Source organism: Acinetobacter sp. ME22 (assembly GCF_022012315.1).
GTDB lineage: Bacteria > Pseudomonadota > Gammaproteobacteria > Pseudomonadales > Moraxellaceae > Acinetobacter > Acinetobacter brisouii_A.
Genome location: NZ_JAKLTL010000004.1, coordinates 1 through 115,343, shown reverse-complemented (window position 1 = coordinate 115,343; position 115,343 = coordinate 1). Strand labels below are relative to the sequence as shown.

Sequence of the window (115,343 nt, the reverse complement as noted above, 5' to 3'; positions counted from 1 at the left end):
TTAATTATCAAGCCTGTGCATGAAGGTTCTAGCGTAGGCATGAGTAAGGTCGAAAAAGCCGAAGACCTTGCGGCTGCGATTGAAAAAGCCACTCGACATGATGCTTCTGTAATGGCAGAAAAGTGGATTACGGGACGTGAATTTACCATTTCATTATTAAATGGTCAGCCATTGCCTGTGATTCGTTTGCAGCCACCCGCAGATGTGGCTTTCTATGACTATGAAGCAAAATATCAGCGCAATGATGTGCAATATGGTATTCCTTGTGGTTTAAGTGAGTCAGAAGAACAGCGTTTACAAACCTTATGTTTACGTGCTTTTCAAGCCGTTGGCGCAAGTGGCTGGGGGCGTATTGATGCCATGCAAGATGAGCAAGGTAATTTCTGGTTGCTTGAAGTCAATACTGTGCCTGGCATGACCAGTCACTCACTTGTCCCTAAAGCTGCAAAAGCGGTTGGGTATGACTTTGACAGCTTGTGTCTTGCAATTTTGGAACAAACGCTCACGGATGTGGCTCACTAATTTATGGCGCAACTACCAGCTTCAATGCGGCGTAAACCACGCACAGCAGCCGTCACCTCTATTCATGAAAAACCACCCACTCGTGCTGAGAAAATGGCCAATATGGGTGGGTGGATATTGTTACTTATTGCAACAACCGTTTTTATTGCTGGAATTTATGGGTTATATAAGATCATCACAGATGCACGTGTTGCAGATTTGCAAGTGGTGGGTAATGATTCAGCAATAGAAGCTCAACAAGTTGATGCTTATGTTAAACCGATCATGCGAGATAACTATTTCACGTCAGACTTGGAGAAAATCCGTGATCGGACATTAGAGATTTCGTGGGTAGATCGTGTTGTGGTGTCTCGAGCATGGCCAAATGCAATTCGTGTACGAGTATTCCCACGCCATCCAATTGCACGCTGGGGAACAGGGCGTTTACTCAGTGATAGTGGTGATGTGTATACAGAAGCTGCGCCACTGCCACATGGTGATTTACCATTGTTGCATGGTCCAATTAGCCAGTCACAATTGATGATGCGAAGATATAATGAAATTAATCAACTATTTCAACCTTTTAATGTTCATTTAAAAGAATTATATCTCACTGAGCGTATGACATGGTTTATGCAGTTTGATTCAGGATTACGAATTATTGTTGATCAAGATCAAACCATGAGTAAACTACAGCGTTTAAGTACGCTAGCAGGGACAGACCTAAAACCAATTTGGTCTCAAATTGCCACGGTTGACCTGCGTTACCGAAATGGTTTAGCCATTCAGTGGAAAGGTGCTGCGCCTGTTTCACATGGACAGTTTGTAGCAAGTAATACGATAACCAGCAGCCCTGCGAGTGAGCCAAATACAGCTCAAGCGCATTAAGACTGGTCGGCATAATGCCCAAAATTAATGATAAATTGATGGTAATAGGTAATGAGTGAAGCGGTTCCCTCAGTTGTAGCAATAGACATCGGGACGCATAAAGTTTCAGTCTTGATTGGTAAAGTCCATGCCCCTGACAATATTCAGGTTGTTGGCATGGCAACTGCACGCAATCGCGGCATGAATAAAGGGAAAATCGTTAGTCTCGATAAAGTGATTTCTGCAATTAAAAATGCAGTTTCTGAAGCTGAAAACATGGCTGAATGTCGTGTGCATTCCGCATGGATTTCAATTCCGAGTACAGATTTAAAAAGCTTTTATGCAGCAGGACGGACACCTATTACCAACCCAGATCAAACGATTACCACCAGTGAAGTCGTTCGTGCACTAGAGTTGGCAAAAGCCAGTCATATTACACCTGATCATTATTTAGCGAGTGCTGTGCCTTTAGGCTTCGAGTTAGATAATTCTCAGCAATGGGTGATTAATCCAATTAATATGTCAGCACATAGCATGACAGGGCATTATCAGTTGATGATGCTCCCAATCAGCACCATGCAAAACCTTGATCGTGCGATGAAAGGCGCCAATATTGGGGTTGAGCGTATGGTCATTTCCTCATTGGCAACTGCTGAAGCAAGTTTGTTGCAAGATGAAAAAGATTATGGGGTATGTTTACTCGACATTGGTGCAGGTACGACCAATCTAGCGGTATATTTAGATGGGCGTTTGGCGCTCACTAAAACTTATGCTGTTGGCGGTGAGCATGTTACTCGAGATATTGCAGCGGTTTTACAAACCACAACAGATGAAGCTGAACGCATCAAGATTTTGCATGGCTGTGTCGACATGAATGTGGTCAAACCTGATCATATGTTGCATGTGCAAGGCATTGAAGGGCCGCAAACGATTAGTCGTATTGAACTGAGCGAAATCATTATTGCGCGCTATGAGCAGATTCTAAATACTATCCGCCAAGATTTGGAAGAAACAGGCGCAATTCATGGTTTATATCATGGTGTTGTTCTGACTGGTGATGCTTGTCAAATTGAAGGCATGGTCAGTTTGTCGCGTAAAATCTTTGGAGTTTCAGCACATTTAGGCAATCCACCTTTACAGGTGAACGCAGATGATGCATATTTAGCCGCTTTACGCCGTTCGCAATATGTTACAGCCGCAGGCTTATTAATGTATAGTCAAAGCGAAACGCCTGATGCAATTGAAGTTGCAGAGGATCATGGAGATAAAACGATGATGAGTCGTTTAAGAAATGGATTAAATTCACTAAACAATAAACTAAAATCGATTTTCTAGGTTTGTTTCGATGATGGATATTGTTGGGAAGTTGTAAGCAAAAAGTTCTATACTTGACAAAGATGGCTTCAGCACAGCATCCTAAAAAAATTGTATTTTATATAGACGTTCAAGGCAGTATACGGGCTCAAGTGGCTGCCAATAAGCATTAGGAACACTCAAGGTCATGGCCTCATTTGAATTTTTAGACGACGAACAAACTGACGGTAACGGTCAAGCCCGTTTCACTGTATTTGGTGTAGGTGGTGGCGGGGGTAACGCTGTACAGCACATGGTGCAGTCTGATATTAAAGGTGTAAAATTTGTTTGTGCCAATACTGACAAACAAGCCTTGGATCGCATGAATGCCCCATTTAAAATCCAACTGGGTGAACAAAGTACTCGTGGCTTAGGTGCTGGTGCAAATCCTGAAGTCGGTCAGATCGCAGCGGAAGAAAGCCGCGAATTGATTCGTCAACATCTTGAAGGTGCGGATATGGTATTCGTAACCGCAGGAATGGGTGGTGGTACAGGTACAGGTGCAGCACCTGTCGTTGCTGAAATTGCCAAAGAAATGGGAATTTTAACGGTTGGCGTTGTGACGACACCATTTAATTTTGAAGGTCGTCGTCGTCAAAAGTCTGCTGAGAAAGGTATTGAAGCACTTGAGCAGTTTGTAGACTCACTGATTATCATTCCAAATGAGCGCTTGCTGAATGTCTATGGCGACATTTCTATGCAAGATGCTTATCGTAAAGCAGATGATGTTTTATTAAACGCGGTTCGTAGTATTTTTGATTTGGTGGTTCGCCCTGGTCATATTAACCTTGACTTTGCTGACTTGAAAACTGCAATGAGTACTCGTGGTTATGCCATGATGGGTGAGGGCAAAAGCTCTGGCCCAGACCGTGCGGAAGAAGCAGCACGTTTGGCAATCCGTAGTCCATTATTAGATAATGTGAATATCATGAATGCTAAAGGCGTGCTCATTAACATCACTGGCGGTAATGATGTGACCTTACGTGAAACACAAATTATCACTGATGTAGTCAATCAAATTGTTGATTTAGATGAAGGTGAAGTGTTCTTTGGTACAGTTTTTGATCCTGATGCGCGTGATGAAATTCGTGTAACGGTTATCGCAACAGGTTTGACACGTAATTCAAATAATCAGGAAGCTGCGCGTGCGAAAGCAGCAGCGGCTCAGGCACAAGCTGCTGCCATGCAACAGCCACAGCAAATCGTAGAAGATGACGATATTCCTGCGATTCAGCGTCAGTATCAGCCGAATAGTGTACCTGCGCGCCCAACTGCACCAGCAGGTGGTAATGCTCGTCCGAACCCGATGAGCATTCAAGATTACTTGAAAAAACAACAAGGTAAGTGATTATTGGATTAATCAATACACTTAAAAGAAAAAAAGGTAGGTGATCAACCTACCTTTTTTGTTTTTTATCAATAATTAAATATGCTAATCTTGAGCAGTTTGTAAAGGTAGAAGACAAGAACAGATGTTGAAACAGCGTACCCTCAAGCGTGTCGTCAAAGCCAGTGGCATTGGTTTACATAGCGGGCAAAAAGTCTTGATTAACTTTGTGCCGCATACGGTTGATTCGGGTATTGTGTTTCGTCGGATCGATCTAGATCCGCCCGTCGATTTGCCTGCAGATGCAATGCTGATTCAGGAAGCATTTATGTGTTCGAATTTGATTCGTGAAGACATCAAAGTTGGAACGATTGAGCATGTGATGAGTGCAATTGCAGCATTAGGAATTGATAACTTAATTGTAGAAGTGTCTGCCTCTGAAGTTCCAATTATGGATGGGAGTGCAGGGCCATTTATTTATCTATTGATGCAAGGTGGTCTTGTTGAACAGGATGCACCAAAGAAATTTATTAAAATTCTAAAACCAATTGAGGCAACACTTGCGGATAAGCGTGCAGCATTTACTCCGCATACTGGTTTTCAGCTTAACTTCACGATTGATTTTGATCATCCTGCTTTTGCGAAAGAATATCAATCTGCCACGATTGATTTTTCAACAGAAACTTTTGTGTATGAAGTGAGTGATGCGCGAACTTTTGGTTTTATGAAAGATTTAGATTTTTTGAAAGCCAATAATCTAGCACTAGGTGCAAGTTTAGAAAATGCGATTGGTGTAGATGAAACAGGTGTCGTTAATGAAGAAGGGCTGCGCTACGATGATGAATTTGTTCGTCATAAAATTTTAGATGCGGTTGGAGATTTATATCTACTTGGACATCAAATCATTGCAAAATTCGATGCTTACAAATCTGGGCATGCACTCAACAATCAATTGCTCCATCAAGTGAAGAGCGATCCAAGTAATTACGAAATTGTAACATTTAATGACATTGCAGACTGTCCAATTCCATATGTAAGCGTGAGCTAAGCCCTTAAAATCTCAGGCAGGTTTTTAAACTCTACAAAAAAGTAAAATGTAGAAAAAAGAGCAAAATATTGAAAAATAACCTGCCAAATTCACATTGTTACTCTATAACGCTTGCCAAATTGCGTATAGCTTGGCTAAGCTTAGGGTCGTTCACAAACTGTGCTGCGTTTTGTAACATCTGTTGTGTTTCTGCAGACATAGGTTGAATTTTATTTACAGATTTTTTCGGAATGTTTTTTGTACGAAGACGAACTTGAATTTTTTGTAAATCTTTAAATTCTTCTCGTTGAGAAAGTTGTGCAACATAGTGTTGTTGTAAATATCCCAGTTGACTAATCATGGCTTGATTTTCACCTGTGATTGTTAAAACACCTTGTTGATAACAGACCACTTGCCAGTATTCAGGTTGTGGTAGAAGCGGTTGAATGATTTTTGTCAGTATTTGCCAATATTGAACTTGTTTGGTGAGTTGCTGAATATTTGCAGCCTTGGCTTGGGGTTGATTGGACTGAAATAGATTTTTAGGTTGTGACATGGCAGAGTCCAAATAAGTCTGTGTTAAGTTATCTTAGAAGTTTGTTTTGAGTGAAACAAGAAGCACCAAGGCGGTTTTTTATTATGCTTAGGTTAAGCAGTTTTTAGAGGTTTTTTATGCGCCGTATTTTGTTAGCGTTATCCATATTGGTGACTACACCACTGGCATTTGCAGATCTTATTGATACACCAAATCCAACATCAACTGATCGTTTAGAGCAATTGAGCCGTGCTGTTGCACAAGGTTCATACTCAGCAGACAGCAATGATGTGGATGAAGCAGATGCAACGCCTTCTGTAAATATTAAGTTACGTGGTCAAAAATCAGTTGAATTTAACAACGCTTCAATTACTAAAAAATATGGTAGCGCCAATCTTTCAGTTCCAAATACAGGTTCAAATTCGAGCGTAATGTCTTGGTTGAAAGCTAATCCATTGCCTGATGTTGTTCGTGTAAGTTCACAATATGGCACCCGTGTTTTTGGTGGTAAGTCTGAATATCACCCAGGAGTTGATTTGGCTGCACCAAGTGGCACACCTATTTATGCTTCAGGTTCAGGTGTTGTAACACGTTCAGGCTGGGTAAATGGCTACGGTCAAATGGTTGAAATTAATCATGGTAATGGCTATATCACACGTTATGCACATGCGTCTCGCTTATTAGTAAGCGTGGGTGAGCATGTAAAAGCAGGTGAAGAAATTGCGAAAGTTGGCTGTACAGGTCGTTGTACAGGTGCGCATTTACACTATGAAATCGTACAAGATGGTCAGCGTAAAAACCCAAGCACCTATCTTGCGATGTTGCCATAAGCATTTAGAGTTCATCACTTAAACCAACAGATCAGAAATAAAAAACCTCTAAACCTCTTTCTTATCTGTTGTTCTTTCATAAAATCGCCACATGTTGGCGATTTTTTTGTCAATAAACATTTTTAGGATAACGATTATTTATTTTCTAAATATTGGTATCCATTTGTATTCAAAAGTAGCCATAACTTTTTCAACTAAAACATGGTACAACTAGCGGGTTGTCTAAAATGATTAAGGAAAGGTGAAACATGGCGTATTATGGTGATTCTGACGCACAAGAAACCCTAGAATGGGAAGATGCTTTTGATTCAGTGTTACAGCATATGGGAACAGAGCGAGCAGCATTCTTATTAGAAAAACTTTATCAACGCGCAATTGCTAAACATGTTCCTATTCAGCGCCTAAATACTCCATATCTCAATACCATTTCTGTAGAAGAACAGCCTGCTATGCCAGGTGACCAAGATATGGAACGTCGTATCCGTGCTTTGATTCGTTGGAATGCATTGGCGATGGTATTACGTGCCAATAAAACAGGCGATGATTTAGGTGGTCACTTAGCAAGTTTTGCATCTTCAGCAACTTTATACGATGTTGGCTTTAACCACTTCTTCCGTGCCAATAGCGACAGCTTCGGCGGCGACATGATCTATTATCAAGGTCACTGTGCTCCAGGGATTTATGCACGTTCATTCTTAGAAGGTCGTTTGACTGAAGAGCATTTGAACAACTTCCGTCGTGAAGTTGCAGGTGTTGGTTTACCATCTTATCCACATCCATATTTAATGCCTGATTACTGGCAGTTCCCAACGGTTTCAATGGGTCTTGGTCCAATCATGTCGATTTACCAAGCACACATTCAAAAATACTTGATGAACCGTGGTTTGATTAAAGAAGAAGACCGTAAAGTCTGGGCTTACCTCGGTGATGGTGAAATGGACGAGCCAGAGAGCTTGGGTGCAATTTCACTGGCAGGTCGTGAAAAGTTAGATAACCTAATTTGGGTTGTAAACTGTAACTTACAACGTCTTGATGGCCCTGTACGTGGTAACGGTAAAATTATCCAAGAACTTGAATCACTGTTCCGTGGCGCAGGCTGGCGTGTGATTAAAGTGGTTTGGGGGCGTCATTGGGATCCACTACTCGACAAAGACGAATCAGGTGCTTTAAAAGCCGTGATGGAAGAAGCGGTTGATGGTGATTATCAACGCTACCAAGTCAAAGGCGGTGCTTATACTCGTGCGCACTTCTTTGGTAAATATCCAGAAGCGGAAGCTTTAGTTAAAAACTTAAGTGATGAAGATATTGATAATCTAAATCGTGGTGGTCATGACCCATACAAAGTTTTTGCTGCTTACTCAGAAGCAACCAAAGCGAAAGGTCAACCGACTGTGATCTTGGCAAAAACAGTCAAGGGTTATGGTCTGTCTGAAGAAATTGAAGCGGTTAATAAAACACACCAAATCAAGAAAATGCAGATTGAATCGTTGAAATATGTACGTAACCGTTTCAACTTGCCATTTACCGATGAACAACTCGAAGAGCTTCCATTCTATCGTCCGAGTGAAAACTCACCAGAGATGAAGTACATGAAAGCACGTCGTGAGTCTTTAGGTGGTTACCTGCCTGCACGTCGTAAAGAGAGTGAACAATTAGCAATTCCTGCATTGTCTGTATTTGACTCAGTATTGAGCGGTTCAGGTGGTAAAGAACAATCAACAACGATGGTGATGGTTCGTTTAATTGCGGCATTGTTGAAAGAAAAAGCGATTAAAGACCGCGTTGTTCCAATTGTTCCAGATGAAGCACGTACCTTTGGTCTAGAAGGGATGTTCCGTCAGCTTGGTATTTATGCTGCTCACGGTCAAAAATATACCCCAGAAGACCAAGAACAATTGATGCATTACCGTGAAGCAAAAGACGGTCACATGCTTCAAGAAGGGATTAACGAAGCTGGTGCAATGAGTGCATGGGCAGCGTTGGCGACCAGTTATTCAACCAATAACTTGCCAATGATTCCAATGTACATGTACTACTCAATGTTTGGTTTCCAACGTATTGGTGACATTGCGTGGGCAGCAGGCGATGCACAAGCACAAGGCTTCTTGTTAGGTGCAACGGCAGGCCGTACCACACTGAACGGTGAAGGCTTACAGCACCAAGATGGTCACTCTCATATCTTGGCAAATACCATTCCAAACTGTGTGTCTTATGACCCATGTTTCGGTTATGAATTGGCTGTGATCGTACATGATGGTTTACAACGTATGTATGTCAACCAAGAACGTGTGTTCTATTACTTAACTGTAATGAATGAGAACTACGAGCATCCTGAAATGCCAGACGGCGCTGAGGAAGGCATCAAACGTGGTATGTACTTGTTCGAACAAGATGAAAAAGCAACAGTTCAGTTGATGGGTTCTGGTGTCATCCTTCGTGAAGTGATTAAAGCTGCGAAAATCTTACGTGATGAATATCAAATCCATTCAAACGTATGGAGTGTAACAAGCTTCAACGAATTGGCACGCGATGGTATGGCATGTGAAGAATATAACCGCCTACATCCAGTTGCTGAAGATGTGAAAGAATCTTGGGTATCTCAACAATTACGCGGTACTGAAGGTATTGTGGTTTCTGCAACAGATCACATGCGTGCCTATAGCGAACAAATCCGTGCTTATCTTCCAGATGGTCGTCCATTTGTTGCGTTGGGTACAGACGGTTTTGGTCGTTCAGATACGCGTGCCAACCTACGTAGCTACTTCGGTGTAGATGCTGCACATATCGTGGTTGCAACTTTGAAAAAGTTGGCTGACGAAGGCGAAGTTGACGCACGTTTAGTCAAAGATGCGATTTCTAACTTTGAGTTGGATACAGACCGTCCAGTCGCATGGGCACCACAAGCACACCCTGAACTGCATGCTGTTGCAGACTATAAAGAGGAGAACTAATCATGCAAATTACGACTCCTGATATTGGTGTAGATAAAGCAACAGTTGCTGAAATCTTGGTAAAGGTTGGTGACAGTATTGCTGAAAATGACAGTCTGGTTTTGCTTGAATCTGATAAAGCATCTGTTGAAGTGCCTAGCACTTCAGCAGGTGTGGTCAAAAGCATTTTGATCAAAGAAGGCGATAGCGTTGCTGAAGGTACGGTGCTTATTGAACTTGAAGCTGCGGGTGCAGCACCTGCTGCAAAAGCAGAAGAAGTTGCAAAGCCTGCGCCAGTTGCTGAAACCGCACAGCCAGTTGCTGCACAAGCAGCACCTCAACCTGCAGTTGCAACCAGCAGCCAAGTGGTTGATGTTCAAGTACCTGACATTGGTGTAGAAAAAGCCCTTGTTGCTGAAATCTTGGTAAAAGTCGGCGACAGCATTGCAGAAAACGACAGTCTTGTTTTGCTTGAATCCGATAAAGCTTCGGTTGAAGTGCCAAGTACAGTGTCTGGTACGATTGAAAGCATTGAAGTTAAACAAGGTGACAGCGTTAAAGAAGGTGTGATTTTAATTAAAGTTAAAACAACCTCTGCTGCTGCACCAACACCTGTCGCTCAAGTTGCTGAAACGCAAGCTCCTGTTGCACCAGTCGCTCAAGCGGCTGCACCTGCACCAGTAGCACAACCTGCGGGTGATGTTGAAATTCAAGTGCCTGATCTGGGTGTTGATAAAGCGGTTGTGGCTGAAATCTTGGTTCAGGTCGGTGACAAAGTTGACGTTGACCAAAGTTTGGTGGTGGTTGAGTCAGACAAAGCAACAGTTGAAGTTCCAAGTACTGTTGCGGGTGTGGTGAAAGCCATTCACCTACAGTCTGGACAAAACGTGTCACAAGGCATCTTGCTTGCAACGATTGCAGTTGAAGGTCAAGCAGCAGCACCAGTTGCAGCAGCGCCTGCACCTGCTGCAGCGAAAACAGCGCCTGCACCTGCTGCAGCGAAAACAGCGCCTGCATCAGTCGTAGCAGCACCAGCAGCCAAAGTTGAAGCACCAGCAGTAGAAGCACATGGTGCAGATAAACTGACTAAAGAACAGCAAGCTGCAAATGCGAAAGTGTATGCAGGCCCAGCAGTTCGTAAGTTGGCGCGTGAATTGGGCGTGGTTTTATCTCAAGTAAAAACAACGGGTGATCATGGCCGTGTCATGAAAGACGATGTTTATGCTTATGTAAAACAGCGTTTAACAGCACCAGTTGAAGCACCTAAAGCGGCGGCTGCGCCAGTTGCATCAGGCTTGCCGTCATTACCAGACTTCAGTGCCTTTGGTGGTGTTGAAGAGAAAGTCTTGACTCGCTTGCAGCAAGTTTCAATTCCACAATTGTCATTGAATAACTTTATTCCACAAGTGACTCAGTTTGACCTTGCAGATATTACTGAGCTTGAAGCGTGGCGTAATGATCTTAAAGGCAACTTTAAGAAAGAAGGCATTAGCCTGACCATTATGGCATTCATCATCAAGGCTGTTGCCCATTTGCTTAAAGAAGAGCGTGAGTTTGCAGGTCACTTGTCAGATGATGGTAAATCAGTCTTGCTCCGTAACGAAATCCATATGGGGATTGCGGTTGCAACCCCAGATGGCTTGACGGTTCCTGTGTTGCGTAATCCAGACCAAAAAACCATTAAGCAAATTGCGGTTGAATTGGGTGTCTTGGGTCAAAAAGCGCGTGATAAGAAACTGTCACCGAAAGACTTGCAAGGTGCAAACTTCACGATTTCAAGCTTGGGTGCAATTGGCGGTACGGCATTTACACCGCTGGTGAACTGGCCTCAAGTGGCGATCTTGGGTATTTCTCCAGCAACCATGCAGCCTGTATGGAATGGTAAAGACTTTGCGCCGCGCTTAATGTTGCCATTGTCATTGTCTTATGACCACCGTGTCATTAATGGTGCGGATGCTGCACGCTTTAGCAACAAGTTGACTAAACTTCTTGCCGATATTCGTAGTTTGTTACTCTAATTTTTTGAGTAAAAACGAACATTTAAAACCTCGCTTCGGCGGGGTTTTTTTTATAGGAATTATTTTAGAAAATGCAGAATAAAACCTTTAAAAGTTTAAAAAAATACATAAAATAGCTGAAAATAAAAGCATTTTTGGTTGGTTAAATGAAAGCTCAGCAATCATATCTATGGGGATATCTGAGCATGATGCTACCCTTTGCATTATTAATTTTATTGTTGATGTTTGCTTGGGTGAGTTTCTTGGATTTCCCGTGGTCTTGGGTAAATTATGGGGTATTAGGCATTGAAGCGATTGCCGCTATTTTTGTATTGATTGCTGAATATGAGGGGATGCGTACGCAAGGCGCAGCGGGATGGACGAGTTTTGCTTTCGTGATGCTGAGTGCATATTTTGGATTTATTTTGCTGTTGGCGCGTTTAATGGTGTGGGGCTACTTTAAATTTATTGTTTAATTCGAAATGAAGTGTTTGGATCTATTTAGAGAGTTACTGAACAATGAGAGCAAAGGCATTTATGGCTTACTTATTGGTGTGATGAAGAATAGGTCAATGAGTTGTGAAAGGCTAAGAGAAGTGACTTGAACAAGCATTCGGCTTGTTCAAGTTAGACTGTATTTTTAAACAGCGACTGAATCGTGATGTATCTGGCTTACTTTCTGCGTTTGGCGATTATCCCAAAGCTGTTGCGGAATCATCACAAAGCCATCGAACAATGCACGTGCAGTGCGAATAAAGCCACAGCCTGTAATTTGCTGTTGTTCATTTCGTTCCAGTAACACAGTAAAACGTCCTGTTGGATGTTCGACGTTGAGGCGCTGTTTCAGGTCATTTGAGGTTTGTGCAACATCAAAGGCGACTGTGCCTTCAATCAGACAAGCAGTTGCGACACTGGTCGCACCAAATACGCCAATTGCAGCATGGCATTTATGTGGAATAAAGGTACGAGTATGAATAGCACCACCGCGAATGGCAGGTGAAACGATCGACATTTTCGGAACAGTCTTGTTGCTGACATCTCCCAGATTCATTTTCTGTCCAGCGACTAAGCGAATAGCTTCGATTTGCTGTTTCAGCTTAATGTTGCTGTCGAGTTGTTGCGGACTTTCAGTGCCGATAATCCCAAGATCAGCAGCATTAATAAGTACCACAGGCATGCCATTATCAATGCAGGTTACTGAAACGCCATAAATGGTGTCTTTAACGTTGCCTGTGGGTAACAGGCTGCCACAAGTTGAACCTTCAATATTCTGGAAGTTTAAAATCACTTCGGCAGAAGGTTGTGGGACACCATCAATATAAGTGTCACCGACATAATTCACTTCGGCATTTGGGGTTTGAATGGTGACTTTTGCAAGCTGTTCGGTATTTTGCATAAAAATCCGAACAGTGGTGCTGTCGGCTTGAGCAGCAATTAAGCCACGCTCGACAGCAAACGGTGCCACGCCTGACAGAATGTTGCCACAGTTTTGTCCATAATCTACCACAGCTTTTTCGACATTGACCTGTGCAAATAGGTAGTCAACATCGGCATCAGTACGTGAGGATTGGGATACAATCGCAACCTTACTGGTCAGTGAGTCTCCACCACCAATGCCATTAATTTGACGTGCATCGGGAGATCCCATCACAGCAAGCAAGACCTGATCACGTAGAGCAGGGTCCTGCGGTAAATCAGACGCTAAAAAATATGCTGCTTTTGAGGTTCCTCCTCGCATCAGCATGCACCGTATTTTTGTTTGCATGGTTTTAACCTTCCAAGTCTTCCAAGCGATCTACATAAACCAGCCCTTTTTCTTCCAGTCTTGGGCGCATGTTGTAAATGTCTAAGCCAAGTTCACCATTGGCCATACGAACACGTTTAGATTCTTCCAAATCCATACGTTTCTGGCTCAGGTCTTGTACTTTTGCAACTTCTTCACGAGCAACCACAACCACACCATCATCATCGGCAACAATCGCATCGCCTGGATTGATGAATTGGTCTGCACATACGATTGGCACATTCACTGAACCTAAAGTTTCTTTCACTGTACCTTGTGAATACACGGCACGTGACCAAACATGAAAACCCATTTCACGTAGCACATGGCTGTCACGAATCCCGATATCACCAACCAAACCAATCACACCACGTGATTTCATTGAAGTTGCAAGCAAGTCACCAAAGAAACCATCAGTACATGGAGAAGTCGGTGCAACCACAATAATGTCACCGGGTTGACATTGTTCAACAGCAACGTGGAACATCCAGTTATCGCCTGGGGCAACTGATAAGGTCACCGCAGAACCCGCAATGGTCACGCCTTGTTGAATTGGGCGAATGCGCGGTGCAAGCAACCCTTTACGACCTTGTGCTTCATGAACAGTAGCCACACCGTACTCGGCTAATTTTTTAACGGTTTCAATGTCTGCACGGTCGATGTTTCGAACAACGACACCTTTACGTCCGAGTAGACTCATGCCAAATCCTCCGTTACACGCGGGAAGATGCTTTGATACGCTTCTGCGTAAACAATGTTTTTAGCACTGGTAATGCCGATATTACGTTTTGCTTGAACACCACGTTGTAACGCAACGCGCGTGTAGTATTCCCACAAATGTTCCTGACCTTGCATGCACTGAATCGCCGCATATTTTTTGTCCCAAACACTGGTAATGTCGAGGAACACATCGGGTTTCCAGTTACATTGTTCAGGTTGGTGCGGTTCAAAGCAGTAGAATGGTGGCGCACCAATGATTTTCTGACCAGGATTGTGACCTTCTGCCTGTGCAATGATGCGTGCTTCTTGCGCCAAATGCGTTGCACGAGGGTGGTCGTAGTTGTACGGGTCTTGTAGTGAATGGCTCATCACAAAACTTGGTTGTAACTCACGGTAAATATCCGCCAGTTTAAAAATGATGTCGTTGTTGGTTGGTAATGGATAATCGCCCAAATTTAAAAATTCAATACTTGCACCCAGCGCTTCAGCGGCTGCACGCGCTTCTTGCTCACGGACTTCTTTTACTCTTTCTTCGGTCATCCCTGCCTGACGCCACAATTTTGCAGACTCGCCACGCTCACCATATGACAAACAAACCACATGCATGTTATAGCCTTGTTCTTTATGTAGTGCGATTGCACCACCTGCACGCCACACGAAATCCGCCGAGTGGGCACTGATTACAAGACCTGATTTTTTTGCAGTATTGTCATTCATAGATAATCTCCTTTGTACAAGCATATTCACATGTGCTAAAAGGAAAAGGTAATGACTTTAACTCGTAGAGATATGAGTTTTATTTATGCTGAAAACCCATAGGAAATGACGATGTGCTCCAATCCGCAAACTGTTAATTTGATGCAGTTAAAGTTCTTTTTGGTGGTAGCAACATTTCAGAATATTTCCAAAGCTGCGGAGAATTTATTTCGCACGCAGTCTGCAGTGACACGGGCAATCAGTGACTTAGAACATCAGCTGAATAGTCAACTGTTTGAACGACATCATAATGGGGTGATTCTGACCGAAATCGGGCAGCATATTTATACCCAAGCACAAGCCGCAATTCGCGAGTTGCAGCAGATTCCGATTTTAGTCAAACAACAACACGCAGAATCTACAGAAAACTTACCCGAACCTTTCTTTTTATATAACACGCGCCGTTTAGAGATTTTTGCCACGTTGTATTTAACCAAAGGCATGAAAAATACCGCATCGCTATTGCACATTACTCAGCCTGCGGTGAGTTCAGCGATTAAGTTGCTTGAAGAATCACTCAAGACCGAGCTGTTTATCCGTACTCCAAATGGCATTAAAGCCACGCCCATTTGTGATCAGATTCAGGAAAATATCAAACGCTGTCTCAATATCATTGCCGATATTCCCAATCAGGCCGCCAATTTTTTTGGGCAGTTACAGGGCACAGTGAAAATCGGGGCATTGCCACTGATTCGAACCTACATCTTACCCAAAGCGATTGCCATGTTAGCTGGACAATATCCCAATATTCATTTTCTGACCTTTGAAAATGCCTATGAGTCCTTGGTGGCGCAGCTACGCGCGGGGGATATTGATTTTATAGTCGGTGCATTACGTCCGCAGGAACAGTCATCTGATCTGGAAAATCAGATTTTGTTTGAAGAAAACATGTTTATGGTGGTGCGTGCCAAGCATCCATTGTTGCGTAAGGCGACTTTAAAACCACGTGATCTGTTACAGGCACAGTGGATTTTGCCACGATCTAACGCACCAGCTCGGCAGCTATTTGAAGAGAATTTTGCATCACTTGAGTTGCCTGCACCACAACCGACCATAGAAACAGGGGATCTGGCGTTGACACGTGGCTTGCTGTTACAGTCCAACATGATCGCAGTGGTGTCAGCACAGCAAATGAAATATGAGTTAGATCAAGGCTTAATCAAAAAATTACCTTTTGAATTACAACAGACTACCCGACAAATTGGACTGATTTTTCGTAAAAATAGTGTGCAGTCTGCGGCTAGTCAGGCGTTGATTGAGTGTATTCAAAATAGTGTTATTTAATATTAATATATTGAATAATAATGAATAATTTTTATTTTAGGCTAAAGTCGAATATAAATAAAAATCATACCTGTCGTGGTGAAACGCATTATCTTTTCTAGGCAAACAGTTATAAAAATAGCCACATGAATAGAGGTTGATCTTGGTGCAATAGGTGGTTCACATCGGCGCATCCAAGACTGATAAAAGATGATGAAGGATTTAGCACAAGGAAGAGGTAGGCTGTCGTACAGATGATGAGCTTGAAAATCGCATCTTAACAATCGCTTATTTTTAGATTAATCAATCTTCTCCATCACTAGAAAATGGTATTGCATAGTGCCATGGAGTTGTTTTGCCTAAATATTCACCTTCAACAAGGTGAGCAATGGAAAAAGCATATGGATATATTCAATGAATTAAAAACCAAACCCATGAATAGCTATCGCTGGCTGCTTGTGGCACTGTGTATTTTACTGAATGTTGTCGATGGTTATGATGTGCAAGTCATGTCATTTACTACGGCATCGGTATCAAAGGAATGGGCGCTTTCAGGTTCAGAATTAGGCATTTTAATCAGTCTGGGCTTGATTGGGATGGCAGTAGGTTCATTGTTTATTGCCCCAATCGCGGACTCAGTTGGTCGCCGCACCATCATTCTCTCTTGTTTATTATTGTCTGGCATCACCATGTTGGTGAGTAGTCATGCAGATTCAGCATTCCAGTTGGGAACATTACGCTTTATTACAGGAATTGGGATTGGTGGCTTGTTAACCAATGGCGCGGTAATGGCCAATGAGTTCTCAACCACAAAATGGAAAAACCTTTCCGTTGCCTTGTTATCGACTGGTTATGCGATGGGTGCTGTGTTTGGTGGCATGATCGCATTCCGTCTGATTGGAACTGTGGGCTGGCGTACCGTGTTCTTATGTGGTGGTCTATTCACTTTGGCTGTACTGGTACTGGTTTACTTTGTTTTGCCTGAATCTGTTGAATATCAATTGATTAAACGTAAACCAAATACTTTGGAACGCATCAACAAGACTTTAGCAAAATTTAAAATCAGTACGATTGAGGCTTTCCCAGCTTATCAGCAGGTTTCAACAGGTAAAGTGACCATTGCGAGTCTATTCAAAGGTCAACTCAAAGTTCGTACATTGTTTGTCTGGGTTGCTTTTTTCTCGGTGATGGCAGGTCAGTACTTTATTTTGACTTGGACACCAAAATTACTCTCTATGGCAGGTATGACACCTGAACAAGGAGTAAGCTTAGGAATTATCTTGAACTTTGGTGGAATTTTCGGTGCGATCTTGATGGCATTCTTGACCGTGCGCTTCAAAATCCATTTTGTGCTATCCGCCTTCTTTGCAGCAACAGCAGCATGTATCACAGTATTTGTATTGAACTCTGGGGACTACACCAGTGCCATGTGGATCGCAGTACTTGTGGGCGTCTTTAACAATGGCTGTGTTGCGGGGATGTATGCATTAGCGAACAGCACCTATGACACAGAAGTTCGTGCAACAGGTGTAGGTTCTGCAATTACCATGGGTCGTTTGGGTGGAATTCTCTCACCTTTGGGGGCGGGCTATTTGTTGGATGCAGGCGTAAAACCATTACACCTATACAACTTCGATGCCGTGTTATTTGGGGTCGGATGTGTGATGATCGTCTTGATGTACATCGCTGTTCGCAAACAAAATTTGGGTAAAACTGTCGCTCAGACGCAACAACATACCACACCATAAATTAACAAAAAATCCAAATCAAAAAGGCAAGCCAATGGAACTTGGATGTTCCATGGCACGTCTTGCCATTGCCATGCAAAAGGATAGGCACATATGAACGTAAAAACCAGACGCACTTTAACCCTCTCAATTTTATCTGTAATGAGTTCTTTGGCTTTTGCCAACGAACCTTGGTCAACCGATCGCCAATGGTTACTTGGCGACTGGAATGGGGAACGCCAAGCTTTACAGGACAAAGGGTATAAATTTGATATGTCGTTTGTTAACCAGTCAGCAAGTAATGTTGATGGCGGTTATAACGATGATCAGCGTATTTATAATGCAAGCCAATTAAAATTAGGGGCGAGTTTTGATCTCGATAAGATCGCAGGTTGGAAGGATACCCAAGCCAGTTTGGTGATTACTGAACGTGATGGGGCATCATTAGCAACTAAACGTACAGCAGATCCTCGTGCTGCACAGTTAAGTACAACCCAAGAGATTTATGGGCGTGGACAGTCTTGGCGTATTAATCAAATGTGGATTAAAAAAGGCTTTGACGACAATAAATTCCAAGTGAAGTTTGGTCGTATGGGCTTTAGTGAAGACTTTAACTCAAGTCAGTGTGAATTCCAGAACTGGGGACTTTGTGGTTCATTGCTCGGTAAAGTGGTTGGAGATGTTTGGTACAATGCACCTGTCAGTGTTTGGGCAATCAATGCCAAGTACCAATTCACACCTGAGTGGTCGATTGCCACAGGCGTTTATGAAGTTAATCCACAGGACACCAAAGAAAATGGTGGTTTTAACTTAGAAATGAGAGAAACCAGTGGTGCGACCATTCCTGTTGAGCTGGCATGGAAACCAAAATTGAATGGCTTGCCTGGCGAATATAAAGTTGGAGCATTCTATTCAACAGCCGATGCGACAGATATTGCAACTGATGCCAATGGTAACTTTGCTAGTTCTGCTGCCAAGCGTAAGGTACATGACAATAAACACAGTTTCTGGATCAACATGCAACAAAAGTTGACAGAGAATCCATCTGATCCGAAACGTGGTTTATATGCAACGGCAAACTTTACCTTTAATGATAAAGCCACCAGCAAAGTTGAATATAGCCAGCAGTTTGCACTCTGGTATAAAGGCTTGTTTGACATGCGTCCTCAAGACTCGATTGCCTTGGGTGTGGCACGTTTCCAAGTCAATAAACGTGTGACAGCACTTGAAGAATCGATCAATGCCAGCAATGGGTTGACCAGCGCAGATTATTTAAATGCGAGTTATAAGCCCGTTCAGCATGATGAAGTCGATGTCGAATTGAACTATACCTATAACTGGTCGCCAAGCATCATGATTCGTCCAAATATTCAATATATCCATCAGCCAGGTGGTGTGAAAGAAGTGGATGATGCATGGGTGGCAGGTTTAAGCGTACGTGTAAACTTCTAAGCAATGACTGATTGCAGATGCTAAATTCAGTATTCAGTCAGTGATTAAAAAAAGGCTATTTGATAGCCTTTTTTTATTAGAAGTAAAGAAATGTTTTGAAAAAACGATTTAGATTTATATAATGTCCACACACTTCATTGGGGAGTAGCCGCTATTTACGTTTGTAAATAGATGATGATCAACATACTTGTTCTCAAACGAACATGGTCATCATAGCAAAACCAATTAAGCTTTCTTTAAAGCTTTCTTTTGTTGGCAAGACCTTTGATTTATCACTCTGCAATCAGATTTGTTCTGATCATGGCTAGCAGGAGGGGTAAGTCATAGGCAAATTTTGCTAGCCAGAGAAACATCATGTCAACTTTCTTTTCTGATATTGCTTCATTATTGCTTGCTATAACAGGTGATAATAAAGAATCTCTCGCTTTTATCTCTTCACTTGGTGGTGTATTTATTGCAGAAATTGGCGATAAAACCCAACTTTTGGCCCTTTTGCTTGCTGCCCGCTTTCGTAAACCCATTCCAATTCTAATTGCAATTCTTGCCGCAACGACCTTAAATCATGGTCTGTCTGCTGTATTGGGTCAGTGGCTTGCAGATATTGTTCCCAAAAATATTATGGTTTGGATATTAGCGCTTGGATTTATTGGTATGGCGGTTTGGATGCTCATTCCTGATTCAATTGATGAAGAAGATGATGGAATCGCTAAATGGCAGCATCTAGGGGTTTTTGGTGCAACATTTATCTTATTTTTCTTGGCAGAAATTGGTGATAAAACCCAAATTGCAACTGTTGCCTTAGCCGCTCAGTTCAATAGCGTATTTATTGTCATGCTAGGTACTACTGTAGGCATGATGCTTGCTGATGGGCCAGCTGTATTTGTTGGTAATAAAATGGCAGATAAATTACCAATTTCATTGATTCATAAAATTGGTGCATTCATCTTCTTGGCTGTGGGTATTTTCACTTTGGCACAGCACTATTGGTCATCGATCTTCTAAGAGCGTGAAAGACGGCTCAATTTTTCTGAGGCTTTTTGACTGTTCAGCAAATTTTGTTAAAAATTTTTAATCATCTGTGATTGTATGTAAACTAAAATCCATATAACGTATAGGTGATAATAATTTACTCATATCTTGGGGTCTAGGGAAGATGTTTGAACGTACAACATCGCAGGTGCTGTTTGATAATGGCACACATAAATGTATCAGCTTCACCAGTCTAGTTAAGGGCGAAGGCGTACAGGCCAACCAGTTTTTAATTATTGACAATGAACGCGCAGCAGTCCTAGATCCAGGTGGAGACTTAACTTATGTCCCACTGACTATGGAACTCAATAAATATACCAAATTAAAGAATCTTGACTATGTCATGGCATCGCACCAAGACCCTGACATTATTACTTCTATGCCACGCTGGTTGGTCTATACCGATGCCAAGATTGTCGCTTCAAAACTGTGGGCGCGTTTCTTGCCACACTTAAACTCATCATTTATGAGTGACCGTATGAAAGGGAGTTGGGAAGAACGCCTGATTGAACTTCCTGACCAAGGAATGCGTATTCCATTAGGTAATAGTGTGATGGTGGCAATTCCTGCGCACTTTTTACACTCTGTAGGTAATTTCCAATTTTATGATCCAATTGCGAAGATTTTGTTCTCAGGTGATATGGGTGCATCGATGGTTGATGATGCCAATATTCCAATTCAAAGCTTCAATGATCATTTGCCAAAAATGCGCGGTTTCCATCAGCGCTATATGGGCAGTAACAGTATTTTACGCCTATGGGTGAAAATGGTTCGCCAATTAGATTTGGACATGATTGTACCGCAACATGGTACGCCATTTGTGGGTAAAGAGCAGATTGACCAATTCTTGGATTGGGCTGAAAATCTGCAATGTGGTATGGACTTGATGAACGAACGTATTTTTAGCGTACCAGTTTAAGTCTTGACCCAAATGCAAAAAATCCAAGCCATTTGGATTTTTTGCATTTTTCAGCTCACTGAACATGCATTTTTAGGAGAAATTTGTTTATAATAGCTCACGGAATTTACCAGTGAGTTTGTTATGCTGACCATCGTTCAAGAAGCGCTAACCTTCGATGATGTCTTATTAGTCCCTGCCTATTCTACTGTCCTCCCAAAAGATGTTTCTCTTAAGTCACGCCTGACTCGTGGCATTCAGCTTAATATCCCGCTTGTTTCTGCTGCTATGGATACGGTGACTGAGTCACGTATGGCAATTGCCATGGCGCAAAATGGTGGTATTGGTATTATTCATAAAAACATGGATATCGCAGCCCAAGCCGCTGAAGTACGCCGTGTGAAAAAATTCGAAGCAGGTATGGTGAAAGATCCGATTACGGTGACACCAGCGACAACTGTACGCGAATTGATTGAAATTACTAAAGCAAATAACATCAGTGGTGTGCCTGTAGTTCAAGATGGCAAAGTGGTCGGAATTGTAACCGGTCGTGATACACGCTTTGAAACCAACCTTGAACAGCCTGTTAGCAATATTATGACGCCGCAAGAGCGCTTGGTAACAGTGAAAGAAGGTGCATCGAAAGAAGAAATTCAAACCTTATTACAAAAACACCGTATTGAAAAAGTCTTGGTTGTCGACGATAGCCATGCTTTAAAAGGTTTAATCACCGTAACTGATTTCCGTAAAGCGGAGTCATTCCCAAATTCATGTAAAGATGACCTTGGTCGTTTACGTGTGGGTGCTGCTGTGGGTACAGGTGTTGAAACTCCTGCACGCGTTGAAGCTTTGGTTGAAGCGGGTGCAGACGTGATTGTTGTTGATACAGCACATGGTCACTCAGCAGGCGTGATTGAGCGTGTCCGTTGGGTAAAACAAAACTACCCACAAGTTCAAGTGATCGGCGGGAACATTGCGACTGGCGATGCAGCTTTGGCATTGCTTGATGCGGGTGCAGATGCTGTTAAAGTCGGTATTGGCCCTGGTTCAATCTGTACAACACGTATTGTTGCGGGTATCGGTGTTCCACAAATCTCTGCAATCGACAATGTTGCAAGTGCATTGAAAGGTCAGATTCCTTTAATCGCTGACGGTGGTATCCGTTTCTCTGGTGACATGGCAAAAGCCATCGCTGCGGGCGCAAGCACCATCATGGTGGGTTCATTGATGGCGGGTACTGAAGAAGCACCTGGCGAAGTTGAATTCTTCCAAGGTCGTTACTACAAAGCTTACCGTGGTATGGGTTCTTTGGGTGCAATGGCGGGTTCTTCAGGTTCTGCTGACCGTTATTTCCAAGATGCTAAAGCGGGCGCTGAGAAATTGGTTCCAGAAGGTATCGAAGGTCGTGTACCTTACAAAGGGCCAATGAGTGCGATTGTTCACCAAATGATGGGCGGTTTACGTTCATCTATGGGTTATACAGGTTCTGCAACCATTAAAGATTTGCATGAAAATGCCAAGTTCGTAAAAATTACGGCAGCAGGTATGCAAGAATCTCACGTACATGATGTAACGATTACTAAAGAAGCGCCAAACTACCGTATTGGTTAATGGTTTTTTAGTAAAAAAGTTGTATAAGAAGCCGTCAGTTCATGACGGCTTTTTTGTTATGGTGTAAAGTATTACAAATTATGTATGACGAATTAGGGTTTGTTTTACAAACCTAAGAACACCAGTGAGAACAGCATGAGTTATTTTGGCACAGACGGAATTCGTGGAAAATTTGGTCAACTTCCAATTACGCCAGAATTTGCCTTGAAGCTGGGTTTTGCAGCAGGAAAAGTTCTAAAAAAACAAGATCCAAAGCATAAACCTGTTGTGGTTATGGGGAAAGACACGCGTTTATCGGGTTATATTTTAGAGTCCGCTTTACAAGCAGGTTTGAATGCAGCAGGTGTTTATGTACATTTGCTTGGGCCTTTACCAACCCCAGCGATTGCACATTTGACTCGTGCCTTACATGCTGATGCGGGCATCGTGATTTCTGCTTCACATAATCCATATTTCGATAACGGTATTAAATTTTTCTCGGGTGAAGGTAAAAAACTGCCTGACGAACTCCAAAATGCGATTAACCAAGAACTAGAAAAAGACATCGTGATTGAAGATACGGCACAATTGGGTAAAAGTGTGCGTGTTAAAGATGCCAATGGCCGTTATATCGAATTTTGTAAATCGACCTTCCCGTACCATTTCAACTTGCGCAATTTACGCATTGTGGTGGACTGTGCCAATGGTGCTGCTTACAACGTTGGCCCTGCGGTCTTTTTGGAACTCGGTGCTAAAGTCACGGCGATTTACAATGAGCCAAATGGTTTAAATATTAATGAACACTGTGGTTCAACACATCCTGAAAATTTACAAAAAGCGGTCGTTGAGCAGGGTGCGGATATCGGGATTGCCTTCGATGGTGATGCCGATCGTGTCATCTTGGTCGATAAATTCGGCCATCTGATTGATGGCGATCACATTCTTTATATTCTAGCGACCCAAGCGAATAATAAACCGCAAGGCATTGCTGGAACAGTAATGAGCAATATGGCGCTTGAGTTGGCATTAGAAAAAGCCAATGTGCCATTTGTACGTGCCAAAGTGGGTGACCGCTATGTGTTACAAGCGCTTGAAGATAACCAATGGATCATTGGTGGTGAGCCGTCTGGGCATATCTTAACTCTCGATAAAAGCACTACGGGCGATGCCATTATTTCTGCATTGCAAGTCTTAACGGTGATGGTTGAGCAAAACAAAGCGCTGCATGAGTTGGTCGAAGGTTTTACTTTATTCCCACAAGTGCTGGTCAATGTTCGTTTAGAACACATGATTGATCCATTTGCAATTCCTGCTTTGGTGGCTGAATTTGAACAAGCTGAGCAGCAATTAAAGGGTCGTGGTCGTATTCTGATTCGTAAATCAGGAACTGAGCCTGTGATTCGTGTCATGGTTGAAGGTGATCAATTACAAGAAGTGACCGATCTGGCGAATCACTTGGCAGATGCTATTCGTCAACATGCTTAAAAGGAAGCAATGATGAAAGATGTAATTAAAGATTTAAGTGAACTTCGTTTAAGTTATGAACAGGGTGAGTTGCTTGAAACTCAAGTACAAGCACAGCCACATCAGCAGTTTTTAGACTGGTTTAATTTTGCTTTGGCTGCAAATTTGCATGAACCCTATGCGATGTCGGTTGCAACAGCAGATGCACAAGGACGCCCGCATGTGCGTACCTTGTTACTGCGTGGCGCGACTGAAGCAGGCTATGATTTTTATACCAATTATGACAGTCAAAAAGGCTTGGACTTGGCAGCTAATCCTTATGCCGAATTTTTGTTTTACTGGCCGAGCTTAGAACGTCAAGTCCGTATTCATGGTCGAGTGAGCAAAATCTCTGAAGCAGAATCGACTGATTACTACCATAAACGCCCGCGTGACAGTCAAATTGCAGCACATATCAGCACCCCACAAAGTGGCGTGATTGCTGGGCGTGCGGAGTTACAACAGCGTTTTGAAACTCTACATGATGCTGTGGCTGAAGAAACCGAGCTGAAAAAGCCTGAGTTCTGGGGTGGTTACCGTTTACAGCCAGAAAGCTATGAATTCTGGCAGGGTCGCCCAAATCGTCTACATGACCGTTTGCGTTATGAATTGCAAGATGGACAGTGGGTTTTACAGCGTTTAATGCCATAAGATGAAAAAAATACAAATTAAACAAAGACCTTTGCTAACACGCCCTGAAGATTTTCAGGGCATGTTGCCTTTTATTGCCCAAATTTTGGCACGTCGGGGTGTCGCTTCATTACAAGAGTTAGATTTAAAGCTCAAGCATTTGCTAAAACCAGAGCTGAAAGGCTTACAGACTGCAATTGAGTTAATGGATCGTGCGATTGATCAGCAGCAGCAGATTGTGATTGTGGGGGATTATGATGCTGACGGTGCAACCAGTACCGCACTGATGCTGTTGGCACTCCGCGATATGGGTGCGAAAGTCGATTATGTCGTGCCTGACCGTTTTAAGTATGGCTATGGCCTGACCCCGAAAATTGCCGATTTGGTACAGGAAAAATATCAGCCGAAATTGATGATTACCGTCGATAATGGCATTTCCAGTCATGCAGGAGTTGAGCAGGCACAACAGCATGGAATGCAGGTGATTATTACCGATCATCACTTAACCACTAAACCCACACCCAATGCCGAAGCAGTGGTCAATCCCAATCAACTCGGCTGTGATTTTCCAAGTAAGTCCTTGGCAGGTGTTGGAGTGGCATTTTATGTGCTGGCCAATCTTGCCAGTTTACGCCGCCAGCACGGTAAAACGAGCAGCCAACTGACGCAATATCTGGATTTGGTGGCTTTGGGTACCTATGCCGATGTGGCGAGTCTTGACTATAACAACCGAATTTTGGTGGATGCAGGCGTTCAGCGCATGCGTCAGCAGCAGTGTCGTATCGGCATTCTCGCGCTATTAGATATTGCAGGTCGTGATCCTGCACAGCTACAGGCACAGGATCTCGGTTTTGTCTTGGGGCCACGGATTAATGCCGCAGGGCGAATGGAAACCATGGATATTGGCATTGAATGTCTATTGGCACAAGATACACAACAAGCCTATCACCTTGCGCAGCAGCTTCATCAGCTCAACCAAGAGCGCCGTCAGGTTGAATCGCAGATTAAACAAGATGCCTTGCAAACTTTAGAGCAGATTCGCCTCGATCAGACAGACTTGCCTGCGGCACTGGTGATGTTTGAGCCACATTGGCACCAAGGGGTGATCGGGATTGTTGCAGGTCGCCTGAAAGAGCAGTTTCACCGCCCGAGTATTATTTTTGCAGCCGATGAGGATGGAATTCATCTCAAAGGTTCTGCTCGTTCGATTGATGGTATTCATATTCGCGATGCGATTGAACGGGTCGCAGAACGTCACCCACATTTGGTTCGTTACTTTGGTGGACATGCCGCAGCCGCAGGTTTGACCATTGAAAAGCAGTATTTTACTGAGTTTCAGCAGGTCTTTACTGCACTGATTGCCGAAATGGATGCGCAGTTATTTGAAGAGGTGTTGTGGACAGATGGGGAATTACCTGTCGATGCTTTTCATTTGCAAACTTTAGCGACTTTGGAGCAACTTGGGCCGTGGGGACAGAAATTCCCTTTGCCAACTTTTGAAGGTACTTTTGCAATCTTGGATTATCGCTGGCTGAAAGAGCGTCATCTCAAGCTGCGTTTAGGTTTGGAAAATGGAAAAAGTCTCGATGCGATTGCTTTTAATGCGATTGATCGATTTGAATTTGATCCCTTGCACATGCAAGTCCGTTTAGTCTATCGCCTTGAAAAAAATGAGTTTAATGGCTCAACCAATTTACAACTGCATATCATACATTTCGAACAATAAAAAACCGCTCGTTTGAGCGGTTTTTTTATGAGGGTTATTTGTTAGAAGCGATACGATGCACCCACACTATAGGTGTTGTAGTCATCGCCAAAGCCTAAACGACCATCGACACTGACATTATTGTTAAAGTATTTCTTCGCAGTCAGACCCCATTGATCTTCATCAATCGATTTGTCTTTGCTGTAGTCCACACCGAAACTTAACGTTTTATCGATGTAGTAATCACCTGCGACATAGTATTGTTTGTTTTCATCATCCCCAAACACACCACGTGCTTCAAGGTTGATGTCATGCTGACCGACTTGAGTGACGTATTTGGCACGTAAGGTCGGATCTACGCCATCGCCACCATGTTTGGTGTCATAGCCTTGTGCACCAACGGCAACCAATAAACCTGGTGCTGGCAAGTAACCGACTTCGGCATTGTATAGGGTGGTTTTACGGTCAATACCCGTATTATCTACTTTGTATTCATTACGTCCAACATTACCACCTAAGTAGAAGTCAGAGTTTGGAACGTAATATTCAGCACCTGCGCTATAGGTGGTATTTTTGGTGCCGCTATTGTCACCATAGTTAACACTACCATGCACATTGCTGGCTTTATCTAGAAAAGCAGCCTCAGCGAGTGGTGCATTACGTGTTTCTACAGGATTAAAATAGTAGGTTCCATTCACACCAACTTGACTGACACCATCAGCATGATCTGGGTCTAAGTAGTTATAAGAGCCTCCAACTTCAGCTTGGTAGGCATTTGCCATACTGGTCACACTGAGTCCTGCAAGAAGTGCTGTAGTTGCAATGAGTGTTTTTTTCATGTCACTTCCCCTTAGAAAGCTTGATTTTCATTTTTTGTTACAAGTTTAAGTCTAGTAGAAAATACCAAGTGGTCAATTCTGATAAAGTAATCAGACTGTACGAAAGTAAGTGTGTGTAAATAAGTTAATTTAAAATACTGATAATAAATAAAAATATAATATGTAGTGTTTTATTAATAGTGTTATGGCTTTGTGATTTTTGTTTAAATATTCAGCATATATTTTTGTTACAAATGATGTTTGATGCTTTTCTGTGAATCGAGAAAGCTTTTGGCAACCGTGTCATATTTTGAAAATCAGCAGCATATCACCTCATCACACTCTATGTTAAAATAGCGCAAATTTTATGGCTCTAGAGAGAAGTTTCACGTGGAAATCAATCCGTATCTAAACCAATTAAAAGATTTAACTGATCGTAGTCAAACACTACGGGGGTATCTTTGACTACGATCTGAAAAAAGAACGTTTAGAAGAAGTCCTACGTGAGCTTGAAGATCCAGCGATTTGGAATGATCAAAGCCGTGCGCAAGCTATGGCCAAAGAAAAAGGTGAGTTGGAAAACGTCTTGAATGTGCTAGACGGTTTAGCGACTCAACTTGAAGATGCTCAAGCGATGCTTGATTTGGCTGTAGAAGCCGATGATGAAAGTTTGTTGGTCGATGTGCAGGCTGAATTGACGGCTGCTGAAGAAGACTTGGCAACACTTGAATTCCGTCGTATGTTCAGCAATCCAATGGATCCGAACCCATGTTATGTGGAGATTCAGGCGGGTTCTGGGGGTACAGAAGCACAAGACTGGGCGTCAATGTTGTTACGTATGTATATGCGTTGGATCGAACGTCACGGCTTTAAAGCTGAATTGATGGAAGAATCGGATGGCGATGTTGCAGGGATTAAATCTGCCACCATTCGTGTCGAAGGTGAATATGCTTACGGTTGGTTGCGTACTGAATCAGGCGTGCACCGTTTAGTGCGTAAGTCACCATTTGACTCAGGTAACCGCCGCCATACCTCTTTCTCTGCAGTGTTCGTTTCTCCTGAAGTCGATGACAATATTGAAATCGACATCAACCCATCCGACGTGCGTACCGATACTTACCGTGCTTCGGGTGCGGGTGGTCAGCACATTAACAAAACCGATTCTGCGGTACGTTTAACCCATACGCCAACAGGCATTGTGGTGGCGTGTCAGAACCAGCGTTCACAACATGCCAACCGTGACCATGCATGGAAACAGTTACGTGCAAAATTGTATGAACTGGAAATGAGCAAGCGTAACGAAGCTGCTCAAGCGCTTGAAGATTCAAAATCGGATATCGGTTGGGGGAGCCAAATTCGTTCATACGTTTTGGATGACTCACGCATTAAAGACTTGCGTACAGGCGTTGAAAACTCAAATACAGGTGCAGTGCTAGATGGTGATCTGGACAAATTTATTGAAGCGAGCTTAAAGCAAGGTCTGTAATTCCTGCTTAAAAGCATCTCTGAAAAGCCAATGTGAAGTCATTTGCATTGGCTTTTTTGTTGCAGATGAACCCTGTTCTTTTAAAATTTTTTACGCATAATAGGCACACATTTTTTCTGATTTTAAGATTTGGATGACCCAAGCGATTTCAACTTTGAAAACTCCATTTTGGTACAACTGGCTGTTGGCAGGTATCAAACCCTTGTACCGCTGGCGTTTAAACAAACGCTCAGGGCATCTTGCCGATTTTCAAAATGAAATCACTGAACGCTTTGGCCCTTTTCAAACCCCTAAAAATACTCAGGTGATCTGGTTTCATGCGGTGTCAGTTGGTGAGACCAATGCGGCTCAGCCTCTGATTGAACATTATTTACAGCAAGGTCAGGCTGTCCTAGTCACCAATACCACGCGCACAGGGCAGGCACGGGCAAAGTCGTTATTTGAACAGCGTTATCCAAAGCTTTTTCAAGCGGTCTTTTTACCTGTCGATCAGCAATATTTGGTCAATGCTTTTATTGATCGCTATCAACCTAAAATTTTACTGTTGATGGAAACCGAGCTGTGGCCAAATCTGTTGCAATGTGTGGCAGAGTATAATATTCCTCAGCTTTTACTGAATGCCCGATTGTCTGAAAAGTCAGCCAAAGGCTATGCCAAATTTAAGCGTTTAACCTCTCCGATGCTGAGTCAGTTAAGCTGGATTGCTGCGCAAGATCAGGCGACTTTGCAGCGATTTGCCAGTTTGGGTCAATCAACCACATCAATGAGTGTGGTGGGGAATGTTAAATTTGATATTGCTGCGCCTGATTGGGTTGCGGTACAAGCTGAGCAGTTGCATCTAGATTGGCAACTGACGCAGCGTAAAGTGATGGTGCTTGCCAGTACCCATGCGCCTGAAGAACACCAACTGCTCACGGAACTCAAAGTAACCTTGCAAGCTGATCCAAGCCTATTGTGTATCGTGGTGCCGCGCCACCCTGAACGCTTTGATGAAGTGTTCCAAGTGGCTGAGCAACTGAGTTTGAATGTGAAGCGCCGTAGTTTGCAACAAGTTGTAGATGCCAATACCCAAGTGTATTTGGCTGATAGTATGGGTGAGCTGTGGTTGTGGTATGCCTTGAGCCAAGTCGCCTATGTTGGCGGTTCTTTGAATGAACCAGGTGGCGGGCACAATATTCTGGAACCTGTGGCGCTAGGTGTTGCAACGGTCTTGGGGAAAAACTATTTTAATTTCCAGCAGATTGTCGATGAATTCGCGAACAATGCAGCGGTTGACGTGGTACAGGATGCTCAGCAAGCTTGCCAGAGATTCAATGAGTTACTGGGCAATGTGGAACAGCGTCAACAGATGGTACAACGAGCCACCACTATTTTGCAGAAGAACCAAGGTTCACTCCTGCGTCATATCCAATTGATTGATCGGTTTTTACAACACTCATGAATCTCGTTTTATTGTCAGCACAACCCGAACAAGCACTTTGGGAAATTCGAGAACCGCGCCAATTACAGCATTTACAGCAGCATCTCGACCTGAAAGTCGGTGATCAGCTCAAGGTTGGCATTCGTCAAGGCAAGCGTTATTTGACTGATGTTCAAGCCATTACGGCAGAACGAGTCTTGGTTAAACCGATTCAGGAATTGGCGATTCCTGAAAAATTACCTGTGACTTTGATTGTGGCTTTACCTCGCCCCAAAGTTTTGCGTCGTCTGGTGATGGACAGTGTGACTTTGGGTGTGGAAAAGTTGGTACTTATCCACAGTTATCGGGTTGATAAAAGCTACTGGCAAAGCCCATTTTTACAACAGCTTGATGATTATGTGACTTTAGGCTTGGAACAGGCAGGCGATACCATTGCTCCTAAAATAGAGCTGTATCGTCGTTTTAAACCCTTTGTGGAAGATGTATTGTCAGAGTGGACAATGCCTGAAAGCCCAAGTTTTGTGGCACATCCTTATGCACAGCAAGGTTTACCTACTGTGAAAACCGCACATTGCCAAGTATTGATTGGCCCTGAAGGTGGTTTTATTCCTTATGAAGTTGAATTGCTTGAAAAATACGGTTGCCAAAGCTTTAGCTTGGGCAACCGTATTTTAAGAACTGAAACAGCGATTTCTTATATTTTGGGGCGTTTAGGCATCTGAAGATTTGTTGAGAGATAATTCAGGTGTCACATTGGAAACTTTAACTTCACGAACAGGATAAGGAATTGAAATTCCATGTTCTTCAAATGAAACCATAACATGTTCCTGAATTTCACTGGCAGAAGCTGCAATTGTTGTTTCTGTTGTATCGACCCACCAGCGGACGGTCAGGTTGACAGAAAAATCAGCTAAAGCTGTGACATTCACCGAAAAAGCAGGTTGACTGAGTACATTGCGATTTTCATCTAAAATTTTCCGAATAATGTCTTTGGCTTTTTTGACATCATCTTCATAGCCAATTCCCACCACAAATTCACAACGGCGGCGCTGATAAGCGGTGTTGACGGTAATCGCACTGGTATAGACCGTAGCATTGGGAATGACAATACGGCGACCATCATAAGAGCGTAAAAAAGTAGCCCGAATCTGAATATCTTCGACCGTTCCCTCTAAGCCATTACAGACGATGTCATCACCGATACGGAAAGGTTCGCTGAGTAGAATTAAAAGACCTGAAAGCAGATTTTGGAAAATATCTTTAAATGCAAAACCAATTGCGACAGAGCCAATTCCCAAAGCACTCATCAGTTGACTTGGAGTGAAACCCGGGATTGCAATCACAAGACCAATCAAGAAACCAAAGAAAAGAATGGCTGACGTCCCAACTCGATTGAGAACCAAGACCAAATTTTGTCGAGTATAAGAGCGGTTTTCTAAGGTTTTACTTAAAAATAATTTAAACAGTTTGGTGAGTAGCCAGAAAAGAATAAAAACCGCAATCGCAATGCAGATATAAGGAACGCGCTCCCAAAAACTGTCCATAATCTTGTCGATCGTGGTGTAAGCATCATGGTACTTGCTGCTATGTTCAAGCACGGCCTGTGTGGTTTTTTTACTGGCATCTTGAAGAAGATGACTGGTATCTTGCGCCATATTTTGTATGGTTGAAGCGCTATTCTCTGCCACGTGTATTTATCCCAAACTGCGAAACACTATATTTTGCCTGAAAAAACAAAAAGTTCAGTTAAGAAACGTAGATATATTTAGAAATATTGCATGCTGTGTTTAATCAAGCGTTGTGGATGCTCCAGTTGCCCATGGTCAATTAAATATGAAATACGCAGGCTGGTGCTCATCAATCCCAATAGGAAAAATACAATCATGCCCCAAGCACATAATTTTTCCCATAACGCAGTATGTGGCACAACACCATAGGCATTGAGCTTGGGTGTACCACCTGCCAAGACCACATAGCAGCCGAAGATCAGATTCAGTACAGGAATCAGTAAGAGTAAACTTAACCAGCCACTTTGATTTAAATCATGCAGGCGTTGGATCAGAAAAATACTCATGAGATAAGCATAACTCAGCAACAAAAAGACGCCGCCAAACATTAATAAAAATGGATGTTCCCAAATCAGATGCATCCGAAACATCATGCTGTGCCAATTAAATAGATTCAAGAAATGAACTGCGATTGAGAAAAGGCTGACCATCAACAAGTGACACAAACCTGAACGCGCGATATAGCTTAAACGTCCTAGGCGACCTGCACCTGACAACAGTGAGCGACGTGGTTGAGGCGTTACTTTACCAAAAAAAGATGGAGATGATTGCGTTGGCATAGAACCCCTCATAAAATTCGAATATGTACAATAAATATACGATTTAAGCCTGCAGTATGCTGAAATATTGTACTTAAATAATGGCTGTAGTGGAAAAATAACAAGCAAAAACAATACGCATTTCATGATGAATTGCGTCCATTTGATCAAGGAAGTCAGTCTATGCAAGAGCTTTACCCTGTTCCTGAGGAGTTTAAAACGACAGCGCGCACTTTGGAACATGAATATTTTCAGCGCTACCAACAATCCATTGAACATCCAGAGAAATTTTGGGCGGAGCAAGCCCGTGCTATTGACTGGATTCAACCTTTTACTCAGGTCAAAAATACCCGTTATGACCCTGAAAATTTTAAAATTGAATGGTTTGCAGATGGTCAACTGAATGTTTGTGCCAATTGTCTAGATCGGCATTTAAAAGAACATCCGCATAAACCCGCCATCATTTGGGAAGGAGATCATCCCTCTCGGCATAAAATTATTTCCTACAAAGAGCTGTATGCAGAAGTGTGCCGCTTTGCCAATGCGCTCAAAAAATATGGCATTCAAAAAGGTGATCGAGTCATTTTATATATGCCCATGATCAGTGAAGCCACGATTGCGATGTTAGCCTGTGCTCGGATTGGAGCCGTGCATTGTGCGGTGTTTGGCGGATTTTCTCCCGATGCCTTGGCAAGCCGAATTGAAGACAGCCAAGCCAAAATGGTGATTACCGCTGATGCAGGGATGCGTGGTGGCAAGTTGCTGCCATTGAAGAAAAATGTTGATTTGGCATTGGAGCAGCGTGGAACACATACAGTTGAATATGTTGTGGTGGTACATCGCACAGGCAATCCTATCCATTTTTATCCTGAACGGGATTTGTGGTATCACATGCTGCAAATGGAAGTAGATGAGCGTTGTCCACCTGAGCCTATGAACGCGGAAGATCCACTGTTTATTTTATATACCTCAGGTTCAACAGGAAAACCCAAAGGTGTCTTGCATACGACGGGGGGATATTTGGTTTATGCCGTGACGACTTTTAGGGAGGTTTTTGATTTAAAACAGGATGATGTGTATTGGTGTACAGCAGATATTGGATGGATTACAGGGCATTCCTATGTGGTATATGCTCCACTTGCCACAGGCACAACCACAGTGATGTTTGAAGGAATTCCACAATATCCAACATGGGCAAGAGTGGGTCATATTATTGATAAACATAAAGTGACGATTCTATATACAGCACCCACAGCGATTCGCGCCATGATGCGAGAAGGTGATGCTTATGTCCGTGAGAGTAATCGCTCAACATTACGATTATTGGGCACAGTTGGTGAACCGATTAATCCTGAAGCATGGCATTGGTTTTATGATGTGGTGGGTGAGAAACGTTGCCCAATCATCGATACATGGTGGCAAACAGAAACAGGTGGCATGATGATCACTGCGATTGCAGGTGCAACGGCACTGAAACCAGGATCAGCAACGCGTCCATTTTATGGCGTGCAACCTGTACTACTTGATGCAGAAGGACATGAAATCGATGGTATAGGTGAAGGAAATCTAGCCATTAAGAGCGCATGGCCAGGGCAGATGCGCAGCATTTGGGGAAATCCACAGCGTTTTATCGACGTTTATTTTGCAACATATCGAGGTTATTACTTTACAGGGGATGGCGCTCGCCGTGATGCCGATGGTTATTACTGGATTACAGGTCGAGTCGATGATGTCCTCAATATCTCAGGGCACCGTTTGGGCACAGCCGAAATTGAAAGTGCATTGGTTGCACATGAAGCGGTTGCCGAGGCGGCTGTGGTGGGCATGCCTCATGCAATTAAAGGTCAGGGAATCTGTGCTTTTGTGATTTTGCAAGCAGATCGGGCTGCATCGGAACAGTTACGCTATGAGCTGATTGCATGGGTGAGAAAAGTGCTTGGGCCAATTGCGACTCCTGATTTGATTTATCTGGTCAATGCTTTACCCAAAACCCGTTCGGGTAAGATTATGCGACGTATTTTGCGTAAAATTGTGGCAGGAGAACTGGATAGTTTGGGCGATACATCCACACTGGCTGAGCCACAAGTTGTTGAGCAATTGCTGATGCTATTGACTGAAAATTCAATTAAATAGCAAATTTTTTATGCAAAATAATGAATATAGCTTAAATAAATGCCACTGAAAGGTGGCATTCTAGAGTTAAGATATTTATAGAATATTCGGTTTTTTTATGGCTTTATCATTCAGGTTACATGGAACATCTTTTTGATTTATCTATAAAAATGCAGTATGTTAGAACCAGTTTAGAGCAGAAGTAGCATGCAATTTTAGAATCTGAATTGTGGATGCTATGTTTTCAACTGCGAGTAAAAATGCAGAAAAATATCGAATAAGGCAACAAAGTTGGCAAAAATTCGGTAATATTTGTATACATAGATAAAGTCGTAGCACAGATAGGAATGCTAGGCTACGCCAAATACAGCCAAATCGCTTATGAATATATTAATCGTTGATGATCATCCTCTGTTTCGTCACGCGCTGATTCAAGCAGTGCGTTATAGCTTTCCGCAAGCGCAAATTCATGAAACAGCAGCAGTAAACGAATTTTACGAACGCCTTGAAAATGGAACTGAGCCAGATTTGGTCTTGTTGGACTTAAATTTGCCAGGCGCTTCGGGTTTTTCAGCTTTAGTCCATGTCCGTGCCCAATATCCTTCGATTCCGATTATTGTGGTTTCAGCCCATGAAGAAGCTAGCATTATCCAACGTGCAATCGCACATGGCGCAATGGGATATATTCCTAAATCGGCGCATCCAAGCCATATTGGAGAAGCGATTCGCCATGTGATGGAAGGGGAAATTTGGTTACCACCAAATTTACCTGCCAACATTAGCTTTGACCCACGAGCTGCTGATGAGACTGCCTTGGCAGAACGGATACAGTCTTTAACTCCTCAACAGTTCCGTGTATTGATGATGGTGGCGGAAGGTTTGTTGAACAAACAAATTGCCTATGAGCTAGATGTTTCGGAAGCGACAATTAAAGCGCACGTGACTGCCATTTTTAGAAAATTAGGCGTACAAAACCGTACTCAGGCAGTACTTGCAATCAGTGCACTCAACATTGATGAGAAGAAAATCTAAGAAGAACGGTATAATTCACCTTGTTTATCGTTGAGTTATACCGACTTTCTCGTCTAGATCAGATCAAAATTTAATGCGTTTCATATCTCCCCAGTGTAATGGAGATTTTCTTAAAAATTGAATTGATCCAATGAGTCGCCAGTATGCATGAATATATCTAAACCAAATATTTTCGAGTATGCATGCGATAAACAGTTTGAAGATATTTCTTGCACTGTAATAATTGAAAAATGCAACCTCAATCAGAATTGCACCGAGAGACAGAATTAATCCAAATGATAGTGAAAGTAAATAAAAGTAAAAGAAATAAACCCAGTTAATATAACCAAGAAAACCAAATATTAATAAACTAATATAACCAAACAATTCAATAAAAGGTCCTAAAGCTTCGACAAAAATAAAAAATGGAAAAGTATAAAAACCAAGTAAGCCACTTTTTTGTTTAAATAGAAGATGTTTAGAACTCCATAAGCTTTCTAAAAGTCCTCTTTGCCATCTTTTTCTTTGAGTCGCTAGTGTTTGTATATTATCTGGACATTGTGTCCAACATACTGCATTCGGCACAAATGCAACATTAATCTGTCTTTTATGCTCAAGTGCATATTGTCTGAGTTTAAGCACCAGCTCCATATCTTCGCCAACGGTATTATGATTATATCCATTGACTTCAAAGACCGCTGCTTTTGAAAATAATCCAAAAGCCCCCGAAATAATCATGACACTATCTAATGCTAACCAACCCATTCGTCCATTTAAATAAGCACGTAAATACTCTACAATTTGTATGGTTTCTAGCCATGTTCTTGGCATATTTACTTTTTTGACCTGACCACGAATAATTTCACAGCCATTGGCAATTCGAATGATGCCTCCACTGGCAATGGTATTTTTTTCTAGGAAAAAAGGCTGCACCAACTGGTGGAGTGCTTCTGAGTCTAAAATGGAATCTGCATCAATTGCACAAAATAAAGGGTAGCTACTGAGATTTACACCACAATTTAAAGCATCAGCTTTACCACCATTTTCTTTTAAAACGACTTTTAATCTTTTATCAATCATTGAAATATAATTTTTTTGAATGGGCTTGTGCTTTAATTTTAGCCGCGGTATTTCTAGTACAGGAATCAGCGCATAAGCTTGGATCAATACGGCTAGCGTATGATCTTTAGGTCCATCACAGACTACGATCACCTCAAACTCAGAATAATCTAAATTCAGAAGTGAGCGGACAGACTCAACGATGGTCAGTTCTTCATTGTATGCAGGTGCAATAATACTAATGGGGGTATCATAAAAATCAAATTTATTATGCCAAACACTTTTTTGTAAATCAGACTTTAATATTTTATTAATGCTAAAAAAACCTAAAATATTGAGTAAGCCATAGCCTGAATTTACAAAGAGAAAATAAAGTAAAAATGCAAATTCAAAAAAATTAATGAAATTATGCATCTTATCCCCCTTGATTTAGTGCAATTTGATATTTATTTAATGAAACTTGTAAGGAGTCTTTAGCAAAATTATCATTAATTGTTTGTAGTAAAAAATGAATGAGTTTTTCATCTGAACCATAATATTGAATAATTGCTTGAGCAGATCGGTGTCGAAGCCACCAGTGATTGCTATGTAAACATGTGAGTAAATAATCAAGATTGTTTTTTGAGAAAAAATTATTATTCATGATGGCGTGAATAATATTGACATGATATATCCAGTTAGATTCTTTTTTAAATTTTTCAATTAATTTAAAATCATCAATATCTTTGATATTTCGAATGGCTAAGCAAATACTATCAATATTAAATTTTTCTGGATTGTTTAAAATATATTTTGAATAATCTGTAAAATAACGTGTTCTAGACGCAATTGTTATAATTCTTTTTTCATTTAGATCATCATGTTTTTTAATCAAGTTATAAATGACCACCATTGCTTCTGGGGTATTAAAAAACTGCATTAGATATTTGAGTTCTCGATTATTCCAATGATCTCTTTTGATGATCTCTTTCAAAGTAAAACTATAATAATGTTTGCTATTTATTTTGAGTAAAGCAATACAGGATTCAAAGGCAATAATATCTATTTTATGATGAACGAGATTTTTAATTTCATTTTGAACAGCTTGAGAATTTCTATTTTTGCTATGTATATTTCCTAAAGTGTGAACTATTAGACATATTTCACTACTATTAGCATGATTAAGTAAACTGCTACTCAGCTTTAATCTTTTTAAACATAATTCGGAGAGATTGAGTACATGTGAAATTTCAATTAATTTATGGCGATTTTCAATATTGACATCATTAAATTTTGAAGACCAAAAAGAAATGAACGTAAAAAAATTCTGATTTTTTATATTGATTGATTTAAGTGTGGTATAGGGTGGGGATGCGAAGTGAAAATAGTTCTCTAACTCAGCAATATAGCGTGCTTTTTTTTTAAGCGGATATGATTCTTCACTTTGATGAAGATGATGCTAAAAAATAATTGAAATAATAGAAATAGGTTAATAATGATTAACCAAGTCAGAATGAGTAATGAACTAGGGTTTTGAAAAATCATAAGAAACCCCAATCAAAAGACCTGTTCTTGAATCATGTCCATGATAAATCGTGTGTGTGATGCCAATGCTACTATATAAATTTTTACTGATCAGAAATTTGGAGGTCAATGCATGGCTTGTGATGTGATAAATCTGAGTTGAGGTATTGGTGATTTCAGGTTCTTTCCCATCCGAAAAATAGTAATTGATGCTATTGGTTGTATTTGGAATATAGTAGCTGACTTGAGCTTTTAGCCCTGTTGTTGGTTTATAGAAAGAAGTATCACTGATCCAGAAACCTGCTAAAATTCGCCAATTTGTGAGATATTTTTCTGCAGATAAACTATAATAATTAACGTTAGAATTTTCATATTTTGCATATTTATATTCTAAAATTGGTGAAAGTTGAGCATTTTTATTGCTTTGTTGTAAGGCTAAACCCGCATTAAATTCGGGTAAGTAGGCATGATTATTAAAATCCCCTGCACCTAAATCATACGACAACAGGGTTTTATTGCCTTGATTTTCATGAATCAGATTTGTTGCTTCTAATTCAATTTGATTATCATTTAGATTGTAACGTTCATAGTTACGCAGTAAGACTTGCCAAGAATTATCATTTTCTTTTTGAGTATAACTAAATTCTGTTGTTTTCCAGTCAGGTTGATCATTACTATTTCTTTCTTGGCTATAATTAAGATCGAAAATTTGATGATCAGCAAATGAAGATGAAGAAATAATAGATAAGAGACTAATAAAAATAAGTTTTTTCATAACATTTCTTCAGTTTTTTCATTTGGTTTAAAGGCAAAAAGTACAAGGCCGTATAAATGTTTGATCAGCATTATGCTATCAAGATTTACAGCGTTGAATTAAATCAGGATCTCTATGATTTAAGGTTTACTTTTATTGCTTATTAAGACATTAATTATTATAACAATATATGAGCAATGGTAAAGAGAAGCTGTTGATTTTTTTAAGCATAAAATTTTTATGTGAGAAAAGTTACTGCTTGAAATATATAACAATGAGTAAAAATAAGGGAGGATATTGAATTATTTAAAATACTTGAAGTTGAATTGAAATTATTTTTTTAGTAATTAAATAATATAAATCAATGTTATATGCTGAATTTTTTTAAATTGACTAAAACAAATGAAGTTGTATGTTTTATTGCAATTAGATGACAACTTGAATTTTATACTGCATTTTTTTAAAAATGCTACCTCCCCATCTATAAATAAAGAAGTAGCGTTAAGTTTAGTTGTTGGGGAGTTTTAAGCCTGAAAGCCACGCTCGCATTGATGCAGGTTTCAGGGGTTTCTTCAGCAGCATAATATTGAGCTGTTTGAGACGCTCAGGGAGTTCTGGATCAGAATCTGCGGTAATCAAAGCCACTGGAGTTTCAGTTTGGCGATATTCCAAGATAAAATCTAAACCACGTTGTTCCTGATTTAAGTGCTGATCAATCAGCCAAATCTGAATGTTTTCCTGTTCAATAATACGCTTGGCTTCTTCAGGTTCTCTGGCTTTAAAGACCTGATGTCCCCATTTACTCAATAGCGCCTGCATCCCTTCAAGAATATTTTCGTCATTGTCTAAACATAAAATCTTATAAGCTGTATTTCTGAGCGGCATCATTTGAATCGGTGCTGCTGTAATTTTCGGCGCAGCAACAATAGGCGCTTCAATCATGAAGCACGAACCACGTTGTAAATGCGAATAGACATGTACGGGGTAGTTAAGTAGGCCGGTCATACGTTGAACAATTGCCAAGCCTAGTCCTAAACCTTGTTCGCCCCACGGTGAAGTATGTCCACAGCGTTCAAATTCCTGAAACAGTTTGATGCGTTGCTCCTCTGCAATGCCAGGTCCAGTATCCCAAACTCCAATACGGATATGATTGGGTTGTGATGCTGAACGTAAAACCCCAACCACGATTCGCCCTTTGGCTGTATAGCGCAGGGCATTACTGACAAAGTTTTGAATAATACGACGAATCCATTGTGGATCGGTGTCAATCCAGAACGTAGCATCATGGACATGAAACTCAATACCACGTTGAGCAGCAATCGACTTAAACTGTAGCTTCAAATCACTGAGCAGATCATGTAAAGGATAAGCCTGACGTTTTGGTTGAATCGTTCCACCTTCTAAACGTGCAATATCGAGTAGAGCAGACAACATACTTTCTGCACCATGCAAAGCACGGTCTAGTTGCTGAAGGGTCTGACGATCTTCCTCGGACTGAATACTTTGCTCAAGTGCCGTACTAAATAAGCGGGCTGCATGCATCGGTTGCAACAAGTCATGGCTGGCTGCAGCAATAAAGCGACTCTTGGACATGTTTGCAGTATCGGCTTGTTCACGTGCGCGCTGCTGTTCTGACAGTGCATCTGCCAATTGTTGAGTACGTTCTTTTACACGGGCTTCAAGCACAGCTTCATTTTCACGGAATGCTGTAATATCAGCGAAAGTGGTGACGAATCCACCGCCCTCGATTGGATTACCACGCATTTGAATGACACGGCCATCTTTACGAATCCGTTCAAACTCATGGGCACTACCGACTTTCATCCAGTGAATCCGTTTGCGGACATGCTCTTCAATTGACCCTGGTCCACATTCACCACGTTCTGCGTTATAACGAATCAAATCGGAAATCGGGCAGCCGACATAAACCAAATCTTTAGGATAATCAAAAAGTTTTAAATACTGATTATTCCAAGCTACTAGACACATATTGTCATCGACCACACTGACCCCTTGAGTCATATGATCGATCATGGTCATCAGCAAATTTTGATTAAAGCGTTGCCATTGTGAAGCTTGGTCGAGAATGTTGGCAACCTGAGCTACGCCTAGACCATTGTTGGCCAGCGCCGTGGTGAGCAGAGTACGTGCCGATGCAGCTCCAATCGTTCCTGCCAAATATTGTTCAGTGAAACGCCACCACATGCCATTGGCAATGCTATTGGTATTGAGCACTAAATAATTTTGATCACAAAACTGCTGAAAAGCATGTACGGTAGGGCCTTCACCTGTAATTCGTTTGGCAAGCGCCATTAAATCACTAATTTTTAGACGAGGGCTATCAGGATGGAAATAGCCCATTTCATGGTTTGAGTTTTGAGAAGGTAAGGGCTTGGTTTCATAATAAAAGAAACTCTCAGCTTGAATCTGCTCTGCCACACTTGGACGATAGGCTTTGGAAACCCAAATATAGAGAATGGTATTTAGACCCAATGACCACATGACACCATGCGTGAGTGGTGCCAGTGATTCGAAGCCAAACAATGCTTCAGGGCGTAAGCCATTAATTCCAAACAAGCCGCCATGTAGAATCTGGCTGCTCAATTCTGCATAACCATGCGGTAGGCTACGTAAAATGGTTGGAAACAATAAGGTATAAGCCCACATAATGAAGCCAACCAATAACCCTGCATAGACCCCTTGTTGGCTACCTCCTCGCCAATACAGTCCACCAATTAAAGCAGGTGCGAACTGTGCAACAGCACTAAAAGCCAATAATCCAAAGACTGAAAGCTGGTTAATGTCATTAAAGTAATGGAAAAATAAGAACCCCATCAGCATGACTGCAACAATGCAAATGCGTCGAGTGGTCTTGAGCACCAAAGGTAAGCGTTGATCATGACGTGATAACAGATTAAAACGCCACAATGCGGGCATGATCAGGTCATTACTCAGCATGATGGAGAGCGCGACTGATGAAACCAGTAACATGCCTGTCGATGCCGAAAACCCACCAAGAAACGCCAAAATCGTTAGCCATTCATGGTTATAGCTCATCGGTAAACTAAGTACGGCTACATCTGGAATTTTAAGTAAATCGGGTTGTACATGCAGTGCCCAGCTGGCAATTGGGAAAATGGTCAGCGTAGTTAAAATCAGATACAAAGAAAACCATTTGCGAGCGCCACGAATATGTTTTTCATCACGCAGTTCAACTACAGCCACATGAAACTGCCGCGGTAAGCAAATAATGGCGAGAGCAGCCAGTAGCGTTTGCACCCAAAAGGTGTCGGGAACGCCACTGATTTGTACTTCATGGAACTGCTCTTGGATGTCCTTACTGATTTGGGTCAGGTTGTTGGGATCATCGGTGATAAAGAAAATTGCAACACAAAGTAACGCAAACAATTTTACAAATGATTCAAAGGCAACCGCCAACATTAGCCCACCATGTTGCTCGGTATTGGCCATTTGTCTTGTACCGAATACCATGGACAGCATGGCTAAAATTGAAGTGAGCACCAATACAGTATTTGTGGTGAGATGTAAGGCATTGTTTTCAGGAAGAATAACAGAAGTGCTTAATGCGATTGCACGCAGTTGTAAAGCCAAATAGGGAATAATCGCAATCACGGCAAGAACAGTGACCAAAGATGCAAGCGTGCCACTTTTACCATAACGTGCTGCAATAAAGTCAGCAATCGAAGCAATGGCATGATGTTGGCGGACTCGCCCGATTCGACGCCAAATATCATAGCCTAACCAAATGAATAACAGCGGTCCTAAATAGATGGGTAAAAAGATAATTCCCTGACGGACAGCAGCGCCTGTAGCACCATAAAATGTCCACGAAGAGCAATAGACACCAAGGGTTAGACTAAAGAGTAACATGCGTCCACGTGCACTTAGACGGCTGGCATATTTCTCCCCAAAGAAGGCACAGACAAATAAAATTAGAATGTAAAGGGTTAATACCCCAATGATTACCCAGTTATTCATATTGGCTGCTTGCAGATGATCTGTGCTTATCATACCCGAAGCTGAATGCTGAACGAAAACCCCACTTAAAATTTTAGCGACCAAAGTCTAACTGACTAAAAGCCTTAAATATTGATACCGTTACAACACAGAAAAAACAATTAAAAAATGCGACCAAGGCTGGTTGTACACATGGAGTAAGGTTATGGATGAGGTACAAGTAGAACGAATTCTACAAAATCCAAAATTCAAAGAAATGGTAAGCCGTAAAAGTAAATTGAGCTGGACATTGACCATTATTATGTTGGTGATCTATGTCGGTTTTATGCTACTTGTCGGTTACAACAAAGAGTTCTTAATGAGTTCTTTTAGTGGTGGAGTAACGACTTGGGGGATTCCTCTTGGTCTTGGCATCATCGTTCTGTCTTTTGTGTTATGTGGCGTGTATTCCTATATTGCCAACAATTCATTTGACCAGCTTAATGCAGAAGCAATGAAAGAAGTTGAAGCGATTACGCATCAAAGCAGCACTTCTTCTCAATCTAATGCAACTCACGGATGAGGATATGCGGATGAACTGGACTTCTCTAAAAAATAAAGCATTACTTGCATCAGCAGCATTTAGCTCAACGGTTGCTATGGCAAGCCCAGATTTGGGTGCAGCCGAACAGCAGGCAACCAACTGGCATGCGATTATCATGTTTGTAATCTTTGTTGGTTTAACCCTGTTTATTACCAAATGGGCAGCAAAACAAACCACAAGTGCACAAGATTTCTATACCGCAGGTGGTGGGATTAGTGGTTTCCAAAATGGTTTAGCCATTGCGGGTGACTATATGTCAGCAGCATCATTCTTGGGTATTTCAGCACTTGTGTTTAGCTCAGGTTTTGATGGCTTGCTCTATTCACTTGGTTTCATGGTCGGTTGGCCAATCGTATTGTTCCTTGTTGCTGAACGTTTACGTAACTTAGGTAAATACAACTTATCTGACGTGGTTTCATTCCGCTTGGAAGAAAAGCCAGTTCGTACCTTGGCAGCATTTAGCTCATTGGTTGTGGTTGCTTTCTATCTCATCGCACAAATGGTGGGTGCAGGTCAGCTGATTAAACTTCTGTTCGGTCTAAACTATAACATCGCTGTTGTTGTGGTTGGTTTACTGATGATGGCTTATGTAATCTTCGGTGGCATGTTGGCAACAACTTGGGTACAGATTATTAAAGCGGTCATGCTATTGAGTGGTGCAACCTTCATGGCGTTCATGGTAATGAACTCTGTTGGTTTCAGCTTTAGCAACATGTTTACTAAATCAATCGAAGTCTATGGTGAAGTGCGTAGCATTAGCTTTGAAGATGCCGCTAAAATTATGGGACCAGGTAAACTGGCTGCAAACCCAATTGATGCGCTTTCTCTTGGCTTGGCATTGATGTTTGGTACAGCAGGTCTTCCACATATCTTGATGCGTTTCTTCACTGTTAAAGATGCAAAAGAAGCACGTAAATCAGTTGTGGTTGCAACAGGCTTCATCGGTTACTTCTACTTACTCACATTCATTATCGGTTTTGGTGCGATCTTGTTCGTATCAAACAACCCTCAATTCCTTGATGCTGCAAAAATGGCAGTGACAGGTAAACTTGAGTTGGTGGGTGGTAACAACATGGCTGCGGTGCATTTAAGTGATGCAGTAGGCGGCGACATGTTCATGGGCTTTATCTCAGCAGTAGCATTCGCAACGATTCTTGCAGTGGTTGCAGGTTTAACCCTCTCAGGTGCTTCAGCGATTTCTCATGACTTGTATGCAAACGTGTTCAAAAAAGGTCAAACAACCCCTGAATCTGAACTTCGCATGTCAAAGATTGCAACACTTGGTCTTGCAATCTTTGCAATGATCTTGGGTGTTTTATTTGAAAAACAAAACGTTGCATTCATGGTCGGCTTGGCATTCTCTGTTGCTTGCTGTGCAAACTTCCCAGTACTTGTATTGTCAATGTTTTGGAAAGGTTTAACTACACGTGGTGCGGTGATTGGTGGTGTGATTGGTTTGGCAACAGCCGTGATTATGATTGTGTTATCGAAAGCAGTTTGGGTCGATACACTTAAAATCTCTGATACGCCAATCAACCCATTAAATGGTCCAGCAATCGTTGCAATGCCATTATCATTCCTTTGCTGCTGGTTCTTCTCTGTAACAGACAAGTCAGCGCGTGCAGAAAAAGAACGTAAAGCATTCGACGCTCAATATGTTCGCTCAATGACAGGGATTGGCGCATCAGGTGCATCTGATCACTAATCTGTAAGTTGAAATAAAAAAGCTCCGTCAGGGGCTTTTTTTAATGTCTAAATAATACACAAATTAGGCAATGTGCTTCATCAATAAAAAATGCTAGAATAGCGCGCCTATCTTCTTTAGCTATCTATAGTTGTTTCTCATGACTACCAATACCCAAATTACTGAAGATCGTATCCTGATTTTGGATTTCGGTTCGCAATATAGCCAATTGATTGCACGTCGTGTACGTGAAGCAGGCGTATATTCTGAAATGTATGCGTTTGATATGTCTGAGGAAGACATTCGTGCATTTAAACCCAACGGCATTATCTTGTCGGGTGGTCCTGAAAGTGTTCATGAAGAAGGTAGTCCACGTGCACCTCAAGTTGTGTTTGAACTAGGTGTTCCTGTTCTTGGCATTTGCTATGGTTTACAAACCATGTCTGAACAGTTGGGTGGTAAAGTTGAACCAGGTACTGTTCACGAATTTGGTTATGCTGAAGTTGATATTTTAGTTCGTGACCAGTTGATTGGTCACTTACAAGATAAAGAAAACCAATTGCATGTGTGGATGAGCCACGGTGACAAAGTCAGTGCGATTCCAGAAGGTTTTACCGTTACAGCAAGCACGCCAAGCTGTCCTTTTGCAGCAGTAAGCGATGAAACACGTCGTTTCTATGGTGTACAGTTCCACCCTGAAGTGACACACACTGCAAAAGGTGCGGAACTTCTTTCTAACTTTGTACATAAAATCTGTGGTTGCCGTGGTCTTTGGACACCAGAACACATTATCGACTTACGCGTAGAACAACTTCGCGCACAAATTGGTGATGAGAAAGTTCTTCTTGGTTTGTCTGGCGGCGTTGACTCATCTGTTGTTGCTGCGCTTTTACATAAAGCGATTGGTGACCAGTTAACATGTGTATTTGTAGACAATGGCTTGCTTCGTTTAAACGAAGGCGATCAAGTGATGCAAATGTTTGCTGACAACATGGGGATCCGCGTAATCCGCGCAGATGCTGAAGAACGTTTCTTGACAGCGTTGGCGGGTGAAGTTGATCCTGAGAAAAAACGTAAAATCATTGGTCGTGAATTCATCGAAGTATTTGCCGAAGAAGCACGTAAACTTGATGGCGTGAAATTCTTGGCACAAGGGACAATTTACCCTGACGTGATCGAATCTGCTGCAAGCAAACAAGGTAAAGCACACGTGATTAAATCACACCATAATGTGGGTGGTTTACCAGAAGATTTAGCATTTGACTTGGTTGAGCCATTACGTGACTTGTTCAAAGATGAAGTGCGTAAATTGGGTACAACTTTAGGCTTGCCACACAGCATGATCTACCGTCATCCATTCCCAGGTCCAGGTTTGGGCGTGCGTATTTTGGGTGAAGTGAAAAAAGAATATGCCGATATTCTTCGCCTTGCAGATGACATCTTTATGCAAGAACTTCGCGACAGTGGTTGGTACGACAAAACTGCGCAAGCATTTGCAGTATTCCAACCTGTGAAATCTGTGGGTGTAGTCGGTGATGGTCGCCGTTATGCATGGGTTGTTGCACTTCGTGCTGTTGAAACCGTTGACTTTATGACAGCTCGTTTTGCTCACTTGCCATATGAGTTGGTGGACAAGATTTCTACACGTATCATGAATGAAATCAAAGATGTATCACGTGTTGTTTATGACGTGTCATCTAAACCACCTGCAACAATTGAATGGGAGTAATTCAGGGATTTCAAGAAGTGAAACTTCTTGCCTGAATTACGCCAAGAGCTGTGCTCGCGGCAGTTGGGATTTCAAAATGCAACGCATTTTTCTGATTTTACGCCAAAGGCTATGACTGCGGCAGAATAGAAAGTTTTGAGAAGAAGGACGCGTAAGCGTCCTTTTTTATGGATGATATGATTTATTCTTTGATTCTTAAAATAAAAAAAGCTGGCATTAACGCCAGCAGATGAAATATATTTAATTTAAATCACAAAACTCACAGGCACTTTTAGATTATTAATGGCTGTGTAAATTTCAGAAATACTCTGACAAACAATCAATTTAGCACGATGTTGTGGTGGCAAGAAACCTTCCTGCACCGCATGGTCAAGCTGAGCAATCAGGGCGTTATAAAAACCATTGACGTTATATAAAATCATTGGTTTTTGATGTTGGTTGAGCTGTCCCCAAGTGGCAATTTCTAAAATTTCTTCAAATGTACCTAAACCACCAGGTAGCGCAATAAAGGCGCTGGCACGCTCAGCCATCATCGCTTTACGTTCATGCATTGTTTCAACAACATGCAGTTCAGTCAGTTGGTTATGCGCAGATTCATAATCCAGCATAAATTCAGGGATGACACCAACGACTTCACCACCATGTTCAAGTACAGTATCTGCAACCTGACCCATTAAACCAATACTGGCGCCACCATAAACGATGCCAAAACCATGCTGTGCTAAGCCTTGAGCCAACTGAATGGCACTTTCTAAATAAATAGCTTTATTACCCACACGAGAACCACAGTACAGTGCAATCAGAGCTTGGGTTGTTTTTACTTTTAAATCTTTATTCATATCGACGACACTATTCATCTTTTTTTCTCACCTTATCACGTTTTCTCAATTTAGATTAAGCAAGAAATATGACAATTGTATGCGAAAGCTATTGTATTTTTAGCGTATTTTGTAAATCTTCTGGCTGTTTTGAATCTTGAAAGATCATTTGCAAAGAAATGCAGATAAAAACACAAAATTGCTGAAAAACTCTCGCGAAAAGTGGATAAAAAATGATGAATTTCTAAAAAATCTTGCCTATACTGAAAATTCGATTCACAACATATAGATCAACATGGGTAGTGGTTGTAGGCACTCGAACAATTTTTTAATCATTCAAACTTCGGACTGCATTTCAGTTCCATTTTTCTTTTTGACTCAAGTTCACTGTTCAGTCAAAGCTTTCTTCGGGGAGTGTGATCAATGATTTTCGAATGGATGTCTGATCCCTCTGCATGGGTAGGTTTGGCAACATTGGTCATTCTTGAGGTCGTCCTCGGGATTGATAACTTAGTTTTTATTGCTGTTTTGTCAGAAAAGTTGCCTCCAGAGCAACGTGGTAAAGCACGAGTGATTGGCTTAATGCTAGCACTGTGTATGCGTATGGTGTTGTTGGCATCCATTGCTTGGATTGTCACTTTAGATGAACCCTTATTTCACATTTTAGGGCATCCATTCTCAGGGCATAACCTAATCTTGTTGTTTGGTGGTGTGTTTTTATTATTTAAAGGCACGATGGAACTTCATGAACGGATTGAAGGCAAACAACATCTAAAAGAAGAAAACCCTGTGCATGCCGCATTTTGGGTGGTGATTGCTCAGATTGTGGTGCTTGATGCTGTATTCTCACTCGACAGTGTGATTACCGCGGTCGGAATGGTGAAGCATCTTTCCGTCATGATGATTGCTGTAGTGATTGCTGTTGGTGTCATGCTTTGGGCATCGAAGCCACTCATGGACTTTGTCAATAAACATCCAACCGTCGTGATTTTATGTTTGGGCTTCTTGATGATGATTGGTTTCTCTTTGGTGGTGGAAGGCTTTAATTTCCATATTCCAAAAGGTTACTTATATGCCGCGATCGGTTTCTCAGTATTAATTGAAGCAATTAATCAAGTGACACGTCGTAATCAAGAGCGAACAGTGACAACGACCGATTTACGTTATCGGACGGCTTCTGCTGTGATGCGAATGTTAGGAAGCAAGTCCAATTCAAATAACAATGAAACCGCATCTGATCATCAGGATGTATTGGCAACACATGCTTTTGCTGAAGAAATGTTTGATGATCAAAATAGCGCTTATCACAGTGTGATGGTTCAGGGCGTATTAGGTTTGGCAGAACGTCCTGTGAAGTCTGTCATGACCCCACGTCCTGAATTGGAATGGGTGGATTTGGACGATAGTCCAGAGCGTATTAAAGAACGTCTGACTCAAATGACGCATTCGCGTTTAGTGTTCGCACATGGCGAGTTGGACAATTTGGCGGGTATTGCGTTAACCCATAAAATTTTGAATGAGTACATCGAAACAGGCAAACTCAACTTTACCGATCATTTACGTGAGCCAATGATTGTGCATGAAAATGCGCATGTTTTGATGGTCATGGAACAATTACGCCAAGCGCCTTTACAAATGGCAATTGTCCTCAATGAATATGGTTCGATTGAAGGGATTGTCACCCCAATTGATATTTTAGAAGCCATTGCAGGTGAGTTCCCAGATGAAGACGAAATGCAGGCTGCGGCTGAAAGTCTGGAAGATGGCTCGTTGATGATTGATGGTTCAACCGATATTCGTCATATTTCCTTATTGCTTGGGCGTGACTTGGTCGATGAAAGTGAAGAATATTCAACACTTTCGGGTTATCTGTTGTTGCATTTAGGACGTTTGCCTGAAAATGGCGATGTGGTTGAAGCCGATGGTTATAGCTTTGAAATCGTGACGATGGATGGGCATAAAATCGAAAAAGTACATATCGTGCCAAAAGCTCAACCTGAAGAAACATCTTAAGTCTGATTTTGCTAAAATAGCCCTTTAACATGAGGGCTATTTTTATGAGCGAACAAACATGCCCGTGTGGTTATGGTGAATACGCCAGTTGTTGCCAACCGCTACATCAAGGAAGGATAGCAGCACAAAGCGCAGCGCAGCTCATGCGCTCACGTTACAGTGCATTTGCCAAACATCAGATTGATTATATTGTCAAAACAACAGCTTTAGGTCAGCAACAGCAGCTTGACCGTGCTGCCTTGGATGCATGGAGCCGACATAATCAGTGGCAACAACTGGAAATTATCAATAGCCTGCCCAAAGTCGATAAAACCCATGCCATGGTGGAATTCAAAGCGTATTATTTCAATGGTCAGGAACAGCAAATCCACCATGAAAAATCCTATTTTGTCTTTCATGCCGAACAGTGGTTTTTCCTTGATCCTACCCTTGAGCAAAGTCCAAGCATGAAGCAAGCGTGTATCTGTGGCTCAGGCAAAAAATTTAAACATTGTTGTGCAGCTTTTCTTTAATATGTACGCCTGTTTAAGTGGTTAAAAGGTTTCGGAAATGTTGCTCACGGTTATTTATATTATTGCGATTACCGCCGAAGCCATGACGGGAGCATTGTCTGCGGGCAGACGTAGTATGGACTGGTTTGGGGTGATTCTGATCGCCTGCGTCACTGCATTGGGTGGCGGGTCTGTCCGTGATGTCTTGTTGGGGCATTATCCCTTGGGTTGGGTAAAACATCCTGAATATTTGGTACTGACTTGCTGTGCAGCATTGCTCACGATTTTTATTGCCAAATGGATGAAACATCTTCGTTCTGTATTCTTATTGCTTGATGCACTTGGCTTAATTGCCTTTACCATTATTGGTTGTCAGATTGCCATTCAGATGGGGCATGGCTTTGTGGTCGCTTCTGTAGCAGGTGTTTTAACGGGTGTATCTGGTGGTATTTTAAGGGATATTTTATGTAATGATATTCCGTTAGTATTCCGCCGTGAGCTTTACGCCAGTATTTCTTTTGTCGCTGTTGTGTGTTATTGGCTGTGTAATATCCTCAACTTGACACTGGAAACCACCATTGTCATTACCCTGATTTTTGGTTTCAGCCTACGGGTTATTGCCATTTATTTTGGTCTGGAAATGCCAAAATTCATTTATAAAGAAGATGATGGACACTCAGCATCATCAATTGATGAATAAAGTATTGTTCAGATCGGTTTTATGTTTTTTGAATCACTTATTGCTTAATTTGAGAACAGCTTATGGATCTGGTATCTCGTGTACAACGCTTACCGATAGGTCGCTTTCACTATAATTTGCTTGGGATTGTCGGTTTGGGGTGGATGTTCGATGCGATGGATACAGGCATCATCGCATTTATTATGACCAAACTGGTGCATGACTGGGGGCTGACTCCTGTAGAAAGTGGCTGGATTGTCAGTATTGGTTTTGTCGGTATGGCAATTGGTGCGGTCTTTTCAGGCGCATTGGCCGATCGTTTTGGTCGTAAGAATGTCTTTGCTAGCACCATGGTGCTTTATAGTATTGCGACAGCCTTGTGTGCTTTTGCGCCGAATCTCACGGTACTTTTAGTCTGCCGCTTTTTGGTCGGTTTAGGACTTGGCGGTCAGCTTCCAGTTGCCGTGACTTTAGTTAGTGAATATATTCCTGCTCAAGTGCGTGGTCGTTTTATTGTTCTTCTAGAAAGTTTTTGGGGATTAGGCTGGCTAGTTGCAGCATTGGTGTCCTATTTTCTGATTCCACATTTCGGCTGGCATATTGCCTTTTTGATTGGCGGTTTACCGCTGTTCTATGTCTGGGTTGTTTTAACCAAAGTTCCTGAATCTGTTCCGTATTTGATTAATCGTAATCGAATTGTAGAAGCACATCAGCTTATTCAGAAGTTGGAACAGCAGGCAGGGGTTGAGGTGATTCAAGAGATTGAGGTATTGCCTGTTGCCCATCAACAGAAAGTATCTTTTCAACAATTATGGCAAAAACCGTTTGTACGCCGTACCTTAATGCTGTGGCTGATTTGGTTTGGGATCGTATTTTCCTACTACGGTATTTTTACGTGGTTGCCGAGCCTGTTAGTCAAGCAAGGCTATGATATTGTGAAATCTTTTGAATATGTTTTATTCATGATTTTGGCACAACTGCCTGGTTATATCGTGGCATCGTGGTTGGTTGAAAAACTGGGACGTAAAGCGACCCTAGCAGGTTTTATCGGATTCTGTGCGGTGTCAGCCTACTTTTTTGGACAGTCCAATAGTGACAGCAGCATCATGTTTTGGGGTTGCCTAATGTCATTCTTTAACTTGGGGGCATGGGGTGTTTTATACACTTATACGCCTGAGCAATATCCAACTAATATTCGGGCATTTGGTTCAGGTTGGGCAGCAGCAGTTGGAAGAATTGGCGGCATTGTCGCACCAATGGTGGTGACAAGCTTAATGGTTGCGCCAGATGCTTTTCATCATGTCTTTATGATGTTTACTGTGGTGTTACTGGCAGTTGCAGCCGTGATCGTCATTCTTGGGGAAGAAACTCAAGGTAAAACGCTCGAATCAATCGGATTATAAGGATGAGTCGAGTGGAGCGTAACGATGTGCTTCAGCATGTCGTTACATTTCAATATTTGATTCAAATTCAGATAAAGCGTAGAAAAAAACAACGAGATCAAAGGGTTTTATTTACGTTTCGCTTACGATCTTGTTAAATAGCAATATTCACATTTTTATTCATCTTAGCTCTCAGATAGGTTCAATATTTTTATGACCAATCTTGCGCATCATGCGACAGAAAACCGCTCCGTAGCAGAGTTTACCGAACAAGCCTACTTAAATTATGCCATGTACGTGATTATGGATCGTGCATTGCCACATATTAGTGATGGTTTAAAACCTGTACAGCGTCGTATCGTGTATGCCATGAGTGAGCTAGGCTTGAAGCATAGTGGCAAACCGAAAAAATCTGCACGTACTGTGGGTGACGTCCTCGGTAAATACCATCCGCATGGTGACTCAGCATGTTATGAAGCCATGGTGCTGATGGCACAGCCATTTAGTTATCGTTATCCGTTTATTGAAGGGCAAGGCAACTGGGGTTCACCTGATGATCCGAAGTCTTTCGCTGCGATGCGTTATACCGAAGCCAAATTATCACAGTTTAGTGAATTACTCCTGTCTGAACTTGGGCAGGGCACATGTGACTGGCAGGACAACTTTGATGGCTCGCTCAAAGAGCCAATTAACCTGCCTGCACGTGTACCGAATATTTTGCTCAATGGTACGACAGGGATTGCGGTAGGAATGGCAACTGACATTCCACCCCACAATTTACGTGAAGTAATTAAAGGCACTATTGCCCTGATTCGTAACCCGAATCTGACCGATGAAAAAGTTGCCGAATATATTCCGGGTCCTGACCTACCGACCAAAGCCGAAATTATTACCCCACCAGATGAATTATTAAAAATCCAAACTTCTGGTCGTGGCAGTTATCGTATGCGTGCCGTGTATACGATTGAAAAAAATGAAATCGTGATCACTGATTTGCCGTATCAGGTGTCAGGTTCAAAAGTGGTCACGCAAATCGCTGACCAAATGCTAGCGAAAAAATTACCTTTGGTGTCCGACATTCGCGATGAATCGGATCACCAGAACCCAACCCGTTTGGTGATTGTGCTACGTTCGAACCGTGTCGATGCTGAACAGGTGATGAGCCATTTGTTTGCAACGACAGATCTGGAATCGAGCTATCGGGTCAATTTAAACATGATTGGGGCGGATGGTCGTCCACAGGTCAAATCGATTCGTAAAATCCTGTTGGAATGGATCGAAATCCGTAAAGCAACCGTGACACGCCGTTTGCAATATCACCTGAATAAAATCGAAAAGCGCCTGCATATTTTGGCTGGCTTGCTGATTGCATATCTAGATATTGATACCGTCATTCAAATTATTCGTGATGCCGATCAGCCGAAAGTAGCGCTTATGGAGCAGCTCAATGTCGATGAAATTCAGGCCGAAGCCATTCTTGAACTGAAATTACGTCAATTGGCAAAACTTGAAGAAATGCAAATTCGCCAAGAGCAGGACGAACTTTCTGCCAAAGCTGCGATTATTCGAGAGCAATTGGCGAATCCTGAGTCATTGAAAAACCTCGTGATTAATGAACTTAAGGAAGATGCGAAAAAATTTGGTGATGAGCGTCGTTCTGCCATTGTGCAACGTGCAGAAGCCGTGCAAATTAAAGAACAAGACTTGATGCCTGCCGAAGCAGTTACGGTGGTTTTGTCAGAGGCAGGTTGGATTCGTGCTGCAAAAGGTGCAGAGGTCGATGCAGAAAAGCTGAATTACCGCGCAGGCGATCAGTACTTAAGTCATGCTGTCGGTAAGAGCAATCAGCGGGTTTATATTCTCGATCAGACAGGGCGTAGTTATGCTTTGCCAATCAATAGCTTGCCATCGGCACGGGGGTTGGGTGATCCGTTAAGCTCAAAACTTGCCCCTGCTAATGGGGTTGCATTTACGCAAGTCTTGATTGCGGATGATCAGCAAGAGTTATTGGCTGCAAGCAATGCAGGCTATGGATTTAAAACCCAAGCCCATGCACTCGATACCAATGCCAAAGCAGGTAAGGCTTTCTTGACAGTTCCTGATCAGGCACAAGTTTTGCCACTCATGGACATTCAACAAAACAGTCATGTTGCTTTGCTAAGCTCAGCAGGGCGCGTCCTGATTGTTGACTTACAAGAGTTACCTGTTTTAAATAAAGGTAAAGGAAATAAACTGATACAACTTCAAGACAATGAAATTGTTGTAGATATGCAATTATTAAATTTATCTGATGTACTTCAGGTCGTTGCGGGACAACAACAATTGAAACTCAAAGGCGATGACTTACAAAAATATCTTGGAAAACGTGGCACAAAAGGGCAACTTCTACCACGTGGTTATCAAAAAGCAAATAAACTCATAGTTCAGACATTGATCTAGTAAGCCAATTTTGAAATACGTTATATATGCTATTGTGGAAGCAAAAGCGCGTTGGGCATAACAAACTCAACAATCAGCCGCATAGCATACAACGCGATCAGATAGGATTATAGATTGGAGATTAAAAGCATTATGGAAAAAATTTGGATTGATGAATACAAAAAAACTGGTATTCCCGAAGTGGTTGAATTGCCATCCGAAAATACTTCCTTAATTGATGTTTTTGAACGTAATTTTCAAAAATATGGCTCTCGAGATGCTTTTATTTTCATGGATAAAACCATTTCTTATGCCGATGTTGATCGTGAAAGTAAGAAATTTGCCTGCTATTTACAAAGCTTAGGCTTGGCGAAAGGCTCACGCGTTGCAGTGATGATGCCGAACGTCTTTCAATACCCGATTGTCAGTTTAGGGATTTTCCGTGCAGGATTGATTTTGGTCAATGTCAATCCACTGTATACAGCACGTGAACTTGAACATCAGCTCAATGATGCTGGCGCAGAAGTTTTGGTGATTATTGAAAACTTTGCTTCGGTTTATCAGAAAATTATTGGTCATACGCCAGTCAAACATGTGGTTGTGGCATCGGTTGGCGATATGCTGGGACTCGTGAAAGGTAACTTGGTCAACTTTGTTTTACGTAAAGTGCGTAAACAAATTCCTGACTGGGATATTCCAGGTCATGTACGTTTCAATACGGCATTGCATAAAGTCAGCCCAAGTCAATATAAACGCCCAATGGTGACCATGAGTGATACGGCTGTATTGCAATATACGGGTGGTACAACAGGGGTGTCGAAAGGTGCAGAACTGACGCATCGCAACCTGATTGCCAATATGCTGCAATGTGACACCATGTTCCAAAGTAAATTTGGCAAAGATTCACAAGAAGTTGAGCGCTTGGTCTGTGCTTTACCGCTTTATCATATCTTTGCGTTTACTGTATGCGAACTTTACGGGATGTATAAAGGGTTCAGTAACTTGCTGATTCCAAATCCACGTGATTTGCCTGCACTGACCAAAGAGCTATCTAAGTTTAAACCTACGATTTTCCCTGCGGTAAATACGCTATTTAATGCTCTAGTGAATAATGATGGTTTCCGTCAACTCGATCATAGCCAAATGAAACTGGCGCTTGGTGGTGGTATGGCAGTGTTGCCATCGACTGCGGAAGCGTGGAAAAAGTTGACAGGAATTATTATTCATGAAGGGTATGGTTTGTCAGAAACCTCTCCTGTGGCAACCTTTAACCCGCCTGCATCTTCAGAGTTCAGTGGAACAATCGGGATTCCATTACCTGCAACTGAGGTGGCAATTTTAGATGATGATGGCAACCAAGTTGCATTAGGTGAACAAGGCGAGATTTCGATTCGTGGCCCACAGGTCATGAAGGGCTATTGGAACCGCCCAGATGAAACGGCAAAAACCATGACAGCAGATGGCTTCTTCCGTACAGGTGATATTGGTGTGATGAATGATCGCGGTTTTATTAAAATCGTAGATCGTAAAAAAGACATGATTTTGGTGTCGGGCTTTAACGTTTATCCTGCTGAAATTGAGGAAGTTGTTGCCAAACATCCAAAAGTTTTGGAAGTTGCAGCGATTGGTGTAGCTGATGAAAAATCGGGTGAAGTGCCAAAACTCTTTGTCGTGAAGAAAGATCCAAGTCTAACTACAGAAGAGCTATTGGCTTATGCAAAAGACAACTTGACAGGTTACAAACGTCCACGTTATGTGGAATTTATGGATGAATTGCCTAAATCTAATGTCGGTAAAATCTTGCGTAAAGACTTGCGTAATAAAACCAAATAGCACATTTTCCTGTTGAAAATAAGACCGAAATTTCGGTCTTATTTTTTGGATTGCAGCATGAATTTGTCTAAATAAGGACGTGCCATATAAATAATAATCAGGAAAGGGAGCATGCCGACCATTTGCAGGCGTAGATTTTTAAGCTGTAATGTTCCAAAGGTCAGATAATTATCAATCACACAGTATAACGCCGTTAAAACGAGCCAGAGCCAAATTGACCAACGTTTAATGCCAACTGCATAAAAGGCAACGGTGAGCATGATCAATGTGCCGAGCGTTGATTGCCATGTCATATTGGCACAAATCGTGGTAATCAGTAAGGACATGATCGGTAGAACAATTTTGAGAATGCGATCAACACGTTTTTGGGCGAGGGCTTGTTGAGAGAGAGCATCTAACAGAGTTTGTTGATCTTGATCGACCATTCGTGTGTCCACATTTGTATAATAGAAAGCTCTATATTTAACAAAAAAAATCATAGAAAAGCCATGCTATGATGTGGACTTGTCTAATTTCAATAAGAGAAAACATTCATGCAAAGCATAAGCGGGATTATTTATCTAATTTTGACTGCATGTTTATTGCCTTATGTATTTGCCTTTATTGCTAAAGCCGCAGGTGGATATAAATTAAAAGATAATCAGAATCCACGTGAATTTTTAGCCAAAACCACAGGATTAGCCGCTAGAGCCAATGCCGCTCAGCAAAATAGCTTTGAAAGTTTACCGTTATTTTTAACCTCAGTTCTTATGGCTGAATATATGGTGATGAATCAGGGCATGATCATGACTTTAGGGATCGCTTATATTGTTCTGCGTGTTTTGTATGGTATTTGCTATTTGGCAAACTGGGCAACGCTACGTTCGATTATCTGGTTTTTTTCGATGGTTTGTCCGATTTTATTGTTGATATTTACGCTTCGCCTACTGTAAGCCTGTTGAATATTTTTCCCATCAAATCATGTGCCATGTATAATTGTGCGCATGATAAAACTTGAGTTCTATGCTCAATTTTTTCAATTTGTTTCTATTTAAAGAGTATTGTCATGAGCTACAATAATATCCCTGCTGGTAAAGATGCACCAAATGATATCTATGTGATCATTGAAATCCCAGCAAATGCTGCACCAATTAAGTACGAAATCGACAAAGATTCAGATGCATTGTTTGTAGACCGTTTCATGGGTACAGCAATGTTCTACCCAGCAAACTATGGTTATGTGCCAAATACGTTGTCTGAAGATGGCGATCCATTAGACGTATTAGTGGTAACTCCACATCCAGTGGCTGCAGGTTCTGTGATTCGTTGCCGTCCTGTTGGTAAATTGAACATGGAAGATGACGGTGGTATCGATGCGAAATTGATCGCTGTACCACACGACAAATTGTCTCCTTTGTACAAAGACATTCAAGAATATACAGATCTTCCAAAATTATTGATCAGCCAAGTTGAACATTTCTTTGCACACTACAAAGATTTAGAGCCTGGTAAATGGGTCAAAATCTCAGGTTGGGAAGGTGCAGATGTTGCAAAAGCTGAAGTTGTGAAAGCGATTGAAGCGGCTAAAAAATAAGTGATTTGTGCTCATTAATATGAGCACATTGATTTTATTTTTCTGCATAAAAAAACCTACACTTCAAAGTGTAGGTTTTTTGTTTTCTAGATCATCAAAGATGATTAGAAGAATTTAACAGGAATGTCTAGGAAGATACGAGTTTCGTTAGTATCAGCCATATAGTAATCATCGGCATAAGCTTGGCTATTGCGATAAATTGATTCGCGTAGACGTAAGCTCACACCTTTCGCAAAACCAGATTGAACTGTGTATTTAAGTTGGTTAAAGAATTCGCTTTCTTTCGCCTTTTGAGTAGTTACAGTATTGATATCCCAACCATATACATAAGCTGTTGTAAATGATAAGCCAGGAACACCAAATGCACCTAGGTCAACATTATATTGAGCTTGTACAGACTTTTCACCACGACCATTAAAGTCTGAAAGGTATGAGTTTGGCAAATAGATACTTTGGAAACCGTCTGCATTTTCACCATAAGCATAGCCTGAGTTACCAGTACTTTGTTGGTAAGCCAACATTACGCTATGCGGACCTTTGTTATAAGTTGTAGAGAACGCCCAAATGTTGTTTGAACGATCTGAAAGATCAACATTCGGTTTTGCTGAAGATACTGATGCATCTTTATCCCACTTAGTATGGTAACCACTTAGGTCATAAGTCAGTGAGCTATCAGTACTTAAAGGTTGTTTAAAGTTTACATCTACGTAATGGCGAGTTAGCTTATCTTTGCTGTCTAAACCATAGTAAGAACCAGTCAATTGGTCATTAAATTTGTATTTTGTACCCCAAACATAGGCACGTTTAAGGCTGTTACCATTACCGTCATTGTCAGTATTATAAACTTGATCAGACATTTGGTCTTTGGTGAATTTACCTGCGATCACTTCTAGGTTTTTGATTTCATGGCTCGTGATCAATGTACCCGTAAAGTATTCTGGAACATTACGTGCGGTATTGCTTGCAAGTACTGGAATATCAAGAACTTGTGTACCATAAGTTACAGTTGTATTTGAAACGCGTGCTTTGGCATAAGCACCGCCACGAAGCCATTGATCGTAGGTGTTGCCATTTGAGTCACGAGGAACCATACCATTGCCAGAATGTTTGTTGTCGCCGAGTTTTACAGAGTAATCACCAACAACACCAACAGCAACACCCACAGTACCTTGAGTAAAGCCTGACTCAGCATTTAGCATCGCAGATTGAACGGTAGAGCGGGTGTCTTTACCTGGAGCAACATTTTTTTTATCACGATCGATAAAACCAGTACGGAATAAAACCGATGCGCTTGCACCTTCAACAAAGCCTTGAGCTTCGCTTTGTTCACTTGCATATGCGGAAGAGATTAAAGTTGCCTGAATTAAAACTGCTAAGGTTAGCTTCTGTGCTTTTAGCATTGGTTTCCCCTAAAAATAAATAAACTGTTCTTTCGAGTTGATACAGAAAGTTACAAAGTGTTCTTAATCTATAATAAAAATATCATCGTTATCAACATTATTTAACGACTTTTTCACTAAAGTTTCATATGGGTTTAATATATCTCTATTTTTAAAATAAAAACTCAGAATATTTTAAGTTAAATCAGCACATCAATATTTGTAAATGATATTTGTTTTCATTTAAAACGTATAAAATGATTAATTTAAATATAAATAATATGAATTTAATTAAAATCAGAACCGAGTCAACATTATTTTCTTTCTAGATAAAAATGCACTTTTTAAAAGCAAATAAATCGGTAGAATGAACTAAAAATGCCCAAGTGAATTCCAAATCACAGCAGAATCAGGATTTGTAATGCAATAAAGTTGGCATAGCAATTGCTAATACTCAATGGGTTGAGAGAAATAACCAAAAAAATCGAATTCACTGTTTGGGGAGAAACAGCATGATGAAGAAATTACTCACTACAGCATTATTTGTATCGACATTATCAACTGCGGCTATGGCTGCAGAAGATACAACACTGGCCCAATATGGTTTTACAGTCAGTGGAAATGTCGCCTTGACTTCAGACTATCGCTGGCGCGGTCAATCTCAAACACAAAATGATCCTGCGATTCAGGGAACAGTGACCTTGGCACATAGCTCAGGTTTGTATTTCTCAGCCTTTGCATCAAATGTAGATTTTGGTGGGGATAGTGCACATTTAGAACTTGACCCAACGATTGGTTTTGCCACACCCATTACTTTAGGTTCAATCAAACCTACACTTGATTTTGGTGTTGCCTATTATAACTATCCAAGCAATAGTGATATTAATTACCCAGAATATTATGCAAAACTGATTTTTGCTGACAGCATTGTTAAAGGTGATGTATTAACGCCAAGTGTTGCCTACACCAATAAATATGGTGGTGATTCTGATGTCAGTAACTGGAACTTTAATCTTGCTTATAGCTTACCTTTTGCTGATACAGGCTTTGGTGGCGTTGCAAGCCTTGGATATAGTAAAGCAGATAAATCGATTTATGGTAATGATGACAACTTCTTTGACTGGAAAGCGGGTGTGACTTATAACTTTAAATCTGTAGCAGGGCTCACTGCGGAGTTAGATGCGGTAGGCACAAATATGGATGGTTATACTGGTGTTCTAGACCGAAGTGTAGATACAGGTGCAGTGTTTAGTTTGACAAAAACTTTCTAAACCAAAATTCGACCTCAAAATTTTCAAAACCGCTCGTTTGAGCGGTTTTTTTATGAGTGAAATTAGCTTTGAAATGGGCTTCGATACGAAAGTGCTTCAGATAAATGAACTGAAGTAATCAATTCACTTTGCGCTAAATCTGCAATGGTTCGAGCAACGCGTAAAACCCGATGATAAGCCCGAGCAGATAAATTTAAACGCTGCTGTGCCATTGCAAGCATTTTCTGTGAGTCAGGAGATAAGACTGCATAATCTTCAAGTTGTTGTGGTGAAAGGAGTTGGTTATTGAAACCTTGGCGGTTCAGTTGGAAACTATGTGCTTGCAGAACGCGTTGGCGGACACAGGCAGAACTTTCACTTCGCTCAGAGTTTTGTAAATCTTGGGCGGACAAGGGAGGTACATCAATATGTAAATCAATACGATCTAACAATGGCCCCGAAATCCGATTTTGATAGCGCTTAATGGACTCTGCTGAACATTGACAACGACTGTCCTGATTAAAAGCATAACCACATGGACAGGGATTCATGGCAGCAATCAGCTGAAACTGGGCGGGAAAAGTCATTTGCCTTGCAGCACGTGAAATCACAATTTCCTGACTTTCTAAGGGTTGGCGTAAAACCTCAAGCACTTTTCGATCAAATTCGGGCAATTCATCAAGGAAGAGCACACCAAGATGGGCAAGCGTGATTTCCCCTGGTTTGGGCTGTGAGCCTCCGCCAACCAGAGCAATTGCTGATGCTGTATGATGTGGAGCGCGAAAAGGTCGTTGACCAAATTGGTAGGGTTGATTGGCAACAGAATAAATGCTGGCAACAGTTAAACTATCATCTTGATTAAGTTGCGGTAAAATGCTGGGTAAGCGCGAAGCCAATAATGTTTTACCTGTCCCAGGTGGCCCACGAAACAAGATAGAATGCCCACCTGCTGCAGCAATTTCTAAAGCTCGTCGGGAACGAAGCTGACCTTTAATATCTGCAAGATCGGGTAAGGAATTCTCCTGACTTAGCCGACTTTGAGATGTATAACAGTCAATATGCTGTTGATCTAAAAAGTGCTGACAAACCTGTTTGAGTGAACAAGCAGGGTAAACAGCCAATTGCTCAAGTTGCCCAGCTTCTTGTGCATTATCATACGGTAATAGCAATTGATGATTGGCTTTTTTACACGCTAAAGCGATACTTAGAACCCCAGAAATGGCACGCAGTTGACCATCAAGTGCAAGCTCTCCAATCAATTCATAATTGGCAATATGTTGATCAGGAATTTGTCCAGATGCAATCAGAATACCCAGTGCAATGGGCAAGTCGAGGCGTGAGCCATCTTTGGGTAAATCTGCAGGGGCTAAATTAATGGTCAGTCTTTTTGTTGGAAACTGAAATCCGCTGTTAATAATTGCAGATCGCACACGATCTTTACTTTCACGAACAGCGGCTTCGGGTAGACCAACAATGGTTAGAGAGGGTAAGCCCTGACTGACATGAACCTCAACTTCAATGAGAGGTGCTTGAAGTCCGAGAACACCCCGTGTATAAATTTTAGCAAAAGACATATAATTTTTAGTTCCGTTTTGGTGCTTATTGTTTAATCAATTTTGTCTTTTTATGCACATTTATAGTGCTTATTTTTGTGTTTCTAGTGCACTTTCAAGCTGCTTAATTTTTTCATCTAAAATAGCTAAACGTTGATTTGCAATAGATAGTGCATTCTTTTGACGCTGTATTTCTGCTTGAGACACCAAATCCATACGAGATACAGCTTCATTGAGGAGTGCCCTTAAATTGTGCTCAATGTCTGTTTTAGGTTGGTCGATTTGCTCTAATATAGCCTGTAGCAAGGTTTCCATCATGGTGAGATCCTCATTAATACATCAAAAATTTGGAAAAGATGATGCATTTTAGCATGATGTGTTTTGCTCATCATAAGTTGAAAAAAAACTTCTTTTTTTTCTGATCTATGCACGTAAGGCGCTAAAATAGGGTATAAAGATAGCTCATGTTGAATATTCCTGTATTCCCCTAACCGCAGGAATATTGGCATGAAAATTGAACATAAAACCTTACAGCTGAACAACAAGCCGAAGGAAAACAAACATGAAGCTCGTAACTGCAATTGTGAAACCATTCAAACTGGATGATGTGCGTGAAGCACTCTCTGAAATTGGTGTTCAAGGGATCACTGTAACCGAAGTCAAAGGTTTCGGTCGTCAAAAAGGTCATACGGAACTGTACCGTGGTGCTGAGTATGTCGTTGATTTCCTGCCAAAAGTAAAAATTGAAATTGCCATTAGTGATGAAATGGTTGATTCAGTGATTGAATCCATTACCCGTGTAGCAAGCACAGGTAAAATTGGTGATGGTAAGATTTTTGTGACCAACCTAGAGCAAGTGATTCGTATTCGTACGGGCGAAACAGGTCCAGACGCAGTGTAATTTGGCACGAAGTTTGCTCAGCAGAGTTTAGCTCGCAAAAGATTAAGGTTGGGGGATACGCATGAAAAAAATAATCATGGCGCTTAGTTTATCTGGCGCACTATTAGGTGGTTCTGCTGCTTGGGCAGAAGAAGCAACGTCTTCTGCACCTGAACAAACAGCAGTTGTTGCATCGGACGCAGCAACCACAACAGCCTCTGCGGCAGCGGTGACACCCGCATCAGAGCCAGCAGCAGAAGCCGCTCCTGCACCTGCACCCGCTGCTACACCTAAGTTAGATACAGGTGATACAGCGTGGATTCTCATTTCCACAGCACTCGTTTTACTCATGACCATTCCTGGGTTGGCCTTGTTCTATGGTGGTATGGTTCGTAAAAAGAACGTACTAGCAACAATGGCTCACAGTTTTATGGCTGCAGTGATCGTCAGTATTGTGTGGGTCGTGATTGGATATACTTTAGCATTTGATTCTGGCAATGCCTTTATTGGTGGTTTTGGTAAAACCATGCTTTCAGGTATTACCACAGATGCCTTACAAGGCACAATTCCTGAAATTCTCTTCGTGATCTTCCAAATGACTTTTGCGATTATTACAGTTGCAATCATTAGTGGTTCTGTTGCAGAGCGTATGAAATTTGGTGCCTTTGTCGCATTTATTACCATTTGGGTGATCGCAGTTTATGCGCCAATTACTCACTGGGTTTGGGGTGGTGGCTGGTTAGGTGCTGATGGTGCACTTGATTTTGCAGGCGGTACAGTTGTACACATTAACTCAGGTGTTGCAGGTCTAGTTGCAGCTTATCTACTCGGTAAACGTATCGGTCTTGGTAAAGAATCCATGGCGCCACATAACCTTGTGCTTACTGTTATTGGTGCAAGTATGTTGTGGGTAGGCTGGTTCGGTTTCAATGGTGGTTCAGCTCTAGGTGCAAATGGTTCAGCGAGTTATGCACTTGTGACGACTCAAGTTGCCGCAGCCGCAGCCGCAATTTCTTGGTTATTTGTTGAAAAAATGATTCGTGGTAAAGGTTCTGTACTGGGTGCAGCCTCAGGTGCAGTAGCAGGTCTAGTTGTAATTACACCTGCTGCAGGTTATGTCACTGTAAGTGGTGCTTTAGTGATGGGCTTGATTGGTGGTGTAGTCTGCTTCTGGGGGACAACAGGTCTTAAGCGCTTACTGAAAGTTGATGATTCTTTGGATGCTTTTGGCTTACATGCGGTTGGTGGTATTGTTGGTGCGATTTTAACAGGTGTATTTGCAAGCTCATTCATCATGGGTTCAAAAGCGCCAACTGATCTTGCGCACCAAGTTTGGGTACAAGTTGAAGGTGTACTTGCAACAATTGCCTACAGCGGTATCTTGACTTTCGTCATCTTGAAAGTGATTGATGTTGTCATTGGTTTACGAGCAAGCAATGATGATGAACGTATGGGTCTTGACCTTAGCCAACATGGCGAACGTATCGAATAATCGGATCTGATGCCTAAAAAAACAGCCTAATTAGGGCTGTTTTTTTATTTCAAACACAACATTTAGTATCTGAAATATTTTTGATACACTAGAGCCACTGTTTTACTTGATTTTGAGTGTAATGCACTGTCCCTTTTGTAATGTTGCCGATAGCAAAGTGATTGACTCCCGTTTAGCTGCGGAAGGTAGTCAAATTCGTCGTCGCCGTGAATGCCCAAGTTGTGGTGAACGTTTTACGACATTTGAAAGTTATGAAGTTGTCATGCCACGCGTGATTAAATCGAATGGTAAAAATGAGCCATTCGATGAAGCGAAACTGCGCCGTTCACTCATGCATGCATTACAAAAACGTCCTGTTACACAAGAACAAATAGAAACGGTGCTGAGTGATATTCAAATTAAAATTCGCCGCTTAGGTGAGCGAGATGTCAGTTCACGAACGATTGGTGAGATCGTGATGCAGGCTCTTTTCGGTTTGGATCATGTTGCTTATGTTCGCTTTGCTTCGGTTTATCAAGATTTCCAAGATGTAGAGGCTTTTCGTCAGCATATTGAATTGATGCAACAACGAGAACATTAAAACAACATGTCAAAATTCTCCTCTCAAGATCGCATATATATGCAGCAAGCCATTCAGCTTGCAAAACAAGGTGTGTACAGTACCAAACCTAATCCGAATGTCGGTTGTATATTGGTCAGAGATGGTCAGGTGATCGGTCAGGGATTTCATCCACGCGCTGGTCAGCCCCATGCAGAAGTTTTTGCTTTGCGTCAGGCTGCTGAACAAGCACAAGGTGCAACGGCTTATGTGACTCTTGAACCTTGTGCACACTATGGTCGTACGCCGCCATGTGCAGAAGCCTTGGTCAAAGCTCAAGTGAAAAAAGTCATTATTGCCTGCTTAGATCCAAATCCATTGGTGGCAGGTAAAGGCGTAGAAATCTTAAAAGTTGCGGGTATTGAGGTTGAATCTGGGCTTTGTGAAGTGGAAGCGGCTGCTTTAAATCGTGGATTTTTAAAAGCGATGGCGACCCAAATGCCTTATGTTCGCCTGAAAGTTGCAGCCAGTTTAGATGGTCGCACAGCGATGGCATCGGGTGAGTCGAAGTGGATTACAGGCTCTACTGCACGTCAGGATGTACAGCACTGGCGAGCAATTTCGGGTGCCGTCATTACAGGAATTCAGACAGTCCTTGCAGATGATTGTCAGTTAAATGTCCGTGAGCTAGCGGATGTTGATTTAACGACAGTGGTACAACCCAAACGTATTGTGCTGGATCGACAAGGTCGATTGCCGTTGACTGCAAAGATTTTGCAACAACCAGAGACTTTAATGGTCATGGGACCTTTTCGACAAGAGCTGGCAGATTTAGGTGTTGTACAGCTTGAGGTTCAGCCTTTAGACGATTTGTTGAAGCTGTTAGTCTGTGACTACCAAATTTATGATGTATTGGTGGAAGCAGGTGCGACTTTGGCTTCTGCTTTTATTCAGCAAAACTTGGTTGATGAATATATTCATTATATTGCACCCACATTATTGGGTACTTCGGCACGCCCGATGTTTCAGGCTGATTTACAAAGCTTACATCAGCAATACCGTTTTCATATTCAAGAAATGACCCAAGTTGGGGGAGATATTCGCCTCAATTTAATCCCAGTGCAAGAGTGATTATGAGTTTAGAAACAACGCTTTATCATAAACGTCGTCATGCTGCGCGTACCACAGATGAGTATTTATTCCATCAATTGGTTCCGTATTTGGGAAACAAGCGTCGCTTATTGCATTTGATTTTAGAAGCGCTAGAAGAAACAGGAACTCTCAATCGCAAAGACAACCGTGCACCTATTTTTGCTGATTTCTTTGCGGGTAGTGGCGTGGTATCACGTTTAGCCCGTCAAAATGGCTATCGGGTGATTGCCAATGATTGGGAGCCGTATAGTCATGCTCTAAATCATGCAGTGTTATCTTGTATTGATGCACCTAAATTTAAAGAATTGGGGGGGTATCAGAAAGCAATAGATTATTTAAACCGCTTACCTTTAACTAAAGGTTGGGTGACGCATAATCTTTGTCCACGTAATGATGAAGAATATGATCCTGCGCGTGACCGATTGTTCTTTAAACGCCGTAATGGTATGCGTATTGATGCAATTCGTCAGCAAATTGCGACATGGCAAGCGCAGGGGGCAATTGATGATACTGAAATGAGTGCGCTACTTGCACCTTTGTTGTATTCGGCTAGTTTTGTCAGTAATACCAGTGGTGTATTTAAAAGTTTTCATCATGGTTGGGGCGGCAAAACCCAAACTGCACTGGAACGCATTGAGTCATTACTTTGGTTAACGCCAAGCCGTTTTTGTGAAATTGGCGATGCTAAGAACCCGATGGCAGAAATGTGGTGTGTCGATGCACAGCATTTAGCCAATCAGATGAGTGGGTTTGAGGTTGATGTGGCATATTTAGATCCACCATATAATCAACATGCCTATAGCAGTAATTATCATGTGTTAAATTCACTGACGCTTTGGGATCAGGCTGATTTGCCATCACCAGACACCAAGGGTTTTAAAAGCGGAATTGACCGTGCATGGCGCAAAGAGCGTCCAAGTTTATATAATTCATCGAAATATGCCAAAGAAGCCTATGAAACTTTACTGGCAACGATTAATGCACGCTATATTTTGACCAGTTATTCGACAGATGGAAATATTGCTGCCAAAGATTTGTTAAAGGCGAACTTGGAACGCGGTCGAGTGACCTTATTAACACAAGATGTACCGCGCTATCGCGTGAGTAAGCAACGTCAGTCAGAGCGCGCACGTGTACTGGAATTTATTGTAATTACCGATACGCACGCAAAGTCTGGGCCACCATTGCGACAATTATTGGGACAACTTTATCATTATGCGGAATTGGGCGGTGTTGATACCTCAGGGGTGAGTACCCAATTGGCATTGTGGTAAGCAAAATAAAGAGAACAAATTATGTTTACTGGAATTATTGAAAGCTTAGGTAAAGTTTCCAGCTTGCAAAATGTAGGCGGTGATGTACGGTTACGGATTCAAACTGATCTAGACATGTCCGATGTGCATTTAGGCGATTCGATTGCCACCAATGGCATTTGTTTGACGGTGATCGAGTGGGGAGAGAACTGGTATGCTGCCGATGTCTCCCGTGAAAGTTTGAACCGCAGCACATTAGGTTCATGGCAAGTTGGACAATCTGTCAATGTTGAAAAGGCAATGTTGCCGACGACCCGTTTTGGTGGGCATATTGTCAGTGGGCATGTCGATGGCATCGGTGAAATCACCTTGGTGCGTGAAGATGCACGATCACTGTATTTTGAAGTGACAGCACCTGTCGAGCTGGCTAAGTATTTGGCAGAAAAAGGTTCAGTGACAGTGGATGGAATTAGCTTAACCATCAATCATTTACGTGGCAATATTCTCAGCTTGAATTTGATTCCACATACCGCAGAGCGCACTAATATTGGTACATGGAAACAAGGTTCAAAAGTCAATCTTGAAGTAGATGTGTTGGCGCGCTATATCGAACGCTTATTACTGGGTGATAAAGCCGCAGAACAGAAACCTCAGTCGAGTATCAGCATGTCTTTTCTCGCTGAAAATGGTTTTCTAAAATAAAAAATCTCGGCGCATGCCGAGATTTTTTTAGCCTTCAGAAACTGGATGCTGTTCCAGTATATAGCGGATTTCTTCATCGGCTGCCTGCTGGATTTTCTGATTTAAATCCTGAATACTCTTTTGAATTTGTTCAATTAAGCCCTCTGCCTCAAGTTCTAAACGGATTTTAAGATTATCGAGTGCTTGCTGAATTTCAGGGCTAATCACCGTATTGGCATTGGGTTCAAAACGTAATTTAGGTGTCGGTGTATAACGTTCAGTATAGTGATGGCTTTCTTGCGAAAGTTGTTGCCGTAAGGCTTGTAATTGTTGCGTCTGTTGTTGATATTGCAGGCGTTCATCGAGTTGTAAATCATCAAGATAAGCTTGCTGTTGAGCACGTTTTTTCGCTAGAGATTGTTCAAGTGCATGTTGACGGCGAATGCGAGCTTGCTCGACCAACTCGGCTTTTAACTCGGCATAAGCATTTTCAATTCGTTCATAAGATTGTCGTTGTGCTTGTTTGTTATAGCTCAGCCAATTCTCTAGACGAACATCTGTTGCAAACAACTCACAAATACGGCTTAGATCGTCAATATAGGTTTGGCGAACAGCTTGTGGTGCATTGAGCCAACGCTTTTCAAAATCTGCTCCAACATCTAACGCCACATTTCACTCCTCAAACAACATATTACTTAAGATTATAATTTAAAAGTACGCGGCTGAATGCCCCAATCGCGATACTGTCTGAACTTGTTACGCCCCACTATTTTATTCGATTCTTGATTTTCGACAATTTCAATAATGTGTTCAAACGTGTCTTGGGGTTCAAGAGCGTGGTTTTCAAAATTGAAGATAAGCCAAGATCCATGTTCAGGCAGATGTGCAGAAATACACACAGCAGAATTGATCTGATCAATTCCGTGGGGAATAAAGCTTTGTGGATCAAATGTCCATAAAGCTTCATCGAGTAACTGTTGCTGTTCGGCTTGGCAGCAATACCACCAAATCCGTACAGGTTGTCGCAACAGTTTGCGCGATAAACGGCAAGCACTCTCGACTTGCCGTTCTACGCTATTTTCAAACAGATAAAAACTGACTTTAGTCATGTTGAACACGGTTCACAATAAACTGCATCAATAAGGGAACAGGGCGACCTGTTGAACCTTTATTCGCACCAGAAAGCCATGCTGTACCTGCAACATCTAAATGTGCCCAGCGATAGTCACGGGTAAAACGTTGCAAGAAACACGCAGCGGTAATTGCCCCGCCGTGAGGCCCACCAATATTGGCAATATCTGCAAATGGTGAATCGAGTAATTCTTGATAGTCATCCAGCACGGGCATACGCCATACACGGTCAAAGCTTTGTTCGCCTGCCTGAGTCAGCTCTTGTGCCAAGGCATCATCTGGAGAGAATAAACCACTGAGCACTTTACCGAGTGCCACCACACAAGCGCCTGTTAAAGTTGCAATATCAATCACAACCGCAGGGTTGAAACGTTGGATATAAGTCAAAGTGTCACAAAGTACCAAGCGACCTTCGGCATCGGTATTTAAGATTTCGACGGTTTGCCCACTCATGGTAGTGACGATATCCCCTGGACGGGTGGCTTGGTCAGATGGCATATTTTCTGCCGCCGCCACAGCACCGACCACATGAATGGGTAACTTCGCTTCACAGAGCGCACGCATTGTACCGAGCACAGATGCAGCACCACACATGTCGAATTTCATTTCATCCATGCCTAAGCCAGGTTTGAGTGAAATACCCCCTGTATCAAAAGTCACCCCTTTACCAACAAGAACAATCGGGGCTTGTTCTAATTCAGCTTTATATTCGAGGGTAATGATACGACCTGCACGCGCCGAACCTTTGCTGACTGCCAAGAATGCATTCATGCCTAAATCAGCAATTTGCTGCTCATCAAGCACAGTCACTTTGAGCAGATCAGGATATTCGGCAGCCAATGCTAAAGCCTGTTCTGCAAGATATTCAGGGAAACAGATATTGCCTGGACGGTTGCCAAGGTCGCGGGCAAAATTCTGTCCAGCATTGACGGCTTGAACCAGTTGAAGCTGCTCAGCATTCAGTGGAGATTGCGCTGTAATGAATTGAATTTCATCTAAAATAAATTCATTTTTCTTCGATTTAAATTCATCATAGCTATAATTGGCTTGTGTTAGGCTCAGCGCAAATAGAGAATGCCACTGTTCAGGGAGTGCCGAAATATCAATATCAATCTGTTGATACTTTTTTTGTGCAGTTTTAATAATAGTTTGTGCCAATTTCGCCAGTTGAGCTGCTTGAATTTGAGCAGCTTGACCTAGACCAACAAGGCTACAAAATGGATAATGATCATGTTGTGTAATTAAGGTTACACTTTCATTTAAGCTGGCTTTAAATTGTGTACTTGCCACAATGTTTGCGTAGTTTTCAATATGTTGTGTAGTTGGATGTTGGATCTGTTCAGCATCCACCAAGACAAATAGCGCAGTGCCTGCGTCTTGCGTGTGTTTTAAAGACAGTTTCATATGATTTTAGATGCCTATAAGTGTTTGCAGATTTTTCATGATTGCAACATTACACTGGATCAGGTTGCAATGTGCAATATTAAGTATGGGTTTTTTCTCTTGGCTATTGGGTTAAACTATTCGCCAATCGTGTTTTCATTTTTTACGGAAGCTTGCTTTGATTATTCGACGTTATCTTGTTAAGCAGGTCGTGGAGACCTCTTTGGTCGTCATTGCTTTACTGACATTAATTATGATGGGCGGTCGCTTAATCAAATATTTTGGTGTTGCTGCGCAAGGTCGTCTAGATGCCAGTGTGTTGTTTAGCATTATTGGTTATCGGCTGCCTGAATTTCTTACCTTGATTATGCCATTGGGTTTTTTTATTGGCTTAATGTTGGTCTTTGGGCGTTTGTATATCGATCATGAAATGGCAGTGCTCAATGCCAGTGGTGTAAGTCGTAACCAGTTGGCACGTTTACTTGCACCGTTAACGATTGGTTTTCTGATTTTTCAATTGGTATTGATGACATGGATATCGCCGTGGGGACTCCGCAAATTCGAGCAGCTATCGAGCACTCAGGCGGTACGGACGGGGTTTGACTTGGTACGCCCCAAAGAGTTCGTTTCCTCAGGGCCTTATACCATTTATGCCAGCAGCCTGTCTGAAGACCGTAAAAATTTACGTGATATCGTGTTTTATGAGCGTGCTACCAAAGAAAATAAACCTGATGTGGTGATTTTGGCACGCGAAGCAACCCGCGTTGAAATTCCGAATGATCCTGCAAATGTGGTCGATTTAATTGATGGTCGCCGTTATGAGATCTATCCTGGGCAGCCACGCTACACCCAAGCTGAGTTTAAAAGTTACCGTTTAAGAATTGAAAATGATAAAGAAGCAGATGTTTCTGGTGATCAAGCAGAGTCGATGCGTTTAAAACAACTCTGGGAAAAACGTCAAGATCCTGTGGTGCAAAGTGAACTGGGTTGGCGTTTATGTGTGCCATTTGCGATTGTGGTTGCATTACTCTTGGCAACAGCATTGTCTGAGGTGAATCCACGACAAGGGCGGTATTATCGTTTATTGCCTGCCATTTTAATTTTTGCCAGTTTGATTGTGGCATTAATGGCAGTCAAAACGCGTATGACCAAAGGGCAGTTGGGAATTTGGGCATATCCGACAGTGCTATTTGTCTATGCCTTTGTGACTTTATTATTTTTGCGCAAACCCAATCTTGCGCCAAAGCTAAAACTTAAATTGAGCAAGTGAGGTTAAGTGAATGTTTGCACGTCGTCTAGTCGCTAAGCATGTGACGAAAACCTCAACTTTAGCCATGTTAGGTGCTACGGGTGTTCTTACCCTATTACAGTTTTTATTCACTTATTTGGCAGAATTGAGTGAACTCAAACATGGCTATACTGCAACTCAGGCATTGGCTTATGTGTTTTGGAATACTCCAAATTATTTATATGAAATTTTACCCATTTCTGCCCTGATTGGTTCGGTCATTGGCTTAGGTACTTTGGCTTCCAACAGTGAACTGATTGTCATGCGTTCGGTTGGGATTAGTTTATGGCGTATTGTAGGTTGGGTGATTCGTTCTGCAATGTTGTTGGTGATTTTGTCATTTGCACTCAGTCAGTGGATTATTCCATATACCACTGAAAAAGCAGACAGTATCAAAAAGCATCAAACGGTTGCAGCACTCGGCGAGGTGAAAGGTTACTGGACACGTGAAGGTCAACGTTTTATCTATGTTGATTATGCCAATTCACAAGGTGCGCTGCGCAATATTCAGGTTTTAGATTTTGATGACAACTATCGATTGAAAGGTGTACTCAACGCTGAGCAAGGGCAATATAGCAGCACAGGGCAATGGAATCTGAAACAAAGTCAACAAATGCAGATCCAAGCCAATGGTGATGGGCATTTAACCCAATCGGCGCAACTGCCATTATCCTTGGCTCTACAGCCGAAATATGTGCATATGGTGACGATTGATCCTGAAGACCTTGCACCTAGTCAATTGGTTTCCTTCATGCACTATTTGTCTGAATATAGCCAAGTACCAAAAACCTATCAGTTGGCTTTCTGGAAGAAAGTGGGCATGCCATTTTCACTGATTGCCTTGGTGGTGATTGCCTGTTCATTTATTTTTGGGCCATTGCGTCAGCAGTCGATGGGTTTTCGCTTGGTCATTGCCTTATTTGTCGGGTTAGGTTTTTATTACCTACAAGACTTCTTAGGTTATGCAAGCCTAGTCTACTCACCATCGCCTGCATGGTTTGTGTTTATACCGATTGTTGTGATTTTTGTGGCGGGCGGTTATTTATTAAATCGAGCTAAATAAGTTGAAGATCAGTTACTTCTTCTAACCATCAAAAATATTGAATTGATTGAAAAGCGGTGCAAATCTTAGGTTTGTGCCGCTTTTTTATATGATGATAAGATTTTGATACTCATTGATTTATCAATCAAGACTTTATTTTGATCAACCTTAAATAAAATTTAAAAAATTGAGATTGTTTGTAATTATTTGTATATACGATTTTATAAATTATAAATATAATAATTATCATTTAACAATCGGCACCTTTTTATGCTAAAGCGTCGTTTATTACCAAGTCTATTGCCTTTGAGTTGTGCAATGACTGTTTTTGCTAATGATCAAGTCAGTACTTTACAAACCATTACCGTACAAGCGTCAAGTCCCAAGGATCGTGCAGAAAAACAATATAAAGTCGATTCTGCAAGTTCTGCGACCAAGACCAATACCACGCTGAAACATACGCCTCAGGCGGTCACTGTGGTGAGTAAAGCTGTCCTTCAGGATATACAAGCAACACGCTTGTCTGAGGCATTGGATGTTGCAGGAATCGGTCGTGCAAATAACTTTGGCGGGCAGGGTTTAACGACATTTACCTCACGCGGGTTTACCAGTGGTGAATATTATCGGAATGGTTTTCCCATTAACCGAGGTTATCCGAATGCGCCAGATAGCAGTACCATTGAGCGTGTTGAGGTTTTAAAAGGGGCTTCATCGAGTTTGTATGGTCGTGGTGATCCGGGTGGTACATTCAATGTCGTGAGTAAAACACCTCAAGCTGAGCACAAAACGGTATTGGGCTTCAATGTTGATAATGAAGGTCTGTATCGAAGCACGGTCGATACAACAGGTGCTTTGGATGATGCAGGCACTTTGACCTATCGCTTAAATCTCATGGGTGAAAATGGCGATACTTACCGAGACAATGTCGATTCAAAACGCTGGAATATTGCCCCAGTCCTTCAGTGGACACCTTCAGATCAGACCAAGGTGATTTTAGAGGCTGATTTTCTTCGCAATCAGCATCCTTTAGACCGCGGTTTTACCCATTATGATGGTCAACAAAGTTATTCATTTGACGCTAGTGACTATTGGTGGGAATCTGGAAAAGACCGCAATCGCTTATATAACAACAACGATATGCTGCAATTGCGTGTCGAACATGAGCTGAACGATGCGTGGAAACTGAATGTTGGCGCGCAATATTTAAATGGTAATCTTCATGGTTATGCGGTTGAAGCCAATGGGGTTAAAGCGGGTAGCAATGGGGCGGTGATTACCCGAAATTATAATTGGCGTAATTTGGATTGGATTGATAAAGATGTGCAAGCCAGTCTGGTGGGTGAGTTTAATTTATGGAATGTCGAACATAAACTGATGACGGGTATTGAGTTGGAGGATTATGATTATAAATCTTATATCATTCGCTCAACGGCTGATTTTGATCTCAATATTAATCAACCCTACTCGACCCAAGCACTGCCTGCTCTTGTGAATGTCACCACACATGATCGCGAACAATTACAAAGCAAAGCGATTTATGTGCAAGATCAGATTCGTTTCACAGATCGTTTCAATACGCTTATCGGTTTACGTTTTGAACACTATGATCATGATTATACCAATTTAGTGAATAGCACCTCGTGGTCAACCGAGCATAATGCTTTTATGCCCCGCATTGGTTTTACTTATGATCTAACCGATCAATTGAGTGTGTATAGCAATATTAGCAAGTCATTTAAACCCAACTCAGGTGCAGACCGAAATAATCAGGGCTTTAAGCCAGAAGAGGGTATTTCTTATGAAATCGGTTCAAAATATTCAATCTTAGACAATAAATTGTCTTTTGATACAGCCCTTTATTATGTCAAAAAGAAAAATGTCTTAACTTTAGATCCGCTAGATTCAACTAAAAGTGTTGCGGCGGGTGAAGTGACCAGTAAAGGTCTTGATTTGAGCTTGGTCGGCAGACTGACACCACAATGGAAAATTATAGGCAATTACGCATATACCGATGCGGCTGTTTCAAAAGATAATACCTTGGTGAAAGGAACACGCTTGGCGAATATTCCGCAAAATGCCTTTAATTTATTAAGTGTTTATGAATTTAAATCTGGAAAATTAAATGGACTTGGTTTGGGGTTAAACCAGCATTATGTGGGCAGTCGTAAAGGTCAAACTGCGAACAGCACCTATACAATGGCGAGTTATGCGACTACCGATTTTATTTCCTACTATGATTATAGTGCGGATATTCGCTTTAGCTTTGATATTAAAAATATTTTTAATAAAGACTATGATGAAAGCGCATTTAACCGATATGTATATCCTGGGGAGCCTCGCACTGCGAAAATTGGTGTAACCTATTCATTCTAAGTTTGGTTTTTAGATGGGTGACAGCTTCTTATGGGGAGCTGTTACACCTGAATTTAAACTTTTAAAATCAAGCTTATTGAGAAATATTTTTATTTAAAATAATGATGTTATGCACTGAGTGTAGTACTGATAAGAAAGCTTCTTTTATATAATAAAATTTTGAAAAATATGATTTTTTATTGATCTATCTAAGAATAAATAAACGCATCAGAACTGATCTGCTTATCACTATGAATTTTAGTCAATGGAGAATTGCTTAAAAATTAGGTAAAATGCGCCCACGCAATTGACTATTGAAAGAGAGCTTAAAATGACGGATGCGAAGGCAGCTAAGATTCCTCATGTGTTGGTGATTATGGATGGTGTTGGGCATCGTGAAGCGATTGAAGACAATGCTTTCTTAGCAGCAAGAACGCCAAATTTGACGGCAATGCAAGCAAAGCATCCGCATAGCTTAATTTCAGGTTCAGGTGAAGACGTTGGTCTACCTGACGGGCAAATGGGCAACTCTGAAGTTGGACACATGAACTTGGGTGCAGGTCGTGTGTTGTATCAAGACTTTACCCGCATTACTAAAGACATTCGTTCAGGTGCGTTTTTTGAACATGAAGTGTTGGTCGATGCTGTCGAAAAAGCCAAAGCGACAGGCGGTGCAGTCCACATTATGGGGCTGTTGTCTGAAGGTGGTGTGCATTCACATGAAGATCATATCGTGGCGATGTGCGAACTGGCACTAAAACGTGGTGCAAAAGTTTACTTGCATGCTTTCCTTGATGGTCGTGATACGCCTCCACGCAGCGCTGAGCCATCTTTACAAAAACTTGATGCTGTCTTTGCTCAATATCCAAATCAAGGTCGTATTGCGACCATGATTGGTCGTTACTTTGCGATGGATCGTGACAACCGTTGGGATCGTGTAGAACAAGCCTATCGTTTATTGACCGAAGGTGAGGCTGTTCGCGTTGTTGCTACAGCAACAGAAGGTCTTGCACAAGCTTATGCAGCAGATGAAAGCGATGAGTTTGTCAAAGCAACTCGCGTAGGTGATGTTGCTGCTATTCAGGATGGTGACAGCGTTGTCTTTATGAATTTCCGTGCCGACCGTGCTCGTGAATTGACCCGCGCCTTCGTGGAAAAAGACTTTACAGGATTCCAACGTAAAGCTGTGCCACAACTGGCAAAATACGTGATGCTTACCCGTTACCAAGCCAGCATTGATGCACCCGTGGCTTATATGCCTGAAGCTTTACATAACTCACTCGGCGAATACTTGTCGAATTTGGGTAAAACCCAGTTGCGTATTGCTGAAACTGAAAAATATGCACATGTCACTTTCTTCTTCAGTGGTGGTCGTGAAGATGAATACCCTGGTGAAAAACGCATTTTGATTCCATCACCGAATGTTGCAACTTATGATCTCAAACCAGAAATGAGTGCTTATGAAGTGACAGATGAACTGGTGAATGCAATCAATTCTGGTGAATATGACCTGTTGGTAGTGAATTTTGCCAATGGTGATATGGTGGGGCATACAGGTATTTTCAGTGCAGCAGTGAAAGCAGTTGAAGCAGTTGATACCTGCTTAGGCCGCGTCTATGATGCAGTGATGGCGAATCATGGTCATATGCTGATTACTGCCGATCATGGTAATGTTGAGCAAATGCAAGACTATGACAGTGGTCAGGTACATACCCAACATACCACTGAGTTGGTGCCATTTATTTATGTGGGCCCGACCCAAGCGGTGATTGCTGAAGGTGGTGTGTTAGCCGATGTTGCACCGACTTTATTACATCTCATGAATATTCCTGCGCCCGCTGAAATGCGTGGACGCAATTTAATTACATTACAAGCATAAAGGTGAATGGATGATTCAAAAACTCAAGCATGTCTGTCTTGCGACCAGTTTAGCGCTCTGCTGTTTGAGTCATCCAGTTTATGCCGCAACGGCAGCAGCGACAAATGAAGCTGATGCCGAACTTGATTATGATACCGATGGCTCAGAGTCTCGTAATGATGAAGTTCCTGTCGATTCTATTCAAAAATTTGTTCAAATTTATAGTCTTGTCAAAGATAACTATGTCACCGAAAAATCAGATGATGCACTGTTTGAACAGGCAATTAAGGGCTTGGTGGGTGGCTTAGATCGTTATTCGCGTTATCTTTCACCTGAAGATTATCGTCAACTGATGCAATACACTGAAGGAGATGTCGCATCAGTCGATTTTGATTTGGTATTCGATAAATTACGGCATCAGTGGCAAATACAAGACTTAAAAGATAGCTCGGATTCTGTCAAGTTAGGTCTACATAATGGCATGACCGTTTATAAAATTGATAATCAAGAGCTAAAAGATTTGAACCGTGAACAGGTTCGTAATTTACTCTATGGTTCAATCGGTACAGTACTCACGGTACAAACAGCACCTATTGGTCAGCCTGTTACTATCGTGCGCAATAAAAAAGTCGAAGTGGAAGTATCTTCTACGCTCTTACACAATCAAGTTTTAGTCATCAAGGTGCCTGTTTTTCAACAAGAAACAGCAAGTGAAATTAAAAATATTATTGAGCAGTATTCCCAAAATCGTCTTAAAGCTGTCTTGATTGACCTGAGAAATAATCCTGGGGGATTACTCTCAGCAGCAGTTGAAACGGCTGATCTATTTTTAAGTAATGGGGTGATTGTCACCACCAAAAGCCGCTCGGAAGGTGATCAAACTTTTCAAGCTTTGCCTGGTAATAAATTCAACAATATCAAATTAGGTTTGTTGATTAATGGTCGTTCAGCATCAGCTGCAGAGGTCTTTACTGCTGCATTGAAAGAGCATGATCGTGCATGGGTGATGGGCGAAAAAAGTTATGGTAAAGGGGTTGTGCAAAAGCTTTTTCCACTGCCAAATGGTGCAGCTTTACAAATGACGGTTTCTCATTATTATACCCCCAAAGGCAATATGATCGATGGGCAAGGGATCCAACCCAATCAGATTTATGCACTGCCGATTGAAATGAAAGATGAATTATATGTAGATAATATTGCTGAAATTTTAGTGAAACATAAATAGCCAATTGATACTCTAGTTCATCGTTATCTGTGAATTAGAGTATCAGTAAAGCAGTCAGCTCTCTTCATCACCATCGACATCTAGCCCAAATTTTTTCAGACGATAGCGTAAAGAGCGAAATGACATTTGTAATTTCTTTGCCGCTAGTGTCCGATTCCAATGCGTCATTTCAAGAGCATTCAGTAAAATATTTTTCTCAATATTTTCTAAATAAGCCTCTAAACCTTCTTCAGGTAATTTAAAACGCTGGCGTGACACCACAACATCATCTTGTACCATTGCCACAGAAGAGGATTCTAGAGGATGTGGCATGCCAAGCGATGTATCATGATCTAATCGACCATTCGCTGTAGGAGTGAATGGCTGTGGGCTAGGATGTTGTTTAGAGTTGGATCTTACATGAATGACATCAATTGTATTGGAATCACTGAGGGTTAATGCACGTTCAATAATATTGCGTAACTCGCGTACATTGCCTGAGAAGGTTTGTTCGAGTAGAAATTGTTGTGCATTCAAAGTGAGTTGTTTGTTTGGAATTTGCCATTCATGACAGACTTTCTGAATAAAATAATTGGCAAGTTCTAAGATATCCTGTCCGCGTTCACGTAGTGGTGGAAGGCGTATATCCATGACATGTAAGCGGAAAAACAAATCTTGACGAAATTTACCCTGTTGAATCAGTGCTTCTAAATTCTGATGTGTTGCACTAATGATTCGAAAATCAACGGCAATTTCGATGTCACTACCGATAGGTCGAATTTTCTTTTCCTGAACAGCACGCAGGAGTTTGACCTGCATATTCATGGGGAGTTCTGCAATTTCATCGAGAAATAAACTTCCGCCATGAGCTGCCTGAATCAGACCTTGTTTGTCTTGAGTCGCATTGGTAAAGCTGCCTTTTTTGTGTCCAAACAGTTCACTTTCCATAAGTTCGACAGGAATTGCACCGCAGTTAATTGGAATGAATGGACCATTTTTGCGATTACTGAGGCAATGAATCAGGTTGGCAACCACCTCTTTACCTGTCCCAGATTCTCCTGTAATGAAAACAGGAGCTTGGGTTTTGGACATTTTACGAATGGTATGTTTCAGCTGCTGCATGATTTGAGAACTACCAATCAGCATACGCTCTTCAATTTCTGAGGATGCGATTGCATCTTGACTATCATCTACAGGAACAATGGCTTTTTCCAAAAGCTGTTGTAAATCTTCAGGTCGAACAGGTTTGCTGACAAAGTCAAAAGCACCTGCTTTGAGTGCTGCTATTGCAATTTCCATATTGCCATACGCCGTAATCACCGCAATCGGTGTATTGGGATAATGTTCAGTGACATGTTGTACCAGTTGGATACCATCACCATCAGGGAGATTTAAATCGGTTAAGCAGGCATCAAAACGATGTGCCTTAAGTTGCTGTTTGGCTTGAGTCACGTTATAGGCGATTTCAGCTCGAATCCCTATACGCTTTAAACTCATCTGCATGAGCATGCATAAATCTTTTTCATCATCGACCAAAAGCACGCGCGGTTGCTGAGTTGACATAATGCTCCAATGACTTATTGTATTTGAATGGCGGGGCATTCAACGCGGAAACAGGTTCCGTCTTGTAGTTTGATATAACTTAATTTTGCCTGATTTGCTTCACAAAAACTACGTGAAAGATATAGCCCCAAACCTGTTCCATCAATTTGTGTGGTGAAAAAAGGATTAAAGAGGTTATGTACTTTATCCGCAGAAATGCCTTCACCAAAATCAATCACATCAATATAAGCATAATCTTCTTGCTGATAGGCATAGACATGAATTTGTGGATGTTCAGGTGAATTATGCCTTAAAGCATTACGAATCAAGTTAATAAGAACTTGTCTAAATTGTGCTTCATCAAATGAAATTAACACAGGATTAGGAATTTCTACATGAATTTTTTGATGAGATTCATTCAAATCTTCAACGATGAGTTGAGGTAAAAATTTTTCTAATGCGATATCTGTTGGTACAGTTGCCTGATTTCGTGCCATATTTAGAGTTGATTGAATAATGTGATCAATCCGTTTAGCTTGTTTCTGAATCATGCCAGTCAGCATGTGTTGTTGTTCAGGCTCGGCATCGATAAATAAGGCATTGGCTTGTACAATGCTTGCCAGTGGATTACGAATTTCATGGGCAATACTTGCAGAGAGTTGCCCAAGTGCTGCCAGTTTAAGCTGTTGAACTTGTTGATTGAGCTTTTGGGCATCTTGCATGATAAATAGCGTTAAGGTTTGTTGCGGTAACTCTAATTTTTGTACCCGAATATGAATACCATAGCGAGATTGCATGGTTTCAAAAATAAAGCGCTCTCCTTGATTGACCACATTTTGCAATAAATACTGATAAAGATCAGGTTGAATTTCTTGTAATGGTGCGGGGCGAAAGACCAGTAATGTTGGGATGCCCAACAAGTTATAGGCTGCAGGGTTACTGAGAACGACGTTCATTTCTTCATCAATTGCAAGATAGCCCATATCAATTTGTTCGAGGATATAGCGATTGATATTCTGTAATTGTAATAACTCTAAAGACTGGGAAATGCTGATATTTTCAAGCAAACGAAAGCGTTGAACCGCAAATTGCCCCGTCAGATAGACCACAAAAAACAAAAAAGCCAGTAGGATGCTATTGCCAATATTGCTCAGATCAGAGGCACTAAACCAACTCCCAAAAAGTTGTAAATATAAAACAGCAATTGTGGAAGCTAAAGTAATGCTTAGCGCTTGACGTCGACTGAGTAATAAATTGGTGACAAAGATCGTAATAACAAATAATAAGCCGATATGAAGGTTTGGCCCACCAATTGCAAAGGTCAATGCACCAAAGCAAGTAACATCAATTAAACTAATCAGGAGTAACTGTCGGGGTAATGCAACTGGAAACAGCCTGAGCATTAAAAGTTGTAAAGTCCCTAAAAAGGCATACACTAATAATGTAAAAAAATAGACACCAACATGGCTGTAGTTATCTTTAAGCTGATTAAATGTCAAAAAAAAGATGAGTAATAGACTAAAAGAAATAATCAGCCGATATACCCCATACCACAATCCAAGGCGATAGAGCGTATTGGAGCTGGCGGCAGAGAGGGCATTCATGGCAGATTATCCATTAAGGTTTGATTAAACCGTAGCGCATGGCCAAATGCGTGAGTTTGACATCGCTATCAATTTCGAGTTTTTCAAAAATACGATAACGATAGGTGTTGACGGTTTTGACACTGACAAATAGCTTATCCGCAATCGCCTGAGCACTATGACAATTGACGACCATCATCGCAACTTGCATTTCTCGTTCAGAGAGTTGGTCGAATGGTGATTTTTGTGTTTCAGATAAATAAGAGCTAGCCAATTGCTCTGCAATATCGGCACTAAAATACTTACCACCTTGCATGACTTTATTGATGGCGCGCAACATTTCCTGAATAGGGGCACCTTTAGTGATATAGCCCTTGGCACCTGCTTTCAGCAGTAAAGAGGGATAGGGTTCTTCGGCTAAGCCACTGACAGCAATCACCTTGGTTTCAGGAGTAATTTGCAAAAGACGGCGAGTTGTTTCAACGCCACCAATACCTGGCATATTGACATCAAGTAACACCACATTAGGATGATGTTGCCGTGCTAAGATGAGCGCTTCTTCTCCTGATTCGGCTTGACCAATGACTTCAACATCCGCATGGTCTGCCAACATACGACAAATCCCTGTGCGTACTAATTCATGATCATCCACAACTAAAACCGAAATCACGAATGACACCTCCAATCCAAATTATTTTTTTGTTACATAAAGCAAATTAAGCTTGCAATGAAACGACAAAATTAGCAATGCTATCCTAAAATATAACCTAAAAGTTATGCACAATAACTCAACTCCAAAGAAGCGAGTGTATTGTGCAAATGTAAGGCATATTCGTGGTAATACGCAAATGTATCTTACCGCCCCTGAGTTGAGTGTAATATTGTGAAAAGTTTAAAAAAATCTTTAGTGCGTGCTTTGAGCATGTCGATGCTGGTTGGGTTGAGCGCCAACAGTTTTGCAGAACTCATCGTGAACAGTGGCTCGGGGGCAGTTTCCCAAGCAAAATTAAACTGGTCAACCGATGAAGCAAAACAATTGCTCAGTCAAGATCGAAACAGTGCTGAGGTTTCCCCACGCGGAAGCGTTAGCGCAACCACAACTTTACGTAGTAACACACCGCGTGTGATTGATGCAAGTTTTGCCAATCGTGGTGGGCCAAGTGTTGCAGCGGGTTCAGCATTGGTGATGGATGCCCATACAGGAGAAGTCTTGTATAGCAAAAATAGCAATGCATCACGTCCGATTGCATCGATTACCAAACTCATGACAGCTGTTGTGACGGCTGACGCACGTTTAAACATGTCTGAACAGATTACACTGCAGCAGAGTGATTTTGATGGTCCAAAGCGTGCAAGCTCAACATTAAAGCCAGGTGATCAGATGAACCGTGCTGAAGTGTTGCTTGTTGCATTGATGAAATCAGAAAATCCTGCTGCTGCTGCGTTGGCTCGGACTTATCCAGGAGGCAAACCTGCCTTTGTTGCCGCGATGAATGCTAAAGCTCGCCAGTTGGGAATGAGTTCAACCCATTATTATGAATCAACAGGCTTAGATGCACGTAATGTGTCCTCTGCACGTGATTTGGGTATTTTAGTGGCTGAAGCATCTCGTTATGGCGTGATTCGTCAGTTCTCATCAACACCACATTATGATTTTGATTTGGGTTATCGTGTACTTAAATCAAATAATACCAATGCTTTGGTACGTAATGGTGGTTGGAATATCAACTTGTCTAAAACAGGTTTTATTAATGAAGCAGGTCGTTGTGTTGTCATGCATGCAACGATCAATTCACGCCCGACAGTTGTGGTATTGTTGGGTGAACCAACCACACAATCACGTAACAGTGATGCAACGAACTTGTTGACTTGGGTCAATAATTTACCAAAACAAATCTAATTTGCTTTTAAGCTACAAAAAAGCCCTGTGACTGCACAGGGCTTTTTTGCGACAGATGATGTCGTACTATTTATAAAATACATTGTTTTGAATTAAAGTTTAGATAATATGTATAACAATCAAAACAACAAATTTCTGCCATGAATGCAATGCAACATGCCCGTATTTCAGCCAAACGTTGGGGCGGTGAAGCTGAAGATTATTATGAAATTCATAATTTTATAGATAGTACCAAGATCTTGTGTAGTGATGCACGTCATCGCATTTTACATACCTTGTGGGGGGTGAGTCAGGTGGTTGTGCCTATTTTTGGGCATAGCATCCAAAATAGCGCAGGCAAAAGTATTGATGTGAAAGACTTGTGCGAGCGTGATCATTTACTGGTGGATTATCAACAACGTTTTATTCCAACGTTACATGATTTTGTTGGCAGCATTGATCCACAGCAATTGCCTGCTCATTTCACGATTCAGATTGAACAGCTGCATGAGCAATATATAAATAATCCAGAAATATCGAAACTGCTGCTATCTCCTTTGAACATTACGGGCAAACTTGAGTCGCTGTTGTTGACTCATAATAGCTGGTTTTTAGGTGAAATTTTGCCACAAATGGGATATGGCACTTTTTCGTTGCAACCAATTGGACTCACTCCAGCCGATTTTTTTAATGCCATGCATTTTGAACTATGGATGGATAACGGGATGGCACTCCCCAAAAGTGCTCAAGCATTACAACAGCGTAAACATATTTTTAATTAAAGGAACTACAGCATGACCACTTACGTTATCCGTGCCAAATATTTTGGTTATAACGACGAAACCTTTTACGTAACAGGCAATCGTATTGCAAATGTATTTACCGATCAGGCACAGGCTGAACAGACGTATCGACAACTTGAAATTGCAGGTGCGCGAGAGTTTGAACTGCATGAAGAAGAGGCATTTTTTGATGCAAGCCTTGAGGAGCTACAGAAATATGATGACTTCGTATTTTCACGTTGTGGCGAGCATATTTTTGATGATGAGCTAATTGAAGATGTTCTGCCGACTGCGCTGAATGATGATGATACCTTTGAATTTGTACAGCTTGCCAATATGCAGAAATATCAACTGGTTTGTTTTGATGAGCAACCAAAATTTTATGCGATCTGGTTGCCTGAGCAGCAAAAGTGGTTGAAGCAATATGATGAGTGTTTTGAGGGTTTAATTTATGAAGAGAGCGCTGAAAAGCTCAAGCCTTCTTTGGAGTTGGTGTTTAGTGAATATCGAGATGGAATTCAGTTACAAGGTGAGCTTTCAGAGTTGTCTGAACAACCACTTTTGCTGAAAAGTACCATCGCTACTCAAGCAGGATTAAGCTATGACGAAGCAAAACAGGCTCTCAACATTCGTGAGTGGGATGAAGATGCTCTGTATGCAGTCAATCCCTTGTTAAAGCAGCCAATTTTTGAAATTCGTACTGTTGATGTTGAGCAAATTCTAGAGTTAGAAAAGAGTATGATGAACGAATACGAATAATCATCGTTTGAGTGATTCAATAAAAAACCAGTTGCAAGCAACTGGTTTTTTTACTTCAGCAAAAGACTTACATATTTGAAAGGATAGAATCTTTCACTTGATCCATAGTGGCATCAATAGATAACATGACAGCATCTGCACATTGTTTGATCGCTGTATCTGGGTCTTTCAAACCGTTACCAGTCACTGTACATACAATCACAGAACCTTCAGCAATTTTACCTGCTTTAATATCGCGAATCGCACCGCCAATTGAAGCAGCAGAAGCAGGCTCAACAAACACACCTTCATATATCGAAAGCAAACGTTGTGCTTCTAGGATTTCAGCATCTTGTAATTCGTCGAACCAACCTTTAGAGTCACGAACAACCGCTTTCGCATGGTTCCAGCTTTGTGGATTACCAATACGAATTGCTGTTGCAACCGTTTCAGGATTCGCAATAGGTGCACCACGAAGGAAAGGTGCAGCACCAGCAGCTTGATAACCGACCATTGTTGGTAAGCCTTCTGGTTTAGGGCCTGTGAATTGATCAGTTTCAGCATCGTAAACGACTTGTTCAAACTGGTCAGCAGGTTGGTTTGCAACAGCTTCGGTATAACCCATCCAGTGCGCAGTGATGTTACCTGCATTACCGACAGGTAAGCAGTGATAATCTGGTGCACGACCCAATGCTTCTACCACTTCATAAGCAATAGTCTTTTGACCTTGTAAACGGTAAGGGTTGATTGAATTGACAATCGTTACAGGCGCTTGATCAGCCACTTCTTTTACAAGACGCATACCATCGTCGAAGTTACCACGAATCTGCATGGTAATCGCACCGTACATCATCGCCTGAGCCATTTTACCCATTGCGATTTTGCCTTCTGGAATCAAAACGAATGCTTTGATGCCAGCACGAGCTGCATAAGCCGCCGCAGCAGCAGAAGTGTTACCTGTAGATGCACAGATAATTGCTTTCGAACCTGCTTCAACTGCTTTAGTCACTGCCATGGTCATACCACGGTCTTTAAATGAACCAGTTGGGTTAAGACCTTCGTATTTCACATAGATTTCAACATCTTTGCCAATAATACGTGGAATATTCTCCAGTTTAATGAGAGGGGTGTTACCTTCACCTAAAGAAATTGCACGTGTAGTTGCAGATACAGGTAAACGATCACGATAACGATCTACAAGACCAGTATAACGATTGGCATTCGACATGATGATGTTCCAATGAAAAAAGAAGCATGACGAGGGGATTGCTTCCCCTCGACCTGATTAGTTATCCAGCGATTCTAAACGAATTCGCACGATTTCGCCATGAATGGCAGGTAAAGCTTGGATTTGAGCAAGTGCTTCATCCATTTTTGATTCAACGATTGGATCAGTTAAAATCACAATAGGAATCAAATCTTTAAGGCGAGATTGCTGCATGATGGCATCAATACTAATGCCTGCACGGCTGAGGATTGTTGTGACATCGGCAAGCACACCTGTTTGGTCTTCTGCATTGAGGCGAATGTAATAACCTGTGGTCATTTCTTCACGGCTCAAGATTGGCATATCGGTTAATGCTTCAAAGGCCAATTGAGGAATTGTGCCTGCGCCATCTTCGGTATATGAAATGTCACGAACAATATCAACAATATCGGCGACCACAGCTGAAGCTGTTGGGCCAGCACCCGCACCCGCACCGTAATACAATGTTGGGCCGACGGCATTGGCTTGAACAAGCACTGCGTTTTTAACGCCGTTGACATTGGCAATCAGTTCTTCAGAAGGGATCAGAGTTGGGTGAACACGCAGTTCAATGCCTTTTTCTGCACGACGAGCAATCCCTAAATGCTTGATACGGAAGCCGAGTTCTTCAGCGTATTTCACATCTTGAGCTGTAATTTTGCTGATGCCTTCGGTATAGACTTTATTGAATTGTAATGGAATACCAAATGCACAAGACGCTAAGATGGTGAGCTTGTGTGCAGCATCAATCCCTTCAACGTCAAAAGTTGGATCAGCTTCGGCATAGCCTAATTCTTGAGCTTCTTTTAATACGTCAGCAAAGGCACGACCTTTGTCACGCATTTCAGTCAAGATGAAGTTGCCTGTACCGTTGATGATGCCTGCTAACCAGTCAATTTTGTTGGCAGCCAAACCTTCACGAATCACTTTAATAATTGGAATACCGCCAGCAACGGCTGCTTCATAGGCAACTTGTACCGCGTTGTCTTCAGCCGCTTTAAACAGTTCATTGCCATGTTCAGCAAGGAGTGCTTTGTTGGCAGTGACGACTTGTTTGCCGTGTTTAATGGCTTCACTGATGACTTCATAAGCAGGGTGAATACCGCCCATGACTTCAACCACAACATCCACGTCAGGTTGACGGACGATTTCGAGTAAGTCAGCGCTTTGTTTGATTCCTTCCAAATTCAAATCAGGACGTGGACGACGGGTGCCTACGTGGGTGATTTGAATTTCTCGACCTGTGCGACGTTTAATTTCAGCGGCGTTTTCTTGTAATAATTTAAGGGCACCGCCACCTACGGTACCAAGACCTAATATAGCCAGACGAACTGGTTTCACGTCACACTCCAAATATTTATTGCGATTGAGGTTTGATCATAGCTAAAAAAATGCACAGACTCTAGGGTGCAAATCATAATATCTGCACCTTATTTCAGATTATTTTTCCAAACGTTGCTCTAATTCTTCAGGGCTTAGATAGCCACCTAGATATAAGCCATCTTCTGAGTAAATCGCAGGCGTGCCATTTACCCCAATTTTTATACCCAGTTGATATTGAGCTTTGACAGGGCTATTGCATTGGGTTGGGACAATTTGTTGACCTTGAACCACAGCATTAAATGCGGCTTTACGGTCACTGCTACACCAAATTGCTTCCATTGCAGGGAAGAACTGGTCGCCACGCGGCCATGCGATATAACGAACTTCAATCCCTTTGGCATTGAGTTCGGGGATGTGTTCATGCAGTTTATGGCAATAAGGACAGTTGGCATCGGTAAAGACATATACAACATGCTGAGTTTGACCCTGAGCAGGGTAAACGATCAAATCTTTTGGATTCAGTGCAGCAAACTGTTTTTTGTTTTCAGTGGCTTGTAAGGCTTGGCTAACATTTTGCAGTTTACTGTCACCTAAACGCAGTACATCACCTTGAATAATATATTTGCCATCAGCTGTGGCATATACCGATGGCATACCATCTAGATTGACCCAATACAGGTTAGGGACTTCTGTTGTTTTAATGTCGATAATTTTGACATTAATATTGGCTTTTTTAAGACCTTCTTGCAAAGTATTGATTAAACGCTGTTTTGCATTACGTTCTAAAATTGGGGACGCTTGTCCTGTTGCAGGTGCGGTTGCGGTGAGAGAATCTGTTTTTTGTTCAGCATTTTTATCTTTAGAGCAAGCACTGAGCATGCCTGCAGTAAGCATACACGCCAGAAGAATTTTGGAACGGTGCAAGGACATAAATAACCCTTTGACTGGTCAATAAAAAGAACAAGCCGCTAGCATAACAAAAAATATTCGGTGCTTCGTGACTTTTCATGATCTTCTGTTATCCATTAATCCGCTGATTAATGGTTAAGCTCGAGGATGATGCTGTTGGTGTAGTTGTTGCATCCGAACCTGTGCAACATGCGTATAAATCTGTGTAGTAGAGAGATCACTATGACCTAATAGCATTTGCACGACACGTAAGTCAGCACCATGATTGAGTAAATGGGTCGCAAAGGCATGTCGTAAGGTATGGGGAGAAATCTCAAAGTCGATACTGGCTTGTGATGCATAGCGTTTAATCGCATACCAAAAGTTTTGCCGACTCATAATGCCACCTTGCTGAGTCAAAAATACATAATCACTACTTGATTTAAGTAATTGAGGGCGCGATTCATTCAGATAATGCCCTAGCCATTCTAAGGCGATCTGCCCTAGTGGTACCAGTCGCTCTTTGTTGCCTTTACCAACAATACGCACATAGCCTTGTCTAAGGTTAAGTAGCTCTAGACGCAGGGTGATCAGCTCGGAAACCCGTAATCCACAGGCATAAAGGACTTCGAGCATGGTGCGATCACGTAAACCTAATGCTGTTTCGGTATTGGGGGCAGCAATCAGCGCTTCGACTTGGCTTTCTGATAGATCTTTCGGTAGGGCACGACCTAGCTTGGGCGTTTTATGGGTACTGAGAGGATTGTCAGTACGTAATTGCTGTTCACGTAGAAATTTAAAAAATGAACGTAATGCAGATAACGAACGTGCAATAGAGCGAGGGCTTTTTCCTTGTTGTGTTAACGCAATCAATACATCGGTAATATCACTGCTTGACCACTCTGGTAATCGTTTGTCCTGATATTGACTACACTGAATCAGATCAGATAAATAGGCATTTCGGGTATGTGGGCTGACTGTATTTGCAATGAGATAATCTTTATAACCAACTAAGAAATCTAATTTTTCTGGTATGTTAATCGCTGTTGGAATACGTGGTTTTTTGTTCAGCATTGATGAAAATCTATCAACATAAAAAAGCTGTTTCACTCTAAAATAAAACCTGAGAAAAGTCGAATTGTAAAGCTAAGCTAGATGCAAGTCGTGTATGTAAATTATTCTCATTTATGTTTATAATAAATCAAACAATTGTGAGTGGAACGCTGTGCGGTTATCTGAGCTGAAAGTTAAACAAGCCGCTGTCATTACCAAAGTCAATCGTCAAACTGTTGATGAGGGCAAGGCGGATTTAATAGCAAGTCGACTGGAAACACTGGGATTTATTCCAGGTACGCCTGTCAAAGTGATTGCCAAAGGTGTCTTTGGTGGTGACCCCTTGCTGATTCAAATTGGTTTTACTCGTTTTGCTTTGCGTAAAGCGGAAGCTCATAAAATCGAGATTTCCTCACAGGGGACAGCAACATGAGCGAAACCTTACGTGTTGCGCTAGTTGGAAACCCAAACTGCGGTAAAACATCTGTTTTTAATCAACTGACTGGAACACGCCAAAAAGTCGGCAACTATGCAGGCGTAACAGTAGAACGTAAAGTCGGTTTTTTCCAGTTACCTTCAGGCAATCAGGTTCGGGTACTGGATTTGCCGGGTACATATAGCTTAGATGCGACAAGTCCAGATGAAGCAGTCACCCGAGATGTCTGCCTTGGAAAAATCAAAGATGAAAGCCAGCAAGATGCATTTTTGTGTGTCGTTGATGCGACCAACTTGCGCCTACATTTGGGCTTAGTCTTGGAAGTCATTGAGTTAGGGCGACCAGTATTGTTAGTGCTGAACATGATGGATGAAGCACGTCGTCGTGGTATTCAAATCAATGCACAGAAGCTTTCGGAACGTTTAGGTATTCCTGTTGTCGAGACAGTGGCTAAAACAACCTCAGGGGTTGCCAACCTGATTGATGCTCTAAGTCAGCAAAAATTTGCTTTGCCTCAAACTGAAATGAGTGGTTTAGTTGGTGATCAGCACCAGAAAGTGGCACAAATTCTGTCCGATGTTGTGGTGTTTTCCGATCATGAAGATAAACGAACTGAATTTTTAGACCGAATTTTTCTTCATCCTGTCTTAGGTCTGATCAGTCTGACAGTCCTGATGTTTGTGGTGTTCCAAGCGGTATTTACGTGGGCAGCACCTTTTCAGGATGCCATTGAAAGTACATTTACGTGGCTAGGCGAGCAGATCGGGGCATTGATTAGTCAGCCACTCTTACATAGCTTGGTTGTCGATGGCGTGATCGCTGGAGCGGGTGGTGTTGTGGTGTTCTTGCCACAAATTTTGATCCTGTTTTTCTTTATCTTGGTACTGGAAGAAACGGGTTATTTACCTCGTGCAGCCTTCTTGCTTGATAAACTCATGTATAAAGCGGGCTTAAGTGGTCGTGCCTTTATTCCGTTACTTTCAAGTTTTGCTTGTGCTGTCCCTGGCATTATGGCAACTCGAAGTATTCAAGATCCGCGAGATCGTTTAACCACGATTTTTGTGGCACCACTCATGACCTGTTCAGCGCGCTTGCCTGTGTATGCGTTACTGATTGCAGCATTTATTCCAGATCAGAATGTTTGGGGCTTTCTCAATTTGCAAGGTTTGGTGCTATTTGCCTTGTATATGGCAGGCATCGTCAGTGCGCTGATCGTGGCATTTATCTTAAAGTTTTTTCAAAAAGACAAATCACAGTATGCCTTGCTCATGGAATTGCCAAGCTATCGTTTACCGAATGCGAAAAGTATCGCGATTGGTTTGCTCGACCGTGGCAAGATTTTCATGAAACGTGTTGGTGGAATTATTTTCGCACTTTCAATTTTACTCTGGTTCTTGTGTAGTTTTCCAAGCCCGCCCGATCATGCTACGTTGCCACCGATTGACTACAGTTTTGCGGGACGTCTAGGGCACTTGATGCAGCCAATTTTTGCACCGATTGGTTTTAACTGGCAGATCTGTGTGGCATTGATTCCTGCAATGGCAGCGCGTGAAGTATTAGTTGCTTCATTGGGAACGGTGTATGCCTTGTCTGCAACAGATGACGATGCAATTTCACAAGGTTTATCGCATTTGATTAGTACTGCAAATGGCGGATGGTCAGTTGCAACAGGTTTGGCACTTTTGGTGTGGTTTATTTATGCGCCACATTGTTTATCGACGTTGGCAACGGTTCGCCGTGAAACAGGGTCATGGAAAATGGTGGCATGGATGACAGGCTATTTATTTGGCTTGGCATATTTTATGGCGTTTTTAACCTATCAAATTGCATTGCATTATTTGGGTTAATGGTAAAGGAGGTTTCTCATGGTTCAGTATCTAATTATTGCGGTATTGGTACTTTGGAGTGCCATCTATAGCTTTAAAAAGATTTTTCCACAATCTGCATTTAAAGTCTTTTCTGCTTTAGCTCGCCTGTGTGAACAGCGGGGTTGGATGACTTTGGCAAATTGGTTGCGCCCTGCAATGGCAGCAGGGTGTTCGGGTGGTTGTGGTTGTAGTGCGGACAATTCTTCACAGCCTAAAAAAGCCACGCTACAAGCTGTAAAGTGGAAATAATCGATTGATTGCCACGATTAAAAACCACCTAAAACTGGCGGTTTTTTTACGTGAATATACAAAAAAAATGCGATAAGCCATCATCGGGAAAAGCTTTCCAAAAAGCAAAGTGCTAACATTTGCCAAGTTTAAAAATAAATGCGATGGGGCAAATATGTTAATTCAACGCGGTGGATTGAAAGTCGTTGCAGGGCTTGGTATTTCTGGTGTTTCAGCCGTGAATTTTCTGGTGGAACAGGGGTATCAGGTTGCAGTCACTGATTCACGTGCTACACCGCCTGGACATGATCAAATTCCAAGTCATGTGCAGACCAGTTTTGGTAAGCTGGATGTTGATTTGCTCCTGCAAGCTGAAGAAATTATTTTAAGCCCGGGACTTGCACCGCAATTGCCTGAAATTCAGCAGGCCATTGCCAAAGGAATTTCAGTTGTGGGTGATGTGCAACTACTTCGCCGTGCGACCGAAGTGCCGATTGTGGCAATTACAGGTTCAAATGCGAAAAGTACGGTAACCACTTTAGTTGGCTTAATGGCCAAAGATGCAGGTAAGAAAGTAGCTGTTGGTGGCAATCTAGGTCGCCCAGCACTGGACTTGCTCAAAGATGACCCTGAACTTTTGGTATTGGAATTGTCGAGCTTCCAATTGGAAACCACATCCCATCTGAATGCTGAAGTCGCAGTGGTCTTAAACATGAGTGAAGATCACCTCGACCGTCATGGTGATATGTGGGGTTATCATCAAGCCAAGCACCGTATTTTCCAAGGCGTGAAAAAGGTGGTGTTTAACCGAGATGACAATCTGACTCGTCCGCTTGTTCCAGATACTACACCTATGCAAAGTTTTGGATTGAATGCACCAGACATTCATCAATACGGCATTTTAAAAGATTTAGATGGTACGATTTGGTTGGCACATGGGCGTGAGCGTTTGCTGAAAAGTTCTGAGATGTATATTCAAGGGACGCATAATGTTGCCAATGCCTTGGCATGTTTGGCTTTGGGTGAGGCGATTGGCTTACCGATGGATTCGATGTTAGAAACCTTGAAAAATTTCAAAGGTCTAGAGCATCGCTGTGAATATGTGGCAACAGTTAACGATGTTCGTTATTACAATGACTCGAAAGGCACCAATATTGGCGCAACGTTAGCCGCAATTGATGGTTTAGGCGCTGCCATTGAAGTTCAACAAGGTAAAGTGGCGGTGATTTTAGGCGGTCAGGGAAAAGGTCAGGACTTTAAAGCTTTACGTGATTCACTGCAAAAATATGTCAAAGTGGCGGTGCTGATGGGTGAAGATGCACCTGTGATTGAACAAGCGATTGAAGGGACAACAACGCTATTGCATGCACAAAGCTTGGCGCAAGCTGTTCAACTCTGCCAACAACAGACCCATGCAAATGATGTTGTGCTGTTATCACCTGCCTGTGCCAGTTTTGACATGTTTAAAGGATATGCTGACCGTGGGCATCAATTTGTCGCTTGTGTTAGCGCATTATCTGTATGAGTAAGGGGGCATCTATGGCAGGAATTGCCCAAGGGATGAGTAAATTCCAAACTTGGTATGCACGTATTGCACCAAAATTACCTGCGGAAATTACAGCGCGTAATGTTCTCATTTTTTGTGTATCGACTTTACTGATTATCGGCACAATTATGGTGGCATCGGCATCGATGCCGTATGCAGATGCCAAGCAGCATGACCCATTTTATTTCTTAGAGCGTCATGCCATTTCGATTGTGATTGCTGCATTTGCGGCTTTTGTTTCATCACGTTTTACATTGGACTATTGGTTTAAAAATACTTTCCTTTTTTGGCTTGTCACGATTGGTCTTTTGGTGGTGGCTTTAGGCGTTGGTACAGAGGTCAACGGCTCAACTCGCTGGATTCGTCTTGCAGGATTTACGTTACAGCCAACGGAAATTGCTAAATTGATGATGGCGATTTTTACCGCAGACTATGTGGTGCGCCGTGCGCATGAAGTCCGAAATAGCTGGATGGGACTGGTTCGTCTTGGTGGCATCATGTCCATTACCGTCGGCTTGATCTTGGCTGAGCCTGACCTTGGGGCGACCGTCGTGATTGTCATGATGATGTTTGGCGTGTTCTTCTTGGCGGGTGCACCGATTATTCAGTTTTTGTTTTATATCGGCGCAATTATTATCGCCTTGGTCTTCCTGATTCTATTTGAACCGTATCGTTATGAACGTCTGGTTTCATTTAGTAATCCGTGGGCAGACCCACTCGGTTCAGGTTATCAGCTTTCTAATGCCTTAATGGCATTTGGGCGTGGTGAATGGTTCGGGGTTGGCTTAGGGCATAGTATGCAGAAAATGTCTTATTTACCCGAAGCACATACCGACTTCATGCTGGCAATTTTGGGTGAGGAGTTTGGCTTCATCGGGATTACCACGGTGCTGGCACTTGAGTTTATTATGCTGGCATGTTGTATCCGTATTGGGCAACGTGCATTAAAAAATAACTACTTACGTGCAGGTTATTTGGCTTACGGTATCAGCATGATTTTCCTGATGCAGATCTTGGTGAATGCAGGGATGAATATGGGGATGTTACCGACCAAAGGTTTGACCTTACCATTTATTAGTTATGGTGGGACATCTTTAATGATGTGTGCGGTGATGGTTGCCTTTGTCTTAAAGATTGATTCCTCCACACAGAATACAAATCCGAATCAGGAAGTTTCCAACTTCTAAAAGAAAACCACGCAATCGCGTGGTTTTTTATTGATAGATCTGTTCGAGCTGCGTTGTTCTTGGAATGCGTGATACATCCCACTGAGCTACGGCTTGTTGTAGCATACGGGCAGGTCGATCTAGATCTACGGGCAATTGATGTAAGGCACGAATCGCCTGTTGTAAAAGCTGCGGTGCTTGAGCAGGATCAAGGGCTTGCGCCAGATTTTGCTTTGAAAGCTTTTGTCCCTGTGCATTCATTGCTAGAGGTAAATGCATGTATTGCAAGCGTGGGTAACCGAGTAATTGTCCAAGCCAAATTTGCCGTTCAGTGTTATCCAGCAGGTCTGCACCACGCACGACATGGGTCATGCCTTGCAGATAGTCATCGACAACAACAGCCAATTGGTAGTTGATAATGCCATCACGACGTTTCAGCACAAAATCACCCAAGTCATGTGCAAGGTTGGAACAGTGCTGACCTTGTAAACGATCTTCAAAACAAATCAGTTGATCATTGACTTTGACTCGAATCGCCTGATGTTCAAAGGCTAAATTGAGATCACGACAGGTGCCTGCATAAATGGCATTTGAACCAAGCATTTTACGGGTACATTGACAGGCGTAGACCAAATTGAGTTGTTGAAGTTGATAGATAACTTCTTCATAAATCTCTAGGCGATCTTTTTGAAAAATGATCTCGGCATCGGGTTCGAACTCAAAGGCATCTAGGCAATGCAGAATATGCGTTTCGCTGTCAGGATAAATGCGGGGAATATCGGTATCTTCTATGCGAACCAACCATGTTCCCTGTTGTGACTTTGCATCACAATAACTTGCCACTGCGGTGAGCAGGGAGCCAAAATGTAACGGGCCGGTTGGCGATGGTGCAAACCGACCCATGTAAGCAGACTGCATGGACTGCAATTTACTCATGGTTTAACCGTTGTTTTGCTTCTCTTTGATTTCCGCCAACGTCTTGCAGTCGATACATAAAGTCGCTGTTGGACGTGCTTCTAAACGGCGTAAACCGATTTCGATACCGCAAGTTTCACAGAAACCGTAGTCTTCGTCTTTAATGGTCGCAAGAGACTGTTCAATTTTACGAATCAGTTTACGTTCACGGTCACGGGTACGTAGTTCAATCGCAAACTCTTCTTCTTGAGTCGCACGGTCATTGACATCAGGCAATGCGGTAGATTCGTCTTGCATGGTGTTGAGGGTACGATCCACTTCGGTCATCAGTTCCGCTTTCCATGCTTCTAAGATTTTGCGGAAGTGATCAAGCTGGCCTTCAGACATGTATTCTTCATTTTTTTTCGGCTCGTAAGGAGCAATACCGAATAAGCTTGCTGTTGAACTGCCTTCTGAAGCCTTAGGCTTGGTTTTGCGTGCACGTTTCGGTGCATCTGTTTGGTCATCTAAGACTTGGTTTAGGTTGTCATTCGCCATAATAGGGCATTCCTCATCATATACATCGAGATCGACGTAATCGCTATGGTGATATGCAAGTTTGTTGTTATTTCACCCTTAAACAAGAATTTAATTCATGTTCAAGGGGTCGTCATCATAAAGACTTTTTGCATACTTGAATAGTATTAAATTCTACCCAAGCGATCCTTTTTCAAGACAGTTAAATTAATCGAAATTACACGAAATGGAAAGTTAATAACCTGAAATCTCGTTATTTATTTTTGGAATGAGATGGTCTAAACGATAAACCTGACTTTCAATGTGCCCATCGTTATACAATTCCAATACACGATAACCTGCTGCATCATGCTGTCCCAAAGCAAAATCATGGCTTTGTGGTTCAAACTGAATACAGGTAGAAGGGACGGCTAAAAATTGGATATTGTCTTGAATCTGTGAAAATTCTTGATGAACATGACCGTGAATAACGGCTTTGACTTGAGGAAATTTATGCAATACCGAGCAAAGATCAGCACTGTTTTTCAGACGATGATGATCAATCCAGTCGGACTGCATATGGAGCGGATGATGATGGCAGCCGATCAGCACAAAACCATCATTTATTTGTTGTAACAATTGCTCTAATTGATCTAATTGATCTTGATCAATATGTCCATCAATTTTTCCCGTAACAGCACTGGTCAGTAAAATGACTGTCCAAGGCTTGAGATCAATCACGGTGATGGGTGACGATTGTGAATAAGGGAAAATCTCTAAATCATCATGGTTGCCTGGGGTTTGATAAAAAGGGATTCCAAGGCGTTGCATATATTGAAGGTAGCGTGCGTAGGTGACAGGGGTCGCATCTTGTGCAACATCCCCTGTATGAATGATGACTTGTGCATCTGGATGCTGAGCCACAATATGCTGCATGATGTCATGGAAACTATGCTCAGGGCACATTTCGACAAATGTGGCATCTGCTTGTTCCATGAGGTGAGTATCACTAATCTGAATAATGGTCTGAGCTTGTTGTGTCATTGCATCCATCACACTTAAATGCTTTTATTTTTGAATATGTTGCTGTAGCCATTGCAATGCCATAATGACAGGTGCATTGGCCAATCGTCCACTGCGAAGTAATGGTGCAAGGTCAGCATAATGAAATAAATGCAATTGAATATTTTCACCTTCTCCAGCGACTCCAAAAATTCCACCTTGTTCAGGCAGTTCGGCTTGTGCGACATATAAATGGAACAGTTCTGAACATGCGCCCGCAGAAGGATAGAAACTGAATAAATGCTGGAGTTGATCAATCGCACAGCCTGATTCTTCAAGGCTTTCACGGCGAATACAGGTTTCTGGTGATTCATCACCATCGAGAACCCCAGCAATAATTTCGAGTTGCCATGGTGACTGTGCATCATCGAGTGCACCGACACGGAATTGTTCGATCAGAGCAAAGCGTTGTTGTTGATCATTATAAATGAGTACTCCAGCAGCTTCTGGGCGGTGAATTAACTCACGTTGTAAGATGGGTGTGTAGCCTGTTTTTTCAAAAAGGCGGTGACGTAGACTGACTTTCTCAACTTGTAAGAAACCTTTAAATAATGTTTCGCGTGAAGTCACTTCAACATCGTGTTTATTATAGCTGGCATGCTCAACGATATTCATAAGCAAAATTAGGATGAAATATTTCACTTCATCCTAACTGAGCTAGCGATTAAGGCAACACTTTTTTTATCAAAATTAGACCTTGTGGTATAACTTTTGTCCAGTTTGTTGATAAGTGGCTTTCATCTCTTGTAAACCTTGTTCAACTTCTTGATTTTCAATAGCTAACTGGTTTGCGTTCTTTTGGTTTTCTGCATAATCACGCACGTTTTGTGTGATCTTCATTGAGCAAAATTTAGGCCCGCACATTGAACAGAAGTGCGCCGATTTATGTGCATCTTTGGGTAAAGTTTCATCATGCATACTACGCGCGGTGTCAGGGTCTAAACTCAGGTTGAACTGGTCATCCCAACGGAACTCAAAACGTGCTTTTGACAACGCGTTGTCACGGACTTGAGCGCCCGGATGTCCTTTGGCAAGGTCAGCAGCATGCGCAGCGATCTTGTAAGTGATGATGCCATCTTTCACGTCTTTTTTGTTGGGTAGACCCAAATGCTCTTTTGGTGTGACATAGCAGAGCATCGCTGTGCCGTACCAACCAATCATCGCTGCACCAATTGCAGAAGTGATATGGTCATAACCCGGTGCGATATCAGTGGTCAGTGGCCCAAGGGTATAAAATGGCGCTTCTTTACACACTTCAAGTTGCAAGTCCATATTTTCCTTGATCATGTGCATTGGCACATGTCCTGGCCCTTCAATCATCACCTGAACATCATGTTCCCAAGCACGGTGGGTCAATTCACCTAAAGTTTTCAATTCGCTGAACTGCGCTTCGTCATTGGCATCTTGAATACAGCCCGGACGTAAACCATCACCTAAACTAAACGACACGTCATAGGCTTTCATGATTTCGCAAATTTCATCGAAATGCGTGTAGAGGAAATTTTCTTCATGATGCGCCAAACACCACTGCGCCATGATTGAACCACCACGGGACACGATGCCTGTCAGACGGTTGGCGGTCATTGGCACATAACGGAGCAAGACACCTGCATGGATGGTGAAGTAATCCACACCTTGTTCAGCTTGTTCGATGAGCGTGTCTTTAAAGATTTCCCAAGTCAGGTTTTCGGCAACGCCATCGACTTTTTCTAGTGCTTGATAGATTGGCACGGTACCGATTGGCACTGGCGAGTTACGGATAATCCACTCACGGGTTTCGTGAATATTTTTACCTGTTGACAAGTCCATGATGGTATCTGCACCCCAACGGGTTGCCCATGTCATTTTTGCGACTTCTTCATCAATTGATGAACCCAGTGCCGAGTTACCAATGTTGGCATTAATTTTCACCAAGAAATTACGCCCGATAATCATCGGCTCAAGTTCAGGGTGGTTAATGTTGGCTGGAATAATTGCACGCCCAGCAGCCACTTCCTGACGCACAAATTCAGGCGTGATTTCTTTCAGGTTTTGTGCCCCAAAGTTTTGTCCAGCATGCTGACGCATATCGACATCGTGGCGCTGACGTTGATTTTCGCGAATGGCAATGTATTCCATTTCAGGCGTGATGATACCTTGCTTGGCATAGTGCATTTGCGAGACGTTTTTGCCTGCTTTGGCACGACGCGGGTTTTGAATATGCGCAAAGCGGATTTCAGCAGTACGGATGTCACGTAGACGTTCCTGACCAAATTTAGAAGTCAAGCTGTCGAGGATATCAGTATCTTCGCGCTCTTCAATCCAAGCACTACGCACAGAAGCTAAACCTTGATTCAGGTCGATGTGTGCATTTGGATCGGTATAGGCACCTGAAGTGTCATAGACCATGACAGGAGGATTGTGTTCACCACCTAAACCTGTCGGAGTTTCAGTCAGTGAAATTTCGCGAAAAGGCACTTGAATATCTGGACGAGAACCTTCGACATAGACCTTGCGAGATGCAGGTAAAATGCGGGTGAGATCTTTCGCATCTTGTTCATGTTGTGCTGAAATATCAGCAGGGGATAGATTCGTTAATTGGTTCATGGTCATGATCCTTATGAATGACATCAACGAATCAAGCACGACCAAAAACGTGGCAGATTTATCTTGTAAAAAAGATAAAAAGAGGGCTGTAGTTTTTAGATGGCTTGATTCCTACGCAGGTCTTAACCTGATCAGGTTCAACGGTACTTGTGTTTAAATGCAAAGGCACTGACACAATCTCAGCGAGGTATTACTCGCGCTCCGTCAAGCATGGCAACAGCTTAGCATGTTTTATCTGAGAAAAAAGACTCTAGGGAAAAAATGCTAAGCGGTTCAAATTAATGATTTGAATTAGAAATATTTTTTAATTTTGAGCTTGGATAAAACTACAGGGTTACACAGCAAGATTGAGGTGAAAATTAAAGTGAAACCAATCAAACTGGTGTGGTCAGGCAGTTCTCCCCAAAATAAATAGCCCCAAATTCCTGCAAAAATAATGGCGACATAATTCACAGGGCCAATCTGCCCCGCAGGTGCAAGACTATAAGCTTTCGACATGAAAATTTGACTGATATTGGCGAGTAAACCTGCGCCAACTAAAAAAGCCAGTTCATGCAAATGATAGGGACGAATCAGCCAAAACATCGGAATGGCAGAGACGAGAGAGCCGAACACACAAAAATAAAACACGATTCGTTCAACAGGTTCAGTGTCGGTTAGGGCACGTACTGTCACAAAAGCCATTGCTGCCAAGAAACTGGCACTGAGACCAATCAGGGAAATACTATTGAACATGCCAGAATCGGGTTTTGCAACGCAGAGTACGCCTGTGAGACCAATTGCAGCAGCAATCAGCATCGATTTAGTAATGCGTTCTTTCAGAAACAGCCAAGCAATCAGGGGAATAAAAATTGGTGAGGAATAGGTAAACACCATGGCATTGGAGAGTTTTAAATGGGCAATTGCATAGAAAAAACCATACATGGCGGATAAGCCAACAATGCTGCGCCAAAGGTGCATCCAGAGTTTTTCAGTCTTAAAAAAGCTGGGACCTTTTTGGATTAACATTGGAATAAAAATAAATAATCCAACAAAATTGCGGAAAAATACCACGGTTGAGTTATCAACACTATGTGAAGCATAGCGGATGCAGACACCCATAATGGAAAATAAAAAGGCAGAAACAATGAGGCAAGCAACTGCTTTTAACGGATCTGAGGGAGCAGAGGTCATGATCGGGGAGAGAAATTTGGAATAGCCACTCACGATAGCATAAATTGACTATTTTTACGGCATTTTCTAGAACTGTTGCTTACTGACCAAACTATTGGCGACTTTACCTGCATGCGTAATACAAATTGCATCACTTAAACAGTCACGATTGATGTGGGTGCTATCTAAAGTTAGAGGATCATAAAGTCCCATATAACGGTCTAACTGTTTAATGGTTTTAATTGTTTGATGCTGACTTGAACGTTTTTCGGTTGGACTGAGTTCAATCGGCAGATCTTGGTCACGCTGTGCTGTGGGAATCTGGATAAACTGTAAGAATTTTTCTGCTTGTAAACCTAATGCAGAATGATCTTCAGCCGCAAGATATTTAATTTCCTGTAAAGCTTCAGGATTAATCGAATCCTCACCGACATAATCTGTAGATACAGGCAAGCTGCTGATTCCATGAAACAGAAATTGGGCATATTTGAATTTTAAGCGTTGAGCATCATCAATAAGAGCACTGTTGGCATAATCATTGACATAATTTTGCCAAAAGCGCGCACGTCTAGAAATTTCAGACCACGACACATTAAATGTACTTCCCGATAAAATCGGAAATTCATTTTGAGCAGCAAGATTTTCAATAAAAATTTGTTCGGCTTTGGGTAAGTAAGGCGCAAAGATATGCAGTAAATACTGTGGCTGTCGGCGGTACATAATGCCTGTATCACCAGAGTCATAGACTTCAAAGTAGGCACGGCTCCCTTGATGTTGCAGTAAGTAGCGATCACGTTCAGCAAATTGAGCTTGATAACTGGTGGCATAGCCATTGCTATTCATTGCATATTGGTCAAAAGCCTGCTCTTGCTCAGGAGTACGCTCTGTGGATAAAAAGCGTTGGTACATACTGGTTGAGGCGTAGAGAAGTTGCTGTCTTTGTTCCATTGGAATTTGTGGTAGGCATTTTTCAAGCTGCTGATTGACAAATTGCAAATCTTCGACTGAGCTGCTGCTATTGATATTTTGCATTTGCTGGCTGAGTAGACTGCATAAAGACATCACTGTTTTGGGTGCAACATGCGGTTGAGATTCTTCCTGATGCGGTTCGCTAGATTGTTGATGGCAGCCTGCGATCAACAGCACGAGCAGCAACGTGACGCGCCCTAGTCTCAACGGCATAGATCAACCTCAGAATTTAGATGGATATGTTTTCTAACAGTGCGAATTTATTCAAGATATTTTCAGCCGATTGCTCAATGAAAGCTGTTGTAGAGTTGCAAACTTTGGTTAATAAATTTAGCGAAGTGTCAAGAAAAGCAGCGATATACCCTTAGCATGTAAAAAAGTATGTTTTTTCAAAAGAATAAGCATAAAATCTTTAAGATTTTAAAAACTCAGATCAAAAAATAATGCTTGCTGTCATGAAAGCGTCATGCGCTGTATGCTTCAATACGATTATTCGTTTCTCGATTTTGGAGATTTCTCTTGAGCCTTAAAAACCCCATCTTAGCGCATCATATTTCTTCACAATTCAATGAAGATTTACAAGAAGTAAATGCTAAATTTATGGCGATGGGAGGGATAGTCGAGCAACAAGTCACCAATGCCATTCATGCGCTACTGGATACAGATGTCAGCATGTCTCTTGATGTTCAGTATCAGGAAAAAAATGTCAATCGCCTAGAATGTGAGATTGATGAAGGTTTGACTCTGATTTTAGCACGTCGCCATCCTGCAGCCATTGATTTACGTATGGTGATTGCGATGAGTAAAGCCAATACCGATATGGAACGAATTGGGGATGAAGCCTTAAAAATTGCCAATATTGCCCAAAGTCTGTGTGAAGAAGGGGGATCGCCTCGAGGTTTCATGGAAACGCGACATATTGGAAATCAGGTACGGGTCATGATTCATGAGGCACTCGATGCATTTGCACGTTTAGATGCTGATCAGGCTCTGCAAGTTTTGCGTGCCGATGCAGATATTGACCGTGAGTATCAGTCTGCAACACGTACACTTATGACATATATGATTGAAGATCCGCGTTATATTTCACGAGTTTTGAGTGTGCTGTGGGTACTGCGTTCATTAGAGCGTATTGGTGATCATGCCCGTAATATTGCAGAGCAGGTGATTTATATTGTCAAAGGCTTAGATGTACGCCATACCAGCGTTGATGAAATTGAGCAGCGAGTACATAGCCGTTAATTGACCACTCATTTGCTTTGAAAAGGTGAAATGATTTTCACCTTTTTTTATGCTTATTGAGAATCTAAGGAATAAAAAAAATCCCAGAGTTGGGGGTGATCTGGGATGTATAAAAGGGTAATTCGTTATATCAGCAAGAACTTCGCCTTGTTAAAAACATCATAACCATCGTTTAAGAAGCTGTCATGTGTAGTCCTGTGAGGACTTGTTATTTTCTATGATTCTTTGTAAATATAACGTAAATTTTGTATAAAAAAGCAACAAACTGGTCGTTGCTTTTTATCGAATGTTCAGTACAAGATCATATTTTTATGGTTAAAAATATTATTTCTCTGCTGTCCAGCCTTCTGCTTTCTCAACACTGTCATCATTACTGAAAAACTTTTCACGCTGTTCTTCAAGGAACTTTTTCGCGTCTGGTTCAAACACATTTAAGCGTTTTTCATTAATCAGTGTAGTTTGGTGTTTTAACCATTCTTGCCAAGCCTGTTTAGACACGCTATCAAACAGTTCTTGTCCTTTTGCACCTGGGAACGGTGCAAAATCCAAACCTTCCATTTCCGTTTGATATTTACGGCAAAATACTTGTCGAGTCATATCTTGATCCTTAAGCGTAAAGCTTAGCTAAACGTGTATGCGCACGTTCAATTGCAGCAGCCACTTGTACAGGTGCTGTGCCGCCAATGTGGTTACGTGCGCTGACAGATGCTTCAAGGGTTAATGCTTTTTCAAAGACATCCGCACTGATCAGGTCAGAGAACTGTTGAAGCTGTTCAAGGCTCAGCTCAGACAAATCTTTTGATTCTTGAACACCAAGCGCAACTGCTTTACCCACAATTTCATGCGCATCACGGAATGCCACGCCTTTTTTCACAAGATAATCTGCCAAGTCTGTTGCGGTAGAGAAACCACGCAGAGCTGCTTCACGCATCACTTCGATGTTTGGAACAAGGGCAGGAATCATGTCAGCGAAGGCCATGAGTGAACCACGAACGGTATCAATCGCATCAAACAAAGGCTCTTTGTCTTCTTGGTTGTCTTTGTTATATGCCAATGGCTGACCTTTCATCAGGGTCAACAAGCTCATCAGGTCACCATAAACACGACCTGTCTTACCACGAATTAACTCAGGAACATCTGGGTTTTTCTTTTGTGGCATGATGGATGAACCTGTACAGAAACGGTCAGGAATATTCACAAATCTGAACTGAGCCGATGTCCATAGAATCATTTCTTCAGACATACGTGACAAGTGCATCATGATTAAAGATGCAGCCGCATTGAATTCAATGCCGAAATCACGGTCAGAAACTGCATCGAGCGAGTTTTCGCTCACGGCTTCAAAGCCGAGCAATTCAGCAGTATACGCACGGTCGATTGGATAAGTTGTACCTGCAAGTGCTGCTGAACCGAGTGGCATACGGTTGACACGTTTACGGCAGTCAATCAGACGTTCGCTGTCACGAACCAACATTTCAAACCACGCCATTAAGTGGTGACCAAAAGTCACAGGCTGTGCCGTTTGCAAATGGGTAAAGCCAGGCATGATCGTTGTGGTGTTTTTCGCAGCTAAACCAAGAATGCCTTTTTGTAGGCGTTCAAGTAGTTTTAAGATGTCGTCAATTTCATCACGCACATATAAACGAATGTCGGTTGCAACTTGGTCGTTACGGCTACGACCTGTATGTAGTTTTTTACCTGTGATGCCAATACGATTGGTCAAACGTGATTCAATGTTCATGTGAACATCTTCAAGGTCGATACGCCATTCAAACGTACCCGCTTCAATTTCCTGACGAATTTCAGTCAAGCCTTGAATAATATCATCACGTTCAGCTTCAGTGAGAACGCCGACTTTGGCAAGCATAGTCGCGTGTGCGATTGAGCCAGCAATATCTTGTTGATAAAAACGTTGGTCAAATTGTACAGATGCAGTAAATTCAGCAACAAAGGCATCAGTAGCTTCAGTAAAACGACCTCCCCACATACCTGAGGTTTCATTGGTTTGCGGAGTATTAGAGGAATGAGAAGATGTGGTCATGGCGGCTCAGTAAAATAAAAAGCAGTATAACAAAAGCTCAGCAACTTGCCGATGCTCAAGATCATCATTCAGTCCAGAGTAGCGACGCGCTGCACAATCAGTCTGCCTATTTTTTTACGAAAATAGGGCGTTGGCAACACTTAATCGAATTATTTGCAGCCAGTAGTATTTTGGCACTTACATTAAGTCTTGCAGAATCAGGTGGTTGGGAGGTTATGAGCTGGGGACATACGCTTCAATATTTGCTCTATATTTACTGGGTGATTTTGGCATTTGTGGTTGCTGTACAAAAACTAGAACAGCCTTTAAATAAAATGAACCATACTCAGGCATTTACAGCCGCCTTTTTTTTATTACAGGCAATCATTTTACTCAGTAGCCTATCTCTGAATGTGCTTTTGCTGTGGGTGCATTTTGGTTGGCAGCGATTATTTGAGGGATCGCGCTGGTGGGATGGTGTTGGATTGCACTTGAGTTATGGGGTGTTGATGAGTGCGTTCTGTTTGAGATATTTATATATAAGAAATCAGTGGCTTAAACAACAACATAGCGAGTTGCAAGCCCGTATTCAGGCGATGCAGGCACGGATTCAACCTCATTTTTTATTTAACAGCTTAAATAGTGTCGTCAGCTTGATTGCGACCGATCCAGATAAAGCTGAGGATATGTTGATTAATTTATCTCGTTTATTTCGGGTCAGTTTTCAGGAGTTGAAATTGGTCAGTTTGGCAGAAGAATTAAAAATATGTCGTCAATATATTGCAATTGAGCAAATCCGTCTGCGAGATCGTTTAGAAATGGACTGGCGCTTACCTGATCTACAGGCATTGCAATATATTCAAATTCCTGTATTAAGTTTGCAGCCCTTACTTGAAAATAGTATTTTTCATGGTGTTGAAAAAATAAGCAGTCCGTGTAAGATCAGTGTATTGGTCGAGATTCTTGATCGACAAGTCAATATTGTGATTACCAATCCATATTTACAACAACAACAAGGGCAACGACAAGGTAATGGAATTGCATTAGAAAATGTCAAGCAACGGTTACATGCCTACTATGGCGATGCTGCGCATATACAATGTTTTGCGGGGCAAGGTATCTTTACCACAATCTTAACCTATCCGTATCAATAATAAGCGGATGAAACAAAACAGATAGGGGGAATATAAAGCGCGTATGGATATTTTAATTTGTGATGATGAGCCACTCGCAGTTGAGCGACTGGAACGCCTAGTCACTGATTTAGGACATCAGGTGGTGGCAACGGCAACACATGGTGGGCAAGTTTATGACTTGGTTTTGACCCATGAGCCTGAAGTGATTTTATTGGATATTCAAATGCCTGAAATGGATGGTTTAAGCTGTGCCCTTCAGTTGGCACAACTACAGATTAAACCTGCTATTGTATTTTGTACGGCATATGATCAGCACGCATTACAAGCATTTCAGTCGCAAGCACAAGCCTATCTCTTAAAACCAATTGCAAAAACTGAACTGAGAGAGGTTTTGGATCAGATCTGTAAACCTAATCAGGCACAGATGAATCAGTTAAAACCACAAGAAGCAGCACCTGTAGCGAAGAAGCAACGTCAACATATTACGGCTAAATCTCATCGTGGCGTAGAATTAATTCCTGTCGATCAAATCTATTATTTTTTGGCAGATCAAAAATATGTCACGATTCGCCATCAAAAAGGCAGTGTGCTGATTGATGAAACCTTGAAAGATCTAGAATCTGAATTTCCTGAAAAATTTATTCGAATTCATCGTAATGCTTTGGTTTCAATCCATTTTCTTGATGGCATTGAAAGCATTTGTTCAGGGCAGTACCAAGTACGCTTACGTGAGATTGGCGAACGTCTTGTGATTAGCCGTCGGCATTTGCCGCAGTTACGTGAGTCGATGCAGCAACTCTAAACAGTTTTTTGGGTTTGGGTCTTGCATTTTTATTAGATCAGGTTAAGTTTAGGGCATTATCTCAATGCTCAGACTTCATCCATTATGAATATTTTGAAAATTGCGACTCGTCAAAGCCCACTTGCCTTGTGGCAAGCGGAGCATATTAAAAGTCGACTTGAGCAACTACATCCGCATTTAACTGTAGAATTGGTTACTTTTGTGACGCAAGGGGACAAAATCCTCGATACACCATTGGCAAAAATTGGTGGTAAAGGCTTATTTGTAAAAGAATTAGAAAATGCTTTACTCGATGGGCGTGCTGATTTAGCTGTCCATTCGATGAAAGACGTTCCAATGCAACTGCCTGAAGGCTTAAGTCTTGCCGTGATTTGTGAACGCGAAAATCCAATGGATGCTTTTGTATCGAATCACTACACACACTTTAATGAGCTACCTCAAGGTGCGGTGGTGGGTACATCTAGTCTACGCCGTAAGTGTCAAATTTTACAGCAGCGTCCTGATCTGACCATTAAAGACTTACGTGGCAATGTTGGAACACGTCTTGGAAAATTGGATGATGGTCAATACGATGCGATTATTTTGGCCAGTGCGGGTTTAAAACGCTTAGGACTTGAGCAACGTATTCGTCACCATGTTGCGGTTGAAATGAGCCTGCCCGCGGTTGGACAAGGGGCATTGGGTTTGGAATGTCGTACAGATGATCAAACTGTTCTTGATTTAATCGCACCATTGGCTCATGCGGAAACACAAGCGTGTGTGACGGCTGAACGTGCATTTAATGCCTACTTGGAAGGGGGCTGCCAAGTTCCAATCGCAGGTTTTGCAACGTTACATGATCAACAGTTGCAAATTGAAGGGCGTGTGGGAAGTGTCGATGGCACGGTTCTACTAAAAGCACGAGTACACGGTGCAGTTGCTGATGCAACCCAACTTGGTGAAGCCTTAGCTCAACAATTACTTGCTCAAGGGGCAGGTGAATTACTCAAGGCTTTACAGCACTAATGATGTTGTTGCTGAATACGCGACCAACTCAGCGTGCTGCTACGCTGAGTCAAAGATTAAATCGAGCAGGTATAGAGGTTGTTGAACTGCCATTGCTTGAATTGACGGGATTGCCTTATTCGGCAGAACTCGCAGCACTTTACGCACAGCTTGCTGATACACAAGTGATTGTGGTGGTGAGTCCAACAGCCGTTGATGTGGGAATGCAATATCTACAAGCAAGCCAAATTGAGATGTCGAGTCTGGCGCATATACAGTGGATTGCAGTAGGGCAGGCGACAGCACAACGCTTAAAAGATTATGGAATTTCTGCAAGCATTCCTGACGTTGAAACATCGGAAGGTATGCTTGCGTTACCTGTTTTGCAAAATTTAGCGGTAAAACAGGTAGCATTTTGGCGAGGGCGTGGTGGACGCCAGTTTATGATGGACGCTTTACAGCAGCGTGGAGTAAAGGTTCAAAATTTTGTGTTGTATCAACGTCAATGTCCTGAGCAGGCTCACATTCAGTTTGAACAATTTCAGTCCAGATTTAGACATCAACATCAGTCTGTATGGGTTTGTATAAGTAGTGAAGCGAGTTGGTTGAACTGGCTTAAACTATGTCAAAATAGCCCCGACATTTTATCTCAATGTCAGTATTTAACTTTAGGGACTCGTTTAACCACCTTGGTTAGGCAGCAGCAGATGCCATTGGTCACGCATCAGCTAGATGATTTAGACCCTGAGCAGATCTGCCATTTTCTAATTCAACAAAAAGGTAGCGCATGAGAAAGCTAGTTGTAGCCTCGAGTCTATTGGTTTTATTTTGGATTGCAAAACTCAACTATGATGTGCTGCAAAATACAAAACAATTGCAAGAGCTACAAACGCGCATTTTGCATAGCGAACAAGCCAATGCCAATGCCAATGATCAAGTGGTGGCATTACAGCGTCAATTCAACGATGCGCCAACAGCATCGACTGTAGCGACGAGCAATGCTCCGCTAGCCAATCAACAGAGTTTAAATCCTACGATTTTGGTCAAACAACAACTGCAATTGGTACAGTTTGCTTTGCAACAGCAGCAAGAAGTTTATGCTTTTGAACAATTACAAAAGTTGAATCAGGACATTGCAAATTATCAGTTGTCGCCTGCTTTGCAGCAAAGTTTATATCAGGCGATTGGTCAGGATTTACAGAATCTACAGCAATATCATGATAACCACCAAAATCAATTGGATCAGCTACATTTATTATTTCGCCAGATTGATCAGCAATTGAATCAATTATTATCTCGGCAAACTCAACAATATCAGCCTTTGCAGAAAAAGCATTTCTGGAATGGTTGGTTCAAAGTCGAATCGACAGATCAGCCAAAAACAGAATTAATGAACCAGCGTTTGGTTTTAAAGGAAATCCAGTTGCGGTTAGTCCTCGCCAGACAATTGCTAGATTCTGGTGAATATGATCAATACCAACAAACTTTATTGGATGTAAATCAGTTACTCACTCAAGCTCCAACATTTAACCGCCAAACTTTAGAACAGTTATTAGAAAAGGCCAAACAAATTCCTGTGGTAACCGCACCTAAATTGACCGCACTGGCAATATTGAATTAGAGGTCAGGCATGAAACAAATTCTTTCTTCATATTTATTTGTGCTACTGATCTTGGTTGCTGTTGTCAGTATTTTAAGTTATGGCTATGGATCAGGCTATGTCTATATTTATTTCCGTCATTGGCAGATTCAAAGTAATTTTTGGGCTTTACTCATTTTTCTGGTGTTACTCAGTTTAATTGGGCAGGTATTATGGTTGTTATTAAAACGTTATTTTGGTCGACTTGAGCAACGTAAGCAGAAAGTATTTAATTTTGAACATTTACACCCTTATGAAAAATTAGCAGTTTTGTGGTTGCTAGATGCAAACCAAGAAAAAAGAAACATGGTTGAAGGGATTTTTAAACAATCACAACTGCTGAATGAGGTGATTCAAGCTTATTTTTTAGCAAAGCAAGGTGAAAATCAAACAGCTTTAAATCTACTGGAAAAAAGCTCGGCAATGGCATTTGAGTTGGCTGAATTGCAACGGATTGAGATTTACTTATCTGAGCATAATGCACATCAAGCATTGACTCACTTGGAATTTTTATCTCAGCATGAACTTTCTCCATGGTTGAGAGATATTCAGCAAGGTTATGCACAATGTCTAACACGATTATGGGGGCAGTTTGCAGCACAGTTTCCATGGTTATATTTGCAGAGTACTCAATTTGGCAATCTACATGATGTGGATAAAACCATCTGGTTACAGCAGGTCTTACAAAACTTTGAACATGCCAATCCAGATGAATTAACAGCTTTGCAGCAGCGCTATGAAGCGTATAAAGATACTAAAATTCAACAGGCTACTCGTCAAAATAAGGTTTTGTGGCTGAAAATTTTAGCGCGGTTACCTGAGATGAGTCAGATGCATGCTTTACTTGCAGAAAAATTGCTAGATGAATTGTTTGATCAAGAAGTTTTTTATTTATGGTTTGAAAAACAATTACTTAAGCAAAATCCTGATTATGATAAAATTGAGCAACAGTTAAATATGTGGGAAGAAAAATATCCTAATATTCCTGTGTTTAGTTTTGCACGATGGTTTGTTTATCAGGCAACTCAACGTTTTGAGGCTGCAGAAAAATTATTGGAATTATATCCAGATAATATATTAATGAGTTATTTAAGAATTAAAAATCAATTAAAAGATAATGAGGTATTATTGCAGCAGTTAAACTTATTATTTGAAGGCAACAATAATTATCTTAAAGTAAACTTATAACAATATTCATTTTTGTTAAATTGTTTGTAGTTTTTTAAAATATGAAGTTAGATGTTTTGTTTTAGATAAAAAATAGACGGTACTATTGTAAAAACACGTTATTTATTTCAGTTATCGCTATACTTAATAATCAAAAGTAGATTAATATATTTCGCACATAGAAGTTTATTTTAAATATGCTTCAAGTTGAATTTGGAGAAAAATCGTGCAAGACATTAGCGCATTATCTGTTGAAGAATTAAAACGCTTACAACGTGAAGCAGAAGTTTTAATTGCTTCTAAAAAAGAACAAGCAATTCAAGATGCTTATAATCAAGTGATCGAAATCGCTGCAGGTTTAGATTTAACAATTGAACAGCTTCTTGAATATGGTGCTCAAAAACGTAAAAGCCCAACACGCAAAACTGTTGAACCGCGTTATCGTAATAAAAATAACCCAGAAGAAACTTGGACGGGTCGTGGTAAACAACCTCGCTGGTTGGTGACTGAGTTAGAAAAAGGTGCGAGCCTAGAAAATTTTCTTATCTAATTTAGGTTAAGAAACATAAAGAAAGCTGAATGAATAAATTCAGCTTTTTTTATGGCTGAAAATTCATGTCACATAAATTGTGCAACAAGCAGATCGAATTAAACATGTTATTCTATGCCAAACCAAAAAATGAGAAATCAATATGAGTTGGACGTTACAAGCGATTTCTGATGAATTACAAGGTCAGGAAGTTGAAGTTAAACATGATGTATTAATTGGTCGTCATCAGGACTGTGATGTGGTATTGCAATCATCAGCAATTTCTCGTCGTCATGCGGCACTTGCTGTACGTGATGATCAATTGTGGTTAAGTGATTTAAATTCATCTAATGGCACATTTGTGAATGATTTAAAAATTGTGCAAGAAACTTTGTTGGCTGCAGGTGATATTGTGCAGTTTGCAAATTTGAAATTTGCATTATTGGCAGAAAATACAGATTTAGTTATTGATGAAAACTTAGAATTACCAGAAGCACCAAATGAAGCTCAGAAAATGAGTGAGCAAGGTATGCCAAGTTTGACTGAACGTGCAGTTGAAACACCTGTCAGTCGCGAAGGAATGCCTCAGCATGTTGCTGTACCAAAACCTGCCCCGATTCCTGAGGGAGTTGATATTCATGTCAAGGCTGAACCTGAAGTTGTTCCTGTCGAGGAACCTGTTTCACGTGTTGAACAACAAGTTGAACAGCAAAAAAATGCATCTGTTGGTCTAATTACGATTATCGTAGTGATTATTTTGGCAGTTTTGGCATTTATTTTCTTTAAATAAGTAGACTAGGCATAACTAGCGCTGAGAAGTCTGTTTATGCCTCATGTTTTGATTCGAGGTTTTTATGTCGTCAGTGAGTCGCTTACCACAACGTAATGTCATTTTATTTGATCTAGATGGGACACTGATCGATACCGCCGCAGATATGTTTCGCGCGATGAATATCACTTTGCAGCAACTTGGCTATCCTTTAGTAACTGAGCAGCAAATTCGAGAATGGGTTGGGCAGGGAACTTCTAAACTTTGTGATCGCGTCTTAATGCATTTACAAGGTGAAATTGATCCAACACAGCATCAACGCTTACTCGAAAAATACTTGGAAGTGTATGAAATTGAACTGTGTGTCGAAAGCCAGTTATTTGCAGGTGTCCTGCCTTTTTTAGAGTATTGCCAATCACAGCAGCTCCATATGGCGTGTGTGACCAATAAGCCTGAGCACTTGGCAAAGATCCTCTTGGAAAAACTTGATGTCAATAACTTCTTCGGCTTGGTGGTTGGGGGCGATACGCTTGAGAAACGTAAGCCTGATCCAATGCCTTTATTACATGCAATGAACTTCTTTCAAACTCAGCCTGAAAAAACCCTGATGATTGGGGATTCAAGTAATGATGTGGAGGCGGCTCGTCGTGCAGGTGTGGACTGTGTGGTGATGAGTTATGGCTATAATCATGGTGAGGACATTTCTGCTTGCCAACCGCAGCAAGTGATTGATACTCTCGAAGCCTTAATCGTTTAATGTTTGTTTAATAAGTACAGGAATTTTGGAATGAATATGATCATATTTTTTCGATGGCGTCGCTCATAAACGCTTTTCCGAGTTTTGACTGATCAACCCGATTTAAAAAGATAAAGGCATTCCCAAATGATGACTCCTGAATTATTTCAACAACTGCAACAACAAGGTTTTAACACCATTCCTGTTTACCGCCGCCGTTTGGCAGATACTGATACACCATTATCGGTATTTGCTCGCCTGAAACAGCATAGCCAAGCTTATTTATTTGAGTCCGTCGAAGGTGGCGAAAACTGGGCGCGTTATTCCATTATTGGTTTGGGTGAATCAACCATTTTCTCGTGTAATGCGGGACAACTGACGATTCAGCAGGCAGATGGGCAGATTACTCAACAGCAATGTAGCGATCCATTTCAATATATCCGTGATTTTCAGGCGCAGTTTAAAGTGCCAACTCAGCAAGAGATTCCAGAACTGCCGAGCTTTACAGGTGGTTTGGTTGGTTATTTTGGTTACGATGCTGTTCGTTATATTGAGCCACGCTTGAAAAATGTGCCTGCGGAAGATCCAGTTGGCTTACCCGATATCTGGATGATGCTTTCCAAGACAGTCATCGTGTTTGATAACTTAAAAGACACTTTATTTATTATTGTGCATGCCGACACACAGGATGCCGATGCTTACCAAAAAGCACAGCAACAACTCGATAGCATCGAAAAACAACTCAATACACCAATTAGTTTAGAAGCCAAGCTGCATACAGCTCCGCATTTTGAGTCGCTTACGGGTAAAGAAAAATTCTTAGAATCGATTGAGACAGTTAAAGAGTATATTCGTGCAGGCGATGTGATGCAGGTCGTACCAGGTCATCGCATGGTGTCGGACTTCGATGGTGAACCTTTGCAAGTGTATCGTGCATTACGTCATCTCAATCCATCACCTTATCTATTTTTGGTGCAAGGGCATACTTTAGCGGATCAAAAACCATTTCATATCGTGGGTTCATCTCCTGAAATTCTTTCTCGTTTGGAAAATGGTATCGCTACGGTGCGTCCACTCGCAGGTACGCGACCACGTGGTAAAACTAAAGAAGAAGATTTGGCTTTAGAAAAAGATCTTCTTTCAGATGAAAAAGAAATTGCTGAACATTTAATGCTAATTGATTTAGGGCGTAATGATGTGGGTCGCGTCTCTAAAATTGGTAAAGTGCAAGTGACTGATCAAATGGTGATCGAACGTTATTCGCATGTCATGCATATTGTTTCCAATGTGCAAGGTGAAGTCCGTGATGATGTCGATGCTTTGGATGTTTTTAAGGCAACATTCCCCGCAGGCACACTTTCTGGTGCGCCAAAAATTCGTGCGATGGAAATTATTGATGAAGTTGAGCCTGTAAAACGTGGCATTTTCGGCGGTGCTGTCGGATATTTAGGCTGGCATGGTGAAATGGACATGTCGATTGCAATCCGAACCTGCGTTATTCGTGAAAATAAGGTCTATGTACAAGCGGGAGCGGGGCTTGTTGCGGACTCAAATCCTGAATCTGAATGGAATGAAACCCAAATAAAAGCTCGCGCAGTGATCAAAGCGGTTGAATTATCATCAAATGGATTGATTTTATGAGTTTTTCGCGATTTTTTTTAAAAAATCGCTTGCATCATTTCTGTGTTTTGCTAAACTGCACACCGTTCCGATACGAAACATCGAAACGCTAAGAAAGAGCCGGCATAGCTCAGTTGGTAGAGCAACTGACTTGTAATCAGTAGGTCCACAGTTCGAATCCGTGTGCCGGCACCATTTAAGCGAGATGTTAAGTTGAAAGAATAGCACTGAAATAAAGTGTGATAATGGTGAGATTCCCGAGCGGTCAAAGGGGGCGGACTGTAACTCCGCTACGAAAGTTTCGAAGGTTCGAATCCTTCTCTCACCACCATATTTTAACTTCGAATGAAGTGGTATACATACCAACATGCGGGAGTAGCTCAGTTGGTAGAGCGGCAGCCTTCCAAGCTGCATGTCGCGAGTTCGACCCTCGTCTCCCGCTCCATCGAAGATTATCGCTCTTATAGCTCAGTGGTAGAGCACTCCCTTGGTAAGGGAGAGGTCTCGAGTTCAAATCTCGATAAGAGCTCCAGATTACAGTTTAGTAGAATTATCTACAAATTTTTAAAGAAGCAGGCTTATTAGTCTGCTTTTAAAGTATTGGGCGTCTGTTTTTTTTAAGACCATATGTCGATGTGCTGAGTTGCTTTAAATGCTTAGTCCCCTGTAGCTTGGTTTCGACGTAAACGAGGAAGAACATCATGGCTAAAGCC

Annotated in this window: 100 protein-coding genes, 4 tRNA genes and 2 riboswitches (1 of these 106 running past the window's edge); of the genes, 69 read left to right on the top strand and 35 right to left on the bottom strand. The window is 41.8% G+C overall.

From position 1 onward, the window contains the following. The 5 genes from LVY74_RS07495 to lpxC form a co-directional block, all read left to right on the top strand. Positions 1-522, top strand: the 3' portion of a protein-coding gene (locus LVY74_RS07495) for a D-alanine--D-alanine ligase (protein WP_151709812.1). The gene continues 408 nt to the left of window position 1, outside the view; only the last 522 of its 930 coding nucleotides appear in the window; the start codon falls outside the window, past its left edge; the stop codon is at positions 520-522. 3 nt (positions 523-525) lie between these two features. Beyond that, positions 526-1,389 (top strand): cell division protein FtsQ/DivIB, encoded by an 864-nt coding sequence (locus tag LVY74_RS07490; RefSeq protein ID WP_237814561.1) that lies wholly within the window; start codon positions 526-528, stop codon positions 1,387-1,389. A gap of 51 nt (positions 1,390-1,440) precedes the next feature. Continuing rightward, entirely contained in the window at positions 1,441-2,703 is a 1,263-nt protein-coding gene (gene ftsA / locus LVY74_RS07485; protein WP_151709810.1) for a cell division protein FtsA, read from the top strand. Positions 2,704-2,869: 166 nt separating this feature from the next. Next, complete coding sequence (gene ftsZ, locus LVY74_RS07480; protein ID WP_151709809.1) at positions 2,870-4,069, top strand: cell division protein FtsZ; 1,200 nt, start codon at positions 2,870-2,872, stop codon at positions 4,067-4,069. A 124-nt stretch (positions 4,070-4,193) separates the two neighbouring features. Beyond that, complete coding sequence (gene lpxC / locus LVY74_RS07475; RefSeq protein ID WP_237814560.1) at positions 4,194-5,096, top strand: UDP-3-O-acyl-N-acetylglucosamine deacetylase; 903 nt, start codon at positions 4,194-4,196, stop codon at positions 5,094-5,096. Positions 5,097-5,193: 97 nt separating this feature from the next. Here the strand turns inward: lpxC and LVY74_RS07470 are convergent, their stop codons facing one another. Then, positions 5,194-5,631, bottom strand: a complete 438-nt coding sequence (locus tag LVY74_RS07470) for a DUF721 domain-containing protein (protein ID WP_237814559.1) — start codon at positions 5,629-5,631, stop codon at positions 5,194-5,196. Positions 5,632-5,747: 116 nt separating this feature from the next. Between LVY74_RS07470 and LVY74_RS07465 the strand changes: the two genes are divergently transcribed. From LVY74_RS07465 to LVY74_RS07450, 4 genes are all read left to right on the top strand, one after another. Further along, positions 5,748-6,440 carry a M23 family metallopeptidase gene (locus LVY74_RS07465; protein WP_237814558.1) on the top strand — a complete coding sequence of 231 codons (693 nt, stop codon included), beginning with the start codon at positions 5,748-5,750 and terminating at the stop codon, positions 6,438-6,440. A 248-nt stretch (positions 6,441-6,688) separates the two neighbouring features. Then, positions 6,689-9,391: a pyruvate dehydrogenase (acetyl-transferring), homodimeric type gene (aceE, locus tag LVY74_RS07460; RefSeq protein WP_237814557.1), complete on the top strand. Its 2,703-nt coding sequence runs from the start codon at positions 6,689-6,691 to the stop codon at positions 9,389-9,391. Positions 9,392-9,393: 2 nt separating this feature from the next. Continuing rightward, entirely contained in the window at positions 9,394-11,388 is a 1,995-nt protein-coding gene (locus LVY74_RS07455) for a 2-oxo acid dehydrogenase subunit E2 (RefSeq protein WP_237814556.1), read from the top strand. Positions 11,389-11,573: 185 nt separating this feature from the next. Then, positions 11,574-11,843, top strand: coding sequence for a hypothetical protein (locus tag LVY74_RS07450; RefSeq protein WP_151709803.1), 270 nt, complete (start codon positions 11,574-11,576; stop codon positions 11,841-11,843). A gap of 164 nt (positions 11,844-12,007) precedes the next feature. Here LVY74_RS07450 and LVY74_RS07445 read toward each other — a convergent pair whose 3' ends face one another. Genes LVY74_RS07445 through LVY74_RS07435 form a run of 3 tightly spaced genes read right to left on the bottom strand, consistent with a single transcriptional unit; the run spans position 12,008 to position 14,611 of the window. Then, a complete protein-coding gene (locus tag LVY74_RS07445; protein WP_237814555.1) occupies positions 12,008-13,132 on the bottom strand; it encodes a 4-oxalomesaconate tautomerase in 1,125 nt (374 codons plus the stop codon). 4 nt (positions 13,133-13,136) lie between these two features. Further along, entirely contained in the window at positions 13,137-13,850 is a 714-nt protein-coding gene (locus tag LVY74_RS07440; protein WP_237814554.1) for a 4-carboxy-4-hydroxy-2-oxoadipate aldolase/oxaloacetate decarboxylase, read from the bottom strand. Then, positions 13,847-14,611, bottom strand: coding sequence for a PIG-L deacetylase family protein (locus tag LVY74_RS07435; protein WP_375707857.1), 765 nt, complete (start codon positions 14,609-14,611; stop codon positions 13,847-13,849). Before LVY74_RS07435 ends, LVY74_RS07440 begins: the two co-directional genes overlap by 4 nt. Before the next feature lie 87 nt (positions 14,612-14,698). Between LVY74_RS07435 and LVY74_RS07430 the strand changes: the two genes are divergently transcribed. The 9 genes from LVY74_RS07430 (at position 14,699) to recJ (ending at position 26,444) form a co-directional block, all read left to right on the top strand. Next, positions 14,699-15,910, top strand: a complete 1,212-nt coding sequence (locus LVY74_RS07430) for a LysR substrate-binding domain-containing protein (RefSeq protein WP_237814553.1) — start codon at positions 14,699-14,701, stop codon at positions 15,908-15,910. Between the two features lie 380 nt (positions 15,911-16,290). After that, positions 16,291-17,637 carry an MFS transporter gene (locus tag LVY74_RS07425; protein WP_237814552.1) on the top strand — a complete coding sequence of 449 codons (1,347 nt, stop codon included), beginning with the start codon at positions 16,291-16,293 and terminating at the stop codon, positions 17,635-17,637. Between the two features lie 93 nt (positions 17,638-17,730). Beyond that, positions 17,731-19,068: a carbohydrate porin gene (locus LVY74_RS07420; protein ID WP_442862778.1), complete on the top strand. Its 1,338-nt coding sequence runs from the start codon at positions 17,731-17,733 to the stop codon at positions 19,066-19,068. 127 nt (positions 19,069-19,195) lie between these two features. Beyond that, positions 19,196-19,322: riboswitch (yybP-ykoY riboswitch) on the top strand. 100 nt (positions 19,323-19,422) lie between these two features. Then, positions 19,423-20,070, top strand: coding sequence for a TMEM165/GDT1 family protein (locus LVY74_RS07415; RefSeq protein ID WP_237814551.1), 648 nt, complete (start codon positions 19,423-19,425; stop codon positions 20,068-20,070). A 151-nt stretch (positions 20,071-20,221) separates the two neighbouring features. Then, positions 20,222-21,016 carry an MBL fold metallo-hydrolase gene (locus LVY74_RS07410; protein ID WP_237814550.1) on the top strand — a complete coding sequence of 265 codons (795 nt, stop codon included), beginning with the start codon at positions 20,222-20,224 and terminating at the stop codon, positions 21,014-21,016. A gap of 123 nt (positions 21,017-21,139) precedes the next feature. Next, complete coding sequence (gene guaB / locus LVY74_RS07405) at positions 21,140-22,606, top strand: IMP dehydrogenase (protein ID WP_151709795.1); 1,467 nt, start codon at positions 21,140-21,142, stop codon at positions 22,604-22,606. Between the two features lie 135 nt (positions 22,607-22,741). After that, positions 22,742-24,070: a phosphoglucosamine mutase gene (gene glmM, locus LVY74_RS07400; RefSeq protein ID WP_237814549.1), complete on the top strand. Its 1,329-nt coding sequence runs from the start codon at positions 22,742-22,744 to the stop codon at positions 24,068-24,070. A 12-nt stretch (positions 24,071-24,082) separates the two neighbouring features. Continuing rightward, complete coding sequence (gene pdxH / locus LVY74_RS07395; protein ID WP_237814548.1) at positions 24,083-24,739, top strand: pyridoxamine 5'-phosphate oxidase; 657 nt, start codon at positions 24,083-24,085, stop codon at positions 24,737-24,739. Between the two features lies 1 nt (position 24,740). Continuing rightward, complete coding sequence (gene recJ, locus LVY74_RS07390) at positions 24,741-26,444, top strand: single-stranded-DNA-specific exonuclease RecJ (RefSeq protein WP_237814547.1); 1,704 nt, start codon at positions 24,741-24,743, stop codon at positions 26,442-26,444. A 41-nt stretch (positions 26,445-26,485) separates the two neighbouring features. On the opposite strand, the gene LVY74_RS07385 is transcribed toward recJ, so the two are convergent. After that, entirely contained in the window at positions 26,486-27,262 is a 777-nt protein-coding gene (locus LVY74_RS07385) for a putative porin (RefSeq protein WP_151709791.1), read from the bottom strand. 369 nt (positions 27,263-27,631) lie between these two features. Between LVY74_RS07385 and prfB the strand changes: the two genes are divergently transcribed. The 3 genes from prfB to LVY74_RS07370 all read left to right on the top strand — a co-directional run bounded on the left by prfB (position 27,632) and on the right by LVY74_RS07370 (position 30,869). Continuing rightward, positions 27,632-28,727, top strand: a protein-coding gene (gene prfB, locus LVY74_RS07380; protein WP_151709790.1) for a peptide chain release factor 2 whose coding sequence is annotated in 2 segments (ribosomal slippage) — positions 27,632-27,703 and positions 27,705-28,727 — 1,095 coding nt in all. Because the reading frame shifts where the segments join, the coding sequence is not laid out codon by codon here. A 133-nt stretch (positions 28,728-28,860) separates the two neighbouring features. Then, positions 28,861-30,168 (top strand): 3-deoxy-D-manno-octulosonic acid transferase, encoded by a 1,308-nt coding sequence (locus tag LVY74_RS07375; RefSeq protein WP_237814546.1) that lies wholly within the window; start codon positions 28,861-28,863, stop codon positions 30,166-30,168. Then, positions 30,165-30,869 (top strand): 16S rRNA (uracil(1498)-N(3))-methyltransferase, encoded by a 705-nt coding sequence (locus tag LVY74_RS07370; protein WP_237814545.1) that lies wholly within the window; start codon positions 30,165-30,167, stop codon positions 30,867-30,869. The genes LVY74_RS07375 and LVY74_RS07370 overlap by 4 nt, the downstream gene beginning before the upstream one ends. On the opposite strand, the gene LVY74_RS07365 is transcribed toward LVY74_RS07370, so the two are convergent. Both LVY74_RS07365 and LVY74_RS07360 read right to left on the bottom strand, forming a co-directional pair. Then, positions 30,858-31,802: a mechanosensitive ion channel family protein gene (locus tag LVY74_RS07365; RefSeq protein ID WP_237814693.1), complete on the bottom strand. Its 945-nt coding sequence runs from the start codon at positions 31,800-31,802 to the stop codon at positions 30,858-30,860. The two genes, LVY74_RS07370 and LVY74_RS07365, sit on opposite strands and share 12 nt — an antisense overlap. A gap of 110 nt (positions 31,803-31,912) precedes the next feature. Beyond that, a complete protein-coding gene (locus tag LVY74_RS07360; RefSeq protein WP_237814544.1) occupies positions 31,913-32,494 on the bottom strand; it encodes a DUF805 domain-containing protein in 582 nt (193 codons plus the stop codon). Positions 32,495-32,656: 162 nt separating this feature from the next. Here LVY74_RS07360 and acs point away from each other — a divergent pair, with 162 nt between their 5' ends. Together acs and LVY74_RS07350 are read left to right on the top strand one after the other, a co-directional pair. Beyond that, positions 32,657-34,606 (top strand): acetate--CoA ligase, encoded by a 1,950-nt coding sequence (gene acs / locus LVY74_RS07355; protein ID WP_237814543.1) that lies wholly within the window; start codon positions 32,657-32,659, stop codon positions 34,604-34,606. A 360-nt stretch (positions 34,607-34,966) separates the two neighbouring features. Next, a complete protein-coding gene (locus LVY74_RS07350) occupies positions 34,967-35,617 on the top strand; it encodes a response regulator (RefSeq protein ID WP_111894996.1) in 651 nt (216 codons plus the stop codon). A 63-nt stretch (positions 35,618-35,680) separates the two neighbouring features. Here the strand turns inward: LVY74_RS07350 and LVY74_RS07345 are convergent, their stop codons facing one another. The 4 genes from LVY74_RS07345 to LVY74_RS07330 all read right to left on the bottom strand — a co-directional run bounded on the left by LVY74_RS07345 (position 35,681) and on the right by LVY74_RS07330 (position 42,911). Then, positions 35,681-37,069, bottom strand: coding sequence for a glycosyltransferase family 2 protein (locus LVY74_RS07345; protein WP_237814542.1), 1,389 nt, complete (start codon positions 37,067-37,069; stop codon positions 35,681-35,683). 1 nt (position 37,070) lies between these two features. Further along, positions 37,071-37,628 (bottom strand): hypothetical protein, encoded by a 558-nt coding sequence (locus LVY74_RS07340; protein WP_237814541.1) that lies wholly within the window; start codon positions 37,626-37,628, stop codon positions 37,071-37,073. 531 nt (positions 37,629-38,159) lie between these two features. Then, positions 38,160-38,933, bottom strand: a complete 774-nt coding sequence (locus LVY74_RS07335; protein WP_237814540.1) for a YaiO family outer membrane beta-barrel protein — start codon at positions 38,931-38,933, stop codon at positions 38,160-38,162. Positions 38,934-39,419: 486 nt separating this feature from the next. Then, entirely contained in the window at positions 39,420-42,911 is a 3,492-nt protein-coding gene (locus tag LVY74_RS07330) for a hybrid sensor histidine kinase/response regulator (RefSeq protein WP_237814539.1), read from the bottom strand. A 184-nt stretch (positions 42,912-43,095) separates the two neighbouring features. Here LVY74_RS07330 and LVY74_RS07325 point away from each other — a divergent pair, with 184 nt between their 5' ends. The 3 genes from LVY74_RS07325 to guaA all read left to right on the top strand — a co-directional run bounded on the left by LVY74_RS07325 (position 43,096) and on the right by guaA (position 46,886). After that, entirely contained in the window at positions 43,096-43,452 is a 357-nt protein-coding gene (locus LVY74_RS07325) for a DUF485 domain-containing protein (protein ID WP_237814538.1), read from the top strand. A gap of 10 nt (positions 43,453-43,462) precedes the next feature. After that, positions 43,463-45,178, top strand: a complete 1,716-nt coding sequence (locus LVY74_RS07320; RefSeq protein ID WP_237814537.1) for a cation acetate symporter — start codon at positions 43,463-43,465, stop codon at positions 45,176-45,178. Positions 45,179-45,317: 139 nt separating this feature from the next. Next, entirely contained in the window at positions 45,318-46,886 is a 1,569-nt protein-coding gene (guaA, locus tag LVY74_RS07315) for a glutamine-hydrolyzing GMP synthase (protein ID WP_151709242.1), read from the top strand. A 245-nt stretch (positions 46,887-47,131) separates the two neighbouring features. Here the strand turns inward: guaA and LVY74_RS07310 are convergent, their stop codons facing one another. Continuing rightward, complete coding sequence (locus LVY74_RS07310; RefSeq protein ID WP_151709243.1) at positions 47,132-47,743, bottom strand: TIGR00730 family Rossman fold protein; 612 nt, start codon at positions 47,741-47,743, stop codon at positions 47,132-47,134. Between the two features lie 384 nt (positions 47,744-48,127). On the opposite strand from LVY74_RS07310, the gene LVY74_RS07305 reads away from it, so the two are divergent. The 6 genes from LVY74_RS07305 to LVY74_RS07280 all read left to right on the top strand — a co-directional run bounded on the left by LVY74_RS07305 (position 48,128) and on the right by LVY74_RS07280 (position 56,520). Continuing rightward, the gene (locus LVY74_RS07305; protein WP_151776731.1) at positions 48,128-49,717 is read left to right on the top strand and encodes a TerC family protein; all 1,590 of its coding nucleotides are present in this window, start codon (positions 48,128-48,130) and stop codon (positions 49,715-49,717) included. Positions 49,718-49,761: 44 nt separating this feature from the next. After that, positions 49,762-50,229, top strand: coding sequence for a YchJ family protein (locus LVY74_RS07300; RefSeq protein ID WP_237814536.1), 468 nt, complete (start codon positions 49,762-49,764; stop codon positions 50,227-50,229). 37 nt (positions 50,230-50,266) lie between these two features. Next, entirely contained in the window at positions 50,267-50,908 is a 642-nt protein-coding gene (locus tag LVY74_RS07295; RefSeq protein ID WP_151709246.1) for a trimeric intracellular cation channel family protein, read from the top strand. 62 nt (positions 50,909-50,970) lie between these two features. Continuing rightward, complete coding sequence (gene niaP, locus LVY74_RS07290; protein ID WP_237814535.1) at positions 50,971-52,290, top strand: niacin transporter NiaP; 1,320 nt, start codon at positions 50,971-50,973, stop codon at positions 52,288-52,290. A 192-nt stretch (positions 52,291-52,482) separates the two neighbouring features. Further along, positions 52,483-54,708 (top strand): DNA topoisomerase IV subunit A, encoded by a 2,226-nt coding sequence (gene parC, locus LVY74_RS07285; protein ID WP_237814534.1) that lies wholly within the window; start codon positions 52,483-52,485, stop codon positions 54,706-54,708. A gap of 132 nt (positions 54,709-54,840) precedes the next feature. Next, complete coding sequence (locus tag LVY74_RS07280; RefSeq protein ID WP_237814533.1) at positions 54,841-56,520, top strand: AMP-binding protein; 1,680 nt, start codon at positions 54,841-54,843, stop codon at positions 56,518-56,520. Positions 56,521-56,558: 38 nt separating this feature from the next. Here LVY74_RS07280 and LVY74_RS07275 read toward each other — a convergent pair whose 3' ends face one another. Next, complete coding sequence (locus LVY74_RS07275; protein ID WP_237814532.1) at positions 56,559-56,945, bottom strand: hypothetical protein; 387 nt, start codon at positions 56,943-56,945, stop codon at positions 56,559-56,561. A 108-nt stretch (positions 56,946-57,053) separates the two neighbouring features. Between LVY74_RS07275 and LVY74_RS07270 the strand changes: the two genes are divergently transcribed. Continuing rightward, the gene (locus tag LVY74_RS07270; protein WP_237814531.1) at positions 57,054-57,452 is read left to right on the top strand and encodes an MAPEG family protein; all 399 of its coding nucleotides are present in this window, start codon (positions 57,054-57,056) and stop codon (positions 57,450-57,452) included. Positions 57,453-57,565: 113 nt separating this feature from the next. Then, positions 57,566-58,093, top strand: coding sequence for an inorganic diphosphatase (gene ppa, locus LVY74_RS07265; RefSeq protein WP_151776735.1), 528 nt, complete (start codon positions 57,566-57,568; stop codon positions 58,091-58,093). 104 nt (positions 58,094-58,197) lie between these two features. Here ppa and LVY74_RS07260 read toward each other — a convergent pair whose 3' ends face one another. Then, on the bottom strand, positions 58,198-59,493 hold the full coding sequence (locus tag LVY74_RS07260) for an OprD family outer membrane porin (protein ID WP_237814530.1): 1,296 nt from the start codon (positions 59,491-59,493) through the stop codon (positions 58,198-58,200). Positions 59,494-59,984: 491 nt separating this feature from the next. Between LVY74_RS07260 and LVY74_RS07255 the strand changes: the two genes are divergently transcribed. After that, the gene (locus LVY74_RS07255) at positions 59,985-60,743 is read left to right on the top strand and encodes a TorF family putative porin (protein WP_237814529.1); all 759 of its coding nucleotides are present in this window, start codon (positions 59,985-59,987) and stop codon (positions 60,741-60,743) included. 62 nt (positions 60,744-60,805) lie between these two features. On the opposite strand, the gene LVY74_RS07250 is transcribed toward LVY74_RS07255, so the two are convergent. Together LVY74_RS07250 and LVY74_RS07245 are read right to left on the bottom strand one after the other, a co-directional pair. After that, a complete protein-coding gene (locus LVY74_RS07250; protein ID WP_237814528.1) occupies positions 60,806-62,296 on the bottom strand; it encodes a YifB family Mg chelatase-like AAA ATPase in 1,491 nt (496 codons plus the stop codon). 69 nt (positions 62,297-62,365) lie between these two features. Beyond that, positions 62,366-62,593, bottom strand: a complete 228-nt coding sequence (locus LVY74_RS07245; protein ID WP_237814527.1) for an accessory factor UbiK family protein — start codon at positions 62,591-62,593, stop codon at positions 62,366-62,368. Between the two features lie 244 nt (positions 62,594-62,837). On the opposite strand from LVY74_RS07245, the gene glnK reads away from it, so the two are divergent. The 6 genes from glnK (at position 62,838) to LVY74_RS07215 (ending at position 68,292) form a co-directional block, all read left to right on the top strand. Further along, complete coding sequence (gene glnK, locus LVY74_RS07240; RefSeq protein ID WP_004749947.1) at positions 62,838-63,176, top strand: P-II family nitrogen regulator; 339 nt, start codon at positions 62,838-62,840, stop codon at positions 63,174-63,176. A gap of 61 nt (positions 63,177-63,237) precedes the next feature. After that, positions 63,238-64,647 (top strand): ammonium transporter, encoded by a 1,410-nt coding sequence (locus tag LVY74_RS07235; protein ID WP_237814526.1) that lies wholly within the window; start codon positions 63,238-63,240, stop codon positions 64,645-64,647. 121 nt (positions 64,648-64,768) lie between these two features. Next, a complete protein-coding gene (nrdR, locus tag LVY74_RS07230) occupies positions 64,769-65,227 on the top strand; it encodes a transcriptional regulator NrdR (protein WP_004902592.1) in 459 nt (152 codons plus the stop codon). 6 nt (positions 65,228-65,233) lie between these two features. After that, complete coding sequence (gene ribD, locus LVY74_RS07225; RefSeq protein ID WP_237814525.1) at positions 65,234-66,316, top strand: bifunctional diaminohydroxyphosphoribosylaminopyrimidine deaminase/5-amino-6-(5-phosphoribosylamino)uracil reductase RibD; 1,083 nt, start codon at positions 65,234-65,236, stop codon at positions 66,314-66,316. A 2-nt stretch (positions 66,317-66,318) separates the two neighbouring features. Then, positions 66,319-67,611 carry a DNA adenine methylase gene (locus LVY74_RS07220; RefSeq protein ID WP_151709259.1) on the top strand — a complete coding sequence of 431 codons (1,293 nt, stop codon included), beginning with the start codon at positions 66,319-66,321 and terminating at the stop codon, positions 67,609-67,611. Positions 67,612-67,632: 21 nt separating this feature from the next. Then, positions 67,633-68,292, top strand: a complete 660-nt coding sequence (locus LVY74_RS07215) for a riboflavin synthase (protein WP_237814524.1) — start codon at positions 67,633-67,635, stop codon at positions 68,290-68,292. Positions 68,293-68,319: 27 nt separating this feature from the next. On the opposite strand, the gene LVY74_RS07210 is transcribed toward LVY74_RS07215, so the two are convergent. Genes LVY74_RS07210 through LVY74_RS07200 form a run of 3 tightly spaced genes read right to left on the bottom strand, consistent with a single transcriptional unit; the run spans position 68,320 to position 70,806 of the window. Next, a complete protein-coding gene (locus LVY74_RS07210) occupies positions 68,320-68,940 on the bottom strand; it encodes a hypothetical protein (RefSeq protein ID WP_237814523.1) in 621 nt (206 codons plus the stop codon). 32 nt (positions 68,941-68,972) lie between these two features. Continuing rightward, on the bottom strand, positions 68,973-69,380 hold the full coding sequence (locus tag LVY74_RS07205; RefSeq protein WP_237814522.1) for a DNA polymerase III subunit chi: 408 nt from the start codon (positions 69,378-69,380) through the stop codon (positions 68,973-68,975). Beyond that, positions 69,373-70,806, bottom strand: a complete 1,434-nt coding sequence (locus tag LVY74_RS07200; RefSeq protein ID WP_237814521.1) for a leucyl aminopeptidase — start codon at positions 70,804-70,806, stop codon at positions 69,373-69,375. Before LVY74_RS07200 ends, LVY74_RS07205 begins: the two co-directional genes overlap by 8 nt. A gap of 157 nt (positions 70,807-70,963) precedes the next feature. Here LVY74_RS07200 and lptF point away from each other — a divergent pair, with 157 nt between their 5' ends. From lptF to LVY74_RS07175, 5 genes are all read left to right on the top strand, one after another. Further along, a complete protein-coding gene (lptF, locus tag LVY74_RS07195) occupies positions 70,964-72,055 on the top strand; it encodes an LPS export ABC transporter permease LptF (RefSeq protein WP_237814520.1) in 1,092 nt (363 codons plus the stop codon). Positions 72,056-72,065: 10 nt separating this feature from the next. Continuing rightward, positions 72,066-73,136 (top strand): LPS export ABC transporter permease LptG, encoded by a 1,071-nt coding sequence (lptG, locus tag LVY74_RS07190; protein ID WP_237814519.1) that lies wholly within the window; start codon positions 72,066-72,068, stop codon positions 73,134-73,136. A 297-nt stretch (positions 73,137-73,433) separates the two neighbouring features. Then, positions 73,434-75,488: a TonB-dependent siderophore receptor gene (locus tag LVY74_RS07185; RefSeq protein ID WP_237814692.1), complete on the top strand. Its 2,055-nt coding sequence runs from the start codon at positions 73,434-73,436 to the stop codon at positions 75,486-75,488. 310 nt (positions 75,489-75,798) lie between these two features. Continuing rightward, complete coding sequence (gene gpmI, locus LVY74_RS07180) at positions 75,799-77,346, top strand: 2,3-bisphosphoglycerate-independent phosphoglycerate mutase (protein WP_237814518.1); 1,548 nt, start codon at positions 75,799-75,801, stop codon at positions 77,344-77,346. A 10-nt stretch (positions 77,347-77,356) separates the two neighbouring features. Then, a complete protein-coding gene (locus LVY74_RS07175) occupies positions 77,357-78,550 on the top strand; it encodes a S41 family peptidase (RefSeq protein ID WP_151776975.1) in 1,194 nt (397 codons plus the stop codon). A gap of 54 nt (positions 78,551-78,604) precedes the next feature. On the opposite strand, the gene LVY74_RS07170 is transcribed toward LVY74_RS07175, so the two are convergent. From LVY74_RS07170 to gacA, 3 genes are read right to left on the bottom strand one after another with little or no spacing between them, the layout of a single operon-like run. Further along, positions 78,605-80,092, bottom strand: a complete 1,488-nt coding sequence (locus LVY74_RS07170) for a sigma-54-dependent transcriptional regulator (RefSeq protein ID WP_237814517.1) — start codon at positions 80,090-80,092, stop codon at positions 78,605-78,607. 14 nt (positions 80,093-80,106) lie between these two features. Next, the gene (locus tag LVY74_RS07165) at positions 80,107-81,675 is read right to left on the bottom strand and encodes a sensor histidine kinase (RefSeq protein ID WP_237814516.1); all 1,569 of its coding nucleotides are present in this window, start codon (positions 81,673-81,675) and stop codon (positions 80,107-80,109) included. Positions 81,676-81,688: 13 nt separating this feature from the next. After that, positions 81,689-82,324, bottom strand: a complete 636-nt coding sequence (gene gacA, locus LVY74_RS07160; RefSeq protein WP_151709318.1) for a response regulator transcription factor GacA — start codon at positions 82,322-82,324, stop codon at positions 81,689-81,691. Positions 82,325-82,537: 213 nt separating this feature from the next. On the opposite strand from gacA, the gene LVY74_RS07155 reads away from it, so the two are divergent. The 3 genes from LVY74_RS07155 (at position 82,538) to LVY74_RS07145 (ending at position 85,074) form a co-directional block, all read left to right on the top strand. Next, positions 82,538-83,554 (top strand): serine hydrolase, encoded by a 1,017-nt coding sequence (locus LVY74_RS07155; RefSeq protein ID WP_237814515.1) that lies wholly within the window; start codon positions 82,538-82,540, stop codon positions 83,552-83,554. 140 nt (positions 83,555-83,694) lie between these two features. Beyond that, on the top strand, positions 83,695-84,315 hold the full coding sequence (locus tag LVY74_RS07150) for a DUF6915 family protein (RefSeq protein WP_237814514.1): 621 nt from the start codon (positions 83,695-83,697) through the stop codon (positions 84,313-84,315). Between the two features lie 12 nt (positions 84,316-84,327). Next, positions 84,328-85,074 carry a hypothetical protein gene (locus LVY74_RS07145; protein WP_237814513.1) on the top strand — a complete coding sequence of 249 codons (747 nt, stop codon included), beginning with the start codon at positions 84,328-84,330 and terminating at the stop codon, positions 85,072-85,074. A 67-nt stretch (positions 85,075-85,141) separates the two neighbouring features. Here the strand turns inward: LVY74_RS07145 and thrC are convergent, their stop codons facing one another. From thrC to xerD, 4 genes are all read right to left on the bottom strand, one after another. After that, complete coding sequence (thrC, locus tag LVY74_RS07140; protein WP_237814512.1) at positions 85,142-86,281, bottom strand: threonine synthase; 1,140 nt, start codon at positions 86,279-86,281, stop codon at positions 85,142-85,144. 57 nt (positions 86,282-86,338) lie between these two features. Beyond that, a complete protein-coding gene (locus tag LVY74_RS07135; protein WP_237814511.1) occupies positions 86,339-87,640 on the bottom strand; it encodes a homoserine dehydrogenase in 1,302 nt (433 codons plus the stop codon). A 99-nt stretch (positions 87,641-87,739) separates the two neighbouring features. Next, entirely contained in the window at positions 87,740-88,552 is an 813-nt protein-coding gene (locus tag LVY74_RS07130; RefSeq protein ID WP_237814510.1) for a DsbC family protein, read from the bottom strand. A 114-nt stretch (positions 88,553-88,666) separates the two neighbouring features. Next, the gene (xerD, locus tag LVY74_RS07125; RefSeq protein ID WP_151776971.1) at positions 88,667-89,584 is read right to left on the bottom strand and encodes a site-specific tyrosine recombinase XerD; all 918 of its coding nucleotides are present in this window, start codon (positions 89,582-89,584) and stop codon (positions 88,667-88,669) included. Positions 89,585-89,735: 151 nt separating this feature from the next. On the opposite strand from xerD, the gene LVY74_RS07120 reads away from it, so the two are divergent. The 5 genes from LVY74_RS07120 (at position 89,736) to ftsW (ending at position 94,828) form a co-directional block, all read left to right on the top strand. Further along, positions 89,736-89,996 (top strand): FeoA family protein, encoded by a 261-nt coding sequence (locus LVY74_RS07120; protein WP_151709324.1) that lies wholly within the window; start codon positions 89,736-89,738, stop codon positions 89,994-89,996. Then, positions 89,993-91,846 (top strand): ferrous iron transporter B, encoded by a 1,854-nt coding sequence (gene feoB / locus LVY74_RS07115; RefSeq protein WP_237814509.1) that lies wholly within the window; start codon positions 89,993-89,995, stop codon positions 91,844-91,846. The genes LVY74_RS07120 and feoB overlap by 4 nt, the downstream gene beginning before the upstream one ends. Before the next feature lie 18 nt (positions 91,847-91,864). Next, on the top strand, positions 91,865-92,116 hold the full coding sequence (locus tag LVY74_RS07110) for a DUF6587 family protein (protein WP_151709326.1): 252 nt from the start codon (positions 91,865-91,867) through the stop codon (positions 92,114-92,116). 154 nt (positions 92,117-92,270) lie between these two features. Next, positions 92,271-93,620 (top strand): UDP-N-acetylmuramoyl-L-alanine--D-glutamate ligase, encoded by a 1,350-nt coding sequence (gene murD, locus LVY74_RS07105; protein ID WP_237814508.1) that lies wholly within the window; start codon positions 92,271-92,273, stop codon positions 93,618-93,620. A 14-nt stretch (positions 93,621-93,634) separates the two neighbouring features. Beyond that, complete coding sequence (gene ftsW / locus LVY74_RS07100; protein WP_151709328.1) at positions 93,635-94,828, top strand: putative lipid II flippase FtsW; 1,194 nt, start codon at positions 93,635-93,637, stop codon at positions 94,826-94,828. 27 nt (positions 94,829-94,855) lie between these two features. On the opposite strand, the gene gluQRS is transcribed toward ftsW, so the two are convergent. From gluQRS to LVY74_RS07065, 7 genes are all read right to left on the bottom strand, one after another. Continuing rightward, a complete protein-coding gene (gene gluQRS, locus LVY74_RS07095; RefSeq protein WP_151776968.1) occupies positions 94,856-95,743 on the bottom strand; it encodes a tRNA glutamyl-Q(34) synthetase GluQRS in 888 nt (295 codons plus the stop codon). Positions 95,744-95,746: 3 nt separating this feature from the next. Further along, positions 95,747-96,259 carry an RNA polymerase-binding protein DksA gene (dksA, locus tag LVY74_RS07090; protein ID WP_151709330.1) on the bottom strand — a complete coding sequence of 171 codons (513 nt, stop codon included), beginning with the start codon at positions 96,257-96,259 and terminating at the stop codon, positions 95,747-95,749. 213 nt (positions 96,260-96,472) lie between these two features. After that, positions 96,473-97,261, bottom strand: coding sequence for a metallophosphoesterase (locus tag LVY74_RS07085; protein WP_237814691.1), 789 nt, complete (start codon positions 97,259-97,261; stop codon positions 96,473-96,475). A gap of 24 nt (positions 97,262-97,285) precedes the next feature. Beyond that, positions 97,286-97,894 carry an NUDIX domain-containing protein gene (locus tag LVY74_RS07080; protein ID WP_237814507.1) on the bottom strand — a complete coding sequence of 203 codons (609 nt, stop codon included), beginning with the start codon at positions 97,892-97,894 and terminating at the stop codon, positions 97,286-97,288. A 75-nt stretch (positions 97,895-97,969) separates the two neighbouring features. After that, on the bottom strand, positions 97,970-99,865 hold the full coding sequence (thiC, locus tag LVY74_RS07075) for a phosphomethylpyrimidine synthase ThiC (protein ID WP_237814506.1): 1,896 nt from the start codon (positions 99,863-99,865) through the stop codon (positions 97,970-97,972). Positions 99,866-99,956: 91 nt separating this feature from the next. Beyond that, a riboswitch (TPP riboswitch) is annotated at positions 99,957-100,079 on the bottom strand. A 77-nt stretch (positions 100,080-100,156) separates the two neighbouring features. After that, positions 100,157-101,038, bottom strand: coding sequence for a DMT family transporter (locus tag LVY74_RS07070; protein ID WP_237814505.1), 882 nt, complete (start codon positions 101,036-101,038; stop codon positions 100,157-100,159). 66 nt (positions 101,039-101,104) lie between these two features. Continuing rightward, positions 101,105-102,199 (bottom strand): hypothetical protein, encoded by a 1,095-nt coding sequence (locus LVY74_RS07065; protein WP_237814504.1) that lies wholly within the window; start codon positions 102,197-102,199, stop codon positions 101,105-101,107. A 306-nt stretch (positions 102,200-102,505) separates the two neighbouring features. Between LVY74_RS07065 and phoU the strand changes: the two genes are divergently transcribed. Beyond that, the gene (phoU, locus tag LVY74_RS07060) at positions 102,506-103,228 is read left to right on the top strand and encodes a phosphate signaling complex protein PhoU (RefSeq protein ID WP_237814503.1); all 723 of its coding nucleotides are present in this window, start codon (positions 102,506-102,508) and stop codon (positions 103,226-103,228) included. A 324-nt stretch (positions 103,229-103,552) separates the two neighbouring features. Here the strand turns inward: phoU and LVY74_RS07055 are convergent, their stop codons facing one another. After that, positions 103,553-103,825 carry an oxidative damage protection protein gene (locus LVY74_RS07055; RefSeq protein WP_237814502.1) on the bottom strand — a complete coding sequence of 91 codons (273 nt, stop codon included), beginning with the start codon at positions 103,823-103,825 and terminating at the stop codon, positions 103,553-103,555. 10 nt (positions 103,826-103,835) lie between these two features. Continuing rightward, entirely contained in the window at positions 103,836-105,269 is a 1,434-nt protein-coding gene (gene argH / locus LVY74_RS07050) for an argininosuccinate lyase (protein WP_237814501.1), read from the bottom strand. Here argH and LVY74_RS07045 point away from each other — a divergent pair. The 14 genes from LVY74_RS07045 (at position 105,260) to LVY74_RS06980 (ending at position 115,162) form a co-directional block, all read left to right on the top strand. Continuing rightward, a complete protein-coding gene (locus tag LVY74_RS07045; protein ID WP_237814500.1) occupies positions 105,260-106,402 on the top strand; it encodes a sensor histidine kinase in 1,143 nt (380 codons plus the stop codon). The genes argH and LVY74_RS07045 overlap by 10 nt on opposite strands. 43 nt (positions 106,403-106,445) lie before the next feature. After that, entirely contained in the window at positions 106,446-107,186 is a 741-nt protein-coding gene (locus LVY74_RS07040; protein WP_237814499.1) for a LytR/AlgR family response regulator transcription factor, read from the top strand. Between the two features lie 84 nt (positions 107,187-107,270). Further along, positions 107,271-108,191, top strand: coding sequence for a hydroxymethylbilane synthase (gene hemC / locus LVY74_RS07035; protein ID WP_237814498.1), 921 nt, complete (start codon positions 107,271-107,273; stop codon positions 108,189-108,191). Between the two features lie 2 nt (positions 108,192-108,193). Then, positions 108,194-108,961, top strand: a complete 768-nt coding sequence (locus LVY74_RS07030; protein WP_442862781.1) for a uroporphyrinogen-III synthase — start codon at positions 108,194-108,196, stop codon at positions 108,959-108,961. After that, positions 108,958-109,791, top strand: a complete 834-nt coding sequence (locus LVY74_RS07025; protein WP_237814496.1) for a hypothetical protein — start codon at positions 108,958-108,960, stop codon at positions 109,789-109,791. The genes LVY74_RS07030 and LVY74_RS07025 overlap by 4 nt, the downstream gene beginning before the upstream one ends. Before the next feature lie 9 nt (positions 109,792-109,800). Further along, positions 109,801-110,997, top strand: coding sequence for a heme biosynthesis protein HemY (locus tag LVY74_RS07020; RefSeq protein WP_237814495.1), 1,197 nt, complete (start codon positions 109,801-109,803; stop codon positions 110,995-110,997). Positions 110,998-111,199: 202 nt separating this feature from the next. Continuing rightward, positions 111,200-111,526: an H-NS histone family protein gene (locus LVY74_RS07015; protein ID WP_237814690.1), complete on the top strand. Its 327-nt coding sequence runs from the start codon at positions 111,200-111,202 to the stop codon at positions 111,524-111,526. Positions 111,527-111,668: 142 nt separating this feature from the next. Further along, a complete protein-coding gene (locus LVY74_RS07010; RefSeq protein ID WP_237814494.1) occupies positions 111,669-112,295 on the top strand; it encodes an FHA domain-containing protein in 627 nt (208 codons plus the stop codon). A 64-nt stretch (positions 112,296-112,359) separates the two neighbouring features. Then, positions 112,360-113,031: a phosphoglycolate phosphatase gene (locus tag LVY74_RS07005; protein WP_237814493.1), complete on the top strand. Its 672-nt coding sequence runs from the start codon at positions 112,360-112,362 to the stop codon at positions 113,029-113,031. Positions 113,032-113,157: 126 nt separating this feature from the next. Beyond that, positions 113,158-114,651: an anthranilate synthase component I gene (trpE, locus tag LVY74_RS07000; RefSeq protein ID WP_442862777.1), complete on the top strand. Its 1,494-nt coding sequence runs from the start codon at positions 113,158-113,160 to the stop codon at positions 114,649-114,651. A gap of 98 nt (positions 114,652-114,749) precedes the next feature. Continuing rightward, positions 114,750-114,825: transfer RNA gene (locus LVY74_RS06995), tRNA-Thr, on the top strand. A gap of 52 nt (positions 114,826-114,877) precedes the next feature. Then, positions 114,878-114,961 (top strand) — tRNA-Tyr (locus LVY74_RS06990). A gap of 38 nt (positions 114,962-114,999) precedes the next feature. Then, positions 115,000-115,075, top strand: a tRNA-Gly gene (locus LVY74_RS06985). 12 nt (positions 115,076-115,087) lie between these two features. Beyond that, positions 115,088-115,162 (top strand) — tRNA-Thr (locus LVY74_RS06980). Positions 115,163-115,343: the final 181 nt, after the last annotated feature.

Coding starts and splice junctions, on each gene's coding strand:
- LVY74_RS07490 (WP_237814561.1), top strand. CDS start 526: ATGGCGCAACTACCAGCTTCAATGCGGCGTAAACCACGCACAGCAGCC.
- ftsA (WP_151709810.1), top strand. CDS start 1,441: ATGAGTGAAGCGGTTCCCTCAGTTGTAGCAATAGACATCGGGACGCAT.
- ftsZ (WP_151709809.1), top strand. CDS start 2,870: ATGGCCTCATTTGAATTTTTAGACGACGAACAAACTGACGGTAACGGT.
- lpxC (WP_237814560.1), top strand. CDS start 4,194: ATGTTGAAACAGCGTACCCTCAAGCGTGTCGTCAAAGCCAGTGGCATT.
- LVY74_RS07470 (WP_237814559.1), bottom strand. CDS start 5,631: ATGTCACAACCTAAAAATCTATTTCAGTCCAATCAACCCCAAGCCAAG.
- LVY74_RS07465 (WP_237814558.1), top strand. CDS start 5,748: ATGCGCCGTATTTTGTTAGCGTTATCCATATTGGTGACTACACCACTG.
- aceE (WP_237814557.1), top strand. CDS start 6,689: ATGGCGTATTATGGTGATTCTGACGCACAAGAAACCCTAGAATGGGAA.
- LVY74_RS07455 (WP_237814556.1), top strand. CDS start 9,394: ATGCAAATTACGACTCCTGATATTGGTGTAGATAAAGCAACAGTTGCT.
- LVY74_RS07450 (WP_151709803.1), top strand. CDS start 11,574: ATGATGCTACCCTTTGCATTATTAATTTTATTGTTGATGTTTGCTTGG.
- LVY74_RS07445 (WP_237814555.1), bottom strand. CDS start 13,132: ATGCAAACAAAAATACGGTGCATGCTGATGCGAGGAGGAACCTCAAAA.
- LVY74_RS07440 (WP_237814554.1), bottom strand. CDS start 13,850: ATGAGTCTACTCGGACGTAAAGGTGTCGTTGTTCGAAACATCGACCGT.
- LVY74_RS07435 (WP_375707857.1), bottom strand. CDS start 14,611: ATGCTTGTACAAAGGAGATTATCTATGAATGACAATACTGCAAAAAAA.
- LVY74_RS07430 (WP_237814553.1), top strand. CDS start 14,699: ATGTGCTCCAATCCGCAAACTGTTAATTTGATGCAGTTAAAGTTCTTT.
- LVY74_RS07425 (WP_237814552.1), top strand. CDS start 16,291: ATGGATATATTCAATGAATTAAAAACCAAACCCATGAATAGCTATCGC.
- LVY74_RS07420 (WP_442862778.1), top strand. CDS start 17,731: ATGAACGTAAAAACCAGACGCACTTTAACCCTCTCAATTTTATCTGTA.
- LVY74_RS07415 (WP_237814551.1), top strand. CDS start 19,423: ATGTCAACTTTCTTTTCTGATATTGCTTCATTATTGCTTGCTATAACA.
- LVY74_RS07410 (WP_237814550.1), top strand. CDS start 20,222: ATGTTTGAACGTACAACATCGCAGGTGCTGTTTGATAATGGCACACAT.
- guaB (WP_151709795.1), top strand. CDS start 21,140: ATGCTGACCATCGTTCAAGAAGCGCTAACCTTCGATGATGTCTTATTA.
- glmM (WP_237814549.1), top strand. CDS start 22,742: ATGAGTTATTTTGGCACAGACGGAATTCGTGGAAAATTTGGTCAACTT.
- pdxH (WP_237814548.1), top strand. CDS start 24,083: ATGAAAGATGTAATTAAAGATTTAAGTGAACTTCGTTTAAGTTATGAA.
- recJ (WP_237814547.1), top strand. CDS start 24,741: ATGAAAAAAATACAAATTAAACAAAGACCTTTGCTAACACGCCCTGAA.
- LVY74_RS07385 (WP_151709791.1), bottom strand. CDS start 27,262: ATGAAAAAAACACTCATTGCAACTACAGCACTTCTTGCAGGACTCAGT.
- LVY74_RS07375 (WP_237814546.1), top strand. CDS start 28,861: ATGACCCAAGCGATTTCAACTTTGAAAACTCCATTTTGGTACAACTGG.
- LVY74_RS07370 (WP_237814545.1), top strand. CDS start 30,165: ATGAATCTCGTTTTATTGTCAGCACAACCCGAACAAGCACTTTGGGAA.
- LVY74_RS07365 (WP_237814693.1), bottom strand. CDS start 31,802: ATGGCGCAAGATACCAGTCATCTTCTTCAAGATGCCAGTAAAAAAACC.
- LVY74_RS07360 (WP_237814544.1), bottom strand. CDS start 32,494: ATGCCAACGCAATCATCTCCATCTTTTTTTGGTAAAGTAACGCCTCAA.
- acs (WP_237814543.1), top strand. CDS start 32,657: ATGCAAGAGCTTTACCCTGTTCCTGAGGAGTTTAAAACGACAGCGCGC.
- LVY74_RS07350 (WP_111894996.1), top strand. CDS start 34,967: ATGAATATATTAATCGTTGATGATCATCCTCTGTTTCGTCACGCGCTG.
- LVY74_RS07345 (WP_237814542.1), bottom strand. CDS start 37,069: ATGCATAATTTCATTAATTTTTTTGAATTTGCATTTTTACTTTATTTT.
- LVY74_RS07335 (WP_237814540.1), bottom strand. CDS start 38,933: ATGAAAAAACTTATTTTTATTAGTCTCTTATCTATTATTTCTTCATCT.
- LVY74_RS07330 (WP_237814539.1), bottom strand. CDS start 42,911: ATGAATAACTGGGTAATCATTGGGGTATTAACCCTTTACATTCTAATT.
- LVY74_RS07325 (WP_237814538.1), top strand. CDS start 43,096: ATGGATGAGGTACAAGTAGAACGAATTCTACAAAATCCAAAATTCAAA.
- LVY74_RS07320 (WP_237814537.1), top strand. CDS start 43,463: ATGAACTGGACTTCTCTAAAAAATAAAGCATTACTTGCATCAGCAGCA.
- guaA (WP_151709242.1), top strand. CDS start 45,318: ATGACTACCAATACCCAAATTACTGAAGATCGTATCCTGATTTTGGAT.
- LVY74_RS07310 (WP_151709243.1), bottom strand. CDS start 47,743: ATGAATAGTGTCGTCGATATGAATAAAGATTTAAAAGTAAAAACAACC.
- LVY74_RS07305 (WP_151776731.1), top strand. CDS start 48,128: ATGATTTTCGAATGGATGTCTGATCCCTCTGCATGGGTAGGTTTGGCA.
- LVY74_RS07300 (WP_237814536.1), top strand. CDS start 49,762: ATGAGCGAACAAACATGCCCGTGTGGTTATGGTGAATACGCCAGTTGT.
- LVY74_RS07295 (WP_151709246.1), top strand. CDS start 50,267: ATGTTGCTCACGGTTATTTATATTATTGCGATTACCGCCGAAGCCATG.
- niaP (WP_237814535.1), top strand. CDS start 50,971: ATGGATCTGGTATCTCGTGTACAACGCTTACCGATAGGTCGCTTTCAC.
- parC (WP_237814534.1), top strand. CDS start 52,483: ATGACCAATCTTGCGCATCATGCGACAGAAAACCGCTCCGTAGCAGAG.
- LVY74_RS07280 (WP_237814533.1), top strand. CDS start 54,841: ATGGAAAAAATTTGGATTGATGAATACAAAAAAACTGGTATTCCCGAA.
- LVY74_RS07275 (WP_237814532.1), bottom strand. CDS start 56,945: ATGGTCGATCAAGATCAACAAACTCTGTTAGATGCTCTCTCTCAACAA.
- LVY74_RS07270 (WP_237814531.1), top strand. CDS start 57,054: ATGCAAAGCATAAGCGGGATTATTTATCTAATTTTGACTGCATGTTTA.
- ppa (WP_151776735.1), top strand. CDS start 57,566: ATGAGCTACAATAATATCCCTGCTGGTAAAGATGCACCAAATGATATC.
- LVY74_RS07260 (WP_237814530.1), bottom strand. CDS start 59,493: ATGCTAAAAGCACAGAAGCTAACCTTAGCAGTTTTAATTCAGGCAACT.
- LVY74_RS07255 (WP_237814529.1), top strand. CDS start 59,985: ATGATGAAGAAATTACTCACTACAGCATTATTTGTATCGACATTATCA.
- LVY74_RS07250 (WP_237814528.1), bottom strand. CDS start 62,296: ATGTCTTTTGCTAAAATTTATACACGGGGTGTTCTCGGACTTCAAGCA.
- LVY74_RS07245 (WP_237814527.1), bottom strand. CDS start 62,593: ATGATGGAAACCTTGCTACAGGCTATATTAGAGCAAATCGACCAACCT.
- glnK (WP_004749947.1), top strand. CDS start 62,838: ATGAAGCTCGTAACTGCAATTGTGAAACCATTCAAACTGGATGATGTG.
- LVY74_RS07235 (WP_237814526.1), top strand. CDS start 63,238: ATGAAAAAAATAATCATGGCGCTTAGTTTATCTGGCGCACTATTAGGT.
- nrdR (WP_004902592.1), top strand. CDS start 64,769: ATGCACTGTCCCTTTTGTAATGTTGCCGATAGCAAAGTGATTGACTCC.
- ribD (WP_237814525.1), top strand. CDS start 65,234: ATGTCAAAATTCTCCTCTCAAGATCGCATATATATGCAGCAAGCCATT.
- LVY74_RS07220 (WP_151709259.1), top strand. CDS start 66,319: ATGAGTTTAGAAACAACGCTTTATCATAAACGTCGTCATGCTGCGCGT.
- LVY74_RS07215 (WP_237814524.1), top strand. CDS start 67,633: ATGTTTACTGGAATTATTGAAAGCTTAGGTAAAGTTTCCAGCTTGCAA.
- LVY74_RS07205 (WP_237814522.1), bottom strand. CDS start 69,380: ATGACTAAAGTCAGTTTTTATCTGTTTGAAAATAGCGTAGAACGGCAA.
- LVY74_RS07200 (WP_237814521.1), bottom strand. CDS start 70,806: ATGAAACTGTCTTTAAAACACACGCAAGACGCAGGCACTGCGCTATTT.
- lptG (WP_237814519.1), top strand. CDS start 72,066: ATGTTTGCACGTCGTCTAGTCGCTAAGCATGTGACGAAAACCTCAACT.
- LVY74_RS07185 (WP_237814692.1), top strand. CDS start 73,434: ATGACTGTTTTTGCTAATGATCAAGTCAGTACTTTACAAACCATTACC.
- gpmI (WP_237814518.1), top strand. CDS start 75,799: ATGACGGATGCGAAGGCAGCTAAGATTCCTCATGTGTTGGTGATTATG.
- LVY74_RS07175 (WP_151776975.1), top strand. CDS start 77,357: ATGATTCAAAAACTCAAGCATGTCTGTCTTGCGACCAGTTTAGCGCTC.
- LVY74_RS07170 (WP_237814517.1), bottom strand. CDS start 80,092: ATGTCAACTCAGCAACCGCGCGTGCTTTTGGTCGATGATGAAAAAGAT.
- LVY74_RS07165 (WP_237814516.1), bottom strand. CDS start 81,675: ATGAATGCCCTCTCTGCCGCCAGCTCCAATACGCTCTATCGCCTTGGA.
- LVY74_RS07150 (WP_237814514.1), top strand. CDS start 83,695: ATGAATGCAATGCAACATGCCCGTATTTCAGCCAAACGTTGGGGCGGT.
- LVY74_RS07145 (WP_237814513.1), top strand. CDS start 84,328: ATGACCACTTACGTTATCCGTGCCAAATATTTTGGTTATAACGACGAA.
- thrC (WP_237814512.1), bottom strand. CDS start 86,281: ATGTCGAATGCCAATCGTTATACTGGTCTTGTAGATCGTTATCGTGAT.
- LVY74_RS07130 (WP_237814510.1), bottom strand. CDS start 88,552: ATGTCCTTGCACCGTTCCAAAATTCTTCTGGCGTGTATGCTTACTGCA.
- xerD (WP_151776971.1), bottom strand. CDS start 89,584: ATGCTGAACAAAAAACCACGTATTCCAACAGCGATTAACATACCAGAA.
- feoB (WP_237814509.1), top strand. CDS start 89,993: ATGAGCGAAACCTTACGTGTTGCGCTAGTTGGAAACCCAAACTGCGGT.
- LVY74_RS07110 (WP_151709326.1), top strand. CDS start 91,865: ATGGTTCAGTATCTAATTATTGCGGTATTGGTACTTTGGAGTGCCATC.
- murD (WP_237814508.1), top strand. CDS start 92,271: ATGTTAATTCAACGCGGTGGATTGAAAGTCGTTGCAGGGCTTGGTATT.
- ftsW (WP_151709328.1), top strand. CDS start 93,635: ATGGCAGGAATTGCCCAAGGGATGAGTAAATTCCAAACTTGGTATGCA.
- gluQRS (WP_151776968.1), bottom strand. CDS start 95,743: ATGAGTAAATTGCAGTCCATGCAGTCTGCTTACATGGGTCGGTTTGCA.
- dksA (WP_151709330.1), bottom strand. CDS start 96,259: ATGGCGAATGACAACCTAAACCAAGTCTTAGATGACCAAACAGATGCA.
- LVY74_RS07085 (WP_237814691.1), bottom strand. CDS start 97,261: ATGACACAACAAGCTCAGACCATTATTCAGATTAGTGATACTCACCTC.
- LVY74_RS07080 (WP_237814507.1), bottom strand. CDS start 97,894: ATGAATATCGTTGAGCATGCCAGCTATAATAAACACGATGTTGAAGTG.
- thiC (WP_237814506.1), bottom strand. CDS start 99,865: ATGAACCAATTAACGAATCTATCCCCTGCTGATATTTCAGCACAACAT.
- LVY74_RS07070 (WP_237814505.1), bottom strand. CDS start 101,038: ATGACCTCTGCTCCCTCAGATCCGTTAAAAGCAGTTGCTTGCCTCATT.
- LVY74_RS07065 (WP_237814504.1), bottom strand. CDS start 102,199: ATGCCGTTGAGACTAGGGCGCGTCACGTTGCTGCTCGTGCTGTTGATC.
- LVY74_RS07055 (WP_237814502.1), bottom strand. CDS start 103,825: ATGACTCGACAAGTATTTTGCCGTAAATATCAAACGGAAATGGAAGGT.
- LVY74_RS07045 (WP_237814500.1), top strand. CDS start 105,260: ATGTGGTCATGGCGGCTCAGTAAAATAAAAAGCAGTATAACAAAAGCT.
- argH (WP_237814501.1), bottom strand. CDS start 105,269: ATGACCACATCTTCTCATTCCTCTAATACTCCGCAAACCAATGAAACC.
- LVY74_RS07040 (WP_237814499.1), top strand. CDS start 106,446: ATGGATATTTTAATTTGTGATGATGAGCCACTCGCAGTTGAGCGACTG.
- hemC (WP_237814498.1), top strand. CDS start 107,271: ATGAATATTTTGAAAATTGCGACTCGTCAAAGCCCACTTGCCTTGTGG.
- LVY74_RS07030 (WP_442862781.1), top strand. CDS start 108,194: ATGTTGTTGCTGAATACGCGACCAACTCAGCGTGCTGCTACGCTGAGT.
- LVY74_RS07025 (WP_237814496.1), top strand. CDS start 108,958: ATGAGAAAGCTAGTTGTAGCCTCGAGTCTATTGGTTTTATTTTGGATT.
- LVY74_RS07020 (WP_237814495.1), top strand. CDS start 109,801: ATGAAACAAATTCTTTCTTCATATTTATTTGTGCTACTGATCTTGGTT.
- LVY74_RS07010 (WP_237814494.1), top strand. CDS start 111,669: ATGAGTTGGACGTTACAAGCGATTTCTGATGAATTACAAGGTCAGGAA.
- LVY74_RS07005 (WP_237814493.1), top strand. CDS start 112,360: ATGTCGTCAGTGAGTCGCTTACCACAACGTAATGTCATTTTATTTGAT.
- trpE (WP_442862777.1), top strand. CDS start 113,158: ATGATGACTCCTGAATTATTTCAACAACTGCAACAACAAGGTTTTAAC.